Origin of the sequence: Wenyingzhuangia heitensis (assembly GCF_011762155.1) — a bacterium.
Taxonomy (GTDB): domain Bacteria; phylum Bacteroidota; class Bacteroidia; order Flavobacteriales; family Flavobacteriaceae; genus Wenyingzhuangia; species Wenyingzhuangia heitensis.
On the sequence record NZ_JAASQL010000005.1, the window covers coordinates 1 to 115,343 of the forward strand.

General features: G+C 31.8%; 86 protein-coding genes, 3 tRNA genes and 1 riboswitch (1 of these 90 running past the window's edge). Of the genes, 56 read left to right on the top strand and 33 right to left on the bottom strand.

Features of this window, described 5'->3' with window-relative positions:
• Positions 1–145 precede the first annotated feature (145 nt).
• The 4 genes from FHR24_RS13300 to FHR24_RS15760 form a co-directional block, all read right to left on the bottom strand.
• Complete coding sequence (locus tag FHR24_RS13300; RefSeq protein WP_167189809.1) at positions 146–1,585, bottom strand: FAD-dependent monooxygenase; 1,440 nt, start codon at positions 1,583–1,585, stop codon at positions 146–148.
• Between the two features lie 78 nt (positions 1,586–1,663).
• Positions 1,664–2,893 carry a 2-oxoglutarate dehydrogenase complex dihydrolipoyllysine-residue succinyltransferase gene (gene odhB, locus FHR24_RS13305; RefSeq protein WP_208412362.1) on the bottom strand — a complete coding sequence of 410 codons (1,230 nt, stop codon included), beginning with the start codon at positions 2,891–2,893 and terminating at the stop codon, positions 1,664–1,666.
• Between the two features lie 44 nt (positions 2,894–2,937).
• On the bottom strand, positions 2,938–5,661 hold the full coding sequence (locus tag FHR24_RS13310; protein WP_167189812.1) for a 2-oxoglutarate dehydrogenase E1 component: 2,724 nt from the start codon (positions 5,659–5,661) through the stop codon (positions 2,938–2,940).
• 266 nt (positions 5,662–5,927) lie between these two features.
• The gene (locus FHR24_RS15760) at positions 5,928–8,159 is read right to left on the bottom strand and encodes a DUF7133 domain-containing protein (RefSeq protein ID WP_167189815.1); all 2,232 of its coding nucleotides are present in this window, start codon (positions 8,157–8,159) and stop codon (positions 5,928–5,930) included.
• 214 nt (positions 8,160–8,373) lie between these two features.
• Here FHR24_RS15760 and FHR24_RS13320 point away from each other — a divergent pair.
• Together FHR24_RS13320 and FHR24_RS13325 are read left to right on the top strand one after the other, a co-directional pair.
• Positions 8,374–8,447: transfer RNA gene (locus tag FHR24_RS13320), tRNA-Asn, on the top strand.
• Positions 8,448–8,605: 158 nt separating this feature from the next.
• Complete coding sequence (locus tag FHR24_RS13325; protein ID WP_167189818.1) at positions 8,606–9,367, top strand: SDR family NAD(P)-dependent oxidoreductase; 762 nt, start codon at positions 8,606–8,608, stop codon at positions 9,365–9,367.
• A gap of 29 nt (positions 9,368–9,396) precedes the next feature.
• Here FHR24_RS13325 and FHR24_RS13330 read toward each other — a convergent pair whose 3' ends face one another.
• Positions 9,397–10,539: a hypothetical protein gene (locus FHR24_RS13330; protein WP_167189821.1), complete on the bottom strand. Its 1,143-nt coding sequence runs from the start codon at positions 10,537–10,539 to the stop codon at positions 9,397–9,399.
• A gap of 160 nt (positions 10,540–10,699) precedes the next feature.
• Between FHR24_RS13330 and FHR24_RS13335 the strand changes: the two genes are divergently transcribed.
• The 13 genes from FHR24_RS13335 to FHR24_RS13395 all read left to right on the top strand — a co-directional run bounded on the left by FHR24_RS13335 (position 10,700) and on the right by FHR24_RS13395 (position 33,499).
• Positions 10,700–13,549, top strand: a complete 2,850-nt coding sequence (locus FHR24_RS13335; protein ID WP_167189824.1) for a glycoside hydrolase family 2 protein — start codon at positions 10,700–10,702, stop codon at positions 13,547–13,549.
• A 30-nt stretch (positions 13,550–13,579) separates the two neighbouring features.
• On the top strand, positions 13,580–16,405 hold the full coding sequence (locus tag FHR24_RS13340; RefSeq protein ID WP_167189828.1) for a glycoside hydrolase family 2 protein: 2,826 nt from the start codon (positions 13,580–13,582) through the stop codon (positions 16,403–16,405).
• A gap of 13 nt (positions 16,406–16,418) precedes the next feature.
• Positions 16,419–18,626, top strand: a complete 2,208-nt coding sequence (locus tag FHR24_RS13345) for a T9SS type A sorting domain-containing protein (protein ID WP_167189831.1) — start codon at positions 16,419–16,421, stop codon at positions 18,624–18,626.
• Between the two features lie 31 nt (positions 18,627–18,657).
• Positions 18,658–20,652: a right-handed parallel beta-helix repeat-containing protein gene (locus FHR24_RS13350; protein WP_167189834.1), complete on the top strand. Its 1,995-nt coding sequence runs from the start codon at positions 18,658–18,660 to the stop codon at positions 20,650–20,652.
• Between the two features lie 15 nt (positions 20,653–20,667).
• Positions 20,668–21,972: a glycoside hydrolase family 117 protein gene (locus FHR24_RS13355; protein ID WP_167189837.1), complete on the top strand. Its 1,305-nt coding sequence runs from the start codon at positions 20,668–20,670 to the stop codon at positions 21,970–21,972.
• The gene (locus FHR24_RS13360) at positions 21,962–23,485 is read left to right on the top strand and encodes an alpha-L-fucosidase (RefSeq protein WP_167189840.1); all 1,524 of its coding nucleotides are present in this window, start codon (positions 21,962–21,964) and stop codon (positions 23,483–23,485) included. Before FHR24_RS13355 ends, FHR24_RS13360 begins: the two co-directional genes overlap by 11 nt.
• 292 nt (positions 23,486–23,777) lie before the next feature.
• Positions 23,778–24,599 (top strand): LamG domain-containing protein, encoded by an 822-nt coding sequence (locus tag FHR24_RS13365; RefSeq protein ID WP_167189843.1) that lies wholly within the window; start codon positions 23,778–23,780, stop codon positions 24,597–24,599.
• Positions 24,600–24,775: 176 nt separating this feature from the next.
• Positions 24,776–24,849, top strand: a tRNA-Asn gene (locus FHR24_RS13370).
• 148 nt (positions 24,850–24,997) lie between these two features.
• The gene (locus FHR24_RS13375; protein WP_167189847.1) at positions 24,998–26,140 is read left to right on the top strand and encodes a sterol desaturase family protein; all 1,143 of its coding nucleotides are present in this window, start codon (positions 24,998–25,000) and stop codon (positions 26,138–26,140) included.
• Between the two features lie 41 nt (positions 26,141–26,181).
• Entirely contained in the window at positions 26,182–27,204 is a 1,023-nt protein-coding gene (gene ruvB / locus FHR24_RS13380; RefSeq protein WP_167189850.1) for a Holliday junction branch migration DNA helicase RuvB, read from the top strand.
• A gap of 1 nt (position 27,205) precedes the next feature.
• The gene (locus tag FHR24_RS13385) at positions 27,206–28,930 is read left to right on the top strand and encodes a SulP family inorganic anion transporter (RefSeq protein ID WP_167189853.1); all 1,725 of its coding nucleotides are present in this window, start codon (positions 27,206–27,208) and stop codon (positions 28,928–28,930) included.
• A gap of 222 nt (positions 28,931–29,152) precedes the next feature.
• Positions 29,153–31,219 (top strand): DUF5696 domain-containing protein, encoded by a 2,067-nt coding sequence (locus FHR24_RS13390; RefSeq protein WP_167189856.1) that lies wholly within the window; start codon positions 29,153–29,155, stop codon positions 31,217–31,219.
• Positions 31,220–31,222: 3 nt separating this feature from the next.
• Positions 31,223–33,499 (top strand): beta-galactosidase, encoded by a 2,277-nt coding sequence (locus FHR24_RS13395; RefSeq protein ID WP_167189860.1) that lies wholly within the window; start codon positions 31,223–31,225, stop codon positions 33,497–33,499.
• 76 nt (positions 33,500–33,575) lie between these two features.
• On the opposite strand, the gene FHR24_RS13400 is transcribed toward FHR24_RS13395, so the two are convergent.
• The 3 genes from FHR24_RS13400 to FHR24_RS13410 are packed head-to-tail and all read right to left on the bottom strand — an operon-like array spanning position 33,576 to position 36,395.
• Entirely contained in the window at positions 33,576–35,069 is a 1,494-nt protein-coding gene (locus FHR24_RS13400; protein WP_167189863.1) for a DUF4301 family protein, read from the bottom strand.
• An 8-nt stretch (positions 35,070–35,077) separates the two neighbouring features.
• Positions 35,078–35,785, bottom strand: coding sequence for a phosphoglycerol geranylgeranyltransferase (locus FHR24_RS13405; RefSeq protein WP_167189866.1), 708 nt, complete (start codon positions 35,783–35,785; stop codon positions 35,078–35,080).
• Complete coding sequence (locus FHR24_RS13410) at positions 35,772–36,395, bottom strand: 4'-phosphopantetheinyl transferase family protein (RefSeq protein ID WP_167189870.1); 624 nt, start codon at positions 36,393–36,395, stop codon at positions 35,772–35,774. The genes FHR24_RS13405 and FHR24_RS13410 overlap by 14 nt, the downstream gene beginning before the upstream one ends.
• A 55-nt stretch (positions 36,396–36,450) precedes the next feature.
• Between FHR24_RS13410 and ahcY the strand changes: the two genes are divergently transcribed.
• Positions 36,451–37,764, top strand: a complete 1,314-nt coding sequence (gene ahcY / locus FHR24_RS13415; protein ID WP_167189873.1) for an adenosylhomocysteinase — start codon at positions 36,451–36,453, stop codon at positions 37,762–37,764.
• 194 nt (positions 37,765–37,958) lie between these two features.
• Positions 37,959–38,207: a hypothetical protein gene (locus FHR24_RS13420; protein WP_167189877.1), complete on the top strand. Its 249-nt coding sequence runs from the start codon at positions 37,959–37,961 to the stop codon at positions 38,205–38,207.
• 165 nt (positions 38,208–38,372) lie between these two features.
• Here the strand turns inward: FHR24_RS13420 and folK are convergent, their stop codons facing one another.
• On the bottom strand, positions 38,373–38,867 hold the full coding sequence (gene folK, locus FHR24_RS13425; protein ID WP_167189895.1) for a 2-amino-4-hydroxy-6-hydroxymethyldihydropteridine diphosphokinase: 495 nt from the start codon (positions 38,865–38,867) through the stop codon (positions 38,373–38,375).
• Positions 38,868–38,926: 59 nt separating this feature from the next.
• Between folK and sppA the strand changes: the two genes are divergently transcribed.
• The 4 genes from sppA to murA all read left to right on the top strand — a co-directional run bounded on the left by sppA (position 38,927) and on the right by murA (position 45,491).
• Positions 38,927–40,663, top strand: coding sequence for a signal peptide peptidase SppA (sppA, locus tag FHR24_RS13430; RefSeq protein ID WP_167189898.1), 1,737 nt, complete (start codon positions 38,927–38,929; stop codon positions 40,661–40,663).
• 245 nt (positions 40,664–40,908) lie between these two features.
• Positions 40,909–43,248, top strand: coding sequence for an ATP-dependent helicase (locus tag FHR24_RS13435; RefSeq protein ID WP_167189901.1), 2,340 nt, complete (start codon positions 40,909–40,911; stop codon positions 43,246–43,248).
• 248 nt (positions 43,249–43,496) lie between these two features.
• Positions 43,497–44,174 (top strand): DUF4290 domain-containing protein, encoded by a 678-nt coding sequence (locus FHR24_RS13440; protein ID WP_167189904.1) that lies wholly within the window; start codon positions 43,497–43,499, stop codon positions 44,172–44,174.
• 9 nt (positions 44,175–44,183) lie between these two features.
• Positions 44,184–45,491: a UDP-N-acetylglucosamine 1-carboxyvinyltransferase gene (murA, locus tag FHR24_RS13445; RefSeq protein ID WP_167189907.1), complete on the top strand. Its 1,308-nt coding sequence runs from the start codon at positions 44,184–44,186 to the stop codon at positions 45,489–45,491.
• Between the two features lie 103 nt (positions 45,492–45,594).
• On the opposite strand, the gene aroC is transcribed toward murA, so the two are convergent.
• Both aroC and FHR24_RS13455 read right to left on the bottom strand, forming a co-directional pair.
• Complete coding sequence (aroC, locus tag FHR24_RS13450; protein ID WP_167189910.1) at positions 45,595–46,656, bottom strand: chorismate synthase; 1,062 nt, start codon at positions 46,654–46,656, stop codon at positions 45,595–45,597.
• An 81-nt stretch (positions 46,657–46,737) separates the two neighbouring features.
• Complete coding sequence (locus tag FHR24_RS13455; protein ID WP_167189913.1) at positions 46,738–47,493, bottom strand: sulfite exporter TauE/SafE family protein; 756 nt, start codon at positions 47,491–47,493, stop codon at positions 46,738–46,740.
• 184 nt (positions 47,494–47,677) lie between these two features.
• On the opposite strand from FHR24_RS13455, the gene FHR24_RS13460 reads away from it, so the two are divergent.
• Positions 47,678–47,762, top strand: a tRNA-Ser gene (locus FHR24_RS13460).
• A gap of 59 nt (positions 47,763–47,821) precedes the next feature.
• Here FHR24_RS13460 and FHR24_RS13465 read toward each other — a convergent pair.
• A complete protein-coding gene (locus tag FHR24_RS13465) occupies positions 47,822–48,676 on the bottom strand; it encodes an RluA family pseudouridine synthase (protein ID WP_167189916.1) in 855 nt (284 codons plus the stop codon).
• A gap of 175 nt (positions 48,677–48,851) precedes the next feature.
• Here FHR24_RS13465 and FHR24_RS13470 point away from each other — a divergent pair, with 175 nt between their 5' ends.
• Together FHR24_RS13470 and FHR24_RS13475 are read left to right on the top strand one after the other, a co-directional pair.
• Positions 48,852–50,162 carry a DEAD/DEAH box helicase gene (locus tag FHR24_RS13470; protein WP_167189919.1) on the top strand — a complete coding sequence of 437 codons (1,311 nt, stop codon included), beginning with the start codon at positions 48,852–48,854 and terminating at the stop codon, positions 50,160–50,162.
• A 140-nt stretch (positions 50,163–50,302) separates the two neighbouring features.
• Complete coding sequence (locus FHR24_RS13475; RefSeq protein ID WP_167189923.1) at positions 50,303–50,875, top strand: hypothetical protein; 573 nt, start codon at positions 50,303–50,305, stop codon at positions 50,873–50,875.
• 23 nt (positions 50,876–50,898) lie between these two features.
• On the opposite strand, the gene FHR24_RS13480 is transcribed toward FHR24_RS13475, so the two are convergent.
• A complete protein-coding gene (locus FHR24_RS13480) occupies positions 50,899–51,840 on the bottom strand; it encodes a DMT family transporter (protein WP_167189926.1) in 942 nt (313 codons plus the stop codon).
• Between the two features lie 119 nt (positions 51,841–51,959).
• The gene (locus FHR24_RS13485; protein ID WP_167189929.1) at positions 51,960–53,270 is read right to left on the bottom strand and encodes a DEAD/DEAH box helicase; all 1,311 of its coding nucleotides are present in this window, start codon (positions 53,268–53,270) and stop codon (positions 51,960–51,962) included.
• 499 nt (positions 53,271–53,769) lie between these two features.
• Between FHR24_RS13485 and FHR24_RS13490 the strand changes: the two genes are divergently transcribed.
• Both FHR24_RS13490 and FHR24_RS13495 read left to right on the top strand, forming a co-directional pair.
• Positions 53,770–54,963, top strand: a complete 1,194-nt coding sequence (locus FHR24_RS13490; RefSeq protein ID WP_167189933.1) for an ImmA/IrrE family metallo-endopeptidase — start codon at positions 53,770–53,772, stop codon at positions 54,961–54,963.
• Positions 54,964–54,973: 10 nt separating this feature from the next.
• Positions 54,974–55,519: a hypothetical protein gene (locus FHR24_RS13495; protein ID WP_167189937.1), complete on the top strand. Its 546-nt coding sequence runs from the start codon at positions 54,974–54,976 to the stop codon at positions 55,517–55,519.
• A 502-nt stretch (positions 55,520–56,021) separates the two neighbouring features.
• Here FHR24_RS13495 and FHR24_RS13500 read toward each other — a convergent pair.
• Together FHR24_RS13500 and FHR24_RS13505 are read right to left on the bottom strand one after the other, a co-directional pair.
• On the bottom strand, positions 56,022–57,584 hold the full coding sequence (locus tag FHR24_RS13500; RefSeq protein WP_167189940.1) for an NAD(P)/FAD-dependent oxidoreductase: 1,563 nt from the start codon (positions 57,582–57,584) through the stop codon (positions 56,022–56,024).
• A gap of 137 nt (positions 57,585–57,721) precedes the next feature.
• Complete coding sequence (locus tag FHR24_RS13505) at positions 57,722–58,168, bottom strand: KTSC domain-containing protein (RefSeq protein ID WP_167189943.1); 447 nt, start codon at positions 58,166–58,168, stop codon at positions 57,722–57,724.
• A 156-nt stretch (positions 58,169–58,324) separates the two neighbouring features.
• On the opposite strand from FHR24_RS13505, the gene FHR24_RS13510 reads away from it, so the two are divergent.
• Positions 58,325–59,392 (top strand): helix-turn-helix domain-containing protein, encoded by a 1,068-nt coding sequence (locus FHR24_RS13510; protein WP_167189946.1) that lies wholly within the window; start codon positions 58,325–58,327, stop codon positions 59,390–59,392.
• Positions 59,393–59,610: 218 nt separating this feature from the next.
• On the opposite strand, the gene FHR24_RS13515 is transcribed toward FHR24_RS13510, so the two are convergent.
• The 4 genes from FHR24_RS13515 to FHR24_RS13530 form a co-directional block, all read right to left on the bottom strand.
• Positions 59,611–60,558, bottom strand: a complete 948-nt coding sequence (locus FHR24_RS13515; RefSeq protein WP_167189949.1) for a tRNA dihydrouridine synthase — start codon at positions 60,556–60,558, stop codon at positions 59,611–59,613.
• A 71-nt stretch (positions 60,559–60,629) separates the two neighbouring features.
• Complete coding sequence (locus tag FHR24_RS13520; protein WP_167189952.1) at positions 60,630–61,265, bottom strand: hypothetical protein; 636 nt, start codon at positions 61,263–61,265, stop codon at positions 60,630–60,632.
• Between the two features lie 104 nt (positions 61,266–61,369).
• The gene (locus FHR24_RS13525) at positions 61,370–62,536 is read right to left on the bottom strand and encodes a tetrahydrodipicolinate N-succinyltransferase N-terminal domain-containing protein (RefSeq protein ID WP_167189955.1); all 1,167 of its coding nucleotides are present in this window, start codon (positions 62,534–62,536) and stop codon (positions 61,370–61,372) included.
• A 78-nt stretch (positions 62,537–62,614) separates the two neighbouring features.
• Positions 62,615–63,655 carry a substrate-binding domain-containing protein gene (locus FHR24_RS13530; protein ID WP_167189958.1) on the bottom strand — a complete coding sequence of 347 codons (1,041 nt, stop codon included), beginning with the start codon at positions 63,653–63,655 and terminating at the stop codon, positions 62,615–62,617.
• Positions 63,656–63,785: 130 nt separating this feature from the next.
• On the opposite strand from FHR24_RS13530, the gene FHR24_RS13535 reads away from it, so the two are divergent.
• From FHR24_RS13535 to FHR24_RS13565, 7 genes are read left to right on the top strand one after another with little or no spacing between them, the layout of a single operon-like run.
• The gene (locus tag FHR24_RS13535) at positions 63,786–64,601 is read left to right on the top strand and encodes an SDR family oxidoreductase (RefSeq protein ID WP_167189961.1); all 816 of its coding nucleotides are present in this window, start codon (positions 63,786–63,788) and stop codon (positions 64,599–64,601) included.
• A 14-nt stretch (positions 64,602–64,615) separates the two neighbouring features.
• A complete protein-coding gene (locus FHR24_RS13540; RefSeq protein ID WP_167189964.1) occupies positions 64,616–66,031 on the top strand; it encodes a sulfatase in 1,416 nt (471 codons plus the stop codon).
• Between the two features lie 8 nt (positions 66,032–66,039).
• Positions 66,040–67,203 (top strand): mannonate dehydratase, encoded by a 1,164-nt coding sequence (gene uxuA / locus FHR24_RS13545; protein ID WP_167189967.1) that lies wholly within the window; start codon positions 66,040–66,042, stop codon positions 67,201–67,203.
• Complete coding sequence (gene uxaC / locus FHR24_RS13550; protein ID WP_167189970.1) at positions 67,203–68,615, top strand: glucuronate isomerase; 1,413 nt, start codon at positions 67,203–67,205, stop codon at positions 68,613–68,615. The genes uxuA and uxaC overlap by 1 nt, the downstream gene beginning before the upstream one ends.
• A gap of 20 nt (positions 68,616–68,635) precedes the next feature.
• Positions 68,636–69,601 (top strand): TRAP transporter substrate-binding protein, encoded by a 966-nt coding sequence (locus tag FHR24_RS13555; protein WP_167189973.1) that lies wholly within the window; start codon positions 68,636–68,638, stop codon positions 69,599–69,601.
• A gap of 1 nt (position 69,602) precedes the next feature.
• Positions 69,603–70,103, top strand: a complete 501-nt coding sequence (locus FHR24_RS13560) for a TRAP transporter small permease (RefSeq protein WP_167189976.1) — start codon at positions 69,603–69,605, stop codon at positions 70,101–70,103.
• 2 nt (positions 70,104–70,105) lie between these two features.
• Positions 70,106–71,410, top strand: a complete 1,305-nt coding sequence (locus FHR24_RS13565; RefSeq protein WP_167189979.1) for a TRAP transporter large permease — start codon at positions 70,106–70,108, stop codon at positions 71,408–71,410.
• Between the two features lie 200 nt (positions 71,411–71,610).
• Here FHR24_RS13565 and FHR24_RS13570 read toward each other — a convergent pair whose 3' ends face one another.
• A complete protein-coding gene (locus tag FHR24_RS13570; RefSeq protein WP_167189982.1) occupies positions 71,611–72,000 on the bottom strand; it encodes a DUF2721 domain-containing protein in 390 nt (129 codons plus the stop codon).
• A gap of 154 nt (positions 72,001–72,154) precedes the next feature.
• Between FHR24_RS13570 and ychF the strand changes: the two genes are divergently transcribed.
• Complete coding sequence (ychF, locus tag FHR24_RS13575) at positions 72,155–73,246, top strand: redox-regulated ATPase YchF (protein WP_167189985.1); 1,092 nt, start codon at positions 72,155–72,157, stop codon at positions 73,244–73,246.
• A 153-nt stretch (positions 73,247–73,399) separates the two neighbouring features.
• Positions 73,400–73,852, top strand: a complete 453-nt coding sequence (locus FHR24_RS13580) for a DUF1569 domain-containing protein (RefSeq protein ID WP_167189988.1) — start codon at positions 73,400–73,402, stop codon at positions 73,850–73,852.
• A gap of 50 nt (positions 73,853–73,902) precedes the next feature.
• Here the strand turns inward: FHR24_RS13580 and FHR24_RS13585 are convergent, their stop codons facing one another.
• Positions 73,903–75,747: a T9SS type A sorting domain-containing protein gene (locus FHR24_RS13585; RefSeq protein WP_167189991.1), complete on the bottom strand. Its 1,845-nt coding sequence runs from the start codon at positions 75,745–75,747 to the stop codon at positions 73,903–73,905.
• A gap of 153 nt (positions 75,748–75,900) precedes the next feature.
• Positions 75,901–77,058, bottom strand: coding sequence for an MFS transporter (locus FHR24_RS13590; RefSeq protein WP_167189994.1), 1,158 nt, complete (start codon positions 77,056–77,058; stop codon positions 75,901–75,903).
• Positions 77,059–77,187: 129 nt separating this feature from the next.
• On the opposite strand from FHR24_RS13590, the gene FHR24_RS13595 reads away from it, so the two are divergent.
• A complete protein-coding gene (locus FHR24_RS13595; RefSeq protein WP_167189997.1) occupies positions 77,188–78,045 on the top strand; it encodes an AraC family transcriptional regulator in 858 nt (285 codons plus the stop codon).
• 58 nt (positions 78,046–78,103) lie between these two features.
• On the opposite strand, the gene FHR24_RS13600 is transcribed toward FHR24_RS13595, so the two are convergent.
• Complete coding sequence (locus FHR24_RS13600; RefSeq protein WP_167190000.1) at positions 78,104–79,777, bottom strand: sulfatase family protein; 1,674 nt, start codon at positions 79,775–79,777, stop codon at positions 78,104–78,106.
• Positions 79,778–79,914: 137 nt separating this feature from the next.
• Positions 79,915–80,988: a T9SS type A sorting domain-containing protein gene (locus FHR24_RS13605; protein WP_167190004.1), complete on the bottom strand. Its 1,074-nt coding sequence runs from the start codon at positions 80,986–80,988 to the stop codon at positions 79,915–79,917.
• A 228-nt stretch (positions 80,989–81,216) separates the two neighbouring features.
• Between FHR24_RS13605 and FHR24_RS13610 the strand changes: the two genes are divergently transcribed.
• The 7 genes from FHR24_RS13610 (at position 81,217) to FHR24_RS13640 (ending at position 91,136) form a co-directional block, all read left to right on the top strand.
• Positions 81,217–82,116, top strand: coding sequence for a DMT family transporter (locus FHR24_RS13610; protein ID WP_167190007.1), 900 nt, complete (start codon positions 81,217–81,219; stop codon positions 82,114–82,116).
• Positions 82,113–83,537: a hypothetical protein gene (locus FHR24_RS13615; protein ID WP_167190010.1), complete on the top strand. Its 1,425-nt coding sequence runs from the start codon at positions 82,113–82,115 to the stop codon at positions 83,535–83,537. The genes FHR24_RS13610 and FHR24_RS13615 overlap by 4 nt, the downstream gene beginning before the upstream one ends.
• A gap of 108 nt (positions 83,538–83,645) precedes the next feature.
• A complete protein-coding gene (locus FHR24_RS13620) occupies positions 83,646–85,499 on the top strand; it encodes a DNA topoisomerase IV subunit B (RefSeq protein WP_167190013.1) in 1,854 nt (617 codons plus the stop codon).
• A complete protein-coding gene (locus FHR24_RS13625; protein WP_167190016.1) occupies positions 85,500–86,240 on the top strand; it encodes a DUF2971 domain-containing protein in 741 nt (246 codons plus the stop codon). It begins immediately after the preceding gene.
• 2 nt (positions 86,241–86,242) lie between these two features.
• Positions 86,243–88,816, top strand: a complete 2,574-nt coding sequence (locus tag FHR24_RS13630; RefSeq protein ID WP_167190019.1) for a DNA gyrase/topoisomerase IV subunit A — start codon at positions 86,243–86,245, stop codon at positions 88,814–88,816.
• Between the two features lie 324 nt (positions 88,817–89,140).
• On the top strand, positions 89,141–90,244 hold the full coding sequence (locus tag FHR24_RS13635; protein ID WP_317166208.1) for an MBOAT family O-acyltransferase: 1,104 nt from the start codon (positions 89,141–89,143) through the stop codon (positions 90,242–90,244).
• 1 nt (position 90,245) lies between these two features.
• A complete protein-coding gene (locus tag FHR24_RS13640; protein WP_167190025.1) occupies positions 90,246–91,136 on the top strand; it encodes a hypothetical protein in 891 nt (296 codons plus the stop codon).
• A 1-nt stretch (position 91,137) separates the two neighbouring features.
• Here the strand turns inward: FHR24_RS13640 and FHR24_RS13645 are convergent, their stop codons facing one another.
• From FHR24_RS13645 to FHR24_RS13670, 6 genes are all read right to left on the bottom strand, one after another.
• A complete protein-coding gene (locus FHR24_RS13645) occupies positions 91,138–93,018 on the bottom strand; it encodes a DUF5060 domain-containing protein (RefSeq protein ID WP_167190028.1) in 1,881 nt (626 codons plus the stop codon).
• Positions 93,019–93,097: 79 nt separating this feature from the next.
• Positions 93,098–94,219 carry an ABC transporter substrate-binding protein gene (locus FHR24_RS13650; protein ID WP_167190031.1) on the bottom strand — a complete coding sequence of 374 codons (1,122 nt, stop codon included), beginning with the start codon at positions 94,217–94,219 and terminating at the stop codon, positions 93,098–93,100.
• Position 94,220: 1 nt separating this feature from the next.
• Positions 94,221–94,760 carry an alpha-ribazole phosphatase family protein gene (gene cobC, locus FHR24_RS13655; protein WP_167190034.1) on the bottom strand — a complete coding sequence of 180 codons (540 nt, stop codon included), beginning with the start codon at positions 94,758–94,760 and terminating at the stop codon, positions 94,221–94,223.
• Positions 94,757–95,509: an adenosylcobinamide-GDP ribazoletransferase gene (locus FHR24_RS13660; RefSeq protein WP_167190037.1), complete on the bottom strand. Its 753-nt coding sequence runs from the start codon at positions 95,507–95,509 to the stop codon at positions 94,757–94,759. Before FHR24_RS13660 ends, cobC begins: the two co-directional genes overlap by 4 nt.
• Complete coding sequence (gene cobT, locus FHR24_RS13665; RefSeq protein ID WP_167190040.1) at positions 95,509–96,525, bottom strand: nicotinate-nucleotide--dimethylbenzimidazole phosphoribosyltransferase; 1,017 nt, start codon at positions 96,523–96,525, stop codon at positions 95,509–95,511. The genes FHR24_RS13660 and cobT overlap by 1 nt, the downstream gene beginning before the upstream one ends.
• A 5-nt stretch (positions 96,526–96,530) precedes the next feature.
• A complete protein-coding gene (locus tag FHR24_RS13670) occupies positions 96,531–97,034 on the bottom strand; it encodes a bifunctional adenosylcobinamide kinase/adenosylcobinamide-phosphate guanylyltransferase (RefSeq protein ID WP_167190043.1) in 504 nt (167 codons plus the stop codon).
• 90 nt (positions 97,035–97,124) lie between these two features.
• On the opposite strand from FHR24_RS13670, the gene FHR24_RS13675 reads away from it, so the two are divergent.
• The 3 genes from FHR24_RS13675 (at position 97,125) to FHR24_RS13685 (ending at position 101,299) form a co-directional block, all read left to right on the top strand.
• Positions 97,125–98,054, top strand: a complete 930-nt coding sequence (locus tag FHR24_RS13675; protein WP_167190046.1) for an ABC transporter substrate-binding protein — start codon at positions 97,125–97,127, stop codon at positions 98,052–98,054.
• 18 nt (positions 98,055–98,072) lie between these two features.
• A riboswitch (cobalamin riboswitch) is annotated at positions 98,073–98,289 on the top strand.
• Positions 98,290–98,313: 24 nt separating this feature from the next.
• Positions 98,314–100,197 (top strand): TonB-dependent receptor plug domain-containing protein, encoded by a 1,884-nt coding sequence (locus FHR24_RS13680; protein WP_167190049.1) that lies wholly within the window; start codon positions 98,314–98,316, stop codon positions 100,195–100,197.
• A gap of 10 nt (positions 100,198–100,207) precedes the next feature.
• Positions 100,208–101,299, top strand: a complete 1,092-nt coding sequence (locus FHR24_RS13685; protein WP_167190052.1) for a YncE family protein — start codon at positions 100,208–100,210, stop codon at positions 101,297–101,299.
• A 55-nt stretch (positions 101,300–101,354) separates the two neighbouring features.
• Here the strand turns inward: FHR24_RS13685 and FHR24_RS13690 are convergent, their stop codons facing one another.
• Positions 101,355–101,864 (bottom strand): DUF7935 family protein, encoded by a 510-nt coding sequence (locus FHR24_RS13690; protein WP_167190055.1) that lies wholly within the window; start codon positions 101,862–101,864, stop codon positions 101,355–101,357.
• A 102-nt stretch (positions 101,865–101,966) separates the two neighbouring features.
• On the opposite strand from FHR24_RS13690, the gene cdaA reads away from it, so the two are divergent.
• Complete coding sequence (gene cdaA / locus FHR24_RS13695; RefSeq protein ID WP_167190058.1) at positions 101,967–102,740, top strand: diadenylate cyclase CdaA; 774 nt, start codon at positions 101,967–101,969, stop codon at positions 102,738–102,740.
• An 8-nt stretch (positions 102,741–102,748) separates the two neighbouring features.
• Here cdaA and FHR24_RS13700 read toward each other — a convergent pair whose 3' ends face one another.
• Positions 102,749–105,355, bottom strand: a complete 2,607-nt coding sequence (locus FHR24_RS13700) for a putative LPS assembly protein LptD (RefSeq protein WP_167190061.1) — start codon at positions 105,353–105,355, stop codon at positions 102,749–102,751.
• A gap of 128 nt (positions 105,356–105,483) precedes the next feature.
• Here FHR24_RS13700 and FHR24_RS13705 point away from each other — a divergent pair, with 128 nt between their 5' ends.
• From FHR24_RS13705 to FHR24_RS13740, 8 genes are all read left to right on the top strand, one after another.
• A complete protein-coding gene (locus FHR24_RS13705; RefSeq protein WP_167190064.1) occupies positions 105,484–106,947 on the top strand; it encodes an N-acetylmuramoyl-L-alanine amidase in 1,464 nt (487 codons plus the stop codon).
• A 20-nt stretch (positions 106,948–106,967) separates the two neighbouring features.
• Complete coding sequence (locus FHR24_RS13710) at positions 106,968–107,927, top strand: MlaD family protein (protein WP_167190067.1); 960 nt, start codon at positions 106,968–106,970, stop codon at positions 107,925–107,927.
• A 5-nt stretch (positions 107,928–107,932) separates the two neighbouring features.
• Complete coding sequence (locus FHR24_RS13715; RefSeq protein WP_167190070.1) at positions 107,933–109,246, top strand: (Fe-S)-binding protein; 1,314 nt, start codon at positions 107,933–107,935, stop codon at positions 109,244–109,246.
• Positions 109,247–109,319: 73 nt separating this feature from the next.
• Positions 109,320–110,105, top strand: a complete 786-nt coding sequence (locus FHR24_RS13720) for a (Fe-S)-binding protein (RefSeq protein WP_208412363.1) — start codon at positions 109,320–109,322, stop codon at positions 110,103–110,105.
• A gap of 79 nt (positions 110,106–110,184) precedes the next feature.
• Positions 110,185–111,078, top strand: a complete 894-nt coding sequence (locus tag FHR24_RS13725; RefSeq protein ID WP_167190073.1) for a 1,4-dihydroxy-2-naphthoate polyprenyltransferase — start codon at positions 110,185–110,187, stop codon at positions 111,076–111,078.
• 74 nt (positions 111,079–111,152) lie between these two features.
• Positions 111,153–111,536: a hypothetical protein gene (locus FHR24_RS13730; protein ID WP_167190076.1), complete on the top strand. Its 384-nt coding sequence runs from the start codon at positions 111,153–111,155 to the stop codon at positions 111,534–111,536.
• A gap of 162 nt (positions 111,537–111,698) precedes the next feature.
• Positions 111,699–113,963, top strand: a complete 2,265-nt coding sequence (locus tag FHR24_RS13735; protein WP_167190079.1) for a TonB-dependent receptor — start codon at positions 111,699–111,701, stop codon at positions 113,961–113,963.
• Positions 113,964–113,969: 6 nt separating this feature from the next.
• Positions 113,970–115,343, top strand: the 5' portion of a protein-coding gene (locus FHR24_RS13740; protein WP_167190083.1) for a PepSY domain-containing protein. Its footprint extends 36 nt past the window's final position; 1,374 of the gene's 1,410 nt are visible here — the first part of the coding sequence; it begins with the start codon at positions 113,970–113,972; the stop codon falls past the right edge of the window.

The following is a 115,343-nucleotide window of genomic DNA, read 5'->3' on the forward strand; positions in this document are numbered from 1 at the left end:
GATACGTTAGGCATCTATCTCTATAAATAACTCTAATTAAGACTGGTATTTACTCTATTATTTATTAATAGAATATTAATCTAATATTTAAAGTTGGATTTTGATAAAGATTAGATGATAAAAAATAGGTTAATAATTTTAAATATTATCGTTTAAAACGATAACCTCTAGGTTTATCAACTTCGTCTAAGACAATTTTAGAATGTAATAAACTTGCTGCTTGAGCTGAATCTTTTACTTTTGATTTACTACGTTCTATCATTTCAGTTTCAAACTTAGTCAATATAGATTTTCTAATTCCAATTTTTTTCCAATTTGAATTTGATCTACATTCCTTTTTTATTTGATTTGCTAATGAAAGAGCATCTAGTAAAGCCTGATTAGCTCCTTGACCTTTAAATGGGCTCATAGGGTGAGCGGCATCTCCTATTAGAGTTACTTGTCCACATTTATCTAATATATCAGCAGTTAGTAATTCACGATCGTAGACGGGATAACCAGATATTTTAGATTGTGATGTAACAGATATAATTTCAGGAATAGGTTTGTGCCAATTTGTTCTTAAAACAGCTTCTTTTTTTAATTCCTCAGGACCTAAGGAACTTAATTTTTTAGCTTCTTTTTCGGTCATTGGAAAACTAAGCTGCCACATAATTGTATCTGAATCATAAGGCATCATGTATATTCTTTCGTTACCGTTAGCAGTTTGAAATACTGTAGCTAAATCTAATAGATGATGTTCTTTATCCTTGAGGTTTTTTAATGGACAAATACCTAATATAACGATACAGCCTAAATAGCGTAAAGGGGTTGTGTTTTGATTTATTAATAATTTTCTAACTGTACTACGAATTCCATCAGCAGCAACTACAACATTAGCTTTTGTTTTTTTTTGTTCTCCATTTATATTAAAAGTAATTTCAATACTTCTGTCGTTTAGTTGTTTAATATCTGTTAATTGATGTCCCCATTTGATTAAGTTTTTATTCCACACTTGATTAAATAATTCTAATCGTAAGGATTGTCTTGCAATATGAATGTTTGAATTTTTTAGAGATTCTTTTAATTCTGATTTTATCCATTTTCTAGCTCCCCATTCACCTATTAATTTTCCATCAGTATTGTGAACTAAATGCCTTGTTGATATAATTCCATTTTTTAAAGAATTAATACCGAATTTGCTGATTGCTTTACTTGCTTGTTGTAGTGTAAGACCATAACCTTGCGATCTTGAGTTAAAACTACTATCTCTTTCGTAAAGAGTAAAAGGAATTTCTCTGTGTAAACATGCTACAGCCAATGCCATACCACCAATGCCTCCTCCTATGATAGCAACAGTAGGGGAGTAGTCTTCATTTGCTAGTGGTGGAGTTTTAGAGTTGACTAAACCCGTTCCATAGCAAGTCTTACATACATGTTGATGTCCTTTTGGAAGTATTGGAGGAGTGTTAGAATGCTTAATACTTTGATGATTTTCTAAATCTTTTAAATACTGTTGTTTAACTTTTTTACTAAGTCCGTGACTTCTCTTACCTTGTCCTTTACACTTGTTACATATTTTCCAAAAAAAATCTACATTCTCCATTTTACATCTGTTTCTATCAAAAAAAGCACCCTAATATAGTTAGGATGCTTTTTTAAATATAAGAAAAGTTTTAGAGTTTTATAATTCTAAAGCTTTTTTAGGGTTGTTGTTCATTAACAATTCAATAGGATTCTCTATAGCTTCTTTAATAGCCACTAAGAAACCAACAGATTCTTTACCATCGACAATACGGTGATCGTAAGACAGGGCAACATACATGATTGGTTGAATAACCACTTGACCATTTACTGCCATAGGACGTTCTACAATATTGTGCATTCCTAAAATAGCAGATTGTGGTGGGTTGATAATTGGTGTAGATAACATAGAGCCAAATACACCACCGTTGGTAATTGTAAAAGTACCACCGGTCATTTCATCTACTGTAATTTGTCCGTCACGAGCTCTTAAAGCCAAACGTTTTACTTCTGCTTCAACTCCTCTAAAAGTTAAGTTTTCTGCGTTTCTGATAACTGGAACCATTAAACCTTTAGGTCCAGAAACAGCTATAGAGATATCTGCAAACTCATTTTTAATTTGGTAATCTCCTTCAATCATAGAGTTTACATCAGGATACAATTCTAAAGCTCTAGTTACTGCTAACGTAAAGAAAGACATAAATCCTAAACCAACTCCGTGCTTAGCTTTAAACTCTTCTTTATATTGGCTACGTAAGTCAAAAACAGGTTGCATGTTTACTTCGTTAAAAGTAGTTAACATGGCAGTTTCATTTTTTACAGAAACTAAACGCTGTGCTACTTTTCTACGCAACATAGACATTTTTTTCTTTTCAGATGCACGACTACCCACTGAACTTCCCATTGCAGGTACTGCATTAATAGCATCTTCTTTAGTCACTCTACCGTCTTTACCTGTACCTTGAAGAGTACCAGCATTGATACCTTTTTCGTCTAATATTTTTTTAGCTGCTGGAGATGCAGTTCCAGAAGCATACGTTTTTTCATCATTTGATGGGGCATCCGCTTTTGGAGTTTCTGGTTCTGCCTCTTGCTTATTTTGTTGTGGAGCTTCTTCCTTTTTTTCTGGAGCAGCAGCACCATCAGGTCTTGCAGCTTCCATATCTATTAAACAAACTACAGCACCAACGGCTACAGCATCACCTTCTTCTGCTTTTAAAGTAATAATTCCACTTTCTTCTGCAGGTAATTCTAAGGTTGCTTTGTCTGAATCTACTTCAGCAATAGGTTGGTCTTTTTCTACATAATCACCATCTTCAACTAACCAAGTTGCGATTTCTACTTCTGTAATTGACTCCCCTGGAGATGGGACTTTCATTTCTAAAACCATGATAATATTTTATATGTTATTTGTTTATTTAGTGTTCTTTGTTGTTATGCTTGAAATACTTTGTCTAATACAGCTTGATGTCTTTTCTTAAATCTTGCGCTAGATCCTGCAGCTGGTACAGAATAGAATTTTAAAGAGGCTACAGATAAAGGAACCAATTCAAAACGTTGTAACATGTATGACCAAGCTCCCATATTTTCTGGTTCTTCTTGTGCCCATACAAATTCAACATCGGCAGGATAAGAATTTATAACTGCTTGTATTTTTTCTTTATGTAATGGGAATAATTGCTCTATACGAACTAAAGCAACAGATTCATTATTTAAGTTTTCTCTTTCTTCTAATAAATCATAATAGAATTTACCAGAACAGAATACTACTTTTTTAACATTGGTTTTGTTGATAATAGTATCATCTATTACTTCTTGAAAACCTCCTTCAGCTAATTGTTCTATTGTGTTAACTGCTTTAGGATGACGTAATAAACTTTTTGGAGTAAACACAATTAATGGTTTACGATGATTACGTTTCATGTGACGACGTAACAAGTGATACATGTTTGCTGGTTCTGTACAGTTTGCAATAGTCATGTTGTCATAATCACACAATTGTAAGTATCTTTCTATTCTTGCAGATGAATGCTCAGAACCTTGTCCTTCGTATCCATGAGGCAATAACATTACAATACCGTTTTGTAATTTCCACTTGTCTTCTGCAGCACAAATGTATTGGTCAAACATAATTTGTGCTCCGTTACCAAAGTCACCAAATTGAGCTTCCCAAATAGTTAAAGTATTAGGGTGTGCCATAGCATACCCATAATCAAAACCTAAAACACCGTATTCTGACAATAAAGAGTTGTAAATAGTTATTACTCCTTTATTGTTTTGATTTGTGTTTAATAAGTTGATGCGTTCTTCAGAAACTTCATCTCTTAAAATAGCATGACGGTGGCTAAATGTACCACGTTCTACATCTTGTCCAGAAATACGAACGTTATATCCTTCTTCTAACAAAGAACCGTAAGCTAATGTTTCTGCCAGCCCCCAATCTAATTTGTTGTCTTCAAAAACCATTTTAGCACGACCTTCTATAATACGTTGTGCTTTACGTACAAACTTAACTCCTTCTGGGTTTTGAGATACAACTCTTGTTATATCTTCTAATTTACCTTGAGGGTATGTAGTATTTATAGGGGTTAACATTTCTTCTAATCCTTCTCTAACAAAACCTTCCCAAGTATCTTCCATAAACGGAATTACTCTAGAAGTCTCATCACTTTTGGCTTGTAAGAATTTATCCTCTAATAAATTTTTGTATTCATCTTGTAAACCTTTAGCGTATGCTGCATCTATATTTTTTTCAGCAATTAACTGATCAATATAAATATCTCTTGGGTTTTTATGTTTTGAGATGTTTTTATACAATTGAGGTTGTGTAAATCTAGGTTCATCACCTTCGTTATGACCATATTTACGGTATCCTAATAAATCGATAAAAATATCACGTTTGAATTTCATTCTAAACTCTAAAGCCAATTCAATAGCATGACAAACAGCCTCTACATCATCTGCATTTACGTGCAATACAGGTGATAAAGTTACTTTGGCAACATCTGTACAATAGGTACTAGAACGAGCATCTAAATAGTTGGTGGTAAATCCTACCTGGTTGTTAATGACCAAGTGTAAAGTACCTCCTGTTTTGTAACCATTTAATTTACTCATCTGAATTACTTCGTACACAACACCTTGTCCTGCAACAGCAGCATCACCATGAATAATAATTGGTAAAATAGCTTCTTCGTTACCATTGTATTCATTATCAATTTTAGCTCTTGCAACACCTTGTGCAACAGGTCCAACAGTTTCTAAGTGAGATGGATTTGGTAATAAGTTCATTTTCATAACAGAACCATTTTGATAGGTTTTGCTACGAGTTAATCCCATATGGTATTTTACATCACCATCAATATTTTCTTCATCAAAATCTTTTCCTTCAAACTCAGAGAATAAATCACGAACAGGTTTTTTAAAGATATTTGTAAGTGTATTTAAACGACCACGGTGAGCCATTCCTAATACACATTCTTTTACTCCAAATTTTTCTGAAGCACTTTTTAATGCGGTTGCCAATGCAGGAATTACAGTTTCTCCACCTTCTACAGAAAAACGTTTTTGACCTACATATTTAGTTTGTAAAAAGCTTTCAAAACCAACAGCTTGTGTTAATTTTTTAAGGATGTATTTTTTTTGATCTAGATTAAAATCAGCTTGATTGGCATTTTTATTTAATCTGCTTTGCCACCATTTAATTTCTTCTGGCTGACGAATATACATATATTCTATACCTATAGAATCACAGTAAATTTCTTTTAATCTATCTACAATAGTTTCTAGAGTAGCAGCACCAATACCTATTACTTCACCAGCGTTAAAAACGGTTTTTAAATCGTCGTTAGACAACCCAAAGGTTTGAATATCTAAAGTAGGTTCGTAATGTCTACGTTCTCTAACAGGGTTTGTTTTGGTAAACAAATGACCTCTGGTTCTATAACCATTGATAAGCTCAAGTACTAAAAATTCTTTTTTAACTTCTTGAGGCACTTCAATATTGTTTTCACCCTCATATGATTCATTTGCTAAATCATATCCTTGAAAAAAACTTTTCCAACTAGGCTCAACACTATCTGGGCTGATTTGATATTGCTCGTATAAATCAGCAATAAAACCTGTATGAGCAGCATTAAGGAAAGAAAATTTATCCATGTTAATATGTTGTCTTTATATTTTGTTGTTCGTTGTCTAACTAACAAAATTAATTTATTTGTGGTCTTAACGCTATAAGTATTTGTTTTATTCTTTAAAATAATAAAATTTACAACAAATTGATTTTTTTTGTTTTTTTTGAAAAAAATCAATTCATTAATTAACAATAGTTATTCTAGTTTTATGAGTTGTTTTTAGGTTGATAAAAAAACTCACAAAAGCTAAAGACCTTTGTGAGTTGGTTTTAAAAGATAAAAAAGAAAAAATCACTTAATTTTTAATAATTCTTTTTCAGTAAAGACTCCCTCTTTAGGAGTTGTTTTCCTAAGAGATTTAATTTTTTGAATACTGATGTTTTTTTCTTCCTGAGAAAAAGTGTCTTGTAGGTAATAAATAATGTTTTGAATATCTTCATCAGTATATTCAGGATTGTTTCCTAATCCAGGCATGGTTGCCGCTAAATTATAACGCTCTCCATTTACGTGTATAGGTCCAGATAAACCGTGTAGTAAAATTAAAGCTAATCTATCTAACGATTCAGAAATGTATTCTGATTTTACAAAAGGAGGAGCTAAACTTTCTATTCCTTGACCTTGGTTTCCGTGACAAGTAGCACAAATGTTGTTAAATATTTTTTGTCCAGATTTTATAGATTTCTGATGTTTGTTTTTTTGTTTTTTATTTTGTTTAAGTTGTTGTTCTATCTTTTTTTCTAGCGCACTATTTAGGAGTTTTATTAAAATAGGATTTAATTTTTTTTGTTCTGCAAAAAATAAAAATTCAGCTTCTAATCCTCTAACACTACTAATAATTCCTTCTTGATAAATTGCTTGGTCTTTGTATCTATCAGCTATTTTTGTTAAAACGGGAAAGTAATTTTTAGGAGCTAGTTGCATCCAATTTCCTAATGAGTTACTGATGTATAAGTCAATTTCTGAATCTTTTTTATGGATTAGTGAATTGATCAATATTAACATTTTAGTAGAATAGTTACTATTGGCAAATTTTTCTAACAATACCAATGCATGGCTTGTTGTTTTGCTTTGATTGGTATAGGTGATAACTTCTTCTAGATAATTAAAACTGATAGCATCCAAACCGTTTAAAGTATGTAATGCATGTATTTGTGCTATCGAATTTTTAGATGTTTTAATTAGTTTTTTCAACAAAATGACAGAACTATAATCCTTTTTTGTGATTAATAATTGTTGGGCTCTATCTCTATACCATCCGTTTGAGTGTTCTAACAACTGTACAAGTTCTTTGGTTTTTAGATTGTTAAAATTTATAATTTTAAAAGGGGGATTGTTGTTCTTTTCAACTTTTAAAATTCTACCCATTCCCATAATGGTGTCCAGTTTTTTCTTTGAATAAAGGTTTTTTAAATAAGGAGTTAAAAAAGCCTTGTCTTGTAAAATACCTCTGTGCATATCTACAATGTAAATACTCCCGTCAGGACCATTAAATAAATTAACGGGTCTAAAACCTTCGTCTGTAGAGGCTATGAATTCTTGTTCAGGTATAGCTTGTTTACCATGTATATTGTTTGAAGTTTGTGTTAAAACAATTCGTTTTATTAAGTTCCCTTCTGGGATACAAACAAAAGCATTTTCATTGTAGTTTTTCCCAAATTGATTCCCTCTATAAATTAATGGACTACATGCAGCAGTGGCATTAATCACAATACTGTCTTTGTCTAATCTACCTTTTATATATCCTCTGTTGATAGAGGTAGCATGTAAAGGATAAATTTTTTGATTGGGAGTTAATTTTTTTCCTAATGCTGCGGATGGATTAAAAAATGGATTTTTAGTATGTGTGTTTGGTAATACAAGATCTCCCTTTAAAACAACTGAATTGTTGTTGTGGTAAATTCTACCAAAATTATCTTTGCTAATTCCCCATTGCCCTCTAAAAGAAGTCTGTTCTTTGATCCATACACCATTTTTTCTTTGGTAGCGAGCACTAGATTTTGCATTGTAAATCCAGTTGTCAATATTCATCATTAAACCATTAGGTCTATGTTCTACATTTCCTCCTTTGGTGTAATGGGCATCTACTAGTACTTTGTTTTTAGGTTTGTCGTTTTCTATGTCTACAAACCACAAATTAGGCGGTTCTGCGTATAAAAGTCCTCCATATACATGGGCAATGGCTCTGGGTAAAACCAGGCTATCTAAAAAAACTTTTACATGATCTGTAACTCCATCGTTATCTAGATCTTCTAAAATACTAATTCTTCCATTAGGGGTGTCTTCACCAGTTCCCTCCAAATTTTGCATATAAGCTTTCATTTGCACCACCCAAATTCTGCCTTTATCGTCAAAACTCATACTTACAGGAGCTTCAATAAAAGGTTCTGCAGCAATGGCTTTTAAAGAAAAACCATCTTCTACAACATAAGAATCTAAAGATATGGTAGGTTCGTTAAAATTATGGTTATTACAGCTATTTAAAAAAAATAAGAAACTAATAAGTATATAGTAAGTGTTTTTCACAAAAAAATGAATTATTTATAGTAATAAAAGATCAAAATTAAATAAAAATCATTTTAAAAAAATATTTTCTTTTAGTTTCTATTCTATTCATAATTCTTCTTAAGTATTTTTATTTTTTTAAAATCTTTTAAAAAAATAATTATAATTGTTGCATAGATTAAAATTATAATTATATTTGCAACCGCAAAACGAGATTTTGTAGCTATATGCAACTTCCTCCTTAGCTCAGTTGGTTAGAGCATCTGACTGTTAATCAGAGGGTCCTAGGTTCGAGTCCTAGAGGGGGAGCAAAAAACCTTAACTTTAATTAGTTAAGGTTTTTTTTATGGATTATTATCTGGTCTTATTTATAAAGAATCAACCTGTGTTCTTAGAATTTGCACTATAAATATGAAGCGTTTTTATCTTTTTTAAATATCTTTATTTCTCTTTAAATTTATTTTTTTATGAAAACAAATAAAATAGCATTGGTTACTGGTGGTAGTCGTGGTTTGGGAAAAGAAATGTCTTTACAATTGATTGCAAAAGGTATTGATGTAGTAATTACTTACCATCAAAATAGAGAAGCCGCAGATACTGTAGTTGCAGACATAGAAAAAAAAGGATTAAAGGCAAAAGCTTTACAATTAGATACGTGCGATATTTCTTGTTTTAAACAATTTACTAACGACTTATCTAGTTATTTGATTAGTGAATATGGGCAGCCAGAATTTGATTTTTTAATTAATAATGCGGGTACAGGTATTTATCAGCCTTTTTTAGAAACTACAGAAGCTCAGTTTGATGCTATGGTAAATGTCCACTTTAAAGGTGTTTATTTTCTTACACAACAACTGGTTCCTTTGTTAAAAGATGGAGGGCGAATTATTAATATATCATCTGGCTTAACTAGGTTTACGTTTCCTAATTCATCTGCATATGCTGCAGCAAAAGGTGCTGTAGAGGTGTTTACTAAATTTCTAGCAAAAGAATTGGCTCCAAGAAAAATAATAGCAAATGTAGTTGCTCCAGGAGGTGTTGCAACAGACTTTGGAGGAGGAGAAAATAAAAATAACGAACAAAAACGAACTATGCTTGCCAGTGCTACTGCTTTGGGAAGGGTTGGAGAGGCTGATGATATTGGAGGTGTTGTTTCTTTTTTATGTTCCGATGATGCAAAATGGATTAATGGACAGCGTATAGAAGTTTCTGGAGGTGTGTTATTATAGTGTCTGTATTTTAATGTGTCGATTTAAAACTAAAAAGGAATTACCTCTATGAGTTTTAAATCAATGCTAGTCCTATCTTGTCCCTTTACTCTAAAAATGGCTGTAAAATAATTCTTTTCTGTCAAGTATTTTTGGGTGAAGTTTTTAAGACTATCTTTTTGGGTAAAGTATTCTACTGTTGCTGTTACTCCAATGTCGTGTTGTGATAAAAAGACTAAATGTTCTGTGTTGCCCGTTGCAGGATATTTAGAGACAACAGCATACTCGTCTGTTTCTAAAAAAGAATTTAAACTATAAGTAATATCTGGTTTTGTTGGATGATTGGTGATCATCAAATTTTTGTCATCAATATAGCAAAATGGATTTCCTTCGTTAAAAAAAGGAAGAAACAAATTATGGTCTTTTAAAGGCCCTACATAAATAGCATTGGCTTCTTTTATTTGAGATGTAGAACTTTTGGTGGTAAAATGAATTGTAAAATGATGCTCGTATGTTTGATACCAACGTTGTAAAGATTGTGTAGCTAGAGTAGCCATGGTAGTTGTGTAGGTATAGGTAGATGGTTTTAGTTTTGTTTTAAGATTGGGATTCTTGTCAATAAAAGTATAAAACTCTTTAGAGTTGTTTATATTAAAGTCTCTTGTCCATCCTTGTCCGGTTGTTATTGTTTTACCTGTTATTCCATATAAATCTCCAATAAATAAATGTGTGGGATTGGAGCTGTTCCATAAGGAGTTCCAAATTTTAGGTTGTTTGGCAGGTAAACTAAAAAATAGACTTATTATAAGTATACAAGCTAATAGACTATAGGGTAAAACTAGTTTCCAATTTGTTTTTTTAAAAGATTTTTGCTCTTTGTAAAACCTAACACGATATTGTCCTTTATCAATAGCCAATCTCCAGATTTCATCTTGTCCTTCTTTTTCATAATAAGCATTTATTTTTTTTCGCAAATTATAAACGTTTACTCGTACTCTAGGGTTGTTCTTTTCGTTGGTTTCATTGTTGCCAAAAAACTCATAATCAATTACGCTTTCTTTTAGGTTGATTTCTTTTAAAGTTGCTTGATATAAATAGTGTAAAAGACCAGCAGAAGTGGTCGCTTTTTTAAAAGTAGCACTGTTTTTTAGCGTTTTTACAATTTCATCTTTTTGTTCTTTACTTAATTTCATTCCCTTTATAATAAACAGTTTAGCTACAACTTTAACGGTTATAAGTACCGTAAAAGATGCGTTAAAGTTATTAAATATCTTCTTAATAGTTAGATTTGTTTGTAAAGTTTGTTCATAAACTTTATAAATTATATAAAAGATTCATAAAAATATTTTGAAAATGATAAATAAGTTAGCTTGGTTTTTGTTTCTGTGGTGTGTGTCGTTGGTAAACGGTCAGTCTACAGTGTCAGAGAAGGGAACAGAAATTCATTACCTATCAGGTACAGATAAAGACCATCTTGTAGAGTGGGATTTTTATTGCTCAGAAGGAAGAAAAAGCGGAGCTTGGACAAAAATTGGGGTTCCTTCTTGTTGGGAACAGCAAGGTTTTGGAAGTTACAATTATGGTAGCGATAAAATGGAAGGTCGAGCGAAAGAAGTTGGTTTGTACAAACATTCCTTTAACGTATCTAAAGATTGGAAAAACAAAGACATAAAAATTGTTTTTGAAGGTGTGATGACGGATGCCGAAGTTAAAATTAACGGAAAGTTGGCTGGAGAAATACACCAAGGATCTTTTTATGAGTTTACATATTCTATTTCTAAGTTATTAAACTATGGAAAAGAGAACTTGTTAGAGGTAAAAGTAAATAAGGTTTCTGCAAACGAATCGATCAACCATGCAGAACGTGATGCTGATTTTTGGATTTTTGGAGGAATTTATCGTCCGGTATATTTAAGCGTTGCACCTAAAGAAAATATAGATCGTTTTGCAATTGATGCTAAAGCAAACGGTAGTGTTATTGCCGATTTATTTTTAGAAGCTAAAAAAGCAGATCATGTTGCCTTAACTTTATTAGATGTGAAAGGAAATAAGGTAGAAGACTTAAAAGTTACAGATCTTAAAAAAGAAAAAAACAAGTTCCGTGTAGTAACAAAAGCTTCTACTGTTAAAACATGGAACCCAGAGACTCCAAATCTATATCAACTAAAAATAGATTTGTTAGATAAAAGAGGAAATATACTACATAGTGTTACGGAAAGAATAGGTTTTAGAACCGTAGAGATTTTAGAAGGTGATGGAATTTATGTAAACGGTGAGCGTATCAAATTTAAAGGAGTAAATCGTCATGCGTTTCACCCTGCTTCTGGTCGTACAACTTCAAAAGCATTGAGTATAGAGCATGTAAACATGATGAAAGATATGAACATGAATGCGGTTCGTATGTCACATTATCCACCGGATAAACATTTTCTAGAGGTGTGTGATTCTATTGGTCTTTTTGTGATTGATGAAATTTGTACGTGGCACAATCCAATGTTAGATACTAAGATAGCTCGTAAAATTGTAAAAGAAACTGTGGTTCGTGATGTAAACCATCCGTCTATTTTATTGTGGGCAAATGGAAATGAGCAAGGTTGGAATCCAGAAGTGGATCAAGATTATGCAAAATGGGATATTCAAAACCGAGAAGTAATTCACCCGTGGAGCATTTTTAACAAAACAAATACCATTCACTACAGTCACTACCATTCTTTGGTAAATGATTCGTATTCTAAAGACAAAATTTTATTTCCTACAGAATTTTTACATGGTTTGTACGATGGTGGTCATGGTGCAGGTTTACAAGATTATTGGGAGAAAATGTGGAATTTACCTTTAAGTGCAGGTGGTTTTTTATGGGATTTTGCTGATGAGGGAATTGAAAGAACCGATAGAAATAATGAGATTGATTTGCAAGGAAACAAGGCTGCTGACGGAATTGTAGGACCTTACGGAGAAAAAGAAGCAAGTTATTTTACCATCAAAGAAATTTGGTCTCCAGTGTTTATAGAAGATCGTTTTATTCGTGATGATTTTAACGGGATTTTTAGAGTAGAAAACAGATATCATTATATCAATTTAGAGGCTTGTACTATGACTGCTAAGTGGATTCAGTTTAAAGGACCAGAGGATAAAAATAATTACAAGATCATCTCAAAAAGTAAAGTGGATTTACCAAGTCTTTCTCCAGCATCAAAAGGGAAATTTACGGTAGAGAAACCTAAAAACTGGAAAACAGCAGATGCTCTGCATTTAACAGCAACGGATCCTAACGGAAAAGAAATTTTTACATGGTCTTATCCTGTAGCCACTCCTAAAGAAGCAAACAAATCTAATGTTGCCTATACGACTGATGGAACTGTAAAAACAGCTACCAAAAACAAACAAATCACTGTAGAAACTAAAGATATACAATATGTGTTTTCTGAAGAAACAGGTTTGTTAAAAGAAGTTAAAAAAGGAACTACGATTATTCCTTTAAATAACGGACCTATCATTTTAAGTCAGAAAGATAAAATCAAAAACATTACCGTAACTCCATCAAAAGACAAAGTAGAGGTATTGGTCGTTTTTGAAGAATCTAAATGGTCTCCAGGATGGTCAACTGTAAAAGAAGTTCGTTCAGATATTATAAAATGGACAGTACACGCTAACGGATTGTTAGATTTAAAAGTGGAGTTTAAAGGATACAGAAACTTAAAGGGATATAGAGGGATTACTTTCTCTTTTCCAGAAAAAGAAGTAGCAGGAATGAAGTGGTTAGGAGACGGTCCTTACCGAGTTTGGAGAAACAGAACCAAAGGAACACGTTTTCAAGTTTGGGAAAATGATTACAACAATACTGTAACCGGACAAGCAGGAGAGGATGAGTTTGTGTATCCTGAATTTAAAGGGTTTTTCTCTAGTCTTTATTGGTCTAAAGTAAAAGGAAACAACAACAACGGGTTTACCGTGTATTGTAGAACTCCGCATACCTATTTAAGAATGTTAACCCCAGAAGAACCTAAGGTGAATAAATCAGGAGCGCATAAGGAGAAAATACATCCTACATTTCCTAAAGGAGATATTTCTTTTGTGATGAACATTCCGGGAATTGGAACCAAATTTCAGTTTTCGGATAGTACAGGACCTCATGGAAATAGTGAGCATTATTTTGGAAATGATGACAAGCCTATTGTAATGGACTTAACTTTTGAATTTTAAATAGAATACCCTAAACCAAAACCATAAAAAATGAAATTTAAATCAATCATAAGAATTGTTGCTTTGTTTTTGCTGACTATTTACACAGTACAGGGACAAACAACTCACAAACGATATTTATCTGGAACGGGAAAAGACAATACAGTTGCCTGGGATTTTTATTGTTCTGATGGAATGGAAAGTAAAAAATGGACAAAAATAGAAGTGCCTTCTTGTTGGGAATTACAAGGTTTTGGAAATTACAATTACGGACGAGATTACAAAGCAAAAAAAGAATATCACAATGAGTTTGGAATTTACAAGCACGATTTTTTTGTAGATAAAAATTGGAAAAAGAACGAAGTGAAAATTGTTTTTGAAGGTGTAATGACTGATGCCGAAGTAAAAATAAACGGAAAATTGGCTGGAGAAATTCACCAAGGTGCTTTTTACGAATTCAAATACAATATTTCTAAATTATTAAAATACGGAGCAAAAAATCAGTTAGAAGTAAAGGTGCATAAAATGTCTTCTAATGAGTCTATCAACGCTGCAGAGCGTAATACCGACTTTTGGATTTTTGGAGGGATTTATCGTCCTGTATATTTAGAAGTTTTACCTAAGCAATTTATAGAACGTGTGGCAATAGATGCGCAAGCCAATGGAAATATTGTAGCAGATGTTTTTACCACTTCAAAAAAAGCAACTTCTGTAAAAGTAAAATTGTTTGGTGTAAACGGAAAATTAGTACAAGATTTTTCAGATTTAAAAGTTGAAAAGACAGAAGGAAAATTGTCTTTATCTACTAAAGCAAATAATATTAAAACGTGGAATCCTGAAAAGCCAAATTTATATAAGCTTCAAATAAGTCTACTAGATAAAAAAGGAAATGAATTACATACAGTTTCTAAACGCATTGGTTTCCGTACTGTTGAAATTCGAGAGAGCGATGGTATTTATGTTAATGGGCAACAAATAAAATTTAAAGGTGTAAATCATCATTCTTTTTACCCAAATTCAGGAAGAACAACTTCAAAAGCATTGAGTATTGAACATACAAAAATGATAAAGGACATGAATATGAATGCGATACGTATGTCTCATTATCCACCAGATGTTCACTTTTTAGAAGCCTGCGATTCCCTTGGACTGTTTGTCTTGGATGAGTTATGTACATGGCACGTACCCTATTTAGACACAAAAGTGGGTAAAAAACTTATTAAAGAGCTTGTTGTACGAGATGTAAACCACCCGTCAATTTTAATTTGGGACAATGGTAATGAAAGTGGTTGGAATTCTAAATTAGATGAAGAGTTTGCAAAATGGGATATTCAAAAACGAGAAGTTATTCACCCTTGGAACGTCTATAAAAAGACAAATACCATGCACTATCCAGATTACTATAAGTTTGCTTTTGATTCTCCTAGCAAGGATAAAATATACTTTCCAACGGAGTTTTTACATGGATTATATGATGGTGGTCATGGTGCTGGACTTGATGATTATTGGAAACAAATGTGGAATATGCCATTGGCAGCAGGTGGGTTTCTTTGGGATTTTGCAGACGAAGGAGTGGTACGTACAGATAAAGGAGGAATTATTGATACAGATGGAAATCACGGAGCAGACGGAATTGTTGGGCCTTATGGCGAAAAAGAGGCTAGTTATTTTACCATAAAAGAAGTGTGGTCGCCAATTTATATTGCCGATAGATATATTAGAGATGATTTCTCTGGAGTATTTAATGTTGAAAATAGGTACCATTTTACCGATTTGGACGAATGTTCTATGACAGCCAAATGGGTTAATTTTAATGGTCCAGATGATGCAATTGATATTAAAATTCTAGCAGAAAGTAAAGTAGTATTACCTAAACTAGCCCCTTTAGAAAAAGGAAAATTTACGGTAAACAAACCAGAAAAATGGAAATCGGCAGATGCCTTGTACTTAACAGCAACAGATATTCATGGAAACGAAATTTTCACATGGACCTACCCTGTTAAAACACCTAAGCAACTTAATAGCGATAAAATTAGCTATACAAAAAACGGAAATATTAAATCCATTACTTCAGATAATGTAATAACAGTAAATACTAGCGATAGTCAGTTTAAATTTTCGGCTAAAACCGGATTACTTAAAGAGGTTTTAATAAACGGGAAAGTAATTCCTTTAAAAGATGGACCAATATTGTTAGGTGGTAAATCTAAATTAGAAGACGTAAAAGTAACATCAAAAAATAACAAAATAGAAATTACTGCATTTTTCGAGAAAAAGCATAAGTACTACGATTGGAAAGAAAGTAAAGAATTTACGCAAGATTTCTTTACATGGACAGTTAATTCTAACGGTATTCTAGATTTACATGTTGAAATAAAAAATAAAAAAATTGTAGAAGAATATTTTGGTATTTCTTTTTCCTTTCCCGAAGAAGAAGTTAAGGGTATGAAATGGCTAGGAGACGGTCCATATCGTGTGTGGAGTAATCGTATGAAAGGGACACAGTTTAAAGTTTGGGAAAACGATTATAACGATTCTGCTACAGGAGAACCAGGTTTTGTATATCCAGAGTTTAAAGGCTTTTTCTCTAGTCTTAATTGGGTAAAGTTAAAAGGGAATAATGCAAATGGTTTTACAGTATACTGCCATTCAGATCTTACTTTTTTAAGAATGCTTACCCCAAAACAACCTGCCGATTTTGGTAGAGGTGCTGCAGTAAATAAATTCCCAAAAGGTGACATTTCATTCGTGAAAAACATACCAGCAATGGGAACCAAATTTATGGAAGCATCGCAATCTGGACCGCAAGGAAGTTTAAAAAAATATTTCGGAAATGTAGATGAGCCTATTGTTATTGATTTAACTTTTGAATTTTAAACATATAAATAAAATGAAAACATCAATATATACATCAAGATTATTTTGGATGCTCTTGGTCTCTTTTGTAGGCTTAGAGACAAGTGCCCAAGTTCAAGTAGATGTAAATATTGATGTGAATCATCAAGTAGGAAGAGAAACTACTTTTAATCGCTCTAAGTGGATCAATGTACATTCGTCTCAATCGGCTAGCGTTTGGAATGGTGATATGGATAAATTTGAATATTTAGTAAATGATTTAGATGTTTCTTTTGGTAGAGAAACAGGACATATAAAATCAAGCGCAAAAAGAGTGAATCAAGATCCAACCAGACCAGGCTATGCAGATCCTAATCACATGAAAATATTGGGGGATGCTGACAAAGCTTCATATGCGAAAAAAACGGATCGACATGCTTATGAAAAAGGAAATTTTATAGTTGCAAATCAGCAATTGCCTTTATTTCCAAACGGAAACAATCCTACAGATGGAGGTTGGTACTATGCCAGTACAGATACTACATTAGAGCCTTTTGGAACCGCATCTGGAGAGTTTTGTGCCAATTATTTTAACAATTATTTTGGAAGTGGAGGAATCGATGGTTTTCCAATGCCTAAGTATTTTGAAATTATGAATGAGCCTGTTTGGCATTTTGTAGATAGAAATCACGATGGAGGTGGAACCCTAGAAAAAGTTTTTAAGTTTCATAAAACGGTTGCCGATATTATACATGATAAAGTTCCTGGTTTACAAGTAGGAGGATTTGGTACAGCTTTTCCAGATTTTGATGAAGGAGGAAATCTGCAAGAATGGGAAGAGCGTTGGAAGTTTTTTATTAGAGATTATGGTTCTGCATTTGATTTTTATACAATTCACTTGTATGACAGACCTATTCAGAATGGAAATGAAATTGAACAGTATCGAAAAGGAGGAAGAAACGAGGCTACTTTTGATATGATGGAGCATTATAGCATGCTTCAGTACAATAAAGTAAAGCCGTTTTTTATTACAGAATATGGTGGTCAATTATGGGGGATGTCTGACCGAGACAGATTATGGAGACCACATAATGATTGGAGAAGAATAGAGGCTTTTAATGCCATGTTAATGCAGTTTTTAGAACGTCCTAATGTATTTGTGAGTGCCATTCCTTTTGTGATGCCAAAAGCAGAGTGGGGGTATGATGCTGCGAAAGACATACCTTACAGATGTAGGTTGTTGCGAAAAGCCAATGAACCTGAATCGTATAGTGGAGAATGGGTTTGGACAGAATATATTAAGTTTTATGAATTGTGGTCTGATGTAAAAGGGGTGCGTTTAGATACGCATGCAAATCATTTAGATTTTCAAGTAGATGCCTATGCGAATGGAAAAGAAGTGTATGTGATTTTAAATAATATTGAAAGTGCTACAATTGATTTTAATCTAAACATAAAAGGGGTAAATACTAATAAAATAGAATCAATAGAAGTAAAAAGATTATATTTTACAGAGGATGAACAGGTAATGTTAACCAAAAACACTTACAATAGTTTAGAGGAAGTACAGCAAATTAGAGATGATGAGACCCTTATCGCAAAGTATATTTTTAAAGATGAGGTAGTTGTAAACAAAACATCTCTAGAAGAAAAACACTATGCAACTACTTATAAGCAGTCTATTGTAGCTAATACTTCAGTGAATTTTACTTTTGAGAACATTAACAAAGGAACAAATGGAGAAGCTGTATTGCGTTTAGGATTGGCTAGAGCATTGTCTTTACATCGTTTTCCAACTAGTATTAAAGTAAATGGAGCAAGCATAGATATTCCAGATAATTACAGAGGAGATTTGCAGAGAGGAAGAGATCAGTTTTTTGGAATGTTAGAAATTAAGGTGCCTTTTGATCTTATTAGTAGTGGGAACAATCAAGTAGAGGTTGTCTTTGGAGAAACCGGAGGTCATATAAGTAGTAGTGCATTGCAAGTTTTTAATTTTTCTAGAGAAATTAAAAGAACCGAGGATAATGAAGGTATGTCTACAGAGGAGGTAGAGCTTAATCAAAATTTAGGGGTTTATCCTATTCCTGCTGAAAAAAACATCACTATTACGGGTGATCTTAAAAATTGGGAAATTAAATCTGTAGAAGGAAAATTGCTGAAAGAAGGAACAACGAAAGAAATTAGTATTGAGAGTTTAGAGGCTGGAGTTTATTTTATCACGTTGAATAAAACAGTAACTAAAAAAATAATTAAAATATAATTGATAGACTGGCTATTAGAAAATTAAAAGGATGAAAAAAATATTTCAATTACTGTTTTTTATAATACTAGCAACATGTCAAGTTTTTGCTAAAGAGTATCATGTTGATGCTGCCAATGTTTCGCAAGGAGATGGTTCTATCCACAACCCTTTTAAAACCATTCAGCAAGCTGCTGATGTGATGAAGAAAGGAGATATTTGTTATATACATAAAGGAACGTATCGAGAAAATATTGTTCCTAAAAATTCAGGAAGTAAAAGAAAACCTATTATTTATACCAAATACAAAAATGATGTGGTAATTGTTACGGCAACAGAAAAAGTTACCAATTGGGAATTGCATTCAGGAAATATATACAAAGCTAAGAATGTAAATATGCCTTTGGGAGCAGGAAATAATGTGTATTTCAATCATCAGAAAATGCAAATTGCACGTTGGCCAAACAACGTAGATTACAATGAATATACCTTAGATGCCAAATTTATTGATAAAAGAAAAGGAACCTATTCTATGTCGTACATCAGTAATAATGAAATTCCAGATTTTGATTGGAGAGGAGGAGTTATACACTATTTGGGAGCGCATAGCGGTTGTAGTTGGGAACGTACCATTACAGGTTACAGTAAAGATTTACATCGTGTTCATTTTAACACTTTGCCAGATAAATGGCCTTTTGGAAAAACACACAGCCCTACTCGTTTAGAAAACGGACATCGTGGAATTTTTTATTTGATGAACAAATTAGAAGCTTTAGATGCTCCCAACGAATGGTATTACGATACTACTGCTAAAGAACTTTATTTTTATGCTCCTGATGGAAAAAATCCAGCAAAGGATCATGTCGAAATTTCAACTAGAGAAAACACAGCCAATATCAACAAAAATTACATTCATTTTGAAGGGCTTAACTTTTTTGGTGGAATGATAACCATTAAAGGGAGTTATAATAAAGTGACCAACTGCATGGTAAAGAATGGTACAGATAGATTGATAACCGATTTAAACGGAGCTGCTTTAAGCAATGCAGCTATTCAAGTTATGGAAGGATATTTTAACACCCTAGAAAAATGTGTGTTAGAAAACGGTACATTAAACGGAGTGTATTTAAGTAGAAAATCAGAATCTAACAAAGTAGAAAATTGTATCATTCAAAATTTCAACACCATTGGTTTGCATGCTGCTTTATTAATTAGTGATGGAAAACGCAATCAGATTTTAAATAATTCATTGTACGGATCTGCAAGAGACGGTGTAAAAGTTTCTGGTGATGATAGTGAATTTGCTTACAATCACGTTCAAAAATGTTTGATTTCTGGTGCCGATGGAGGTTTGTTTTATGTGACAGGAAGAAGCATTCCTAAAAATATAGAAGTACACCACAACTGGTTCCATGATGCTTATGCAGATGACCATCATGCAGGAAAAAAAGCTACGGGAATTTATTTAGACAACAACTCAGCAGGATATATTGTACATCACAATGTGGTTTGGGATGTAGAATGGGGAGGTTTGCATTTTAATTGGAATGCTGTTCAAAATAAAATTTACAACAATACTTTCTGGAATGTAGGTAAACCAGATCAAGCTTTAATAGACTGTTGGGTGCCCAAAAGAAATGGAAAACAGACCAATGTGCAAGACAATGTTTTGTATAATAATATTTCTGATGTTAGGCCTTGGTGGCATTCTGGAGATGGAGAAAAATATAGAGTAGATGAAAAAGAATACATAGGTAAAGATGCTGATAACGATTTTGAGAACAATCATCAGTTTTCAGAACTTCCTTTTTTGGTCGCTATCAACAGTCTATTTGTTCCGTTTAAAGGATCTCCTTTAATTGACAAAGGTCAGAAAATTAAAAAAATAACCACCAACTTTAAAAACAAAGCTCCAGATTTAGGTGCTTATGAGTTTGGTGCAAAAGCTTGGGTTCCTGGTGTAAATTGGACTCCCAAAGGTTTTGCTTGGACACCAAGTAGTAACTATAAAAAATTAGAAATCAAATCCATTAAAAAACAAAACTAAAATAAATTAAGAAATATGAAAAAATACGTATTGAGCTTGGCAGCCTGTGCAACTTTGTTGTTTTCTTGCCAAGAAAAACAAGCCGATAAAACTTCAAAAAATGAAGAACAGGCTTCCGAAGAGTTTCCTTTTTTTATTCCGAGTGAAAAACCAGACAGACCATTAAGTGCTGCGGTAGCAAGAAATTATGATGCTTATGATAAAATTCGTCCAGAACAAAACGAATTATACACACAGTTTAAATACACCAAATTAAAAGGTTTTGATTATAACGGAGGAGATGGAACTATTACACGTAGAGACCCTTCTAAAGTTATTTTTGAAAACGGAAAATACTATGTTTATTATACAGGTAGAAAAACTCCTGTAAAACCTGTAGGAATGTCTCGTGCTAAAGAAGCAACAGATGTAATTCCATCCGCAGACTGGGATTTGGCAGATATTTGGTATGCAACTTCAGAAGATGGGTTTACCTGGAAAGAAGAAGGAATTGCAGTTCCTCGTCCTCCAAAACCTCAAGCAGGTTGGAGATCTGTAACAACTACAGATATTTTAAAGTTTAAAGGCAAGTATTATTTGTATTTTCAAGCATTTGAAGAAGCTAGTGGTTTAAGAGGAGATTTTTGTCCTGTTTCTGTAGCTTGGGCAGATTCACCAGATGGACCTTGGCATCATACAGGAAAAATTGTAATTCCTAATGGACCAGAAGGTTCTTGGGATCAATACTCTATTCACGATCCTTATCCTTTAGTACACGATGGAAAAATCTATTTGTACTACAAAGGGGATTTTGATAAGAGACCAGAATTTAAACCGTCTAAAATTAGAATGCAAGGTTTAGCTATTGCAGAAGATCCATTAGGGCCTTTTACAAAACATCCTTTAAACCCAGTAATTAATTCGGGTCACGAAACCACCTTGTTTCCTTTTAAAGAAGGAGTTGCTGCTATTGTACAGCGTGACGGAATGGAGCACAACACGATTCAATACGCAAAAGATTGGGTGAATTTTGAGATAGCTTCTATTACCGAATTGTTACCTGTTGCTGCAGGACCTTATGTGCCAGATGCATTTACAGATACCAAAGATGGAAAAGGAATTACTTGGGGAATTTCACACTTTATAAATGCAGGAGGGAACTGGAGACACTCTGTGTTAACTCGTTTTGATTGTGATTTAAGTCAAGATGTAGATGATCAAGATATGAAAGATCACTATTACAACTATTCTCCAGAATTCCATTACAACAGACATGGATTAAACGGAAAACAAAAAAAACGTATCAAAGAACAAAATCAAAAAGTAAGAAATGCACAATAAATTAAAATACGCGTTAGGTATTGGAGTTGCAGTTTTAGTAAGCTGTACAAGTATATCTAAAAAACAAGAGCAGGAGGTTAAGATGTATAAGCCAACTTTTGAATCTTTAAAACAACACGGTGCTGCACCAGAATGGTTTGCAGATGCAAAGCTAGGAATGTATTTCCATTGGGGGCCTTACAGTGTACCTGCATATGGAAGCGCTTGGTATCCGCACAATATGTATAAGGAAAATAATGCAGTTCGTAAACATCATGAAAAAACCTACGGAAGTATTTTTGAATTTGGATACGAAGATTTTATTCCCATGTTTAAAGCAGAAAAATTTGATCCAGATGATTGGGCTCAATTGTTTAAAAACACAGGAGCTAAATTTGCAGGGCCTGTAGCACAACATCATGATGGTTTTGCTATGTGGGATAGTAAAGTGAATCCTTGGAATGCAGCAGATATGGGACCTAAAAGAGATGTTTTGAGTGATATTTTTAAATCTTTAGAAAAAGAAGGATTAAAAACCATTGCTACTTTTCATCATGCACGTAACGGACAACGTAATGCAGACAAACCAGAATTGTGGGGGACTGCTTATAACAGTCACTATGTGTATCATCCAGATTTACCAACTGCTACTACAGATCCTAAATTGCGTAAGTTGTTTGGGAATTTTGAGAAAATTGAAGATTTTAATCAATATTGGTTAGATCAAGTAAATGAAGTTGTAGATAAATACAGCCCAGATATTTTATGGTACGACTCATGGTTAAACTTAATTCCAGAAGAGAAACGTAACGAAATGGCAGCTCATCACTTTAACAACGGAATTAAAAAACATAAAGAGGTTATGTTGGCTCACAAACAAGAAGATTTACCATTAGATTACAGTGTGTTAGATTACGAACAAGGAGGAAGAAAAGATTCTTGGCCTACACCTTGGATGACAGACATGACTTTAGGAAAAAACCGTTGGATGTATGTTGAAGGTCACCCTTATAAAACTGCCGATATGGTGGTGCGTAACATGATTGATATTTGGAGTAAAAATGGAGTGGTATTATTAAATGTATCGCCAAGAGCTGATGGAGTTATCAATCAAGAACAAAGAGATGTGTTAAAAGAAATTGGAGATTGGATGAAGGTTCACGGAGAAGCTGTTTACGGAACTAGACCTCATAATATTTTTGGTTTTGGTAACGCATCTACTGGAGAGGGACACAATGCAGGTCAATCTTCTTCTGTAAAATACACAGCCAATGATGTTCGTTTTACAGTAGCTAAAGATAAAAAAGCAATGTATATTTTCTTTTTAGGAACTCCTAAAGCAGGTAAGAAAATAGAGATGCGTTCTATAGGAGGTTACCACAGAAACATTCCTCCAGGGAAAATTAAAAAGATTACGCATATGGGAACAGGTACAGAAACTAAGTTTGAACACAGTACATCAACTTTCTTTTTAACCATTCCGAATGCAGAAATGAACAGTATTGCCAATGTGTTTAAGTTAGAGTTGGAATAACAGTCTTAGCTTAAAATAGGAACATTAAAAAACCCTTTCTCGTAAAACGAGAAAGGGTTTTTTGTGGATAAAATAGTTTTAAAAACAATCGCATCGCAATGAAATATGCCTAGCAAATAAACAAAAAGGAAAGACAAAGCACAAGAAGTGCGATATAAATCTAGATAGTTTAGCATCTAAACCTGTCTAGTTGTTCTCTAAATGTTCAGTTTTTGATGTGTTTTTTAAAACAGCAACATCTAAAAGAATTAATTACTTGTATCTAAATTTGAGGTTCATTAAAAAACAAATTATGAATATCAACAAAAGTTTAACGGTATTGTTTCTTTTTATTTTAACAACTAGCTATGCACAACCCAAAGCACCCAAAGGGAAAAAATGGCAAACTGTAGCAGGGTTAACAGATGAATTTGACGAGTGGGATCAAACAAAATGGAGAAAAACACTATGGAATTACGAAGAACCTGTACAGATGGTTGCAGAGAATTCTGGAGTCTCTAACGGAAAATTGTGGATCAAGGCTACTTTAGATGCATCATCTAGTAGATGGTTTAAAACTTCACGAGTGATGTCTAAACAAGCAATAAAATTCCCGATGTATACAGAAAGTTGCATGAAAACTTCAGGCATATCAGCCTTTAGTACTTTTTGGATGAACAAGGGATCTGATGGAGGAAGTACTAGAGATGAAATTGATATTTGTGAACACAACACCAATCCTTCATTTAACAATCAGTCTAACAGACCTTATACCATGTATTCGCAGTATTTTGTGGTAGAAAATAACGATGTAGAAAGAGCACATGGTAATTTTGATAACAGAAAATTATCTGATGAAAACCCTGCTAAAGGAAAAAAATGGAATGAGGCTTATCAAACATTAGGTTGTTATTGGCCAGATGCCAACCATGTTTACTTTTATATTAACGGAGAACCAGCGGGTAGTGTAACTTCTACTAGAAAGTTTACAAGAGATTTAAATATTATATGGGATTTATGGACAAGTGTACATAGTTGGACAGGAGGAATAGCAGATAAAAAAGACCTTAGTAATGATAAAATAAATATGATGTATGTAGATTGGATTCATACGTATCAATTGGTCAATGATTAAATAATAGAAGTGAATTGTATAAATATCTGTATATGAGATTTATAGTTTTAGTTAGGTTTTTAAAGCCATTTCTAGATGAAAAAGATTTCATTTTTTTTAGAAAATTATAGTTGTAGAAATTAAAATTATATATATATTTGCACTCGCAAAACAGGTTTTTGTAGCTATATGCAACTTCCTCCTTAGCTCAGTTGGTTAGAGCATCTGACTGTTAATCAGAGGGTCCTAGGTTCGAGTCCTAGAGGGGGAGCTTTAAAAGCGTTAACACACAGTGTTAACGCTTTTTTTTATATCCTTTTTTGAAAGGTTTTAACGTTTGTTTAGACAAAGATTATCTAGAGTAGAATCCATAGATTTATTGTGGATAGTTTTATATTTTTGTCTTAAAAATTAGAATCATGAAGGAAGAAATTTCTTTAATGCCTAAAGGAGATAACGCGGGATTATTTATTGTAGTTTCTATTGTTATGTTTGTTTTGGCAACAGAATATATAGTTGCAAGAAGAAAAGGAAAAAAAATATTTAGGTTTGAAAACACCATAGCCAATATATCTATGGGTATTTTTGATAGAATAGCTGGAGTGTTTATGGTGCCTATTATCTTTTTCTTCTATCATTATTTACACGAATATTTTGCGATTTTTAAAATTCCACAAACAACAGAATGGTTTTTGGTAGCTGTTTTGGTGTCTGACTTTGTGTGGTATTTTTACCACAAATCCGGGCATAGAATTAATCTTTTTTGGGGATCTCATATTATTCATCATCAAAGTGAAGATTATAATTACAGTGTCGCTTTTAATTTAACACCATTTCAGGTTTTTATAAGAATACTTTTTTGGACCTCAATGCCTATTATAGGGTTTTCTGCTGAGGTTGTTTTAGGGACACATGCTGTTTTAGGATTGTATCAATTTTTATTACATACACCTTTAATTCCTAAATTAGGGATTTTAGAAGAGTTTATGGTAACCCCCTCACACCATAGGGTACATCATGGAAGTAATACAGCGTATTTAGACAAAAATTACGGAGGTATTTTTATTATTTGGGATCGTTTGTTTGGTACTTTTCAGAGAGAAGAAGAAGAGGTGAAGTATGGAATTACCATGGATATTAATTCTAGAGATTTTGTGACAGGAGTATTTCATTATTATGCCAACTTATTTTATTTAATGAGACAAATGCCTACCCTACAAGGAAAGCTGAATGTTTTGTTTCAAGGACCCGATTGGGTTCCCGCAACAGGAGAGTTAGAGCATTTACCTTTGTATGTAGAAAAAGGCTCTTATCAATACAAAAATTATTCGTTAATAGAAAAAATTTCTATTATAGGTAATATTGCTTTAGTAGTGGTAGTGTTGTGTACAATGTCTTATAAAATAGCAGATATTCCAACATATGGCTTAGAGGTAATGACCTTTTTTATGCTGGTAACCTTAGTCTCTATTGGTAGAATGGTAGAAAAACAATCTGTAATATTTATAGAAATTTTTAAATACGGAGTTGTAGCTGCATACATTTTATATTCATTCCTATAATTGTGATTGAAAGCTTATATTTGTTATATAAGTAAACTTGAATGAACGAAAATCTAAATCCAGAAAATTCCAATTTTTCAAATGATGAATTAGATGTAGAAAAAAAACTACGTCCGCTTTCTTTTGATGATTTTACAGGGCAAGAACAAGCTATAGAAAATCTTAAAATTTTTGTAGAAGCAGCCAATATTAGGGGAGAAGCTTTAGATCACACTTTATTTCATGGTCCTCCAGGTTTGGGAAAAACAACTTTGGCACATATTTTAGCTAATGAATTACAGGCAGGAATCAAAGTTACTTCGGGACCTGTATTAGATAAGCCAGGAGATTTAGCAGGTTTGTTAACAGGTTTAGATGAGCGTGATGTATTGTTTATTGATGAAATCCATCGATTGAGTCCTATTGTAGAAGAGTATTTATATTCTGCTATGGAGGATTTTAAGATTGATATTATGATTGAATCGGGGCCCAATGCAAGAACGGTTCAAATTAACTTAGAACCTTTTACCTTAATTGGAGCTACTACTCGTTCAGGATTGTTAACCGCTCCAATGAGAGCTCGTTTTGGAATTTCTAGTAGATTACAATATTACGATACAGAGTTGTTAAGCACCATTGTACAGCGTAGTGCATATATTTTAAAAGTACCTATTAGTATGGAAGCAGCTATAGAAATAGCAGGACGAAGTAGAGGTACACCTAGAATTGCAAATGCGTTATTACGTAGAGTTAGAGATTTTGCTCAAATAAAAGGAGATGGAACCATTACAATTGAAATTGCAAAATATGCATTAAAAGCATTGCATGTAGATGCTTTTGGTTTGGATGAAATGGACAATAAAATACTAACAACCATTATTCAGAAATTTAAAGGAGGTCCTGTAGGGATTAGTACTTTGGCTACCGCAGTAAGTGAAAATTCTGAAACAATAGAAGAGGTTTATGAACCGTTTTTAATTCAGCAAGGGTTTATTTTAAGAACTCCTAGAGGTAGAGAAGTAACCGATTTAGCATATAAGCATTTAGAAATTTCAAGACCAACAAATCAAGGAGAATTGTTTTAGTATGAAAAAATGGATCCCTATTTTAGAATGGTTGCCAAAATACAATATTAAAGAAAGTTTAAAAGCTGATGTATTAGGCGGTTTTACTGTAGGAGTTGTTTTAATTCCACAAGGAATAGCCTATGCATTAATTGCTGGTTTACCTCCTATTTATGGATTGTATACAGCATTGCTACCTCAATTAATGTATTTAATTTTTGGAACTTCTCAACGGGTAGCTGTAGGGCCTGTAGCCATGGATTCTCTAATTGTTGCAGCAGGTATTTCTACTTTAGCAATTGCCGGAACTGATGCTTATGTAACACTGGCTATTTTGTTAGCGTTTAGTGTCGGATTAATTCAGTTATTGCTAGGGATTGGTAAATTGGGATTTATTGTAAACTTTTTATCGAAACCTGTAATTAGTGGTTTTAGTTCTGCAGCAGCTATAGTAATTGGAATCAATCAACTTAAAAACTTGTCGGGAATTCCAATTCCTAGAAGCAACCGTTTACAAGAAATTTTAATATCGTTAACTCAGCAAATTCATCAAGTAGAATTACAAACTCTATCTGTAGGAATTGCTACAATTGCTGTATTGCTAGTCATAAAAATTACAAAATCCAAATTACCAGGACCATTGTTAGTAGTGGTTTTAGGAATTTTAGGATTGTATTTTACACATTCGTTAATTCCAAATGTGGCTATTTTAAAAGAAATTCCATCAGGATTACCATCTTTTAGTTTTCCAATAATCACTTTTAACATGATTGCTGATTTGTTTCCAATTGCGTTAACATTAGCAATTATTGGTTTTTTAGAAACTATTTCTATAGGGAAAGCAATTGAAAAAAGTACGGATGATGTGATGATCTCTCCTAATAAAGAATTAATCGCTTTGGGAATGATGAATATAGTAGGATCTATGTTTAAATCTTACCCATCAACAGCCAGTTTTTCTAGGTCTGCAGTAAATGAAGATGCGGGTTCTAAAACAGGTATGGCTGCTTTATTTTCCATCATAGTTTTAGTTTTGGTATTGTTGTTTTTAACTCCATTTTTTTATTTTTTACCAAAGGCTGTTTTGGCAGGAATCATAATTGTTTCTGTAATAAAATTAATCAATTATAAAGAAGCTATTCGTTTATGGAATTTAAATAAAAGTGACTTTTGGATGTTGATTGCTACTTTTTCTGGGACTTTATTTTTAGGGATTAAAGAAGGGATAACCATTGGAGTTGTTTTGTCTTTAGGAATGTTAATTGCAAGAACCTCTAGACCACACGTAGCTGTGTTGGGTAGAATTCCGAATACAAATATTTTTAGAAATATAGATAGATTTGAAGAAGTAGAAATAGATACGCATATTTTAATTTTACGTTTTGATGCAAGAGTTTATTTTGCAAATGCAAACTATTTTAATGAAATATTACAGCTAAGAGCAAAGGAAAAAGGAACGAATTTACAACTTATTCTACTAGATTGTGAATGTATTAACGGGGTAGATAGTACTGCTATACAAATGATGGAAACAGCTATAGACTTTTACAATGATAAAAAGGTAGATGTCTATTTTTCTAACGTAAAAGGCCCTGTAAGAGATATGTTGACCAAAAGCGGAATTGTAGATAAAGTTGGAGCACAAAAATTCTTTATCAATAATAATGATGCACTTACCTATTACAAAACAGGTAAATTGGATAGAAATCAAGATTTAACAGACTATATAGAACAGGCTAATATATAAGCTCCGTTTTTTTATAAATAAATTTCACCAAATAAATTACCTTAATATCAATAAAGGAAAATTCCGAAAATCATATTTAAATTTACCAATAGCAGTCTTTTTATGACTTAATGTTTTTACAATACTCTTTCTTTTAGAACTTAATGATATTTTTATACAAAAAAGGATGTTTAAAAGAGCATCCTTTTTTTCTTGTTGAATAAAATTTAATAAAATAGAAATATGAGAAATATAGTTGTATTGTTTTTGTGTATTGTGTTTTTAACCAATTGCAATGCGGGGCAAAAAGGAAAAAACACTACAAATTTAGTTTTTATAGAAACAAATAATATTAAAGTTTCTGTAAATGCAAAAAGTGGATGTTTTACTGTTTTAGAAAAAAAAACAGAACAGTTATGGAATTCAGATCCGTGGGAAAATGCAGCAGGTTTATTAACGCTAACGGATGAAAAAGGAAGACATCAAACAGTTAATTTATCAGAAAGTAAAAAAGTAGAAGTTTCTAAATTGAGTTCTAATACTATTGGTATTCAGTTTTTGAAACCTGTTTTTAAAAATGGTACAGTAGCTAACGGAGTTGTTGTTAAAACTTTATTAACATTAAATATAAAAACGTCTCAATTAAGTGTAGAAGTTTTAGACGTAGTTGCAGGAGATTCAAAACTAATTTCACTTCGTTATCCGTCTAGACAATTTAGTTTAGAAACAGATGTTGATAAAGGAGCTGCTGTAATACCACAGGAGCAAGGAGTTATTTGTCCATCGTATATATTTCCTATGAACGGAGGTCGTTTTTGTGCTTGGGATGATCAAACATATAGTAAAAAATCAATAGGAAAAATACCTTTATATACCAACGGTTTTGGATTGTCTATGCCTTGGTGGGGAACTTACAATGAGAAATCTGCTGTTGTTGGAATTTTAAATTCCGATTCTAGAGCAGAAATGTTTTATAATATCAATAATAACGGTCAATATTTGTTTGATGCCTTAGGTGAAATGACACCTTATAAAAGAGTTGTGTATTTGGATCCTGTATGGAAATTAAATAAAAAGAAAGAAAAAAGAGAAATCGTATATCATTTTATTCCCAATGGAGATTATAAGGATATGACCAAAATTTATAGAAAAGAAGCCAAAGAAAGAGGCTACTTTGTGTCGCTAAAAGAAAAAGAAAAAAAAGATCCAAATGTAAATAAACTACCCGGAGCAATTTATATGGGAATTTATGGAGGATATCCTCATTATGTAAATATGCCTGGAATGGCTTTTACTTTTGATGAGTTAAAAGAAATGATTAAAACGACACATGATGAGTTAGGAGTTGAAAATGCATTTATTCATGCTTGGGGAGTGTTTTCAAATTTCCCTCCTAATTGTTGGCCTATTAGTGAGGCTTTAGGAGGTGAGAAAAAATTAAAAGAAGCGGTAGATTTGGCTAAAAAATATGGGTACCTATATTCGTCTTACCATGCTTATTCTCCTTTGTTAGAAAACGATCCGGATTTTTCTACAGATATGATGGAAAAAAGGGCTGATGGGAAAATAAAAAAAGTAGGAAACCGATGGGCTAGGGTACAGCCTAAATATCAGTTAGGTTTGGCACAAAAACATTTAGAGCAAGAAATAGAAACATTAGGATTAGAGGCTGATATTACAGATATTACCTTTGCAACCTATCCAGAAAATGGAAACGAGGGACGTTTGGCTTTGGCAAAATACTTGGCAAGTTTAAATGTAGTAAATGGTACAGAGCACGGTGCTGAAAAATGGATTCCATATTTTGATATGTTTGAAGGAATGGCTTATATAGAATCGGGTTCACTTTCTTCAATCTCTAAAAAAGTACCATTGTTTAATATGGTGTACCACGATGCGATTGCTCTTTTTGGTAAAATTCAAAATCCAGACAATGAAGTTTCTGGAACAGGAGACTTTAGAATTAAAGCATTAAGAAGTATTTTGTTTGGAAGAGGAACTACAATATTCTTTTCTCCTTATGAATTTGATGGGATGAAAGACATGATAAAAATGGCAAATTCATTAGTAAGTCCAATTCATAAAGAAACTTTTTATGCAGAATTAACAAGTCATGAGTTTTTAAGTATTGATTTTAAGATACAGAAAACTAAGTTTTCTAACGGAACAGAAGTAACTGTAAATGTTGGTCCTGTTGCTCAAACTACAAAAGGCGGAATTACAATTCCTGGTTTTGGTTATTACGTAAAAATGGAAAATGGAAAAATTAAAAAAGGACATTTTAACATAGGAATTACCCTAGACAAATAAAAAATGAAGATAAAATTCAAAAATATAAAAAGAATAGTTTCACTGTTTTTAATAATAACTAATGTTGTTAGTTCTCAGACTACTGAAAAACAGGTAGGGTTAAAAATAAAGGAGTTAGAAAACCTTGTAAAAGAATTAGATAAAGAAAATATAGATTCTTATAAAGAAAGAATGACGATTTTTTTGGCAAAAACTTTTTTAGGTTATGCAAATTGGGATGAAAAACACATAGCCTTAAATACTGATAACTTTAAGAAGGTAAGAGTCTATAAAAATAAAGCAGAACAAATGGCGAAAGACTTGCCAGATTTTGAAAGAAAGGATGTTGCTTTGATGTTAGATAATGCGATAAAAACAGCAACTGCTTTAAGTGAAAAAGAAATTTTTCGAAAACCTTATCAAGAAATAAATTGGTCAAAAATTAAGCATGATAAAAATGAATTAACCTATAAAGGAAAACCTGTTTTTTTATCAGATTATACTTGGAAGCCTGAAGTTAAAGAATTAAATAAATTTTTTGGAGAACTAGATGGTGTTTATATTGCTCCAACGCAATTAAAAGCATCAGGAGTTGTAAATCCAGCTACAATAAATCAAATAAAAAACAAAGATAAAGGAACTGCTGGGTTTGTTTTTATAGCGCATACTCCACCTAGTAAATGGACATTAAAAGAATATGGAGACGATTTTTTAACTTATGGTGGACAACCTTTTACTCACTATGATATTGATAATCCCGGAGCTAGAAAAATGATGTCAGAATTATTAGAAAAAACGGTGCCTTATATGGTTGACAAAAATTATACCCAATTAGGATATATGTTAGCTAATGAACCACGTTGGATTACTTATAAAAATCAAAATAAAAAAGTTTGGTATACAGGAGGTGTTTCCCATTATACAAAAGCTAAATTTAAAACGTGGTTAAAAAACAAACATAAAAATATAACAGCTTTAAATAAATTATGGAAAACTAATTTTTCGGATTTTGAAGATGTAAGTATTGAAATACCCATTGATATCTCCTTAATGGGGACTTCAAAATGGTACGATTGGACTACGTTTAACGAAGATAGAGTAACAGATTGGTTTACGTATTTAAAACAAGAGTTACGTAAAAACGACCCAACAGCAAAAGCTCATTTAAAAATTATGCCTTCTTTCTTTACGGATAATGATCCTTGTACTGGTATAGATTTAGAAGCTTTAACAGAGTTGAGTGATATTAACGGGAATGATGTAGCTGCTCATTATAATAATATAAGAGAAACAGCAGACTGGGAAGGGGATTATATGTTTGGATGGAGAGAGTTATACATGGGGTATGATTTTTTAAAATCGGTAAAGCCAGATCAGATTAATTTTAATTCTGAAAGTCATTTGTTAAGTACAAGTAGTACAAGAGACTTGTATATGAATCCTAAATATGCTAGAGCTGTTTACTGGGCAGCATATACTTTAGGACTTAATGCTGTACAAACTTGGTATTGGCCAAGAAGAGAAGATGGTTCTTTACGTGGAAAAATGACAAATGCGTATGGTGGTTCTAACAATCAACAACCAAGAGTTACACAAGAATTGCAAAATACAATCATAGATTTAAATACGTTTAGTGAGGAGATTACTGCAATGCAACATCAAAGAAAACCAATTAGAATTTTTTATTCTAAGACTTCGGCAAATCAAGAATCAACCTACATGGACGGTATTTTTGATTTGTATGAAAGTTTAAATTTTGAAGGATTACCTCTGGGTTTTGCTACTAAAAATATTATCAACAAACAGGCTAATAAAAATTGGGATGTTATTTTGGTATATAAAACAGCTCAGGTAACTCAAGATGAATTGGATGCATTACAAATGTATTTAGACAATGGAGGAAAAGTAATTGTAGATTCAGTAAGTTTAAAAAAGAATGAGTACGGTTTGCCTTTACAAATCTTAAAAGAAAGCAAAGGAACTTTAGTAACATTAACAAGCTTAGATCAGGTAAAAAGTAAAGCATTATTTACAGTACAAAAAGAATTGCCTAATCTTACTATAACAGAAGTAGGAAATGTAGGAAAGAAAAAATGTACATGGAGAGTTGTTAAAAATAAAAAAGGAAATGATGTGTTGTCTGTAATTAATTTAGGAAGAGAAGATGTTGAATTAAAAATAAGATACAAGAAAAATCCAAAAAATATTTTATGTAAAGATTTAATTAAGGGAGTTAAAGTTTCTTCTAGTCCTGTACTAGCACCTTATGAAGTGTTTTTTGTAGAAGTACAAAGCAATTAAATAATTGAAAACACAAATAACAAAAAAGCCTTTATTAGTGTAATAAAGGCTTTTTTGTTATTTGTAAATAAGCTAATTATGCTTGGTGCATTGGCGATAATAAATCGGTAACCGTTTTAACAGGGTTAAAAGTTTCTATAGGAACTTCTACAAAAATAGTTAACCATTCTGCCATACCACCATTCCATAAACCAGGTAATTCTAATCCTTTTACAGGTTTTCCGTTAACGCTTTTATCGGTTACAAAAACAGCATCATGATCTATAAACTTAGTTAAATCAAATTTATTTCCTTCAAAATCTTTAATACCACAAACAATATCTACAGGGTTAAAGTGTGTAGATTGATGAAAAATTTCTAATTGCTCTTTATTTTCTTTATCAATTTGTGCTCCTTCTATAATTTGTAAGGTAGCTTCACCCTCATTATTCTTTACCCAAAAAGGACCACCACCTGCATCACCTTGGTTTTTAATCATTCCGCAAACTCTAATAGGTCTGTTTAAAAGAATGTATAGGTTTTCTTTGGTGCACTCTTGCTCTGGTATATTGATAAAGAAATTCTCTATTAAGAAAAACTGAATTTGTTGAAGATTTAGATTTTCAGAATCTTCTTTTAAATGTTTTAAGTAATTGTGAATTTGATCTTGTAGAGAGAGTAGTTTACCCGCAAGAATTTGTTTGTATTTAATAGTTTCTTCCATGTGGTTTTGGTGAGAAACGTTGTCTATGTTTTTAATAAACACAAGGTCTGCATCTAAATCATTTAAGTTTTCAATTAAAGCACCGTGTCCACCTGCTCTAAATACATAATTCCCATTTTCATCCTTAAAAGGTGTGTTGTCGTAGTTTACAGCAATGGTGTCTGTATTTGCTTTTTGAATAGAGAATGTAATGTTAAAAGTAATGTTAGAGTTATCGTAATTAGTTTCAATGTAGTCCTTTGTAGCTTGTTTAAAAGCATCAATAAAATTAGGGCTAACGGTAAAATGAATGTTTACTGTTTGATCTTTACTAATACAGTAATGTAAGCTTTCATCAATTTGTTCTTCTAAAGCTGTTTTGTTGTCTATATCGTATTGATGAAATTTAATCAGCCCTTTTGGAGTATTTTGATAATTTAAATTATCTGTACTTAATAAAAAGTTTAGAAAGGCCATTTTATTGGCCAAACTATCTAGTTTTTTAATTTTGGGATAGACTTTATGAAATCCTATAATAATGTCTTTGTAAAAAGGAAATTTATGTAGGTTGTTAAAAAAGTATTGAGACATTGCATTGTTAATTTTGGAGTGATAAAACTCGCAAAGTCCTTTAAACATTCTAGAGGCTAATCCTGATGCTGGAGTAAATTTATAAATCACTAAATCTTGCTGTTTAATGTTATAAATATTCATAAACTGACTTCGTTCAATACTATTAATGGTCATAATACCATCACTAATCCCAGCAATTCTATCTAACTCAATAATTGGAGTTCCTTTTACAAAAGCGATTAACTGTCTTGTTAATTTTTCGTTAGAGATACCTCTTTTGTCAATTTCTTGTTTTAGTTTTCTTTCTAGCCTCATAACAATTGTTATTTAAAAATATTGTTTTTTTCAAAGGCAGTCCCAATAACTACTAGTGTTGCTCCTGCCATATGTATTTCTGTAATTTTTTTTAAGGATCTAATTCCTCCTCCTACAATAATAGGGATATTTACCGAATTAAATACTGCGTTAACAACATCTTTTCCTACTGGTTGGGTGGCTCCACTACCAGCTTCTAAATACAAAACATGTTGTCCCATGTATTGTCCGGCTACACAAGTATGTGTTATTTTTTCTTTGTCTTGCTGAGGTATAGCTGTTGTTTGAGTAACTTTAATAGTACTTGTTGTTGTTTCTCCATCAACTAAAACATAGCCTGTAGAGATAATTTCTAAATTACTTTTTTGTAAAAAAGGAATAGCTTTTACTTGCTGATTGATTAAGTATTCTGGATTGTTTCCAGATATTAAATTTAACAACAAAACAGCATTTGCATAGTTGGTTAAATGCGTGTAATCTCCTGGAAAAAGAACAATAGAAACACTAGTGTGCTTTTGTATTTCTTTGGCTATAATTTCAGTTTTATCTTTATTAACAGTACTTCCTCCTAAAAAAATAAAATCGATAGGAGCGTTATTTATTCGGGAACAGATACTCGGAACTTCCTCTACCAAAGTTTTATCAGGATCTATCAAGACCGAAATTAATTTTTGACCTTTCTTTTTTGCTGTTTCTAAAATGTTAAGAATGTTCATTTGATAAAGCTATAGCTAATGAATAGTTTTCTAGTTGATGAAAGTAGATGTTACAATCTTGTTTCATTTCAGGTGTGTTTATAAAACCTTTGGCATTTGTAGAAGTAAATTTATCAATAATTAAATCATTTTTAAAACTCATACCTCCACAAGGATGAATTTTAAACATAGATTCTTTAGCTCCCCAAATAAAAGTTAATTTTTTAATATATTCTTCATCGTTAAGTTGATGTTGTTCCAAATCTGTAAAACGATGTTTGATAATGGTAATTTTATCTCTATTCTTCTCAATATCAATCCCAATAGAAATGTCTGAAATTACTATAGCAGAAAAATCATAAGAGTGAGTAATAGAAATATGTTTGCCGTTTTTTAAAATTGGTTTTCCAAATTCGTTGTAATATAAATCATCATCATTTTGTTGAATTTGCTTTAATAAATGACGTATACTCAAAAATCCCTTTTGATGAGAAGTTGATTTCATCAAATTTAATCTATTTAAACTGTTTTTAGATAAGTGAACATCTCTTAAAACATCGATGGTCTCCGTTATTTTCCAAACAAAAACACAGGTGTTTGGGGCAATCTCGATTGTTTTAAATAAAGGCATTTATTATAGTAAGGATTTTGTAAATTTGTGGTCTAAAAGCAACAAATATAGTAATATGAGTTTAGAAACAACATACGTTCCTTATAAAGTAAAGGATATCTCATTAGCAGATTGGGGTAGAAAAGAAATTCACTTAGCAGAAGCTGAAATGCCAGGTTTAATGAGTATTCGTGAAGAGTACAAAGGTAAAAAACCTTTAGCAGGTGCTAGAATTGCAGGATGTTTACACATGACAATTCAAACAGCTGTTTTAATTGAAACATTGGTAGATTTAGGTGCTGAGGTTACTTGGTCATCTTGTAATATTTTTTCTACACAAGATCAAGCTGCTGCTGCAATTGCTGCTGCTGGAGTTCCTGTTTATGCTTGGAAAGGTTTAAATGAAGAAGAGTTTGAATGGTGTATAGAACAAACTATTTTCTTTGGTGAAGATAAAAAGCCTTTAAATTTAATTTTAGATGATGGTGGTGATTTAACCAATATGGTTTTAGATAAATATCCGGAATTAGTAGCCGGAATTAAAGGTTTGTCAGAAGAAACAACTACTGGAGTTCACCGTTTAGTAGAGCGTGTGAAAGCAGGTACATTACCAATGCCAGCTATTAATGTAAACGATTCTGTAACAAAATCTAAATTTGATAACAAATACGGATGTAAAGAATCTGCAGTAGATGCAATTCGTAGAGCTACCGATGTAATGATGGCTGGTAAAGTTGCTGTAGTTGCTGGTTACGGAGATGTAGGTAAAGGTTCTGCTGCCTCTTTACAAGGAGCTGGAGCAAGAGTTATTGTAACAGAAATTGATCCTATTTGTGCGTTACAAGCAGCAATGGATGGGTTTGAAGTAAAGAAAATGGACGATGCAATTAAGCGTGCAGATATTGTAATTACAACAACAGGAAATAAAGATATTATTGTAGGTCGTCACTTTAAAGCTTTAAAAGACAAAGCTATTGTTTGTAACATTGGTCATTTTGACAATGAAATTGACATGGCTTGGTTAAATAAAAACTACGGAGAATCTAAAGTAGAGATCAAACCTCAGGTGGATCAATATACAATTGATGGGAAAGAATTTTTAGTATTGGCAGAAGGACGTTTGGTAAACTTAGGATGTGCTACAGGTCACCCAAGTTTTGTAATGTCTAACTCTTTTACAAACCAAGTATTGGCTCAGTTAGAACTGTGGAACAATGCAGGTGCTTATGGAAATGATGTGTATACATTACCAAAGCATTTAGACGAAAAAGTAGCTCGTTTACACTTAGCAAAAATTGGTGTAGAACTAGATACTTTATCTGAAGATCAAGCAAAATATATTGGAGTTACGGTTGAAGGACCTTTTAAACCAGAATATTACAGATACTAGGAATATGATTTCTTAGAAAAAAAGCCTCACAAATTGTGAGGCTTTTTTTGTGGTAAATTTTTGCATCTCGACTCCGCTTGACGACCTAAGGAACACTTTTAAAATAGTCTATTTTATTTATGCGTTAAATGAGTTTGAAAAAGTGTGTTTCTTTTTGATTTATTATTGAACTAAATATTTTAAATAACACAAGAATGAAAGCATATAAAGTAAAATCAGATTGGAATTTCTTTAGAACGTATATTATTTCATTAGGGGATACTATAGAAAAAGATGATTTAGGAATTAAGCATAATAATCAAAGTGAAATTTTTATAAAATGTAGTGTTTCTATTTATGAAAAATTTCAGAAAAACTATGAATTAGTAGAGGTGAATTCATTTCCAGAAATGTTCTTTGTCGTAAATCGGTATTCTGGATTTGGAAACCAATTTTTGTTCTAGATAGTCTATTACACTAGAACTTACAGAGTGAAATGTTATTTCGAGTTTTTTAGAGGAACGAGAAAAGTATCGAAAAGTAGTTTTTTAACAAAAGTAGTATTTAATATTCTTGTTGTTTTAGAAAATAGTATATGTTAAAAAAAGTTTGAGCAGAGTTGAAAGCTTTTATAACTGATGTTTTGTTTTGGTAATCATGCTATTGTCATTGCATTCATCAAGCAAAATCTCTAATTTTTTTTGCAAAACAGGATGTTCAAAATTAGATATTATTTCAATAATAGGAATCAATACAAAATTGCGGTCTTGCATTCTTGGGTGGGGTACTGTTAATGTTTTAGTATTGATAATATCTGTATTGTAAAAAATAATATCAATATCTAAAGGTCTGGCTTGGTAACCTTTGGTAGCATTGTTTCGGGTTCTTCCCAATTTTGTTTCTATATAAAGAAGCTTATTGATAAGAGATTCTGCATCTAGTTCTGTTTGTAAATTAATTGCAATATTATAAAAATCATCACTTTTAAAACCCCAAGGAGGAGTTTGGTAAACAGAAGAAATTTGATTCACCTTTCCTAGTTCAGAAATTTGTTGAATGGCAAGGTTTAAATTTTCTAATTTGTTTCCTAAATTAGTACCTAAAGATAAAAGAGCAGTGTTCATTAGCAAGTGTCTATTGCGCAAAGAAATCACTTATATTTGTTTAAATAAAAAATTGAAGAATGAATTTTATAAAAAGTGTGCTATCTTCTATGGTAGCCATATGGTTAGTTATTGTTGTTTTTGTATTAGTAGGAATAGGGTTTGTTGTAGCTATTTCTGATGATATTGTAGAAGAGGTTAAGCCAAACACCGTTTTAGAAATAGATTTATCTGGAGAAATGAATGATTTTGCTCCAAATGGTATAGATCCTGTTTCTGAGGTTTTGGGTTTTGAAGAAAAAACAGTAGGTTTTAATAATGTTTGCAAAGCAATAGAAGGTGCCACTTATGATAAAAATATTAACGGAATTAGCATTACAAATTTACCAGCTACTATGGGGTGGGCACAAGCTACCGCATTAAGAAAAATGTTAAAAACATTTAAAAGTAAAGGAAAGTTTGTATATGCTTATAACGATGTCTATTCTCAAAAAGATTACTATGTAAACTCTATTGCCGATTCTGTTTTTATGTCTCCCTTAGGGTATGTTGAATTAAAAGGGTTACATTCAGAGGTTCTTTTTTACAAATCGTTTCAAGAAAAATATGGAGTAAAAATGGAAGTTATTAGGCATGGTAAATACAAAAGTGCTGTAGAACCTTTTATAGCTGATGAAATGAGTGATTCTAACGAAAAACAGATCAGTGAGTTGATACAAGGATTATGGACCGAGATTCACAAATCAATTTTTACTTCTAGAAAGATCAATGTAGAACAAGCCGTGATGAATTATTATGGAGAATCTTCAAAAGCAGCTCTAGAAAACAACTTAATTGATGGGGTTGTATATAAAGACACTTATCAAGATAAATTAAAGAAAAGATTAGGAAATGATAAGCTAAAAAAGATTTCTATTACAAATTATATAACCAATCAATCTCTATTAAGTTTAGCTGCCAAAGGAGATCAAATTGCAGTTGTATATGCGCAAGGAGAAATAATTTATGGAGAAGGAGAGCTTACTGTTATTGGTCAGAAAAAAATGATAAAAGCATTAAATAAAGCTGCAGATAATAAAAATGTAAAAGCAATAGTTTTTAGAATTAATTCTCCAGGAGGAAGTGCTTTGGCATCAGATTTAATATGGAGAGCTGTAGAAAAAGCAAAAGAAAAGAAACCTGTAATTGTGTCTATGGGGAATTTGGCAGCATCTGGTGGCTATTATATTGCTGCGGGTGCAGACAGAATTTTTGCAGAACCTACTACTATTACAGGATCTATAGGAGTTTTTGGTATGTTGCCTAATGCAGCTCAATTGGCTAAAAAAATTGGAATCAATGCACAGGTTGTAAGCACGCACAACAACGGAGCACATTACAGTGTTGTACAGCCATTAGATATGCGTTTTAAAAAGGTAGTAAAAAACAGTATTGAGCATATTTACGATGAGTTTTTAGATAGAGTTTCCAAAGGTAGAAATATGACTAAAAATCAGGTTGATGAAATTGCACAAGGTAGAGTTTGGACAGGGTTAAAAGCTTTAGAAATAGGTTTGATAGATGAGTTAGGTGGTCTGGATAGTGCAATTGCTTATGCCGCAAATAAAGTAAATGTAAAAGAGTATTCTTTAAAAGAATATCCAGAGTATGAATTAGATTTTAAAGAGTTGTTTAGTTTAGGAACATTTTTAAAATCTACAACAAATATAGATGCTGTTTTAACAAATACAGGATTGGATAAAGTAATCGCTGTTAAAAAAGTACTAGAAATAAAGGGAGCGCAAGCAAGAATTCCTTTTGAAATAAATGTAGAATAACTATTAGTTAAATAATAGGCTGATTTTTAGAGAGTTTAGCGTTTAAAAAATCATTTTAATTATCTTAGTGACTCTGCTAAACAGTATAAAGAGTGTGTATGTGGAGTTGATATGTTTTTAGAGAACAGAAGCTAACATGCAGCAGAACCACACACTAAAAAAAGAGAATTAGAAAACAGATTGTATAGCGGTAACCATTCCCTAAATAATTCTTATTTTTAGCCTACTTAAAAAAGAATAGCCAAGTGTCAGATTATTTAGAAGGATTAAACCCACCACAACGTGCAGCCGTTGAGCAAATGGAAGGGCCAATGATTATTATTGCCGGTGCAGGATCTGGAAAAACAAGAGTATTAACGTATAGAATTGCCCATTTGTTAAAAAATGGAGTCGATTCTTTTCAAATACTATCATTAACCTTTACCAACAAAGCCGCTCGAGAAATGAAAGAGCGTATTGGTGCCGTAGTAGGAAAAAGTGAAGCTAAAAATTTATGGATGGGAACTTTCCACTCTGTTTTTGCTAGAATTTTACGTTCCGAAGCTGATAAATTAGGGTATCCATCAAGTTTTACCATTTATGATTCTCAAGATACCGTTCGTTTAATGAATTCTATCATTAAAGAATTGGGATTAAATAAAGAGCAATACAAAACAAAAGCTATTTTAGGGAGAATCTCTCAGTTTAAAAATAATTTAATTACCGTAAAAGCTTACAGAAATAATCCAGAATTAATAGAGGCTGATACCATGGCGATGCGACCACAAATGGGAGCTATTTACAAAGCCTATGTAGACAGATGTTTTAAAGCGGGAGCTATGGATTTTGATGATTTGTTGTTAAGAACCAATGAGTTGTTAGTCCGTTTTCCAGATGTGTTGTCTAAATATCAAGACCGATTTAGGTATGTAATGGTAGATGAGTATCAAGATACCAACCATTCTCAATACCTAATTGTACGAGCTTTGGCAGATCGTTTTCAGAATATTTGTGTGGTAGGAGATGATTCTCAATCTATTTATGCCTTTCGTGGAGCAAATATCAATAACATCTTAAATTTTCAAAAAGATTATCCAGATGTTAAAACGTTTAAGTTAGAGCAAAACTATCGTTCTACAAGCAACATTGTAGAAGCTGCCAATAGTTTGATAGAAAAAAATAAGACACGTTTAGACAAAACTATTTTTACAGCCAATGATGAAGGTGGTAAAATAAAAATAATGCGTACCCTTTCTGATGGTGAAGAAGGACGTTGGGTAGCCAATTCCATTTTTGAAAATGCGATGAATTTGCAAAAAACGTATGACGATTTTGCCATTCTATACAGAACCAATGCACAATCTCGTGCTATGGAAGATGCCTTGCGTAAAAAAGGAATTAAATACAAAATTTACGGAGGATTGTCTTTTTATCAACGTAAAGAAATTAAAGATTTATTGGCTTATTTGCGTGTCATCATCAATCCAAATGATGAAGAAGCGTTAAAAAGAGTCATCAATTATCCGGCAAGAGGAATTGGAGCAACGACTATAGATAAGTTAACAATTGCAGCCAATCACTACGGGAAATCAATGTTTAATGTACTTCAAGATTTAGACAATACGGATATTAAAATACAGGGAGCTACCAAAAATAAATTGGTCAACTTTTCCAATTTAATAGAAGGTTTTCAAATATCTGCACAAGCCAATAATGCTTTTGAAGTAGCTGATGAAGTCGTAAAAAGAATTGGTTTGATTAAAGATTTACAGGGAGATGGTACACCAGAAGCCGTAAGTAAAGTTGAAAATGTTCAAGAATTATTAAATGGAGTAAAAGACTTTATAGAAGAACGCAAAGAACAAGATTTAGACAATAGTTTAACGGCATTTTTAGAAGATGTTGCCTTGGCTACTTCTCAAGATTCTAAAGAAGATGATGAGCCTATGGTTTCTTTAATGACCATTCATTTATCCAAAGGATTAGAATATCCGTATGTGTATATTCCAGGAATGGAAGAAACATTATTTCCATCTGCGATGAGTATTAATACTCGCAGTGAGTTAGAAGAAGAAAGACGTTTGTTTTATGTAGCAATTACTAGGGCAGAAACTCAATGTTATCTAAGTTTTGCACACACACGCTACCGATGGGGAAAATTAATAGATTGTGAACCTAGTCGTTTTTTAGAAGAAATAGACGAAAAGTACATAGAACACTTAGCTCCGCAAAGAGATAAAGTAGTTGCCAATCGTTTTGTAGATAGCAATTTATTTGAAGATGACATTCCTAGAGATAAAATTCGTTTTCGTAAACCCGTTTCTAGATCTATTCGTAATCAAGATAAACCTGCCGAAAAGAAAACACCGTTTAAACAACCTCAAAATTTAAAAAGAGTAACTCCAAGTTTGGCTCAAAAATTGGGAACTTCTAAACCGGCTCAAAAACTAGCTGTAGGAAACAAAGTAAATCATGCTAAATTTGGAAATGGAGAAGTTTTACAGGTAGAAGGAACAGGAGTTAATATAAAAGCAGAAGTGAAATTTGAAGGCATAGGAACCAAAAAAATTCTATTGCAATTTGCCAAGTTAAATATATTAGAATAACCCAAATTCCTGTTAAATATTTTGATGATAACACTATATAATTCATACAATAATTGAAATTGGTTTTGAATATCATTGTTTTTGCGTAAAACAAGTATTAAAAATAGTTGACCGAAATTTTTAAATAAAACAAACAGTAAATATATTTTCCTTTTAGGATAAATAATTGTTTATTGTAATACCAAATGTTGTTGAAATCTATTCGTCTGAATACATTAACAAGCAGCATATAACACTTAAATAAAACTATGGGTTTTGATTTAGAATACAATTCTGAAAGAAGCACTTTGATTATTCCAGAATATGGAAGGCATGTACAAAAATTAGTAAATCATTGTGTAGCATTAGAAGACGATCAAGAAAGAGAAAAAATGGCTCATGCCATTATAGATGTTATGGGGAATTTACAGCCTCATTTAAGAGATGTGCCAGATTTTAAACACAAGTTGTGGGATCAGCTATTCATTATGTCTAAGTTTCTTTTAAAGGTGGAATCTCCTTATGAAAAAATAACAATTGAAGAAGCAAATGCAAAACCAGAAAGGTTAAATTATCCTAAATCTGCCAGTAAGTATAAGTTTTACGGAAACAACATTCAGACCATGATTGATGTTGCTTTAAGTTGGGAAGAAGGAGATTTAAGAGATGCTTTAGTACTGAACATTGCCAACCATATGAAAAAGTGTTACCTAAATTGGAACAAAGACACAGTAGAAGATGGTGTGATTTTTAATCATTTGGCAGAATTGTCTAAAAAAGAAATCGATTTAAGAGGTTCGGATATAGAACTATCGCAAAGCGGTACTTTGTTGCGTAAAAGTAATTCAGGTAGAATGAACAATCAACATCAGAAGAATAATAGCAACAACAACCGTAATAACAACAACGGTAGAAAACATAATAACAATCCCAAACATCGTAAATAATTTTACTACATGGCAACGTTTAAAGTAGAAGGAGGACATCAATTAAAAGGTGAAATCACTCCTCAAGGAGCAAAAAACGAAGTATTACAAATTTTGTGTGCTGTTTTATTAACTCCAGAAAAAATTAAGATTGAAAACATTCCAAACATTATAGATGTAAATAAATTGATCTCTATTTTAGGCGATTTAGGGGTGAAAGTAAATCAGTTAAGTGAACATACTTACGAATTTCAAGCAGATGAAGTAAATATAGATTACTTGAGTTCTGATGCTTTTAAAGAAGATGGTAAAAAACTACGTGGTTCTATTATGTTGGTAGGACCTATGTTAGCTCGTTTTGGAAAAGGATACATTCCTAAACCAGGGGGAGATAAGATTGGACGTAGAAGATTAGATACACATTTTGAAGGCTTTATAAATCTTGGAGCAAAGTTTAGATATAATAAAGAAGAACATTTTTATGGTGTAGAATCTCCGCGTTTGCAAGGAGCAGATATGTTGTTAGATGAAGCCTCTGTTACAGGAACTGCAAACATTGTAATGGCCGCAGTTTTAGCAAAAGGAACTACTACTATTTACAACGCTGCTTGCGAGCCTTACTTGCAACAATTGTGTAATATGCTAAACCGAATGGGAGCAAAAATTACAGGAGTAGGTTCTAACTTATTAACCATAGAAGGTGTTGAGAAATTAGGTGGAACAGACCATCGAATTTTACCTGATATGATTGAGATTGGTTCTTGGATTGGAATGGCAGCCATGACACAATCTGAATTGACCATTAAAAATGTATCATGGGAAAACCTGGGGCAAATTCCTCGTGTTTTTAGAAAGTTAGGAGTTAAGTTAGAAAAAAGAGGTGATGATATTTATGTTCCTCAGCAAGATTCTTACGAAATAGAAAGCTATATAGATGGCTCTATGTTAACTGTTTCTGATGCTCCATGGCCAGGATTTACCCCCGATTTACTAAGTATTATTTTAGTGATGGCAACCCAAGCAAAAGGAACGGTATTAATTCATCAAAAAATGTTTGAAAGCCGCTTGTTTTTTGTCGATAAATTGATTGATATGGGAGCTAAAGTTATTTTGTGTGATCCACACAGAGCAACTGTAGTTGGAATGAATCATAAACATACCTTAAAAGCTACCACAATGACATCACCAGATATTAGAGCTGGAATTTCTTTGTTAATTGCTGCGTTATCTGCTAAAGGAACAAGTACTATACACAACGTAGAACAAATAGATAGAGGTTATCAAAATATTGTAGAAAGACTACAAGCAGTTGGTGCTAAAATTGAAAGAATTGAGTAGTTAATAGACATCTACCAAATAAAATAAAAAAAGCGTAAGATCTAAATTAGATCTTACGCTTTTTTATGTGAATTATTAAAGATAGCTAATTTATAGTCAAAAATTAGATTCTTCTAGCTTTGTCTAACATAATATTATCAACCAATACCATAGCAGCTAAAGCTTCTACAATAGGAATAGCACGAGGTACTACACAAGGATCATGACGACCCTTTCCCATCATTTTTACAATATTACCATCTTTGTCTATAGTGTCTTGTTCTTGTATAACAGTTGCTACAGGTTTAAAAGCTACTTTAAAGTATATATCCATTCCGTTGCTAATTCCACCTTGTATTCCTCCAGAGTAATTTGTTTTGGTAGATCCATTAGGATTAAAAATATCGTTGTGTTGGCTACCTGTCATAGCTGCACCTTCAAAACCACTACCATATTCAAAACCTTTAACAGCGTTTATAGATAACATGGCTTTTCCTAATTGTGCGTGTAATTTATCAAAAATAGGTTCTCCCAATCCAACAGGTACATTTTGTATAACGCAAGTAACTACACCACCAACGGTATCTCCTTGTTTTTTAATTTCTCCAATATAATCAATCATTTCGTCAGCCTTTTTTTGATCAGGACAACGAGCGATGTTGCTTTCTATTAAAGAAAAGTCTAATTCTTGATAAGGAGTTTCTAAGTGAATATTCCCCACCGACGAAGTAAATGCATTTATTTTAATTTCTGGAATAGCTTGTTTTGCTACTGCACCTCCTACAACCCAATTGGCTGTTTCTCTAGCAGAAGTTCTACCTCCTCCTTTATAATCTCTATGACCATATTTTTGACTATATGTATAATCGGCATGAGAAGGTCTATATTGATCTTTTATATGAGAGTAATCTTTTGATTTTTGATTGGTGTTTACAATTCTAAAACCAATAGAAGCACCGGTAGTGATTCCTTCAAAAATTCCCGCCATAAATTCAACTGTATCAGGCTCTTTACGTTGGGTTACAATTTTAGATTGTCCAGGTTTTCTTCTGTCTAATTCTTTTTGAATAGCATCAAAGTCTAATTCAATCCCAGCAGGGCATCCGTCTATAACTCCTCCAATTGCAGGTCCGTGAGATTCACCAAAAGTGGTGATAGTAAATAGATTTCCAAATTTATTTGCCATAAAAAATAAGTTTGTGCAAATTTACGGAATTTTAAAAGATTGTAGTTTAAAATAACTGAAACATTTTAAGTGTAAAATAGTTTATGAAAACCACAATTTAATAGACATGGCAATTACAATTACAAATAGTACTGCTCTAATAAAACCATCTCCTTTTTTTACAGAATACCTACTCGCAACCCACGCACCACTAGCATTACCTACAGCAAGTGTTAAACCATACAACCAGTTCACTTTATCATTTATCACAAAAACAATTAACGCCACAAAAATGTAGATGCATATAACCGTAACTTTTGTTGCGTTTGCTTTTACTAAACTTAACTTATTAAGGTAGGGTAATAGCATTAAAATAATTAAACCATTTCCTGAATTTAAAAAACCACCATAAAGGCCTATAAAAAAGAAAGCAATAATAGCAATATAAAGGTGCTTTCCTGTAGTTCTTTCTATAGCTTGTTTTAACGATTTTTGTTTGCTTTTAAAAGCACTTAGGAATACCACAGCAATCATTACAATGGAAAGAATTTTTTTAAAAACATCACCATCAATATTCACGGCATAGTTAGCACCAATAAAAGCTCCTATAGAGGCCGAAACACCCAAATAAATACTAAAAGGAAAGGTGTTAATTCCTTTGCTTTTAAATCCGCTAGTGGCAGAGGCGGTCTGAAAGAAAACAGCAATTTTATTGGTTCCATTAGCAATTGTTTCGGGCAGTCCCATAAAAATTAATAAAGGAAGTGTAAGTATAGAACCTCCACCTGCAATTGTGTTAATGGCTCCAGCTAAAAACCCTGCAGGGATTAATAAAAGCAGGTGTAAATCAAAATCCATTTGTATGTTTTATAAGGTATAAAATTACGATTTTTAAAAGCTTATTTTTTGTTTTTATGAGGCCTAGTTTATTTTGCAACAGATATTTGTTTTTTGAATGAAAAAATAAAACAAGAAAAATTTGGGATATTAGAAGTAAGTATACTATATTTGCACTCGCAAACGAGAAATCGTGAGACGCTCAGGAGAAATGGCAGAGTGGTCGAATGCGGCAGTCTTGAAAACTGTTGACTGTAACAGGTCCGGGGGTTCGAATCCCTCTTTCTCCGCAAAACCTTCAAGTTTTACTTGAAGGTTTTTCTTTTGTAAAAAACATACATTTTTTTGTTTAAGAAAATAAACGATTGAATTTGGTAGGAATTTCTTTTTGTATTGTTAGTTTCTCACGGGTATACGGATGTATAAATGATAAAGAACTTGCATGTAAATACAATCCTTTCCCTTTTAAAATTTTTCCTTCAAGGCCATATTCAACATCTCCTAAAATAGGGTTGCCTATAGATGCACAATGTTTTCTTAGCTGATGTCTTCTGCCTGTGTGAGGTGTTAGCAGAACCATGTTTAAGTATTCGTATTTTTCTGAAGCGATTGTTTTTAACACTTGAAAACTAGATATGCTTTCTTTTTCGTCAACAGCAACATTAACTGTTCCTTGTAATTGCATAGCTCCAATAGTAACTGCCGTATAGTTTTTTTGAATAATTTTGTTTTCAAATAGTTTTCCTAGTTCTCTAATACTAGTAGCTGTTTTTCCAATTAATAACAATCCGCTAGTAGCAAAATCTAGTCTATGTACAGGTTGAGGTTTTACACTATCAGTTAATGAGCTTGTTTGTAAATTGTGAGGTAGTGCATTGGTAACTGTTTTGGCTTTGTTACCGCTAACTAATAATCCTGCGGGTTTATAAATAACAGCTAGGTAATCATCCTCCCAAAGCACTTCCAAATCTAGGTCAATGTTTTTTTTAATAAGTGTTTCGTCTTCTAATAGTTCAATTTGATCACTTTCATTAATAAACTGTCCAGAAACTCCACGTTTGTTGTTTACTAAAATGAGCCCTTTTTTTAATGCCTTTTTAATTCCTGCTTTACTAGGAATAGTAAGAAAAATACCAACGGCATAATCAGACAATCTAATTCCGTTTATAGTTGCGGGAACAATATGGTTTTCTACAATTTTCATGAACAACGAAGCTAAAGTATTCTAATTAAAACTAAGATATTTTTTAAAATACTATTTTATAAGCTATCTATCTCATAATCAAACAATATAAAAAAGGATAGCAATATCATTTATTTAAGTCGTATCTTCGCATCCGCTACAGAATTAACCAAGAGTTGATTCTTAAAATATATATATGACATTTGAATCTTTAGGATTATCAGAGGCTATTTTAAAAGCCATTAACAAAAAAGGGTATACAGAACCCTCAGCTATTCAACAAAAAGCCATTCCGCATGTTTTACAAGGTAAAGATGTGTTGGCATCTGCACAAACAGGAACAGGAAAAACAGCAGGTTTTACGTTGCCTATTTTACATAGTTTATCTACGCAAAATAAGTGGAAACGCAGACCTGTACGTGCATTGATATTAACACCAACAAGAGAATTGGCTGCTCAGGTTTATGAAAACGTAAGAGAGTACAGCGAGTTTTTAGATATAAAATCGGCTGTGATTTTTGGAGGTGTAAAACCAAAACCACAAATTACCACTTTAAGAAGAGGAGTAGATGTATTGGTGGCAACACCAGGTAGATTATTAGATTTAATCAGTCAAGATGCATTATCGTTGTCTAAAATAGAAGTACTCGTTTTAGACGAAGCAGATAGAATGTTAGACATGGGATTTTTAAGAGATATTAAAAAAATATTAGCCTTAATGCCATCAGAACGTCAAAACTTATTGTTTTCTGCAACCTTTTCTGCAGACATTAAAGCTTTGGCAAACACTTTTATGAAGAGCCCTATAGAGGTTGAATCTGCTCCACAAAACACAACGGCAGAAAGAGTAAAACAAACTTTTTATAACATAAACAAAGGAGACAAGCCTCTTGCGGTTATAGGCATGATTAAAAAAGGAAACTGGAACCAAGTTTTAGTTTTTACACGTACTAAGCACGGAGCTAATAAATTGGCAGAAAGATTGGCTAAATCTGGAGTAACTGCAGCAGCTATTCACGGAAACAAAAGTCAAGCGGCTAGAACCAAAGCTTTGGACGGATTTAAGAAGAACTCTGTTAGAGTATTGGTTGCTACCGATATTGCTGCTAGAGGATTAGACATTCCGTTATTGCCACACGTAATTAATTACGAATTGCCTAATGTACCCGAAGATTACGTACATAGAATTGGACGTACAGGTAGAGCAGGAGCTAGTGGAGAAGCTATTTCATTAGTTTGTGGTGAAGAATTAAAATTTGCTATTGATATAGAAAAGTTATTAGGTCTAAAATTACCTTTGCAAAATTTAGAGGGTTTTGATTTTAAAGCTCCTACTGCTGAAGAATTAAAAGCACTAAAAAAAGGACCTTCTAGAACCAATTCTCCTAAAGCTGCACAAAAACCAAGAACTCCAAAAAAGAAAATAAAACCAGGAGAAGCTCCAAAATGGGTGCAAAGTAAAAGAAATGCAGCTTCTAAATTAGGGAGAAGTAAAAATAGAAGATAAAGAAATTGTAAAGTATGATAAGGTATGTTTTCATTCCCTTTATTATAATCAGTTTTTGTAGTTGTAAAACTAAAGATACCCATAAGGTATACACTGCTGTTGATACGACTAAAAATCATAAAAAAAATCTAGACTCAACATTGGTTGGATCTAGATTTTCTTTTGATGTTATAAAATATAAAACATCAGAATTAGAGTCTGAGTTTTATTTAGACAATCAACCTCCTAAAAAAGAGCTTTGGATGTCTAATGAATTTTTAGAAAAATATATATTTCCTCAGCCTATTGCTATAGGATATTTTAATTATTCTCCTTCTAAGTATACCAATGCATATGCTTTTAAAGCCTACAAAGAGTTTTTAAATTTTGATTTGTTTACGTTTATATACAACAATGATGATGGATGCAGGATAGTATACGGAGCAACAACACTTAAAGATACATTGCAAATTTTAAGTACGGGTGTAATTGGTTTTGTGGGAGATGATGGAGCTGGTTGGATAGGAGAAAAAAAAGGAAAGTGGGTAACTCCTTTTATTTTTAATGCAATAGAAATTTCTAATTATGACGATGATTTTGTGGCAACCACCAACAACTCTCAAATAGATACCATTTGGTCTACCATTCATATAAATTCTAAAGGAATTTTTAAAGAGACTGTAACAAAAGAAGTACATTACCGAGATGGTAGAAAAATACAATCTTTGAACTAAGTTTTATAACAGGTGTTTCTGTTTTATCTAGCAATATTTCTAATGGGAGATTGTGGTTTTGTTTTTTTACCCTTAAACTTTCCATTAATAATAAATACCGCAACAATTCCTAAGATTCCACCAATAACGGTGTTCCAAAGAATATGTTCTCCAATAAAAAGAAACGAGGTTAACACGGCGGTGCTAGGGACAATAAAAATATAGGTGCTTGCTTTTTCGGCTCCAATTTTAGCAGTTACATATAAAAAACAGGTAGTTGCCAAGGCCGAATTTATAATTCCAAAATAGAGAATATTAAACCAAAAGGTAGTATCTGCTGTTGTAAATAATTGTTGAATCTCTTTAAAATCTATAAAATAAATCAACCCTAAGGCAGCAACAATATGGGTCCAAAAACTAAAGCCAATTGCATTTCCAAATTTATTGGCATGAGAGCTAATTTTACTCATAACAGCCCAAACAAAAGCGGCTAATAAGAAATATACATTTCCGGTATTTAAAATGGCAGCGGAGTTGTTCCAAACTTTTAGGAGCACCATTCCTGCAATAAAGCCTAAAGCCAAACCTATGTACTCTTGTTTTTTAGGAAGAATTTTACTGATGAATAGTCCAATAATATAAGCAAAAATAGGATTGATGGTGGTGACTAAAACTCCTCCTGCTCCTGCAAATCCTTGATGTACTCCTTTAAAAAAGAATAGGGTGTATAATAAAATAAAGACAGAGGCTCCTATTACATGAAACCAACCTTTTTTGTGAACAGTTCTCTTTGTTTTTGTAAAGTAAGTTAAAGGCAATAGGGTTAGGGGTACCAATATAAATCTTAAAAAACTTAAGTTTAAAGCACTGGTATAGGTTCCTAAAACTTTGGCACATGTCCAGCTTGTTCCCCAAGTACACATACTTAAAATCATGGCTGCTAATAGCCATTTTTCTTTTTTTGCTGTATTTTGTGTTTCTTTCATTGGGTGGTTTTAGTGTTTGCATCTCGACTCCGCTCGATGACCTTGTGTTGTTGAATCTCGATCCGCTTGATGTTTTAAAAAGGGTGTTCTAGCGGGGTAGAGAACAAAAAGCCAAACGGTTATATTTCTGTAACTCTAATTTTCTTTTTCTTTAAACGTTCGTTATTAATTAAATCAATTACAGATCTTGTGTTTTTTACTTTTACAGATACAAAGGCACAATCGTGTTTTAGTTCTATAACTCCTACTTGATTTCCTGATAAGTTTCCTTTTTTAATTAACAAGCCGGCAACATCTCCTTTAGATATTTTGTCTTGTCTACCTCCAGAAATAAATAAGGTTTTCCAAGGAGAGGGTTCTGGTAATGTTGCTTGGTTTAAATGTACTACTTCGTCTGTGGTAATAAAGTCTGGCACAGGTTCTTTTTTCCACTGAATTACATAAGCAGTTCCTTCACTATTCATTCTAGCAGTTCTACCGTTTCTGTGGGTAAACTCTTCTACTTTTAAAGGTAGTTGATAGTGTATTAAAAAATCAATTTCAGGAATGTCTAATCCACGAGCAGCTAAGTCTGTTGCTATTAATATTTGATGGGTTCCGTTTCTAAATTTTATCAAGGCACGTTCTCTGTCTTTTTGTTCTAGTCCACCATAAAAACAACCGTGACTAATTTCGTGATCGTTTAAATAATCACTCACTCGGGCAATACTATCTTTAAAATTGCAAAAGATAATTCCTGATTTATTTCCAATATGGCAAAGTGTATCTACCAAAGTTTTTAGTTTGTCTTTGTCTGGAGACAATACGGTTTTGATGATTAATTGAGATTTTTTTTCACTTAAAAAATTAATCTCTATAGGGTTTTTAATTCCAACAAATTCTGGAATTTCAATTTCTTGTGTTGCTGAGGTTAGTATTTTTTGTTGTACAGAGGGCAATAATCTAACAATTTCGCTCATTTCTTCTTCAAAACCAACTTCTAAAGATTTGTCAAACTCATCTAAAATAAGCGTGGTAATGTCAAAAGTTTCAAAACTACCTTTGCGTAAATGGTCTGCAATTCTTCCTGGTGTTCCAATTAATACGCTTGGGGTGTGTGCCAATTCTATTTTGTCTTTAGACATGGGTCTACCACCATATACACAGTTTACTTTGTAACCCGTTCCCATTTCTCTAAACACCTGTTCTATTTGTATGGCCAATTCTCTAGAAGGTGTAATAATTACCGCTTGTACTTCTGGACTTTGGGTAGATAGTTTTTCTATTAAGGGTAATAAAAAAGCGAGTGTTTTACCGGTTCCTGTAGGTGATAATAATACCACGTTTTTAAGTGAGTTAATTGCTTCTTGAGCAGCTTTTTGCATAGGGTTTAACTGTGTAATTCCTAATTTAGAAAGAATGCTTGCTTGGTTTTTATAGTGTGTAGACATTGTTTTTTAGACGGGTTGTTTTGTAATACAAATTTAGTGTAAACAAAACACAAATTAAGGATTGTTTTAAACGATGTTTGGAGTGCTACGTTATTCTTTACAGATGTTTTTATGTATTACACTACCTGTTTAGGCTTCCCTAGCACTTGTAAAGGGATCCCACTACCTATTATGGTTTCCTCACTACTTGTTTAGGCTTCCCCAGCACTTGCAAAGGTGTTCCCACTACCTACTATGGTTTCCCCACTACTTGTTTAGACTCTCCCGGCATAGTATTCGCTATTTAGTGGAAGTTTGTATAATCTGTTTGGTGATGAAATAGTATGGAAATAAAGTCAACAAGATTTGTTGAGTTAGTAAGTACAGACTGAGCTTTGAGAAAGAATTAAACCCGAATTAAGTTTTACGGGGTTTGTGTTTGTTTTTTTTGAGGGTAATTTCCCTTTTTTTAAGTGTAGTGTAAATAAAACACTATATTTGTGAGGGTAAATTCTCTTTTATGGAAAATTCAAATATTGATGATATTTTAAAATCTATTTTTTTAGAAAGCAATTCTCTTAATGTAAGGGAAATGTTTGATGAAAAATTGAAAACAATAAATGTAAGTAAAACTAAAGTTTTAAACTTACTAAAAATAGATAAAGATGTCTTTGAACAAATTATTAATGGAACTGCTAAGCAGCCTAATTTAATTCACGTTATAAAGATAGCCGATTTTTTAAATCTATCTATTGACCGATTTATAGAAGCTGTATTAAAAAATCAAAGTGTTGAGAATATACGCTCAATAGAAAATGCTCAAAATGCTACTTTTTTATTAAATAATTTTGATGTTAAGACGTTAACAAAGTTTGGCTTTTTCGAGAGTAAAGCAGATACAAATGAATTAGTAAATAAAGTATTAGCTTTTTTTGGATTTGAATCAATACGTGATTATGAATTAGAATTAAATAGTCCTTTATACAGTAGCTCAAAAAGAAACTTTTCAGATAAGATGAAAGATTTTTGGATTAAATCCGCATATCAAACTTTCAGAATAATTAATAATCCGAATGATTATAATAGAGCTAGATTAAAGGATTTGACAGTTAAAATTAAGCCCTATTCTCAAGATTTGAAAAATGGTCTTTTTACAGTATGTAAAGCTTTGTATAATGTTGGTGTTACTGTTGTTTTTCAAGATTATTTGGCTACAACTCAAGTAAGAGGAGGAACATTTATAATTGATAATAAACCCTGTATTGTTCTAACAGACTTTAATAAAAGTTATCCAACTTTGTGGTTTACTTTATTACATGAATTACATCATGTTTTATTTGATTTTGATTTAATAAAAAGTAATAATTTTCATTTAACGGGGGATGCTGATTTGTTTTTGATTGAAGAGAATGCAGATTCTTTTGCTAGAGATTTTTTTATGTCAGAAGAGAAGTTTAACTATATAAAAATGTACATTAAGAATCCTTTTCTAGTTTCAAAGTTTGCTATTGAAAATGAAATACACGTTTCAATGGTTTATTCTTTTTTTACTTGGTATCAAGATAAATTATATGGTAAAAAATATTATGGAGCTTTTAAAGAGTTTTACCCTGATTATAAAATTTCAGTAAGTAAATTGAGTCCGTTATCATGGAATGACGATAGTATTAAAATAGCAGGATTAAGAATTAAGAAAATTTTAGAGATAAATTAAAAAATAAAACATGTCTGAGAATAAGAAAATTAAGAAAAGTATCGAGCTTTCTGAAGCAGATATTGAGAGATTAGAACTTTTGCAAAAGGCTAATGAAAAAGTAGGTAAACAATTATCTATTAATTCTGAATTAGGAAGTTTAGAAGAGATAGATGAATTAAGAGAAATTGTAGGGAAAGAATTTGAAAATCCTGAAGAAAAATATAATATTTATTATAAAGGAATTAGAAAACTTTTAATGGATTTCTTGCCTAAAGGAAAAGAATTTAAAGAAGTAAGAGACATAATATATGATGAAAAAAATATTTTTCTAAATCTAGGTAAACGTAAGTCTGATAACAATGGGATTAGGGGAGGAGATAGTAGAATGACTTTTCAGCCTGTGATGAATGAAATATTAGATATAATAATTAAATGGGTTGCTGAGTCTCAAAATCCTTTTGATATTTATAGAGCTTTCTTTGACTTAAATGAAAAATATGGTTACGGACATGAGGAATATGATAAATCTGCTTTAAGTATTTCTAAAGCGATGATGGAACTTAGTAAAAAATAATTTCAGACAATTTTACCAGCCAAGTTCTATACCTACCAAAAGTACTCATATTTGGTTTTCTGTTTTAGAGCAGGGTGTTTATTTTAAGTTTTATAAATATATCTGTTTTCCTTTAAAAAAAGAGTTGTTCTTTATTATTTATAATAGCGGCTGTTTTTTTTGCTGTTATTACCTTGCGTTGCTTATTTTGTGAAGCGTTTTTTAGAACCATTTTACAATAAATTTAAAAAGAGGATGATAGGAGTCTGCTTTGGGGCTTCTTCCTAAAACGATATTTTTTAAAAATAGGCACTGCTAGCTTCCCCGAACGAGACCCGAATAAAACCCTATTAAAAATAGTGTGTTTTTGTTATTAAAATTGAGGGCTAATTAGGGTGTTTTAAGGCGTGTTAAAGTATTGAGGTTTAACGTTTTATTGGTTTCTCTTTTTGTCCGTAAAAACTATTCCAATTCTATATTCTGAATTCCTTTTTTTTTTTTTTTAATGAATAAACCTAAAATACTAAGCCTTTAAATTTTGAATAGCAGCTTCGGCACAACGTTCTCCATCCATGGCAGCAGAAATAATTCCACCTGCATAACCACCACCTTCACCACAAGGAAATAAACCTTCTATTTCTGGATGTTCTAGGTTTTCTTTACGTGGAATGTTAACGGGAGATGAGGTTCTAGACTCTACACCAATAACGTTTGCCTCGTTAGTGTTGTAACCGTGCATTTTGGCTCCAATTTGTGCAAAACCTTTTCGCAATCTACCTCCAATAGCTTTGGGTAATAAAGAGTGTAGAGGAGCGGAATTTAAGCCAGGTTGGTAAGAGGTTGGGTTTAGTTCTGGAGAGAGTTTTCCGTCTATAAAATCGGTTAAACGTTGGGCAGGAGCTGTTTGTGTTCTTCCGCCAGCAGTAAATGCCAATCTTTCTAAATCTTTTTGATATTGCAAACCTTTTAAAGCTCCGTATTGCTCGTATTTCTGCAAATCTTTTTGTGCATTAATTTCTACCACAATTCCAGAATTGGCAAATACGTTGTTTCTTTTAGAGGGAGACATTCCGTTTACCACCACTTCGCCATTGGCAGTTGCAGCAGGAACAATAAATCCGCCAGGGCACATGCAAAAAGAGTACACACCACGTTCTCTTACTTGTTCTACCCAACCGTATGCAGCAGCAGGCAATAATTCATGTCTGCTACCTTCGCAATGGTATTGAATGCTGTCTATAATTTGTTGAGGGTGCTCTACACGCACTCCCATAGCAAAAGATTTTGCTTGTAAAGCAATTTCTTTTTTGTGTAACAATTCGTAAATGTCTCGGGCAGAGTGGCCGGTTGCTAAAATTAATGCTTTGGCGGTTAATTCCCTACCATCTTTTAATTGTATGGCTTGTAGTTTGTTGTTTTTGGTAACAATGTCTACCACACGACTTTCAAAGTGAATTTCGCCACCATACTGAATAATGTTTTCGCGAATCTTTTCAATAATCTTAGGTAGTTTGTTGGTTCCAATATGTGGATGAGCATCTACTAAAATTTGATCTGTAGCTCCGTGATATACTAGGTTTTCAAAAATTCTACGAACATCACCACGTTTCAAACTTCGGGTGTATAATTTTCCATCAGAATATGTACCTGCACCCCCTTCTCCAAAACAGTAATTAGAGTCGCTGTTTACATTATGAAATTGGTTAATTTGACGTAAGTCTCTACGTCTATCCTGTACATTTTTTCCGCGTTCTAACACTACAGGTTTGTAGCCTAATTCTATACAACGCAAAGCTGCATACATTCCTGCAGGTCCAAAACCTACAATGTGTATTTCTGGTTTGTTAGAAACATCTTGGTAATTAAATTGATAGTCCGATTGCTCAGGAGCAAGTTCTTTAACGTAAACGGCTACTTTGTAGTTAAAGTAAATTTGAGGTTTACGAGCATCGATAGATTTTCGTAAGACTTTTACACTTGTAATGTCTTTTCTAGGAATGCTTAACCATTGTGCTGCTTTTATTTCTAGAATATTAGCCTTGGTTTCTTCTTGCAGTTTTATACGAAGTTGAATTTCTTTTACCATAGTGCAAAAATAGTTTATTTATTGCTAGTATTTTGTAGGATGTAATAGGTTTACAAAGAAAATGCAGATACGTATAAATAGTGAACTATTTGTAGGTATCTGCATTTAAATATTTTAGAAAGGTGTTCTGTTTTAGCTTATGCTTCTACAGTTCCTTTTTTAGATTTACGGTAAGTAAAAGAGTTAAAAATATTACGTTTTCCAAAGTTGTTTATAGATTTACTATTTACAAACTTTAAAAACAATTTATGATTCACTCCAAAGTATTCATACGTATTTCCATCGGTAAAAGTAACCTCTAATAACATACTTTTATGATGATAATCCGCTACTTGAGATTGTGTAATAGTTGCGGTATAAGCTTCTAAATTTGCCTCTTTAGTTTCTGGAGCAATACTTACTAAAAAGTGGTATCCGTCAATAATTTTTAAGCTTTCTTTTTCGGCTTCAACTTTTTCTTCTTCACCCTGAAATTTATCGGGATGCCATTGTTTAACCAATCCTCTATAAGTAGTTTTTAATTCCTTTAAATTGATGGCTCCTTCTACTTTAAAAAGCTTTTTATATTCGTTAATACGTTTCATGTTTTGTTTTTTTCAGGTTGCGGCTGCAAAGCTATTCATAATTAAACAGATAACCACCATTAATGTAAATGTTTTAAAGAAAATATAATAATAGATAACCAACAGGTGAAAATGTATTTTTTAAGGATTAAATTAGCAAATAAAAGCAAGATGAAAATGATTTTAGCAAGGATTAATAACTGGATTAATGTACAGAAACGGCATTTCTTTACGTATTCTGATGGTTTTTTTAATATGTCTTTTTTAGCCAATTCACCTGAAGTAATGGTTAAGAGTTGTATAAAACTACCCCTTGTAAAACACAATGCAGAAAAACAAATTTTATACTTAGACAATCCTTTTATAAAAGGAACGCTAAATTACATAGAGTTAGAAAAAGGTTTGTGGATTGTATCTACTGAAATAAAATACAAAAACAACGTATCTTACACTCCTGTTTACGACAAACTATTGCCTGCTAATTATTATAATATAACGTTAAACTTAATGGAAAATGACAACATGGATGATCATTTTGTATTAGGCAATTATAAAGTTAAAAACGAATCTATTTCTTTTTTGAAACCTACAAAAGATTTTTTTACGTGTCATTTTAAAGGATCAAAAGAATCTTTATTTATGCTTTATTTTAGTGAACAATGGAGTGAGAAGAATTTAATTAATTCATCTGGGGTTACACCAAGCGTAAAAAATATTATAGACGATGCTAATTTGTATTTTTTTAATAAAAATACAACTCACGGTGAGGTAAAAAAAATAATTTCTAAATTAACGACTACACTTCATCGGTTTCCAAAACCAAATATTTTAGAATTAAAAAAAATATCATACGAGGTCTTTGATGTTTTTTTTAATTACGTAAATAATTATGAAATTACGGAAAGTGTTGTTTTACCCAAAAAAGAAAAATTAAAATTAGAACGAATTGCTTATTTTTTACAACAAAATTTAATGGGTAAGTTTATGGGGATTGAATATTTATCAAAAGAGTTTAAAATATCTCCTACAAAATTAAAAAAGAATTTTAAAGTTTATTATGGAACTACTATTCTAAGATATTTTCAAGAAAAGCAAATGGATTTGGCAATGGAGTTTATTAAAAACAATAAACTGTTAGTTAGAGATATAGCGGTGATTTTTGGTTATGAAAACATAAGTAAGTTTTCTAGTACGTTTAAAAAACACCATCATCAATTACCATCGCAAGTTCATAAAAAAACTTAAAAAGTCTTATTGGGATATTTTAGTCTTTTTGGGTTATTAAAAAAATAGTACAAGTGTTATTTTTGTATAATAATTAGGGATTGATTAAACTATCAAAAAGTTGTATAAACTTATCATTTTGTATAAATACCTACCCATAATTTTACGAATGTAATAACTATAACTTTTTGTAAGGTTTAAAGACTATCTTTTTAGTAGTTAACAAAAGTATATCAGGATTATTTCTGTTTTGCAAAAATCTCATTAACGGTAGCTCTATAATTTCTAGGGCTACCATTCTTTTTAATGGCTTTGTATACTTTTCTAGGGTCATCAAAAGATTGAGAAAAATATTCCCAAAAACCTAACATTTTCATTTTAATAGGAGTGGGGCCAGATAGGGCTTCATCGTATTGTTGATAGATAGTGTCGTGAAATTCTTTAAAAATTTGCCATCTATTTTCAGGGTATTCAATGGTGTCGTTTTTAATCATGCTTGGCAAAAAAGGATCTGCAATTAACCCACGTCCAATCATAAAGTGATCTATGGTAGTAAAACGATCTTGTAAATTTTTAAAAGCTTGTACACTTGTAATATCTCCGTTGTAATAAAGTTTGTGTGGTGTTTGTTCTACACATTTTTGAAAAGAGTCTAAATCGGTTCCTCCTTTGTATAGTTGTTTTCCTATACGAGCGTGAATGGCAATGTTTTTTAATGGATATTTTTCTAAAATAGGAAAAACATCTAGAATTTCGGTAGGTTCTTCGTAGCCCATTCTCATTTTCATAGAAATAGTTACATCGCTTTCGTTGTGTGCTTTGTGTAAAACTTCATCTATTTTTTGTGGCTGACAAATCATTCCAGATCCCATTCCTTGTTTGGTTACCATTGGGTAAGGGCATCCTAAGTTCCAGTTTAATTCTTTATAACCTAAAGACTGAATGTATTTAACAACAAATAAAAATTCATCGGGGTTGTTGGTCATTACTTGCGGAATTAAATTTGCAACTTGATTGTTGTCTGGATTTAAATCGCGTTGGTAATTATTTTTAATTACCATTTTTCCATTCATTTTAATGTAGGGAGCATAAAAAGTATCAATCCCACCAAAAAAATGGTCAAAAGAATTACGAAACCTAAAGTCTGTAAAACCTTGTAAAGGAGAGGATAAAAGAGTAATAGACATTTTTTAAATTTTGGCAAAAATAAGGAAAAACAAGGCTATCCAATCAAAAAAAGATTGCTTTTAGAATTGTTTTAATACAAGTGCTGTTCATTAAGCTGTTGTATTAATTTTTGTGCTACGTGTTTGGGGATATTGTTAAATAAATCATCGGCATTTTGTACTTGGTATTTACTTTTAAAAACAATAGAATCTTGGCTAACATCAATACCTGTAAAGGTGTACGTGTATTCTAAATTGTTAGAGTTTGTGGTTGCACTATAGCTGTTTTGATTAAACACATCGCCTTTAAAATTTAATTTGTTGTAATATCGGGTAATGTTGTTTTGGTGCATAATAATTAACAAATCTATATTTTTATCTAAAAGTTCTCCATCAATGTTTTGTTGAATTTCTTCTTCACTTAAAATCAATGTTTTGTCTAAGTTATTTTTAACCAAGTAAAAATCGGCATATTTATTTTGATCTAATAATTGTTTTTTTGCGGTCTCAGCAATTTTTGTATTGATTTTAGAAATGGTCAAATTGTTTTTAAGTTCTGTATCAAACAATTTTTTAGCAATGTTTTTATGGGTGTAGTAACTGTCGGTAACAAATAGAATTCTTTTATAAGCAGGAGGTGTACTGTTTTCTGTTTTATTTACGATAGTTTTAGAACTATTACAGCTAATAATAACAAGTGCAAAAAGGAAAAGTAAAGCTTTTTTCATGGAATAAATTTTAAGGGAGATTAATCAATAATCAGACCGATTTAAAAATAAAGCCACCTAATCTTAAAAAGAAAAGGTGGCTTTAAATTTATGTAGTAATAAACTTAGTTTTTTACGTGTAAAGCTTCGTTTAATTCAATTGTTTTTGGGTTAGGACGACATGTTAAGTGTCCGTTTGTTGAATCTAACAAGAATAACAATTTGTCTTTTCCGTTTAATTCAGCACCTTTTACAATGTTAGCTCCTTCTGCAACAACGTTTCCATTAATATCCACAGGTTGCTTGTTAGCATTGTACAACCAAACTTTAGCTGCAGCAGTAACATAAACACCAGCAGCAATAGTACATCCAAATCCTAAAGAAATACCTGTACCAGCGTTGGCTCCTAATAAACATTTATCTCCAATAGAAATAACGTTTTTGTTACCTCCGGATAAAGTTCCCATAATAGAAACTCCTCCACCTAAATCAGAATCGTGACCTACCACTACTCCAGCAGAAACTCTACCTTCAATCATTGCATTTCCTTTTGTACCTGCATTAAAGTTAATATAACCTGCCGGCATTACTGTGGTTCCTACAGCACAGTGTGCTCCTAAACGAACTTGAGATCCGCTAGCAATACGTACTCCGTTTGGTACGTGATAATTTACCATGTAAGGGAATTTATCTACATGAGAAACAATAATATTTTCTCCTTTAAATGTTGCTTTAATTCTTTCTGCAGAAATATCTTCGGGTAAAATTGGTCCATGGTTGGTCCAAGCAATATTGTTTAATTTACCAAAAACACCGTCTAAAGATAAACCGTGAGGTAACACGTGTAATTGAGATAAACATTGTAATTTAAAGTAACCTTCTACAGCATCTGCTACAGGTTGATCTTTGTCAAACAAGAAATAAGCAACTACGTCAATTTCTTGATATGTGTTTTTTGGAGCGGAAATGCTCTCTAGTAATTGTTGAATAACAATAATGTTTGGATGTTTTTCAATTTCTCCATGAAAAGCAGCAAAGTTATCAAACGCTTTTTGTAATTGTTCTTTAGAAACCGTTACAAATCCATTTTCTCCCCCTTTGTAACCAACTACATCTTGTAATAAGGCAGCAGTTCCAAAAGCAGTATTCCAGTTAATTGCAGGAAAGTTTACATCTAGAACTTTATCTCCTTTAGATCTACGGATTCCTAATCCAAATGCTAAAGGTTTTGTGTATCCTTCTGTAGCTTCTACTTTTGCTACATATGCTTTAAAATTTTCTATTGTATTCATGTTGTTTGTTTTCAAAAAATGATGGGGCAAATATAAGGGATTGTGTTTAGCTATAAAAACGGATGCAAGGGTTGTTTGTTATAAAAAATCTACATTTTCTTTTAACACGATCTCAATTGGCAAATAGTAATTTTTGGCAGGTTCTTTTTTATGAATCAAATAGTTGAATAATAATTTAATTCCATCATAACCTTGCTGTTGTGCCTTTTGGCTGATTAAAAAATCAACAATACCGTTTTTTAAATATTTAATATTTTCAGAAATACTATCAAACCCACCTAATTCTATATCTTCTCTATCAATCTCAATCATACTTTTGGCAATCATACTTACTTTACTAGAAGGAACAAATATTCCTTTAACACTAGGGTTTTTGTTTAAGTATTTTTTTAATTGTAGATTTAGTTGTTCTTGATTGTCAATCGCTTTAATGCTTAGTCTATTAACTGTAATAGCTTTTTTAGATTGATTAAAAAAGGTTTTAAAACCTTCTATTCTGTTGTTAATAGCTGTATAGTTAGCTATGTTTTTACGAATTTCAACAATCAATACTTCAGATTTTTTAGGCAATACCCAGTTGAATAATTTACCGGCTAAAAAACCTCCTTTAAAAGAATTTTGACCAATAAAAGAAAGATTGTTAATCCCTTCTGTTTCTGAATTTATAGTTACGTATGGAATTTGTTTAGCGTCTAAATGTTTAACCAATTCTAGAGTTTCTTTATATAATAGCGGAGCTAATAAAACGGCATTAGGCTCACTGTTAATCATCTTATGAAATGCAGTAATATAAGAAGTAGCATCAAACTGATCAAATTCAAAATTGTTCACCTCAAAACCTAGACTTTTAATTTCTTTGCTAGCATTAATGACTCCTTGTTTTGGAGAATCCCAAAAATCCGTATTGGTTTTGGGGTGAGGTAGTAAAGTGGCTATAGAGAACTTTTTTTTAGAAGCTAATATACTCGCAACCGGGTTTACAGAGTAGTTACTGTCTTCTATAATTTTTAAAATTTTTGCTCTGGTTTTTTCAGACACACCACCTCTGTTGTGTAATACTCTATCTACTGTCCCTGCTGATACGTTTGCTTTTTTAGCAATATCTTTAATTCTATTCAATACAATAATTATTAAAAGGTTGGTTTTTTAGTAATTTTAACAAAAGTAAAGTAAATAAATATATGAAATATTCATTATTATTTAAATAAATGATTAATTTCGTGTTCGTACACGTAATATAGAAAGTAGAATGTCACAATTATTTAATATAAAAAATCAAGTAATTATAGTTACTGGTGGAGCAGGAGTTTTAGGAGGAAGCATTGCAGCTTGTTTACTAAAAGAAGGAGCCAAAATTGTTATTATTAGTCGAAGTGAACACACAGTTGCAGCAAAATTAACAGAACTACAAAAAATAAGTAGCAATGTATTAGGTTTTGCTTGTGATGTTTTAAACGAAACCTCGTTGATAGATGTTAAAGACAAGGTTATTGCAAAATGGAAAAAAATTGATGCATTAATTAATGCAGCAGGAGGAAATATGCCAGGAGCTACTATTGGTCCAGATAAGAATTTCTTCGATTTAAAAATGGAAGACTTTAGAAAAGTATCTGAACTAAATTTAGACGGATCCGTATTACCTTCTTTAGTTTTTGGAAAAGAAATTGTTGCTAACGGAAAAGGAAGTATCATTAATGTTTCTTCTATGGCAGCAGCACAGGCTATTACAAGAGTAATAGGTTATTCCGCATCCAAAGCAGCTATTGACAGTTTTACAAAATGGTTGGCTACAGAGTTTGCTCTAAAGTTTGGAGGGAAAATAAGAGTTAATGCTATTGCTCCAGGATTTTTTATTGGAAAGCAAAATTTACGTTTGTTAACTAATGAAGACGGTTCTTACACAGATAGAGGAAATACCATTATTAGTAATACTCCAATGAAACGTTTTGGAGAGTCAGAAGAATTAAACGGAACAGTACAATGGTTGCTAAGTGATGCATCAAGTTTTGTTACAGGTATTGTAGTACCAATTGATGGAGGTTTTAGTGCTTTTAGTGGTGTTTAATTAATCAATTTTATATGAAATATTTTAGAATAGGAATTGCATTAGTATCTGCATTTTTCTTGTGTAATTCTTTTGCACAACAAAAGAAGAATGTGTTGCTAATTTGTGTGGACGATTTACGTCCAGAGTTAAAGTCTTTTGGAGTAGATTATATTGTTTCTCCAAATATTGATGCATTGGCAAAAAAAGGAAGAGCTTTTTACAGTCATTATGTAAATGCCCCTAGTTGTGGTCCATCAAGATACACTATGCTAACAGGAACCTACGGAACACCTAGTAATGATGCCATTTTTAAGAGAGCTAATAAATTAAAAAAAGGAGAAAAGGTAAATTTAAGTATGCCAGAGTGGTTTAAAAAAAATGGATACACTACAATTTCTTTAGGTAAAGTTTCTCATCACCCAGGAGGATTAGGAGGATCAGATTGGAATGATCCTAATGTTATAGAAATGCCAAATGCTTGGGACAAGAGTTTAATTCCTGTTAAAGAATGGCAACACCCAAGAGGAGTAATGCATGGATTAGCAAATGGAGAAATTAGAGAAAAAGCTAATGAAATGGACGTTTTTCAAACTGTAGAAGGAGAGGATACTCTTTATCCTGATGGACATATTACCAACGTTGCTTTGTCTCAATTAGAGGATTTAAAAAAAGAGAATAAACCCTTTTTTTTCGCTGTGGGATTTATCAAACCACATTTACCTTTTGGTGCTCCCAAAAAATATTACGATATTTACCACGGAGTTGAGATTCCCGAAGCTCCATTTCCGACAAAACCAAATTGGAATTCAACATGGCACGGATCGAATGAGTTTTTAAAATACAATCGATTGCATAAGGATCCAAGAAAGGATGAAAATTTTGCTAAGGAAGTAAAAAAGCATTATGCAGCTTGTGTTAGTTATGCAGATACACAAGTGGGAAAGGTTGTTGCTAAATTAAAAGAAACAGGTCTGGATAAAAACACAATTATAGTGTTGTGGGGAGATCATGGATGGAGTTTGGGAGATCATGGTATATGGGGAAAACATAGCTTGTTTGAAGAAGCTTTACAATCTCCTTTAATTATTGTAGATAAATCCATTAAGAAAAAAGGAAAAGGAACAAATGCAATTGTAGAAACGGTAGATATATTTCCAACTCTATGTGATTTAACAGATTTACCAATTCCAAATTTTGCAGATGGTGTTTCTTTAAAACCATTGTTAAAAAATAGAAAAGAAAAAGGACATATAGCCTATAGTTATAAAGGAGGATCAAAAACGATTAGAACAGATAGGTACAGATATACTGTTTCTAAAAAAGGAGAAGAATTATACGATCATCATAAAGATCCTTATGAAACTAAAAATATAGCTACAAAACATCCTGAGTTAATTAAACAGTTAAGCGTATTAATAAAGGAAAAAGAATTAAAGCATAAATCATAATACAAAAAATGATACAGACATTTAGATGGTTTGGAGTAACAGATTCAGTTCAGTTATCTCATATAGCACAAGCCGGAGCAACAGGAGTAGTTACAGCATTGCATCATGTACAAAATGGTGAAGTTTGGAAGGTAGAAGAAATCATGAAAGTGAAAACAATGATAGAAAAGGCTGGTTTAACTTGGTCTTTTATAGAGAGTATTCCTGTTCACGAAAATATTAAATTACAAAAAGGAGATTATTTACAACGTATAGAAAACTATAAACAAAGCATTAAAAATGTAGCAGCTTGTGGTGTTAAAAACGTGTGTTACAATTTTATGCCTGTGTTAGATTGGACTCGTACTCAATTGTTTTGGCCCTTAAAAAATGGAGCCACAGCTTTGCGTTTTGATAAAGTTGAAATGGCTGTTTTTGAAATCTATTTGATGGAAAGAAAAGGAGCTGAAAAGGATTATACTGAAGCGGTTTTAAAAAAAGCAAAACTTGCTTTTGAACAAATGTCGTCAACAGAAAAAATACGTTTGTCTGATTGTATTTTAAAAGGATTGCCAGGTACTGTTGATGATTTGTCTATGGAAGACTTTAAAGAAATGATTGCTCAATACGATGGAATGTCTCATCAAGATTTAAAGAATAATTTATCATTCTTTTTAAATGAAGTTATTCCTGTAGCCGAAGAGAACGGTGTTGTAATGGCCATTCATCCAGATGATCCTCCAATGGATATTTTAGGATTGCCACGTATTATAAAATCAGAAAAAGATTTAGAAGATTTGGTTGGTTTTGTAGATAGCCCTTCTAACGGAATCACATTTTGTACAGGTTCTTTGGGAGCCAATCCAAATAATGATTTGCCTAAGTTGATTGAAAAATTTGCAGATAGAATTCACTTTTTACATTTAAGAAATGTACGTAGAGAAGCTGATGGAAGTTTTTTTGAAGATGAACATTTAGGAGGTTCTAGTGATATGTATGAGGTGGTAAAAGCAGTTGCAAAAATAGAAAAACAAAGAGGAATAGAAATACCGATGCGACCAGATCATGGACATCAAATAATAGATGATTTAACCAATAGTAACGCTTATTGTGGTTATACAGCGTTAGGTAGGTTAAAAGGATTGGCAGAGTTAAGAGGTTTAGAATTAGGAATTAAAAGAAGTTTATTATAATGGGAGGAATTAAAAAAGACAACAATTTTATGACAGAAGATTTTTTGTTGCAAACAGAAACAGCAAAAAAACTATATCATAACCATGCAGAAAAAATGCCTATTATAGATTATCACAATCATTTATTGCCAGAAAAGATTGCAAAAAATGAGTGTTTTAAAGATATTACAGAAGTTTGGCTATCTGGGGACCATTACAAATGGAGAGCAATGAGAGCCAATGGTATTGATGAAAAATACATTACAGGAAACACAACAACCTCTTATGAAAAGTTTGAGAAATGGGCAGAAACAGTTCCTTATACGGTAAGAAACCCATTGTTTCACTGGACACATATGGAGTTGAAAAAATATTTTGGAATTACAGATATTTTGCAACCAAGTACATGTAAAGAAATTTACGATAAAGCCTCTAAAAAATTACAGAATACCACTCCAGAACAATTGTTGTTAGAGGCAAATGTAGAAGTGGTTTGTACTACAGATGATCCGATTGATGATTTAAAATGGCATCAACAAATAGCAGAAGGAGACTTTAAAATTAAGGTATTACCTACCTTTAGACCTGATGCAGTTTTTAGTATTAAAGCAACGGGGTTTGTAGAATACATCCAGAAATTGGCAGACAGATCTGAAATAGCAATTACAGATTTAAAAAGCTTGATGGCTGCGTTGCAACAACGTGTAGACTTTTTTGCAAGTTTAGGATGTCGTTTGTCTGATTTTGGAGTTGCAGGGCCTTTAATTTTTGATACTTTTTCTGATGAAATAGCAAACGATGCGTTTGTAAAGGTGTTACATGGAAAATCTATTTCAGAAGAAGAAATAGTGCATTACAGCTCTTATGTATTGTATCAATTAGCAACTATGTATCATGCAAAAGATTGGGCTCAACAATATCATTTAGGATCTGTTAGAAATAACAACGATCGTTTAATGCGCAACTTAGGAGCAGATGTAGGTTGTGATTCTGTTTCTGATGATGTGTATGCTCATCAAATGTCTAAACTATTTAACAAATTAGATAGTGATGAAAAATTAGCAAAAACCATTACCTATAATTTAAACCCTGCTGAGAACGAAGTTTTTGCAACTATGATGGGGAATTATAGTGGGAATACTCCAGGAAAAATGCAATGGGGTTCTGCTTGGTGGTTTTTAGATCAAAAAGATGGAATGGAAAAACAACTACAAACCTTATCTAATATTGGTCTGTTAAGTCGTTTTGTGGGAATGTTAACAGACAGTCGTAGTTTTATGTCTTTTCCAAGGCACGAATATTTTAGAAGAATTTTGTGTAACGAAATAGGAAGAGACGTAGAAAATGGAGAAATTCCTAACGATCTTAGTTTTTTAGGAAAAATGGTAGAGGATATTTGTTACTATAATGCCTTAAACTATTTTAAATTTTAATCATTTTACAAAAAATCAATATGAAAATATTTTCTTATGCTTTTATTGCTTTGTTGTGTCTTTCTTGTAGTAAAACTACCCAAGAAAAAACATTAACACTAGCACATAGTTTGCCTATATCACACCCTGTTCATAAAGGAATTGTTGTGTTTCAGCAAGAGTTAAAAAAGTTATCAAAAGGAAAGCTAGACGTCAAAATTTATCCTGATGGACAATTAGGAGATGAGCGTGAGGCATTAGAATTATTACAAATAGGAAGTATTTCTATGACCAAAGTTAGTGCTGCCACCATGGCAAATTTTGTGCCCGAATATGGAGCGGTAAGTATTCCTTATATTTTTAGAGACAAAGAACATTGCTTTAAAGTTTTGGAAGGAGAAATAGGAAAAACATTACTGCAAAAAGGAGATGATAGATGGTTAAGAGGTTTGTGTTTTTACGATGCAGGAAGCAGAAGTTTTTATACAACCAGCAAACCTATAGAATCTGCCGAAGATGTAAAAGGATTAAAAATTCGTGTAATGAATGATCCAACTGCGGTTAAAATGGTAAGTGCTTTGGGAGGATCTCCAACACCAATGGCTTACGGAGAGTTGTATACTGCTTTGCAACAAGGAGTAGTTGATGGTGCAGAAAACAACATTCCGTCTTTTGTTACATCACGTCATTTTGAAGTTTGTAAATACTATAGTTATGATGAACATACTTATATACCAGATGTATTAATTATGGGAACCAAAACTTTAAATAGGCTTACGAATCAGGAAAAAGAATGGGTTTACAGTGCTGCAAAAACATCTGCTCAAGCACAAAAGAAGTTTTGGGAAAATTCTGTAAACGAAGGATTAAAGGTTTTAAAAGAAGCAGGAGTCCAAATTTATAGACCGGACAAAACACCTTTTAGAGATCAAACAAAATCTATTATAGAAGAATTTAAAAATAAATCTTTTGGGAATTTGGTAGAGGCAATTCAAAATACAAAATAAGATGGAGCAGTTATTTAAAGGAATTAAAAAGGTACTAGAGTTACTATTAATTGTAATATTTATAGTGCTGGTTGTAGATGTGGTTTGGCAAGTTATTGCTCGTTATGCAAAAATAAGTTCTGGTTTTACAGAAGAGCTATCTAGGTTTTTATTGATATGGTTAGCTGTTATAGCAACAGCATATTCTAGAAGTTACAAAGGGCAAATGGCTATTGATTATTTTTATGAAAAATTTAGCATTAAAGGAAAGTATATTTTAAGTCTGTTTATTGAATTAAGTATTATGTCTTTTGCTTTGGCAGTTATGGTTTTTGGCGGAATTAATTTGGTAAATATCACATTAAAACTAGGGCAATTGTCTCCTTCTTTGGGAGTTCCTATAGGGTATGTGTACAGTATTGTACCTGTATGTGGAATCATCATTTTGTTTTTTAGTTTGTATCACATTATTAATTATAGAAGAGATCATAAAGAAGGAATCTCTACAAATAAAATAGTTTAATTATGAGTATAGCAGTTATTGGAGTCATCACTCTTTTTGTGATTTTATTTGCCTTGTTATTGTTAAAAGTTCCAGTTTCTTATAGTGTGGGAATTGCGACTACAGTTACTTTGTTAATTAGTTTACCATGGTTACCAGCGGTAACTACTATTATGCAACAAATGACTACAGGAATAGATAGTTTTGCTTTGTTAGCCATTCCGTTTTTTATTTTGGCGGGAGATATAATGAATAGTGGAGGAATAGCTAATAGATTGGTTAACTTCTCAAAATCTTTGGTAGGAAGCTTTCCTGGAGGATTGTTGTATGTAAATATTATATCAGCTATGTTTTTTGGAGCTGTTTCTGGTTCAGCAGCAGCATCAGCCTCTGCCATTGGAGGAATTTTAGCCAAAAGAATGGAAAAAGAAAATTATCCCAAACCTTTTAGCGCATCATTAAATATTACATCATCTACCGTTGGATTAATTATTCCACCAAGTAATGTTTTAATTGTTTTTGCGTTGGCAAGTGCAGGAGCAGCATCTGTAGAGGCTTTGTTTTTAGCAGGTTATTTACCAGGGATTTTATTAGGATTGGCTTTTATTACATGGGCAGCAATAGTTGCTGTAAAAAGAAAATTTCCTAAAGAAGAACGTGTTCCTTTTAAACAATTATGGAACGATTTTAGAAGAGCAGTTTTAAGTATTTTGATGATTATTGTAGTTGTTGGAGGAATTGTATTTGGAGTTTTTACAGCAACAGAAGGAGCAGTAATTGCAGTAGTATATGCATTGGTTTTAAGTTTTGTTTATCAGGAAATAAAGGTAAAAGATTTAGGTGCTGTAATTGTAAAAAGTTCTAAAACAGTAGCAGTGGTTATGTTTTTAATTAGTACTTCTATGGCTTTGTCTTGGTTGTTTGCTTATAATGAAATACCACAAATGATTTCTGGTTTTATGCTGTCTAATTTTGACAGTCCTATATTTATGTTATTAGCCATAAATATTACCTTATTAATTGTAGGAACGTTTATGGACATGACTCCAGCTGTATTAATTTTTACTCCTATTTTTTTACCAATTGTTACACAAATAGGAATGGATCCTGTGCATTTTGGTATTGTAATGGTGTTAAACCTTTGTATTGGTTTGTGTACTCCGCCAGTAGGAACTTTATTGTTTATTGGTAGTGGAGTTGCAGGAGTAGAAGTAAGTAAAGTGATTAAACCGTTATTGCCGTTCTTGGCGGTAATGGTATTTGTACTGCTTTTGGTAACTTTTATTCCGGGAATTAGTATGTTCTTACCAAATTTGTTTGGGAAATAGAATTTGAGTTTTTTGTGTAATTAGTTATAGATTAACCACAGAAAAAATAATAATAAAAAGAAAGCGAACTGACAGAATTGTTAGTTCGCTTTAGTTTTTATTTAAATTCATCTTAAGGTACATTCAAACTCAGTAAATGTACACTAGGTCATTCATAAGTTTACATCTCAATTTTTCTCGATGAATGAGTGTATAAATAATTAAATTTTAATATCCTTTAACTGTACTTGCAACGCTTTGGTAGATACTTGAATTTCTATCAATAATAAAATCAAAGAAATCATCATAGAACTCAGACTGATGATAAAAATAACGTCAGCCGTAAAAATCATTTCTAAAAATAATAATAGCATAGTTAAAACAGCTCCCATAAAGCTTAAAATAGCAAAACCTTGGGTAGCTCTAATTAAAGTTAACCGTCTGCTTAATATTTTAATTTGCACACCAATGTTTTTTTCATGAGAGGTTTTGTATTCTTTGTGCAATTGCCTTACTAAAGCTGCAATAGCCAAATATCTGGCATTGTAGGCTAGCATGGTTAAAGAAATAGCAGGAAATAAAAGGGCAGGAATGCTCATGGTTAAGTTCATGGAAGGTCTCTTAAAATTGATCCTTAAAAGTACAAAGAATCTAATAGATTACAGAGTGTTTAAAAAAATCTATGTTTCGGGTTTTAGCAGGTCTAATAGTTTCAAAATTTGGATTATAGATTGTATCTTTGCCACTTCTTAAAATAAATAACTCATGAAAGCAGGTATTGTAGGATTACCAAACGTAGGGAAATCAACTTTATTTAATTGTTTGTCTAATGCAAAGGCTCAAAGTGCAAACTTTCCGTTCTGTACTATAGAACCTAACATTGGAGTGGTAAATGTTCCAGATCCAAGATTAGAAAAATTAGAAGAATTGGTAGTTCCAGAAAGAGTAGTCCCTGCAACTGTAGAGATTGTTGATATTGCTGGTTTGGTAAAAGGAGCTAGTAAAGGAGAAGGTTTAGGAAATCAGTTTTTAGCAAATATTAGAGAAACAGATGCAATTTTACATGTATTGCGTTGTTTTAATGATGATAATATTATTCACGTTGATGGTTCTATCAATCCAATTAGAGATAAAGAAACTATTGATATTGAATTGCAATTAAAAGATTTAGAAACGGTTGAAAAACGTTTAGAAAGAGTTAAAAAATTAGCTAAAACAGGAAACAAAGAAGCACAAGCTGAATTTGATGTTTTAGACAGAATTAAAAATTCTTTAGAAACAGGAGTTTCTGTACGTGCTTTAGAGTTTACAGAAAAAGAATTAGAGTTTGTAAAACCTTTACAGTTTATTACTATTAAACCTGTAATGTATGTTTGTAATGTGGATGAAGAAGCTGCTGTAAGTGGTAATGAATATGTTGAGTTGGTAAAAGAAGCTGTAAAAGATGAAAATGCTGAGGTTTTGGTATTGGCAGTAGGAACAGAAGCAGATATTAATGAATTAGAAAGTTACGAAGAGCGTAAGGAGTTTTTATCAGATGTTGGTTTAGATGAGCCAGGAGCTGCTAAATTAATTCGTTCTGCATACAAATTATTAAACTTACAAACTTACTTTACTGCAGGAGTAAAAGAAGTAAGAGCTTGGACCATAAATATTGGAGATACAGCACCACAGGCTGCAGGAGTAATCCATACAGATTTTGAAAAAGGATTTATTCGTGCAGAGGTAATTAAGTACGATACCTATGTTGAGTTAGGGAGTGAAGCGAAAGTAAAAGAAGCAGGGAAATTATCTGTAGAAGGTAAAGAATACATTGTACAAGATGGAGACATGATGAACTTTAGATTTAACGTCTAATCTTGTAATAGAACAGCACAAAAAAGAGAGCCAATTGGCTCTCTTTTTTGTTTATAAGAAGTAAATTATTTAATTAAAAAATAACAATTATAAATTATTGAATATCAGTAGTAAGGAATATATTTAGCAAAAAGAACCAAGAAACAACAACTTATGAAAAATGTATTTAATGCTAATGATACAGCTGAATTTATAAAGCGTATTGAAAAATTAACAACAGAGAGTCAACCAAACTGGGGGAAGATGAGTGTAGCTCAGATGCTTGCACACTGTAATGTTACGTATGAGTTTGTTTATGATAACATTCATCCAAAACCAAAAGGAGTTAAAAAAATGTTGTTAAAATTATTTGTAAAAGGAATTGTTGTAGGTAACAAGCCTTACAAAAAGAACAGTCAAACAGCACCAGAGTTTATAATTGTAGATGCCAAGAAATTTGATACAGAAAAGCAAAGACTGATTGCTTATATTCACAAAACAGAGCAATTAGGAGAAAATCATTTTGATGGAAAAGAATCTGTTTCTTTTGGTGTTTTAACAAAAACAGAATGGAACAATATGTTTTCAAAACATTTAAACCATCATTTAACTCAGTTTGGTGCGTGAAAAATAATAATAAACGAGAGCCAATTGGCTCTCGTTTTTGTTTAGAAGTTTTAGTTTTTAATTAGTTTTTTAATCACTTTACTTCCATCTGTTCCAGTAATAATAACTAAATACATTCCAGGGTGAAGGTTGTGAATAGAAATTGAAATATTTTTTTCTCCACCATAAGAATTATCTTTTAAAATAGTTCCAGATACGTTGGTAATGGTAATATTTTGAATAGCAGAATTGTTAGTAATTGTAATAACATCATTTGCTGGGTTAGGAGATATAACTGTGTTTTGAAAAGTGTTTAAACTGCTGTTGTATTTTAAAATTTCTTCGGTCATTTTTACATTTGCAATAGAAAGACGAGAAAAAGCATCACCAGAAATTGAACTTGCAGCTTTACGGTTTTTGTTAACATTTGAACCATCTACTAGTACCTCTCTACATAAAGATGTATATACATCATGCGTAGGTTCATATATTTCAGACGAAGTTATACCTTGTCCATTTTTAATCCATGCATTACAAGTTCCTTCATCATAACCTTCTAAGAAAATTTTAGCATTGTCTTTATTATTAACAGTACTTCCTAAAAAAGTATTGTCAACATTACTTTCGTCTCTTCTAGCACCTATAAAAATTTGTTCTCCTTCATCAATACTAATAAAAGAACTTAGGCTTGTAGAAGAGTTAAAAGTATTACCAGCAATGTAAATTTGTCTAGGTCCATAGTCGTGTACATCTCTTTTACAGTCTTTTCCTGGTGCAAAGTTAACATCATCGTATTTGTAAGAGGTTGTAGTTTGATCTGCTTCAGAAATACAATCTGTATAGGCTCGTCTTTCGCTACCACCATCAATCCAATAGGTCCAGCTTGGATAAGTGTTACTTGCTTCTTGTTGAGAAACACGCTTATGACCTTCAGTTCCTGCTAGAGATATATATTGATAGGTGCTAGTTCCTGTGGGATTCATAGAAAAAGAATTATTATATATTTCTACATTTCTAACAAATTGTTCAAAATGTATAGCTTGACCATATCCTTCAGTTCCGGACATTCCATCAAATTGATTGTGTCTAATATTATAGTCACTAATTTGTACGCCACCAATATGAAAAGATGCTGCTTTTTCAAATGTACAGTTCTTTACTGTAGATCCATTTAAACTAGTGCTTGTTGTAATTCGAGTACCTACATCTTTACCGTCTACAACTCCTGTTGTTTCTCTATCGTTACCACAATCTGCAATAACTCCTCTTTCATAACCTGTTTTAAAAATACAGTTGTCTACTACAAACTTATCTACAGTGGTAATTACCTTCCCTCTTTTGGCTGTATTTCTATTTAATATTAAAATACAAATATCAGCAATTCCTTCAAACTGAGAGTTTAGAACTTCTAGGCCATGAGTTGCAAAACCTGCAGGACCAGCAATCCCTTTTTGGTTTGATTTTTTAAACAATACATTATCAAACTTATGGTTCTTACTAACTTTGGTAACATTATCATTAGAATCTTTGGTAGGAGAAAATACAAAGATACTATTGTCATATGCTTTTAAATAATTGTTAGCGTTTAAGGTTAAATTTACCATTTTGATGTTTTCTCCGTATGCTCTAATTAATCCCTTAGATTCTGCAGATAATTTTAAAACGGTATTAGTTCTTGCATCTCCTAGACCAATAACAACTAAGTTAGATCTTGTAATATCAATGGGAGCTGTAAATAAATAAGTTCCTGCTTTAATTTTTAAGGTATCAATACTTGTGTCGTTAATCATGCTGATAATTTCACTAGCAGTATCTGCTGTTAATGATGTTTGAGCATGGGTATTTTGAAAAGAGAGCAAAAGCCCTGTTAAAAACATAAAAAAAGTAATTCTTACATTAAGTAAATAAGTTTTCATGATAATATTTATTTGATTAGTATCGGTAAACTTATTTTTGAATTGAATTAATTGATAGAACAAATGAGTTTTTTGTGAGAATAAAACATTTTTGTAGTGGTTTTATTAGTGTATTAATAGTTTTTGAGTAGTCTTAGTGAGCGTTTGTATGCGTTAAGCTTGTTTTTTTTTATAAACTACAACACATAACGCTAGAAAAATAACCAGCGCAAGAAATATAAAACTTGTTTTTAAACTAGAGTGATTAGAAATAAAACCAATAGCAACAGGACCAATTAAAAAACCCATAAAGCCAATTCCTGCAACAAAAGAGATACTTTTAGAGGGGATAATTCCTTTTGTTTTTCCCGCAAGTCTTAATAGTTCGGGAATCATTACAGACAATCCTATTCCTAGCAATGCAAAACCAAAAATAGAGATAGATAGAGTGGCTTTTAAAATAAATAAATAAGCAATTATTGCAAGTACGCATCCTGCTATAATTATTTTATAAGAACCAAATTTATCACTAATACCATCTCCAAAAAATCGACCTAAGGTCATTGCTATAGAGAATGCAATAAAACCATAAGCAGCAGTGTTTTTAGAGGTGATTTTTACAATTTCTAAAAAATACAAATTACTCCAATGTTCTATAGCACCCTCACTAGACATCATGGCAAAGGCTATAAAACCTAAACCTAATAAAGGGACTAGTTTTTTTATACTTGGTTTAGTTTTTTTAGTATTTAGTTTTACTTCTATTGTGTTTTTGTAATGTTTAGATAGAATTAAATTACTAATAATAATAAATATTGCTATAGCTAACATGTGAATTTTAGGTGTAATATTAAATACAATAATAACACTACCTAAAGCCCCTCCTATAACTCCACCCAAACTAAAAAAACCATGAGCAACAGACATAATAGATTTTTTTTCGTCTTGTTCAATTTTAGAAACTAAAGCATTTACCGCAACATCTGTCGTTCCAGAAAATAGCCCAACCACAAACAGGCTTATACATAAATCTAAAAAATGAGATGCTAAAAGAGGTAGTAAAAAAGAAATAGCTAATAGTGAAATTCCATATTTTGTAATTTTTCCTAAGCCTAATTTGGCACTAAGAATCGGAACAATTGGTAAGGCAGACAAGATTCCTAAAGCATAGCAAAAAAGTGCAATTCCAATTTCTGAATCGTTTAAATTTAATTTTTCTTTTACAGAGGGGATATACAAAACCCATGTACCAATTAAAATATTTAAAGATGTAAACACCCAAATAGGAGAAAAAAAGTTAAAATGTGAAAAAATAATTTTTAAAGATTTCATTTTTGATTGAATTAAATACAATGCAAATGAAGAAAATATTTATAAAAGTTAATTAAGTAATATATGCAGGTATTAACATGTTTTATTCTTTAAATATCTTTGTAATAATTATTAGGTTAGTTTTGTGTTATGAAAAATGTTTTAGAAGTACATCACCAAAAAAATAAATACAGCTCATTTACCGTAAAACGTTTTGATGAATCTTCTTTATGTCCTCATGTGGAATTACATCTTCATACTGATTATGAGATTGTTTATTTAAAAAAAGGAAAAGGAACAATAAAAATAGCTCATCAAGAAATAGATTATAGAGATGGGGTTTTAATGTTTTTAGGACCTTACATTCCTCATTACGGATTGCTAAGAAAAGCATTAAATGATAATTTTGAGATTGTAATTCATTTTAATGAATTTTTAGTAAATAATCAATTGCAAGTGTTTCCTGAGTTTAGTTCTGTTCTAAAAAGAATAAAAGAAGCCAATCGTGTATTAATTTTTAATCATGAGATAAAAGAAGAATTAGGTGTTGTTTTTGAAAAAATGATCAAACAGGATGCTTCTGAACAATTAATTTCTTTATTTTCCATTTTATCAACGATGTCTAAAAGGAATACTTGTATATCGCTTTTGTCTAACGGAGGTAAAATTACTGAAGGGTATTCTAAAAAAATGATAGAGATTTTAGAGTACATAAATGCCAATTTTCAAAATAATATAAGTACTAAAGACATTGCTGTTTATTTTAACCTAACGCCCAATTCTTTTTGTAGATATTTTAAAAAAATTAGTTCTCAATCATTTCTCCAGTTTTTAAATGAATTTAGGGTGAATAATGCTATTTATCTATTAGAAACAACCACTAAAAATATATCGGAGATTATGTATTTATGTGGTTTTACTAATTTTTCATATTTTTCAAAGCAGTTTAAAAAAATAACGAATCAATCACCAAGCAATTACAGAAAATTATCTCAATTAGACGAATAATAAAAAAGAGCATTATTAAAAATAATGCTCTTTTTTGTGGTAAAAATTTTAAAAGAAATTAATCGTTCCAATGTTGATCTATTACTTTTTGAATGTGAGGGAATTTATCACCATCATCTTCATTTAATTCTTTTCTTTTTGTTTTTAATTGCTCTTTTAAATCAGCAATAATTTCTTTGTACTTAGGATCGTTGTAAGCGTTATTCATTTCTTTAGGATCTACACCTAAATCATAAAATTCCCAAGCAACAGGAGTATCCATTGTAAAACGATTACCCCAACTTTTTTTGTTCCATTCGGCTCCAGGTTTATTTACATCTACCCAGTATTTTCCGTAAAAGAAAATTAACTTATATTGTTTGGTTCTAATTCCAAAATGCGCTGGATTTGCATGTGCATGTGCCATGTGCATCCAATATCTGTAATAAGTAGACTGTTGCCATCCTTTAGGTTCTTTTCCTTCTTTTTTAAGAATGTATTCAAAACTATGACCTTGCATTTTTTTAGGAGCTTTTCCTCCAGCCAAATCAATTAATGTAGGAGCAAAATCTGTATTGTTAATAATCGCATCGGTTCTTGTTCCTGCTTTTATTTTTTTAGGGTATCTAACAAAGAAAGGCATTCTCATAGATTCTTCATACATCCAACGTTTATCAATGTAATCATGTTCACCTAACATAAATCCTTGATCACCCGTATAAACAATAATAGTGTTGTCGTACAATCCTTCTTTTTTAAGATATTCTACAATTCTAGCTACGTTATCATCTACACCTTTTACACAACGTAAATATCTTTTTAAGTATTCTTGATAAGTTTCATGAATGTATTTATTTCCCTCTAACCATTTGGCAGATTCTATATCTAACTTAGGGTTGTTGTTTTTTGTGTATGTTTTACTCCACATACGCATACCCATGTGACGAATTGTGTTTCTTTTAGAAACAGAAGAACCAATTTCGTGAATTAATTTATCGTCCTCACCACGAGTTGCAATAGAACCATTGTTTCCGTTGTTGTATAAACTTGCAGGTTCTGGAATAAACGTATCTTCTAAATAATCTTTATAACGCGGTGCATATTCAAAATCATCATGTGGAGCTTTAAATTGGTGCATTAACAAGAAAGGTTTGTTTTTATCTCTTTTGTTTTTTAACCAATCTAAAGTAATATCAGTAATAATATCAGAACTATGTCCTTTGTATTTTTTTCCTTCGTAATCTTTAGAACCATATTTAGCATAGTTCATACCAGTTTCGGTTAAACTAGGATCAAAATAAGAACCTTGTTGTCCGTGTTCCATAAATACATTGTAGTAATCAAAATCTGGTTTATTACCTAAATGCCATTTACCAACCAAGGCTGTTTGGTATCCTAATTTTTTAATTTCTTGTGGCAAATAATGATGCGCAGTTTCTACATCACCTTCTAAATCTAATACCCCGTTTTTTTGACTGTATTGACCTGTAATAATACTAGCTCTACTTGGAGTACAAATAGAGTTGGTTACAAAACAATTGTCAAAAATCATTCCTTCATTGGCAATTTTATCCAAGGTTGGAGTTGGGTTTAAAGTAGCCAATCTACTTCCGTAAATTCCAAATGCCTGAGAGGTATGATCATCAGACATAATGTAAAGAATGTTTGGCTTTTTTTGTGCATTTACTTTTTCCGTTAGGCTAAAAATGGCAACAAGAGCTGCCAAACCTAGTAACAAAGATTTACTATTCATTTTAAAAATATTTTAACATAAAAGTATTAAGATAGATTTGTTTTGACTGAAACATATGTCTTTTTTACAAAAACGTTTCGTTAAAAAACAAAAAAAGCGACCTAGTAAGGTCGCTTTTTGTCTAGTTGTGTATAGAATTATTCTTTGATGATTTTTTGATACATTCCGTTGTCTGTAATTAAAATATATACTCCAGAAGATAAGCTAGAAATGTCTATGCTGCTTTGAACTTCAAAAGTTTTTACTACCTGACCTGTAATCGTTAAAATAGAAATAGATTTTATTCCTGTTGTATCAGCAATATTAATAATTCCTGTAGTCGGATTTGGAGACAAACCTGCATCTAATTTTTTAAAGTCAGCAGAACTTAAAGATTCTGTAACTGTAAAATCTGCACTAGCTGGTTTTACCTGAAAACTAGCATCTGTTCCTAAGGCTGTTCTAAATTGAAATGTATAAGTAGGTGCAGGTGTTGTAGCGTGGTCTACATAATTATTACCAGCATCTCCCGCGTTAGGATCCCAAGTTGTTAAGTCAGATGATAAATAAGTTTTACTAGTAGATGGATTGATCATTCCGTTTGGAGCTGTAATTGTAATTGTAGTTTCTACATTAGTTCCTGCAGGCAATATGCTAGGGTTTGTAAATGCACCATACCAAATATCAGAGAAAAGGTTTACCTCACTTACAGTCCCTCTTGTTTCTGTCCAAATAATAAATTTAATTCCTCCGGCTGCAATATCCTCATCAGAACTATATTTAATAGGTACATCTAAAGTAGTTCCTGCATTAAATGTTAAATCTTCTCCAAAAGACCAAGATTCTGCTACGGGAGCAGGTGTAATGTCAATTGCTTGAGAAGTACCCATACCAAAAGCACCACCTATTTTGTAATTCGCAATCAATAAAAAATCGTGTGTAGGATCTACCGTTGCAGGAATTGTAAACGTTGTTGTGGTGTGAGTACCAACTGCAACAGGAGTGTCTAATGCAAGATTTTGACCCGCTTTCCATTGAACAGGATCTTCGGTAACATCTCTCAGTTCGTAATAGGCGTTTGTTGCTAGGTCAGCACTTCCTGTGTCAAAACTAATACTTATAGTGATTGTTTCTCCAGCTTCTGCGGTTGCAGGAGCAGCGCTAATAGTGGTAGATTGAGCCATTGCTATGGTTGTAAATAATGCTGTAAAAGCATAAAGTAATTTTTTCATCATAATATTGGTTTAAATAATTAGTACTGTACAAAATTAAAGAAACAAGAGGTTGCAAAGGGAGAGCTATGTTTTAATGACTAACTCAAATATCTAAAACGGATATTTTTTTTTCATTTCAATATCCTAACTATTAAGTTGATTTTTCTTTTTGTTTTTTTAAGAATAGCCGTTTTTAAAAATCTACTTTTGAATATCTTTTCTAAGAGAACAAATCCATAAATTATAATGAAAAAAATATCTCAAAACACACAAGGGATTTTAATTGCCTTGTTGGCAGTTTTTTTGTTTTCATCAAAAGCAATTATAGTAAAATTAGTGTATCAATTTGATGTACCTACTATTCATGTTTTGTTATTAAGAATGTTGTTTGCTATTCCTTTTTATATTGCGGTTTTGTTGGCGAAAAAAAAGGAGAAAAAAGAAGATTTAGAAAAGAAGCATTATGTGTGGTTGTTGTTATTAGGAATTATTGGTTATTACGTAGCTAGCTTTTTTGATTTTTATGGGTTAAAATATTTAACAGCAAGTTTAGAACGAATCATTTTGTTTGTCTACCCTACTTTAGTAGTGCTGATAGGTGCTGTTTTTTTAAAAACAAAAATCACCAAACAGCAAATTGTAGCAATTGTAATTACGTATTTTGGAGTTTTTATAACGTTTGCTTCAGAGCTGCAAATTGATCATAATGAAAACTTATTTTTAGGTGCTGCGTTTATATTTATAAGTGCGTTAACATATGCCTCTTATTTAGTAGGAAGTGGTTGGCTAATTCCAAAATTTGGAACGTTAAGATTTACTTCTTTAGCTATGATTATTGCTTGCTCTTCGGTATTTATACATTATTTAATTACAGACAGAACTTCTGTTTTAAATTATCCTAAAGAAGTTTATTTTTACGGAATAACCATGGCTTTTTTCTGCACGGTATTACCTTCTTATTTGGTTTCATTTGCGATTCAAAAATTAGGGTCGTCAAAATTCGCAATTATAGGAAGTATAGGACCTGTATTTACAATAGCTTTAGCTACTTTAGTATTGGGAGAAAATATTACTTTTGTACAAGCAATAGGTGTAGTAGTGGTAATTGTTGGAGTTAGAATAGTTTCTAAAAAAGAAGTGAAATGAGTTTATTAGTAAGTTTGCTAAATCAATATAAAATTTTTTTAATAGGAGTCTTTTTAGTATTGATTAGTTTTTTAGTTACATATGATGTTCCCTTTTTTTGGGATGCATTATCTAAATCAGAAAGAGCAACATGGTTTTATGAACATAATTTTTCTAATTGGGTGGTCCCTACAGAAATAAATTCAGGACATCCTCCATTTTGGACTTTGTTATTAGCTTTTACTTGGAAAATTTTCGGAAGGACATTATTGGTAAGCCGGCTGTTATTATTGTTATTAAATATAGGAGTTGTGTATCAAATACACCTTTTAATAACGACCAATAAAATAAAAAATATACCATGGTATTGGTATTTAATACTTTTTATAGAGCCTACCTATTTAGCACAAACAACTATTCTTAATAATGATGTTTTAATGCTGTTGATGTGTTTAGCAGCTTATAATTTGATAAAAAAAAATAGACTATTATATAGTTTAGCTATTACAGGAGTATTGTTTTGTAATTTAAGAGGAATGTTTTTTTATATGGGCTTTTTTGCCTTTGATATTATTTCATATTTAAGAACACATAAGGGGGTAAAAAATATTCATAAACATATTTATCCTTATATATTTCCCATTAGTTGTTTTGCTTTGTTTCTTTTTTATCAATACTCTGTTTTAGGATGGATAATTAAATCACCAAGTGCTATAGAACATAGAAGTTTAGTAGATGTAAAACACTTTTTTATTAATATTATTGCCACAATAAGAGTTTTTGCAGATTATGGAAGATTTTTGTTTTGGATTGTTGTTTTTTACTCTTTTGTGCTTTGTATAAGACAAAAGAAACATTTAGATAAAAAAACAAAAGAGTTAGTACTACTTTGGTTGTGTTTTTTTGTTATAAATGTATCAATAATGTTACTATCGACAAATCCTATAGGTCATAGATATTTTATGATTCTTTATATAATAGGGTTGCTTATTTTTGTTAATGTAATTTTTAATGTTTTACATAAAAAAAGACTTACATATCTTTGTTTTTGGATGTCTGTAGGGTCTTTATTAAGTGGTCATTTTTGGATTTATCCTGAAACTATTTCTCAGGGATGGGATAGTTCTTTGGCCTATTTAAATTATTTTGATTTGAAGAAAAAAATGCATTTATATGTTAAAAATCATCAAATATCATTAGATAGTATTGGAACTAAAACATGGAATCCAAAAGCAAACATTGAATATTTACAAGAGAAGAACAGTGAGGTTTATATAGGGGATGCCGATAGTTCTAAATTTAAATATTATGTTCATTCTAATGTAGAGAATAGAACTAAAGATGAAGAAATATTTGTTTTACAAAATCAATGGACTTTAATAAAAGAGTATAAAAAAAATGGAGTTTTTGTACGTTTATATAAGTCACCAGGCATAGAATAAACACGTAGTTTTTCGTTAAAAACCTGTTAATAATTACTTATTGCCTACTGTTGATAAAGTCTAATAAAGTCATAAATTTAACAATAACCTAAAATCAGAACTTTGTTCATGAGTGAAGAAACTAAATACACGGAAGATAATATACGATCGTTAGACTGGAAAGAGCATATTAGAATGCGACCAGGGATGTATATTGGAAAGCTAGGAGATGGATCATCTCAAGATGATGGTATTTATATTCTGATTAAAGAAGTGATAGACAACTCTATAGATGAGTTTGTAATGGGTACAGGAAAAACCATTGAGATTTCTGTAAAAGAAGAAGTGGTTAAAATTAGAGATTACGGACGTGGAGTTCCTTTAGGGAAAGTAGTAGATGTAGTTTCTAAAATGAACACAGGTGGTAAGTACGATTCTCGTGCATTTAAAAAATCTGTAGGATTAAACGGAGTAGGTACCAAAGCTGTAAATGCACTGTCTAGTAATTTTTCTATTCAATCTATTCGTGATGGACAAACTACGACTGCCGAATTTGAAAAAGGAGAATTAATTCATCAAACTCCTTTAGAAGCAACTACTATTAGAAGAGGAACAAGAGTTATTTTTCATCCCGATGCTTCTATTTTTGTAAACTACAAATACCGTAGTGAGTATGTTGTAAAAATGATTAAAAACTACGTGTACCTAAACCCTGGTTTGACGATTGTTTTTAATGGAGAAAAATTTATTTCGGAAAATGGATTGAAAGATTTGTTAGAAGAAAACATACATGAAGATACTTTGGCATATCCTATTATTCACTTAAGAGGAGATGATATTGAAGTTGCCATGACACATAGTAAAACGCAATACAGCGAAGAATACCATTCTTTTGTAAACGGACAACATACCACACAAGGAGGTACACATCAAAATGCGTTTAGAGAGGCCGTGGTAAAAACCATTAGAGAGTTTTTTGGAAAGAATTTTGAAGCCTCAGATGTTCGTAAATCCATTGTAAGTGCAATTGCCATTAAGGTGATGGAGCCTGTTTTTGAAAGTCAGACCAAAACAAAGCTGGGGTCTACAGAAATGGGAGGAGATTTACCAACGGTTAGAACCTACATCAACGATTTTGTGAAAACCAATTTAGACAACTATTTACATAAAAACCCTACCACTGCCGAAGCCATTCAGAGAAAAGTAATGCAAGCGGAAAAGGAACGTAAAGAATTGTCTGGAATTCGTAAAATAGCTAGAGATCGTGCTAAAAAAGCAAGTGTACACAATAAAAAATTACGTGATTGTAGAATCCATTTGGCAGACACTAAAAAAGAAGGGCATTTAGATACTTCTTTGTTTATTACCGAGGGAGATTCTGCAAGTGGATCTATTACCAAGTCTAGAAACGTAAACACACAAGCCGTATTTAGTTTAAAAGGGAAACCTTTAAATTGCTACGGATTGACCAAAAAGATTGTGTACGAGAATGAGGAATTCAACTTATTACAAGCCGCTTTAAATATAGAAGATGGAATAGACAATTTACGATACAACAATGTAATTATTGCGACCGATGCCGATGTGGATGGGATGCACATTCGCTTGTTGTTAATTACGTTCTTTTTGCAATTTTTTCCTGAAGTGATAAAAGAAGGGCATTTGTATATTTTAGACACTCCGTTGTTTAGAGTACGTAATAAAAAAGAAACTATTTATTGTTATTCCGAAGAGGAAAGACAAGCTGCCATGGCAAAATTATCAGGAAAACCAGAGATTACCCGATTTAAAGGATTGGGAGAAATTTCTCCAGATGAATTCCAACATTTTATAGGAGACAACATTCGTTTAGATCCTGTAATGTTAGACAAAGAACAATCTATAGAGTCTATGTTAGAATTTTACATGGGAAAAAATACACCAACCAGACAAGAGTTTATTATAGACAATTTAAAGTACGAGTTGGATATTATTGAGGAGTAGATGACAGATAATCAAAACATACCTGATGTAGTTTATAAATATCTAGATTTTGAAACAGGAATAGAAAAGGTTTTAAAAAATAAAACCATTAAGTTTTCTACTCCTTCAAGTTTTAATGATCCTTTTGATTGTTATGAAGTTTTGATTGAACAAAAAGCAAAGGTTTCTCGAGAAAAACAAGGTTTTTCAGGTTTTTTTAAAACTGATTATGAAGAAGCCGATAAGTTTTTAAGGAAGGAAAATGCAGAGGTTTTTAGGAGGTTAAAAGAACAAATTCGAATAACTTCATTTAGTAAATGTTATAGAAATATTTTAATGTGGTCTCATTACGGGCAAAAGCATACGGGAGTTTGTATAGGTGTATCAACGATATTAAATAAATCGGAATTTAGTAAAGTTAGTTATGAAACAATAATAACACCTAAGCCTTTTGATGATCTTGGGGAAAAGAAAAATAATATTGATGCAATTAACTATTGGTTAAATACCAAAAGTAATGACTGGGAATATGAAGGTGAAATAAGAATTGTATCTAGAGATATGCCAGAATATTCAAAATTTAATAGCGAAGTAGTTAAAGAAATCATTTTCGGATTAAAAGTGCCCTCAGAAAAAGTAAAGAATAAAATAAAAGAACTACAACTTTACGGTTATGAACACGTAAAATTCTATCAAATGAAAGAGATAGAAAACGAGTTTAGAATAGAAAAGAAGTTAATCAACATAGAAGACATATCATAAATATGCAAGACGACATCAACAACCAAGAAGAATCTGAATTTGAAAACCATAAAGAGGTAGAAAGTCAAGAGACCATTACCAAAGTTACAGGAATGTACAAAGAGTGGTTTTTAGACTATGCTTCTTACGTAATCTTAGAACGTGCAGTACCTGCTATTGCAGACGGTTTTAAACCCGTGCAAAGACGTATTATGCAATCTATGAAAGATTTAGATGATGGTCGTTACAACAAAGTAGCCAATTTGGTAGGGCACTGTATGCAGTATCACCCACATGGAGATGCTTCTATTTCTGATGCCATGGTACAAATTGGTCAAAAGGAGTTGTTGATAGACATGCAAGGAAACTGGGGGAATATTCTTACCGGAGACCGTGCAGCAGCTGCTCGTTATATAGAAGCTCGTTTGTCTAAGTTTGCTTTAGAGGTAGTGTTTAATCCAAAAACAACAGATTGGCAAGCATCGTATGATGGTCGTAGAAAAGAACCGATCAATTTACCTGTAAAATTCCCAATGTTATTGGCACAAGGAGGAGAGGGAATTGCGGTTGGATTGTCTACCAAAATATTACCTCACAACTTTAATGAGCTGATAGATGCTTCTATAAAAATATTAAAAGGAAGAAGTTTTACTCTGTTTCCAGATTTTTTAACGGGAGGAATTGTAGATGTTACCAATTATAATGATGGTGCTAGAGGAGGAAAAGTAAGAGTAAGAGCCAAAATTGCTCAACTAGATAAAAAGACATTGGTGATTAACGAAATTCCTTTTGGAACGACCACATCATCATTGATAGAATCTATTTTAAAAGCGAATGACAAAGGAAAAATTAAAATCAAACAAATAGAGGATAACACCGCTAGAAATGTAGAGATTTTAATTCATTTAGCTCCAGGAATATCTCCAGACAAAACCATTGATGCTTTGTATGCGTTTACCAATTGTGGAATTTCAATTTCGCCATTGTGTTGTGTTATTCAAGACCACAAACCGGTATTTATTGGAGTGTCTGATATTTTAAAAATATCGACTAACAACACCTTACATTTATTAAAACGTGAATTAGAAATTCAGTTAGGAGAATTGCAAGAAAAATGGCATTTCGCTTCTTTAGAACGTATTTTTATAGAGAATAGAATCTATCGTGACATAGAAGAAGAAAGTACTTGGGATGGAGTAATTACAGCCATAGATAGGGGATTAAAGCCACATACTACACATTTAAAACGAGCGGTAACGGAAGAGGATATTGTTCGTTTGACAGAAATAAGAATTAAGCGTATTTCTAAGTTTGATATTGACAAGGCAAAGCAGCTAATAGAAAGTCTAGAGGATGAAATAGCAGTAGTTAAAAACTATTTAGACAATTTAATTGAGTTTGCTATTAACTATTTTAAAAGTTTAAAAGAGAAGTACGGAAAAGACAAACCTCGTTTAACAGAAATTAGAACTTTTGATGATATTGAAGCGACCAAAGTGGTGATGCGTAATGAGAAATTATACGTAAATAGAGTTGAAGGTTTTGTAGGAACTTCGTTAAAAAGAGATGAGTTTGTAGCAGATTGTGCAGATATTGATGATGTGATTGTTTTTCGTAAAGACGGAGTGATGATGGTGACCAAAGCCGCACAAAAAACATTTGTAGGTAAAGACATTATTCACATTGCTATTTTTAAGAAAAGCGACAAACGTACCATTTACAACATGATGTATCGTGATGGAAGATCGGGACCAAGTTATATGAAACGTTTTAATGTAACAGCGGTTACTAGAGATAGAGAGTACGATTTAACAGCAGGAAACAAAGGTTCAGTAGTGTTACATTTTACCGCCAATCCTAATGGTGAAGCTGAAACGGTGGGAGTGGAATTAAAACCACTGGCAGGATTAAAGAAATTAAAGTGGGACATAGATTTTTCTGACTTAATTATTAAAGGTCGTTCTTCAAAAGGGAATTTAATCACTAAATATCCTGTTAAAAAAATTGAATTTAAATCCGCAGGGACATCTACTTTAAAACCTCGTAAAATTTGGTTTGATGATACTGTACAGCGTTTAAATGTTGATGGTAGAGGAGAATTATTAGGAGAGTTTACCTCTAAAGATAAATTGTTAATAGCAACACAATCTGGAAAAATAAAGACAATTACACCAGCTTTAACCACACATTTTGAAGATGATATGGTGGTGTTAGAAAAATGGAACCCCAACAAACCAATTTCAGCTGTTTATTACGAAGGAGAAAAAGAGAAATACTATATAAAACGTTTTGTAATAGACACTCCAGACAAAGAAGAATTGTTTATTAGTGAACACCCTAAAACACAATTACAAATTGTTGTTACAGATTACAGACCTAATGTAGAGGTGGTGTTTAGCAAGCGAAATTTAGATAATTTGGTTATTGATTTAGAAGATTTTATTGCAATAAAAGGAATTAAAGCTTTAGGAAATCAATTAACAGAAGATAAAATAAAGTTGGTAAATAGATTAGAGGCATTGCCTTATACTCCAGAAGAAAATGAAATAGAAACCGAAGAGGAAATAAGTAAAGACGATCAACCTAGGTTGTTTTAAAACGAGTATATGCTGTTTAATTCAATAACTTTTTTTGTTTTTATAACAATTGTTTTTTTTGTATTCTGGTTTTTATTAAAAAGTGTTAAAAAGCAAAATGTATTTGTACTTGTTGCTAGTTACATTTTTTATGGTTGGTGGGATTATCGATTTTTATTTTTAATTATATTTAGCACATTGTTAGATTTTTATCTTTCAAAAAACATATATAAATCAAATAAAAACAAACAAAAGAAACTTTATTTATGGATTAGTCTTATTGCTAATTTAGGACTCCTTTTTGTTTTTAAATATTATAATTTTTTCACAAACAGTTTTCAAGAATTGTTTGCTGTTATAGGGGTGCATTTAAAATTATCAACGTTAAATATTATTTTACCAGTAGGTATTTCTTTTTATACTTTTCAGACATTAAGTTATACAATAGATGTTTACCGAGACAAATTAAAACCAACCAACGATCTTATTGCTTTTGCATCGTTTGTAACTTTTTTTCCACAATTAGTGGCGGGACCTATTGAAAGAGCAACTAATTTATTGCCTCAATTTTATCAGAAAAGAACTTTTAGTTTTGAGTTTGCAAAAAGTGGTGTACAGTTAATTGTTTGGGGATTATTTAAAAAAATAGTAATTGCAGATAGTTGTGCGGTATATGTTGATTATATTTTTAGTGAATATGAAACGCAAAACTCACTAACCCTTGTTCTGGGTGCAATTTATTTTGCTTTTCAGATTTATGGAGATTTTAGTGGATATACAGATATTGCTATAGGAACAGGAAGGTTGTTAGGATTTAAGCTATTGCCGAATTTTAAAACACCTTATTTTTCTAGAAATATTGCCGAGTTTTGGAGAAGATGGCACATATCTCTAACCACATGGTTTAAAGATTATATTTATATTCCCTTAGGAGGTTCAAGAGGAAATAAAGGATTGCAGTTAAGAAATGTATTCGTTATTTTTTTAATAAGTGGATTTTGGCATGGTGCTAATTGGACATATCTATTTTGGGGTGGTTTAAACGCTATTTACTTTATACCTTCTATGTTATTAAATAAGAACAGAAAATACACAGACAAAATTGAGTTTTCAGGTCTGTCGGTTCTAAAAATGATTATCACCTTTATAATAACCTGTTTTGCGTGGATTTTCTTTAGGGCCAATTCTTTGTCTATTGCTTTTGGGTATATTAAAAGAATTATAGACTTTAACATAGCGAATCCAATAAAGTATTTAAGTATTGATAGGTACAACGTTGAAATGATTCCCCTAATCATTTTGTTTTTAGTTTTTGAATATACAGGAGTAAATAAAGAGACACCTTTATTAGGGAAATATTCTTATTTAAAGACAGTGAGTATTGTTTTGTTAATTATGATCTTAGGTGTTTTTTCTGATCAAAAAGACTTTATTTATTTCCAATTTTAAAATGAAAAAATTCTTAAAATACCTTTTAAAAATTATAATATCATTCTTGCTTATTGCAATTTTGTTAGATGTTGTTTATACATCTGCAATAGAAAAAACCATCCCTAGAAATAAAGTTAGGTATGCGTTGTCTTTAAAGAATAAGCATTACAATGTTTTGTTCTTGGGGTCTTCAAGAGTAGAAAATTCAATTGTGACCTCAATGTTTAAGGAGCAGAATATCTCTATTTTAAATATGGGGTTAGAGGGAGCTACTTTAGGTGATAATTATTTGGTGTTACAGTTGTTAAATAATAACAATGTTACTTTTGATCAAGTTTTTATTCAGTTAGATTATCTGTATAATAATAATGAAGATTCTTTTTCGGAGACAAGTATGAGTAACCTTATGCCTTTGATTAGAAGCAAACAAGTAACTCCAATTTTAAGAGAATTTGATAAGGATTTTAATCAGAACTATTATATACCTTTTTATAGATATTTAACCAATAGTTATAGGATAGGTTTTAGAGAGTTTGTAAGTTCTTTGCTACATAAAAAGCCAAGAATCTCTTTTGAGGATGGTTTTACACCAAAATTTGGAACTACTAAATTAGCAAAAGAAGAACTACCCAAAAATATTGTTAGTTATTCTAAAGTTTACAATAAAATTAACAATACTTGTTTAAGCATGGGGATTGAACCTGTTTATTTTATAGCTCCTTATTGTAGTAAAATGGTTGATAACGGTTTTGTTAGAAAGCTAGATTCTGTGGTTGATAATTTCTATGACTATTCAGGAGTTGTAAAAAATGATAATAACTTCTATAATTGTGGGCATTTAAATAATAATGGTGCACAAGAATTTACAGAAGTTATTATCACTGATTTTTTTAAAAATAAAAAGCGTTAGTTTATTTGGTAATCAAAGCAACCCAATCATTTTGATTGTCTGGAGCTTTAATAACAAGGTTTTTACTCAATTTAGATTTTTTTAGCATCTCTCCATTTCTAGGATTGTACCATTGAATTTTCCATTTCTTAGTTGTTAACTCAATTTTTGTACTACCTCCCTTGGGTAAATAAACAGCATATGCTTTTCCATTGTTAGCCAAAACATAATCGTTTTTTGCTTCCGTTAATTCATCATTACTAACGGCATCAATCATGTATTTTTGAAAATAGTTATCAAAAAAGTGAATAGCATAACTTCCTTCTTTGTACAAGTCTCCTCTTAACCTATGATCTTGATTATGAATATCTCCATCATTATCTGTATAACCGTAATAATATTCTACTCCAGCTCCACCTGCCATTAGGGTAGCCCATAAAACTTCGTGTCTAGTTGTTTCTAATGGAATTCTAATTCCTTGCCCTGCAGTTCCTTGTTCGTCATTTGCAACTACCCATTTTTTACCTGCTTCTTCAGATTCTTTTATCCAAGTTTTTACACTTTTATGAATTAAATGTCTGTCTTTTTGAATGGAAGCTCCAGTTAATTCTGATTTGTTTCCAAGCAATTGAGGGTACTTTTGTTGTTGTTGACCAGGAAAAGTATGTAGTACTAAATTATGATGATAAGGATCTATACTGTTAATGTATTTAGATATGCTAACAACCACATTATCCGGAATTACGGTTTCTTCGGTAATGTTCCAGTTTAAGGCTAAGTGATGAGAAAATCTTGCAATTAATTCACGGTAATACAGTTTACGTTCTCTACCATTTTGATTATTGTCCATAAACTTACAGTTTTCGTTTTCCATGGTTTTAAAATGTAAGTACAAACCTTTACTGTCTGCATATTCAAGAATTTTTTCCCATTGACCTAACTTAGAAACATCAAATCTGTCTTTTTGTAAATGATCCCACATTGTTTTACGTTCCTGGTAGTTCATCTTTTTATCTTTACCATTGGGTAGGTTTTCGTAATCTTCTATAGAAATATTCATTAAGTGAGGAAATACATTCTGATCATCTCCACCAGCATTAAATGTTAAGAAAGACATTGCATTTGCACCTTGAGAACTTAAATAATTAACCACTCCTAAAAGCTCTGTTCCTTTTCCGTTTTGCCAAGTATATTTAGCGGATTCCTTAGCGTTGTAGTCTTGCTGATGAGCATTCCATGATTTACGCGTTCTTTTATAACTAGCTAGAATTCCTTTTTTGTTGTTCCATCTAGAAAATCTTCTGTTTGGAGTAGCATCAAAATCATCATAAGCAAACGTGTTTTCTGGAGAATCTGCACCTGCTTTTACAAACCATTTTCCGTTAGGTTTTTTAGGGTTGGTTCCAGAAAAACGTAAATATCTTTCTCCAACGTATTGCAATCTCCCGTGGTTAGGAGCTCTAAAGTCTCTACCAGATTTATCAGAAGATTTAACTTTAAAACTACCTGTTGTATTGTCCATAAAACCTGCACTTTGTTGATTGGTTTCATTAGATACAGCAACATCTTTTCCTGTTTTAAAAGCAACTTTATAACTCCAAGTTCCCTTGCTGTCTGGGGCAAAATGAACTTTCCATTTGTTACCAGACGTGCAACCTTCTGCAGGATTGTCACAAGCTGCGTAATAACCAGGAACGGTATAGCTTGTTTTACCTTTGGTAAAGGTTACGTCTAATTTATAATCAGAAAAAGGGTTGGGAATTGCGGTTTCTGAAGTGTTAGGGCCGTTAAAAGTTAGAGTTACTTTGTGCCATGTTTTTAATTCTCCTGTAATTTTTTGAGCTTTTGCAATCATAGCAAAAGAAAAAAAACTCAGACAAATTAGTTTTGTTTTAAAAGACATTATTGTAAATGATTTTGATTGTTAGTGATTGGTTTTGTTGTTAAAAACGCAATAAAAATAATCAAAAAACACTTAGTTTTTAATTTAAACTATTAAAAAATGTGGTATTGTAGCTTGGAAGTGTTTCTGGGTGACAAATCTTAATAACATCTTTAAGGATAAGATCGGGTCTTAGTGCTCCTAATTCAAAAAACAACAATCCACCTGTGGGGCCTGTTGTATTTGTGTAGGTATATATTTTGTTGTGTTGGTATGGAGCAAACTGAGTATAATGTTTGTTGTTGTTTGCTAAGGCTTTTTTGTTGGTTGCATAACCAGGAGCAAACCAATAATCAGCATTTTTTGCTTTTATAAAAACATCTTCAAATTGTAAAGATAGACTACCTGTTCCTGTAGTTTCTTTCCAAATATAATTTGTTTTGGCATCGTTTAAAATTTTGGCAACAAAGCTATCACCAGCAGGGGTATACCAAATTCCGTTATAAATAGATCCGTATAAAATAGTAGGGTGTGTGATTGTATTGTTTACTAGTTTAGTTGTTTCTTTATAACTAGTTTCTATTTTGTTAAAAACAAGATCAGCTTCTTTTTCTTTATTTAAAAACAAAGCAAAAAACTTAATCCATTCTGCTCTACCTAGTGGGGATTCTTCTAACCAACTAGCATCAACTACAATAGGGATTCCTGCTTTTTTTAAGGTGGTAAAATTTTTGTTTAAATTGTTTACAGCAAAGGCAAATAATACATCGGGTTTAATGTCTAAAATTAGTTCGGTGTTCATGTGTTCTTCATGACCTACATCTATAATAGTTCCATTATCTATTAACTTTCTGGTCTTTAGAGAAGAAATAAAATGTGTATTTGGGTATCCTTTTAATAATTTTTCTGATTCTAAAGCTTCTAAAACTGGAATTTGAGTAGTAGAGGTTGCAACTATTTTTTGAATAGGAGTTTTTAGTATAATTTGATTGGGATTACTTGGTTTTATAATAGTGTCTCCTGTTATCAAAATATATTCATACGGTGTAGTAGCTCCTTTATAAGGTGTGGGAACGATTATTTTTGTGTATTTCCTAAATTTTTGGTAACTAAACCCTTTAGCGTATTTAATAGTATTGTTTATTAAAACTGTATTGCTGTTGTGGGCTGATGGTTTACAAGCTAATAGTGCAAAAAACACAAAATAAATGTAAGGTTTCATATTATAAAATAGTGTATTCATTGCTTTCTGTATCAATTTTAACAATGGTTCCGTAGGGAATTTTAAAGTCAAAGGAATCGTTTAAATTAGTGTTGGTTATATAGGTTAAAATACTTCTAATAACTCCAGCATGTGTAACTACAATGGTGTTGTTGTTTTGGATGTTTTTATAACATTTAATGGCTCTGGCAAATAAATCTAAATAGTTTTCTCCATTAGGAACAGGAACGTTTACAAAATCATTCATCCACGGATTGGTTTCTTCATCAGGAATAGCATTCCATTTTTTTAATTCCCAATTTCCAAAATCTAATTCCATCAAACTAGCATTGGTTGTGTATGCTGTACTTATTTTAGTTGCTAATTTGGTACATCTTTGTAGTGGACTACTAATTACATCAGTAATAGTAACGGACTTTATTTTTCCTAATAAAAAATTAGCTTCTTCTTCAAAAATATCTGAAACATCAATATCAGATTGTCCGTAACAAATTCCTCTCTCAATATTAGGAGTGGTGTGTCTTATCAAATATACAATCATACTATAATTATTAAGCTTAAGTAAAAAACAACTTCGGTTAGTTGTTGTGTAGCCCCCGCACAATCTCCTGTGTGTCCACCAATCCATTTGTGAAAATATTTAGCCAATAAATATTTGGTGATTAGTACAGGGACAAGTGTTAAAAAAACAAAAGGATTAAAGAAAAACAACAATGGAATTAAGGCAAAAACCCCACAAATAAGTACGTCTTTTATAGTGATTCCTACTGCTGATGGTTTTATTTTGCTTTTGTCTATATCTTGTACATAAGGCTCTGTATAAATTAGAGTTGTAGCAGCAAAACGACTAATAGCATGACCAGAAATAAGGGCAATTATACATGTGTGTAAATCTAATTCTATAAGAGATTGATGTTTGATGGCTAATAAAATTCCCAAACCTACAATACCGTAAGTACCTACTCTAGAATCTTTCATAATGGTTAGTATTTTTTCTTTGGTCCAGCCACCACCAAAACCATCACAAACATCGGCAAAACCATCTTCGTGAAAAGCTCCTGTAATCCAAATAGTAGTGGCAATGCTTACTAAAATAGAAATAGAATCGTTGAATAAAAATTCGGATAGATAGAAAACGAAGGCACCAAAACCTCCTACAATAATTCCGACCAAAGAAAAATATCGACTGCTTTTTGTTAAAATTTCTGGGGAATGATCTATGTTTTTAGGACAAGGGATTCTTGTAAAAAACATAATAGCAGTTAGAAAAATAGCGATTTCTTTTTTCATTAGTATTTGGTGTTTGTTACTTCGGCAGATTCAAAATTAGCCATTTGATTAAGGAAGTTAACAGCAGCCTGAACAATTGGGTATACCAATGCAACTCCGGTACCTTCTCCAAGTCTTAATCCTAAATTTAAAACAGTATCAGCTTTCAAAAATTCTAACATTTTAAAATGACCTTGTTCGTTAGAGCAATGAGAAAAAATACAATTGTTTAATATTGTTTTGTCTATCGCTTGTGCTACTAATAAAGCTGATGTTACAATAAATCCATCAACCAAAATAACCATATTTAGTTTTGCAGCTTGTAAAAAGGCACCTACCATCATGGCAATTTCATAACCACCAAAAATGGCTAAAATCTCCATAGGATCTTCAGTTTGTTGATGATTGTTTTTTGCTTTTTTTAAAATAGCTTTTTTAGCTCTCACTCCTTCGGGAGAAAACCCAGTTCCTTTACCTACGCAATTTTTTATGGGCAGTTTGGTAATTAAACTCATTAACAAGGCAGCAGATGATGTGTTTCCAATTCCCATTTCTCCAAAACCAATCACATTGGTTCCTTCAGAAAATTGCTTGGTCACTATTTCTTTTCCTTTAAGAATGGCTTTGTTGCAATCGTCAATGCTCATTGCAGGTTCAATACTATAGTTTTTAGTCCCTTTGTTTATTTTGGCATTTATTAAATTAGGAACGTTGTTAAAATCAAAATTAACACCTGCATCTATAATTTTTAAATCAATATTATTTTGTTTACAAAACACATTAATAGCCGCACCTCCTTGTAAAAAATTAAAAACCATTTGCGTGGTCACTTCTTGTGGAAAAGGGCTTACAGGTTCTGCATTCACAATTCCGTGATCCCCTGCAAAAATTAAAATAGCAGGTTTGGATAAAACAGGGGCAGTTGTTTGTTGAATGTTTCCTATTTTAAAAGCAATGGTTTCTAAAACACCCAAAGAACCAATAGGTTTTGTTTTGGTATCTATTTTATGCTGTAAATCAGTTGCAAAATTTTTCATTAATTTTATTTTAAAGTCATTGGAATACCAGAAACCATAAAAGTGGCTTTGTTACTTAGTTTGGCAATTTCTTGATTTACCCATCCTTGTAGTTCTGTAAATTTTCTTCCTATTTGTGTTTCTGCATGTACACCCATTCCAATTTCGTTAGAAATGATAATTAAAGTAGTTTCTAGTTTTGTTAATTTTTCAAGTTCAACCTTAACTAGCTCTAAACACTTGGCTACATTATAGTTGTTGTCAACATAAAAATTGGTAAGCCACAACGTAACACAATCTATAACAACTACCTTGTTTTTTGGAATAACAGCACTTAAGTTTTTTTCCTCTTCAAGGGTTGTCCAACGTTCATCTCTGTCGGATACATGCCTGTTTACACGCGTTTTAAAATCATCATCCCAAATTCTAGAAGTCGCTAAGTAATAAGGGTTAGAAGATAATTCTTCGGCTAGTTTTTGAGCATAGCTACTTTTACCCGATCGCTCTCCTCCAGTGACGTAATAAATCATGATTTAATTTTTTAACAAAGATTGATAAGTTTTAACTACAAAAAAAATGGATTTGAAAAAAAGACTAGTTTTGTCGTAAAATAAAAATATATGATTGTTTCTTCTATGATGCCAGCCGTAACCCAAATGATTTATGATATGGGTTTAGAACATATGCTAAACGGAATTACTTTTGAATGCCCTAAACAAGCATTGCAAGAAAAAGAAGTATTGGTAAGATGTATTTTAGAAGATAAAAAATATACAAGTGATGAAATAAACACCTTGTTTTCGGAAAGTAAAGCTACAGGTAAAAGTTTGTATTATGTTAATGAAGAGGTAATGCACAACATTGCTCCTTCTTTGGTTTTTACGCAAGATGTTTGTGATGTTTGCCAAATAGATACAGAAAGTGCAGAAAGATCTTTGTCTAAATTAGCCGTAATTCCCAAAACCATTTCTATAACTCCACAATCTTTAAATGATGTTTTTAACGATGCAATAACCATTGCTACCGCTATGGGGTTTCCAGCAAAGGGGGAAGCATATGTTTTGGAACTACAAAATCAAATTAAAGAGATTGTAGATAGATTAAGAGCTGATTTAATTTTACCTAAAAGTGTAATGTTGTTAGAGTGGATAGATCCGTTGTTTAATTGCGGACACTGGATTCCTCATCAAATTGGGTTTGCAGGTGGAGTAGACTTGTTGTCACATCCATCTGGTGATAGTATTGTAATAGATTGGGATAAAATTGTAAAATACAATCCAGAAGTGTTGGTGATTGCTCCGTGTGGTTATACCCAAGAAAGAACGTTAGAAGATATGAAGTTTTTAGAAGCAAAAGCAGAATGGTCTCAGTTAAAAGCAGTGCGAAACAAGCAAGTTTATATTGCAGATTTTGATTTGTTTACACAATCATCAGCAAGTACTTTGGTAGATGGTATAAAAGTATTGGCTAAATTGTTTCATCCTGAGGTGTTTACAGAGAGTATAGGATTGGAACATAAGTATTCTAATTATTTTAATACAAAAAACTAGAGATCTAAAAAAAGAACGTACTTTTGCCCCGATTTTGGTTTTTATGCTATTCAATATTAATTGAACCGTAAAATTAAAAGGGAATCTTGTTAAAAATCAAGAACTGTACCCGCAACTGTAAGCTTAGCCGTAAAGGTGCTTGTTACACACTTAAACCACTGTTTTAAACAATAGTAAAATGGGAAGGTAGTAATAAGACGTAAGTCAGGAGACCTGCCAGATTCATAAATATAAATTCTTTCGGGAGTAAAGGAAATTTATGATGAAACTATGTAAAGCTATTCTTATTATCTGTATGCTTTGGTGTGCTGTGTCTGTTGCTCAAAATGATTCTATCAATCGTTTAGAGAAAGTTACCTTGTTGGCTAATACGACTAAAAAACAAGAAGAGTTAGGCTTGAAGAAAGTAGAGTTGTCTGTAGAACAAGTGGTTAAAAACCCTACAAACTTTACAGAGTTATTAAGATATAACAGTCCCATTGCTTTTAAAGATTACGGAAATGGAGGAGCTAGTTCAGCTAGATTTAGAGGAACTTCTGCAACCAACACATTGGTGCTTTGGAACGGTGTAAGCATCAATGCTATAGGAAACGGACAAGTAGATTTTAATGCAATTTCGGCAAGTACCTCAGATAATATTACCGTGAACAGTGGAGGAGGAAGCGTGCAGTTTGGTTCTGGAGCTATTGGAGGAGTGGTGCAGTTAAACGATATTTTAGAATTTAGGGAGCATCAAGATTTTGATTTGTTTACTAGCTACGGAAGTTTTAATACAACATCTAATTTTTTTAAAGCGAATATTGGAACAGGAAAATGGGCTGTAAAAGTAGCTTCTACCTATAATAAATCGGATAATGACTACGAATATCTAGATACTAGATATAAAGATGAAAACGGAAAGGCTCTTAAAAATATAAATGGAAATTATAAAAATTATGGAGTAGATTTTAGTCTAGGATATCAGTTCTCTAGCCTAAATAAAATTTATTTTTATACCACTAAATATTACGGAAACAGATTGTTTTCTGATGGATTGCCTAATCCATCAGCAGGAACTGAAAGAAATGAAGATTTTAATCAACGTAATTTATTAAAATGGGATCTCTCTTTTAATAGCTTTAAACAATCTTTAAAAATAGCTTATTTAACTCAAGAGTTTCGATATTATGGAGATAAAGAAGCAACAGAATATAATTTTGGAAAATCAAATCAAAAGTTAGTAAACTATGATTTGTCTTATCGATTTTCTAATTACTTAAGGTTAAAATATACAATAGCTTATAAAGTTATTGATGGGGCTACAAATGATTTAGAATCTAGAAAAAGAAATGGCTTTACATTAGGAGGTGCTGTGTTTTATGTACCAACAGAAACATTAACTACTTCATTTCAGATAAGAAGAGAGTCTAATTCAGATTTTTCGGTGCCTATGTCTGTTTCTGTAGCTGCCGAGAAAAAATTAAATAAAAGCATTGTTTTAAAAACAAACCTATCTACCAATTATCGAATTCCAACCTATAACGAATTGTATTGGCCAGTTGTAGGGAATTTAGATTTGGTTCCAGAAAAATCTAAACAATTAGAGTTAGGAGTTGATGTAGATGTAAATAAATTACACCTTTCAGCTACTTACTTTTATATCCATATTGATGATAAAATTATTTGGTTACCAACTGGAGGTACTAATTTATGGAGACCCAAAAATATTCAAAAAGTGGTCAATCAAGGTTTTGAAACTTCGTTGTCCTATACATTAAGAATTACTAAAAATCAAGAATTATTAGCAACCAGTAATTATACATTTACCAATGCTGTAAATAAAAAAACAGAAGATAATTTACCTTTTGTACCCAATCATTTGTTGAATTACAATTTGGAATATACCTATAAAAAAATAAGTTTATATGCGCAAGGATTGTATCAAAGCAAAGTATACACAACCGAAGATAGTATTGATTTTTACTCTATAGATGCTGTTAGAGTACTTAATACGGGAATTAATTTTACACTATTTATAAAAGAAAACACCAAACTTGTTTTAGGAGGTAAAATAAATAACATAGGTAATAACACCTATTACTTTACCAATTTAAGACCTATGCCAGGTAGAAACTATAATCTAAATATTCACTATAAATTTTAAACTAAAAAAAATGAAAACAAACTCAATTTTTAAACTTTTACTACTTTCTAGTATTGTTTTTACTTCTTGTACCAAAGAAGAAACAATAACAGAAACAATTACTCAAAATATTTTTGAAACTATAAACTCAGACATTATTGTTAGTTCTGAAGGAAATTTTGGAGCCAAAGACGGTTCTGTGTCTTATTTTGGAAAAAATAATACGGATGTTTTTTATTATGAAAATGAAAATGGAGCAAAAGCAGCAGGGTTAATTCAATCCATTTGTTTTGGAGAAGAAGATGCTTATATTATTTTAAATGATGTTAGCCAAATTATAGTGGTTGATAAAAACACGTTTAAGAAAAAAGCAATTGTACAAACAGGATTGGGAAATCCTAGATATATGACTATTGTTGGAGATAAAGGATATATTACCAACTGGGGTAGTGGTTCTGATGAAACAGATGATTATATTGCTGTTCTAGATTTAACGACGAATACAATAGAAGAAACTACAATTCCATTAGCGAATGGAGTAGAAAGAGTTGTTACAAAAAACAACAAGTTGTATGTATCACACCAAGGAGGTTTTTCTTCTAACAATATAGTTTCTGTGGTAGATTTAGGAGCTGGTAATAGCATAACTACCGTTACAGTAAAAGATAATCCAGATGAATTGTTTTTTAACAATGCAGGTGAATTAGTAGTTCTTTCTCAAGGAAAACCATTAACATACGGAGGAGCACCAGATTATCCAGCCTTAACCAATACAACATCTTCTATTTCGTTTATCAATATAGCGGATAATACGATTAACAAGGAATTAGTTTTTACAGAGAACACAAGAGCTACTCTAATGTCTTATGATAATGGAAATATTTATTATTATGTGGGTGATAAAGTTTTTATGATTAATGACAATTCAACCGAAATTTCAACTTCAAAAGGTATTTCTGTAGGGTCTATATATGGGATGAGTACTAAACAAAATTATTTATTTACGGTTTCATATTCATTTACATCTTTGTGTAAATTTAACATCGTTAACGTTTCTACATTAGAGACAGAATACAGTAGCGCTGTAGGTTTAGGTGCTTCTAAAGTATACTTTATAGAGTAGTGAAAATTTGCTATGAAGAAGAAAAAAGCCCATACAATTTGTATGGGCTTTTTGTTTATAAAATATTTTGTACTTCTTTCTGAATAAACTGTTGCGCAATAATAATAGGAGATTCATTTTTAAGGTGTAACAAAGCTGTTTGTAATTCTTTTCCCGAATTAATGTTCTCTTTCATACTTTGAGCCGTAATGGTGTTTAACGTTGTTTGTTTGGCGTTTTTAACCAGTTTCCAAGCATCTTCGCTAATGTATATTTGCTGTACCAAGTTGTGTTCAAACTCAGCATTAATTTGAGTGATTAATAGTTTAGCATATTCAATTTTATTCATTTCAAAAGGTTCTATTCGTGCTAAAATATTTGTGGGCTCAATACGTTCTAAAAATAAAGTCATTCTTTCATAAGCTTGTAATCGTATAGGTAAGCTATGTTTTTTCTTTTCAGCAAAAGCCTCAAACTTTCTTTTGTTGGTTTCGTTATTTAGTATTTGTTTAAAAAAGTAAGCAGCAACTCCCGCCGTAACTATAGATGGGATGGTATATTTTAACAATTCAATAAATTCATTCATGTCTAAAAATTTTTGCGAATATATATTTTAGTTTTTTGCTGTCAAAATAAGAGTTTCTGTAAAAATGATTACTTTTAGCCTACTATACATAAATACCAATCTGTGTTTCAATTTTTAGAATTTAGTTTTGTTGATGTTTTAGATATTCTTTTGGTTGCTTTTTTACTGTTTAACGTATACAAATTGTTAAAAGGTACAGTAGCTATTAATATTTTTATTGGAATTGCCATTGTTTTTTTAATTTACAAAGTAACCGCAGCTTTACATATGGAAATGTTTAGCTCTTTACTAGGGAATTTAATTAGCGGTGGGGCTATTGCATTGATTATTATTTTTCATCCAGAAATGAGAAAATTTTTGTTAATGTTAGGGTCGACAAGCTTTAAATCTAAAAGGAACTTTATCAAACAACTAAAATTTTTAAAAGCAGAAATATCTATAGATTTAGATGTTGAGGTTTTGGTGCATACTTGCGAAAAATTTGAAACGACCAAAACAGGAGCTTTAATTGTGATAGAAAGAAATAGCAATCTTGATTTTTTAACAGAAAGAGGAGATGCTATGAATATTCAAATGAATGGACCTATTTTAGAAAGTATCTTCTATAAAAATAGTCCGTTGCACGATGGAGCTGTGGTGGTAAAAGAAAATCACATTATAGCCACAAGAGTTGTATTGCCTTTGTCGGATAGTAAATTACCAAGTAGATTTGGATTAAGACATAGAGCAGCAATTGGTATTACAGAAAAAACAGATGCTATGTGTTTGGTGGTGTCTGAAGAAACAGGAGAAATATCTTTTATTATTGATGGAGAGTTTGAGTTGTATAATTCTTACAACGAACTACAAGAAAAAATAAGAATGTACTTGTCTTAATAATCAGATTAAAAATCTCTGTTAGTAGCCTGTTTATCCCATTTTAAATCGCTTAAAACAGAAGATTTAACACCAATAAAAAAGTAATAAGAGCTGTTGGTTCCTAAAGGGATCCAGTTAAAATTCATACTCCAACTACTAAGGTCTCTTGTAAAACGAAGATTGGTATATGTAAAACCATTACTAACAAAATCGTACCCAGAAGAAGCTCCAACTTTCCAACCAGGACTAAGTTCTACGTCTCCAGAAAAAGTTAGAGAATTAGAACTCACTCTTCCTACACCTGTAGATTGTGTTACGGAGTAATTACTAGAGTAAGAAAAACGAATGTTCCAAGGCATTGATGAAATGTATTGAGGAAGTGATTTATTTTCATCTTTCTTTTTAGGTTCTTTTTCTTCGGGTTGATTCTGAAAGTCGTTTGTGTTTTGTAAGCCTTGTCCAAACATATCTTGGTCATATGCAGTGGTTTCTTCTTCTTCTTCTTTCTTTCCCTTTTCTCCGTTTTTCTTTTTGTCAAAATCTTTACTAGAAAAAGAATAACCTGTGCTAAAGCGAGCACTTGTTAATCTAACCAAAGGCCCTCCGTTGGTATAGCTTAATGTGTTTATTCTTTCAAATTTTCCAGTACCATCATCTACCAATGCATAAGGATCTAGTGTGGCACCAAAATTTAAATTCATTTTTTTAAACAGAGTGGTTCCTGCACTTAAACTTATATTAGAAAGTTTAAATTCATCTTTGGTAAAGTCATAACCAGAACTTAAGTTTAAAGAATTTAAAATGGTGATTTTTTTATCTTCTCCATCAGGATCGTCTTTGTCTGCTACTTTTCCTTCTAAAGTGTTGGCTAAGCTAAAGCTTAACGAATTAGAAGTTCCGCTAGAGGGACTACCATAAATTCCTGTTTCAAATGGAGAATAGGTTCTTGTGTTTCCGTCTGCATCGTCTTGTACTTCTTTGTAATAAAAACCAAAATCAGGTCTGTAACTGTAACTAATAGACGGTCTCATGGTGTGTCTAATTGCTTTTAATTTACTTCCTTTAAATTTAAACATACCATAAACGGTAGTTCCTAAAGAAGTAGATAGGCTATAGTCTCTAAATGTAGAAAAACCAGAAAGAGTGTCTGTTAAAACTTCGTCTTCAGTACTGTCGTATTGTTTATTTACTTTTTCAGTATACCAAACTTCTCTATAATTAGCACTGGGAGATAAAGAAAAGTATTTTAATAGTTTCATGTTGGTGCTTAAACCTATATTGTGTTTTGCTCCATTTCTAGCATTTTCAAAAATTTCTCCAGCAAAAAACTTATCTTCTGTTGTTTCTACCTGATTTTTAGCTTCAAAAGAGTAGGTTAAACCAATGTTTTGAAATGCATTCTTTTTAGTTCCATTTTTAGGCGCAAAAGGATACAATCTGTCCATATTTAATCTTACAGAAGGTAGTGTGGCAGTTACCACTTCTGTATTTGTGTTTTGTTGGTGGTTGGCAGATACGGTCATGTTAAAAGGGGTATCTACAAATTTTTTGTAATAGTTAATAGAAGAACTTAACGTGTTTTGTAAACCTAAACCTGTATTAGACTCGTTAATAGATTGCTTAAAGTATTGACTGCTACCAATGTTTACAGAAGATGAAAACCTACTGTTTGGTGAGCCTTTGCTATCTTGATTGTGAGACCATCTAAGGTTTGAGTTTTTGGTAACACTATAACTAGAAAACCCCTCTATACCATTAATTAGATTATCGTAATTAAACGTAAAGCTACCACTGTATTTATATCTAACTTTATAGTTAGAAGCTATGTTTATACCCCAACTACTATTAGAGTAAATATCTCCAGTAAGTTTTAAATCAAAATAATCACTAACAGCAAAATAATATCCACCGTTTTGTAAAAAGAATCCTTGACTAAAAGATTCTCCATAAGTAGGGAAAATAATTCCTGAAGTTCTATTTTTAGTTAATGGAAAATAAGCAAAAGGAAAAATAGCTGGTGTAGGAACATCTGCAATGACTAAATTGGTAGGTCCTGTAATAATTTTTTTTCCTGGAACAATTTTAGCTTTTGTTGTTTTTAAGTAGTAATCAGGATGTCTAGGGTCTGATGTTGTAAAAATAATGTTTCTAACAAATATGGTAGAGTCATTTACTCTTTTGGTTTTTTCTCCTAAAGTATTAATTCCGTCTTGTTCAGTTTCTAAACCATAAATAATGGCTTTTTTAGTTTTGTAATTAAAAATTAAGGAATCTTGTGTTGTTTCATTTTCCTTTGTTTTAAAAACAGGTAATTGAGAGTATTTACCATCTTCATCTGGTATTCCTCTAGCTTCAACAGTATTGGTGTTGTAATCAATCAACATTTGTCCAGCAGTAATATCATATTGATCGTATATTACATGAGCCTCATTGTATAATTTTACCTTCTTGTTAATTACATCTTCTAAAATATAATCTTCGGCACTGTGTTCTATAATGTACTGTACAGCTGCTTTGTTTTTTTTGACGGGTGGTATACTATCGTTTTGAACAATAGAATCATTTGCTACCGTTATATTGCTAGCATTGTCTTTTATGTCTTGTGCAGTTACAGTGAAACTGTTTATGCACATGAATAAAACTGAGAAAAGAAATTGAAGTCTATTTGTTTGCAATGCTTTTAGTCCTATTTTTGTATAGTCAATTACAGGCAACAAAATAGATGCCAGTTTAAGACCCCAAAAATAATTAAATTTTATAGATGAAATTGATTACAGTATTTAAATATCATAAGTTTTCCTTACTATTTTTAGGAGTTCTTTTTTTATCGTTTATAAATCTAGGTTTTACGAGGGTTTATGCACAAAAAAACAAACCATTTATTGTGGTTTTAGATGCAGGTCATGGAGGTAAAGATCCTGGTAAAATAGGATATAAAGGAGCAAAAGAAAAAGATGTTGCCTTAAATATAGTCTTAAATACAGGTAAGGAACTGTCTAAAATACCTGGAATAAAAGTGATGTATACACGAAAAACGGATGTTTTTGTGGATTTATGGAAGCGTGGGGATATTGCCAATGATGCAGATGCTGATTTATTTGTGTCTGTACACTGTAACGCACATACCAGTCAGGCTATTGGAGCCGAAACCTGGGTGTTAGGATTGCATGCAAATGAACGAAATTTTAGAGTAGCTAAGGCAGAGAATGAAGTAATTTTACAAGAAGAAAATCATCAAGAACGTTACCAGGGTTTTGATCCAAAATCTCCAACATCTGTAATAGGTTTGTCTTTGGAACAGGAAGAGTATTTAGATCAGAGTTTGTTGTTGGCTAGTTTAATTCAGCAAGAGTTTGAAAAAACCTTAAAAAGGGTAAATAGAGGAGTAAAACAAGCTGGGTTTGTAGTGTTGTATCAAACTTACATGCCAAGTGTACTGATAGAAACAGGATTTTTAACCAATAGAATAGAAGGGAAATATTTATATTCTCCTGCCGGACAAAGTCAAATGTCTAGATCTATTGCAAAATCTATTTTAGACTATTACAAAAGACAGCAAATGAATGTTGCTGATAAAGGCTATACCGTTGCACCTGTTTTAACTGAAACAAAAGAGATAACAAAAGAAAATTTAGTAGTTACAAGTCATTCTACACCAGGAACTACAACCGATAATATAGCTTATTACAAAATACAAATAGCATCTGGTAAAAGTAGAATTAGCACATCTTCTTATAATTTTAAAGGGTTTAAAAATGTAGAAAGGGTTCAGGTAGATAAGTTTTATAAATATTATTTAGGGAATTACTCTTCAAGAAACGAAGCGCTTCAGGTTTTAGCAAAAGCAAAATCTAAAGGATATAGAACTGCATTTTTAGTTCCATTCGCAAATAATGGAAATGTTGCAACAGCAACAGATTCTTCAGTAAGCGTAATTGCCCAAAAAGTAAAACCTGTTTCTGATGTGTATTATAAAGTTCAAATAGCATCTTCTACTCAAAAAATAAGTACAAGTCCATCTAACTTTAAAGGATTAACAGAAGTAGAAGCCGTAAAAGTGGGGGCTTATTACAAATATTACTTAGGAAAGACAGGTTCTTATGCAAAAGCAAAAACGTATTTAAAATCGGCAAAAAATAAAAAATACAGATCGTCGTTTATTGTAGCTTTTCTAAATAACAAAAGAATCACCTTAAAAGAAGCGTTGAAAAGAGAAAGAAATTAAATATTTTGTATTTTCGTTGCATGATAAAAATTTCAAAAGAATTTAAAGCAGGAATTGCTACTATAGTCATATTGGGTCTCTTTTATTGGGGGTTTAGCTATTTAAAAGGTAGGAATTTGTTAAGAGGTGGTTTGAATAGTTACTATACAACCTATCAAAATATTAATGGATTAAGAAAATCTAGTGCTGTTACAGTAAATGGATTTACCGTAGGTAGTGTTATTGATATTTATTTTAGTCAAGATCCTGCCCAAAAAGGAGAGTTGATTGTTGAATTTACCATTGAAGAGGATTTTAAATTTTCTAAAAATAGTATTGCCAAAATATACAGTGCTGGTTTAATGGGCGGAAAATCTTTAGCAATAGTTCCTGCTGATGATGATAGTGAATTGGCAAAACCAGGAGATTACCTTAAAGGAGATGTAGAATCTGATATGCTGTCTTCTTTTACCAATAAATTAAATCCTTTACAATCCAAAATAGAAAATGCAATTACAAATATAGACTCTGTTGCACATGATGTAAATGTGTTGTTAAGTGATGATATGATTGGGAATCTTCAATCAAGTATAGAAAACATCAATCAAATATTAGCTACTTTAAACAATACGTCTAAAACAATTGACAACGTAATTGCTAAAAACGAAACAAATTTAGATGCTACGTTAAAAAGTATGAGTGCTACTACTAAAAATCTAAAAGTATTTTCGGACTCATTGGCTCAAGTTAAAATTTTATCTATCTCAAAAAAGATAAACAATACAGCAGCTAGTTTAGATAGTATTACTGCAGGTATTCAGGCAGGAAACGGAACTCTAGGAAAACTAACCAAAGACGAAAAATTGTATAACAATTTGGAGCAAGCAAGTAAGGAGTTAGAAGAGTTGTTAAGAGATATGAAAGAACATCCTAAAAGATTTGTTCATTTTTCTTTATTTGGTAAAAAAGCAAAACCATATAAAGAAACCACCGATAAATAAAAACTATGCAGTTTATTCCAAATGTTATTTTTGCAATCCTACTGGGAGTTGGAGTGTTTTATTTTGCAAACAATGTTAAAAAGTTGGTTCGTAATATAAAACTAGGGAAAGATGTTAATCGGTCAGATCAAAAATCTGAAAGATGGGCAAACATGATCCGTATTGCTTTAGGGCAATCTAAAATGGTAAGAAGACCCGTTTCAGGAGCACTTCATATTATTGTATATGCAGGTTTTATCATTATCAATATAGAAGTTTTAGAAATTATTTTAGATGGTTTATTAGGAACTCATCGTTTGTTTTTACCTGTGTTAGGAAACGGAATTTATGGTTTTTTAATAGGAACTTTTGAGATTTTAGCGTTCTTAGTTTTAGTGTCAGTCATCATTTTTTGGATTCGTAGAAACATTATTAAAATAAAACGTTTTTTAAGTAAAGAAATGACGGGTTGGCCTAAAAGTGATGGGAATATTATCCTTTATTTTGAAATGGTTTTAATGTCTTTATTCTTGATCATGAATGCTACAGATATTCATTTGCAAGAGGCTGGGGTAGGGAATGTAATTAGTCAATTTATAGCTCCTTTGTTTTCGGGAATATCATCAGAAGGAATTCATGTAATAGAACGCACTACTTGGTGGATTCACATTATAGGAATTTTAGCTTTCTTAAATTATTTATACTACTCTAAACATTTACATATTTTATTAGCATTTCCTAATACGTTTTATGCGAATTTAAAACCCAAGGGGCAGTTTGTAAACAATAAAAATGTAACCAAAGAAGTACAATTAATGATGGATCCTAACGCAGATCCATATGCAGCTCCTACCGAAGATGAAGGGGAGCCTGAAAAGTTTGGTGCAAGTGATGTAACCGATTTAAATTGGGTGCAGTTAATGAATGCTTATACGTGTACAGAATGTGGACGTTGTACTTCTGTTTGTCCTGCAAACTTAACAGGTAAAGAATTATCACCTAGAGCCATTATGATGAAAACTCGTGATCGTTTAGAAGAGGTAGGTAAAAACATAGATGCTAATAAAGGAACTTTTCAAGAGGATGGAAAGCAATTGTTGGGAGAGGGTTATATAACTCAAGAAGAAATTTGGGCATGTACAAGTTGTAATGCTTGTGTAGAAGAATGCCCTGTAAATATAGATCCTTTGTCTATTATTATGGATATGAGACAATATTTAGTTATGGAACAATCTGCAGCACCACAAGAGTTAAATACAATGATGCAGAATGTAGAAAACAACGGAGCACCTTGGCAATACAGTCAAATGGATCGTTTAAATTGGGTAAACGAAGAGTAGAGCCAATTAATAATAACAATTAACAATTATGAGTTCTTAGAATTCGTAATTCGTAATTATACAATTCGTAATTATGATAACAGTACCAATTATAGCAGATTTATTTGCCCAAGGAAAAGAACCAGATGTTTTATTTTGGGTAGGTTCTGCAGGAAGTTTTGATGATAGAGCAAAAAAAATAACAAGAGCTTTTGTAAAAGTTTTAAACAAAGCAAATGTAAATTTTGCTGTGTTAGGAACGGAAGAAAGTTCTAGTGGTGATGCTGCTAAAAGAGCAGGAAACGAATTTTTATTTCAGATGCAAGCCATTACAAATATAGAGGTAATGAATATGTACAATGTTAAAAAAATTGTAACTGCTTGTCCACACTCTTTTAACACACTTAAAAATGAATATCCAGAGCTAGGAGGTAAGTACGAAGTTTTTCATCATACACAATTTATAGAGCAATTGGTAGAAGAAGGAAAATTAGATTTGTCAAAGGCGAATTTAGAAGTAGGAAATATTACATTTCACGATCCTTGTTATTTAGGTAGAGCCAATGATGAGTACAATGCTCCAAGAAATTTATTAGCAGCAATTGAAGGAACCACTTTGGTAGAGATGAAAAGATCCAAGCGAGATTCTTTATGTTGTGGTGCAGGTGGTGCTCAAATGTTTAAGGAACCAGAAAAAGGAACGATGGATGTAAATGATTTACGTACACAAGATGCTTTAGAAACCAAGCCTAATGTAATTGCTACAGGTTGTCCGTTTTGTAATACCATGCTAACAGACGGAATTAAAAACAAGAAAAAAGAAGCCGAAGTTCAAGTAAAAGATGTTGCCGAATTGGTGGCAGAGGCTTTAGGTTTGTAAGAAATAAAGATTTTAAAATTAAATGTGACTATACGGTACTTATCAAAGTGAAATAGTCACATTTTTTATGTTTAAAAATATGAAACATTGGATAGAAGCAGCAAGATTAAGAACCTTGCCTTTATCATTATCAGGAATTATTGTAGGTAGTTTTTTAGCGGTATCAAAAGGAATGTTCCGTTGGGATATTTGTGTGTTAGCTTTGTTAACCACAGTTGGTTTTCAGGTCTTGTCTAATTTTGCCAATGATTATGGAGACGGTGTAAAGGGAACCGATAACGAGAATAGAGTTGGGCCACAACGTGCTTTGCAAAGTGGAGCTATTAGTCCCCAAAAAATGTTAAAAGGAATTTATTTAACCATTTTTATCACGCTATTTATTGCAATAGGATTAATTTACACTTCTTTTGGAAGTGAAAACTTTGTGCTTTCTATTATATTTTTCTTTTTAGGATTGGCATCCATAGGAGCAGCAATAAAGTATACCATGGGAAAAAGAGCTTATGGATATTCTGGATTTGGTGATGTTTTTGTTTTTCTATTTTTTGGATTGTTAGGTGTAATTGGTTGTGAGTTTTTGTACACAAAACAAATAGATGTATTGTCTTTTTTACCCGCAATTAGTGTGGGTTTGTTTAGCGTAGCTGTATTAAACTTAAATAATATGCGAGACAGAGCCTCAGATATTTTATCGAAAAAAAACACTTTAGTCGTTAAATTGGGAGCTAAAAAAGCCAAACTATACCATTATTTTTTAATTGTTGGAGGTATAGTGTCTGTAACAATCTATACATTAATAGATTTTAGTTCTTACAAAGAATTCTTGTTCTTATTGGCATTTGTTCCTATGGTAAAACATATCAAAACAGTGGTATGTAATAAAGAAGCTGTATTACTAGATCCTGAATTAAAAAAAGTAGCCTTGTCTACTTTTTTGTTTGCCATTCTTTTTGGGTTGGGATTTATTATTTAATCCTATTTCTTAGGATAATGATTGTTGAAACTTAAATGTTTTGTTGTAGTTTTACGCCGCTTTAAAATTGTTTTGTGAAAATTAAAATCACTTATTTAATTTTGTTTTTATATATGTTAGCTGTATTTAAGCCGTTCTTTCCGGTATTTAATTACATTGCTAACTATACATATTACAAAACAGTTTTGTGTGAAAATAAAGACATTCCAGAAATGGCTTGTAACGGTAAATGTCAGTTAATGAAAGAAATGGCTGAAACTCAACAAAAAGAAGAATCTGAACCTATAATTCCTAGGTTAGATTTGTCTGAAATACCTATTACAATTTTACAAAAAACGTATTGTTTTGAAACTTACTTATTCAAAACAGAGATTGCTAATAATTATACAAATGTTAAAATTGCTATAAACTCTATTTGTAGTGATGTTTTGTGTCCTCCACCCGATAGTGTACTATAATACATGTTTTAACTTCTGTTAAAATATACGTATTCATTAAAATAACTATTACAATTTATCAATCATCGCAGAACTTAAAAGTCATCATGCGATAAAACACTTACGTTAATGTTTATCAAAAAAACATATATAATAGTATGTGTTTCATTACTATGCACAGTAATGTCACATGCCCAAAAAACAATTACCTCTAAAGTTTTAGGAAAAGATTTTAAAGAAATTATCAAAGGAGCTATTGTTACTACAAAACAATCTAAACAAACTACTTTAACAAACAATAAAGGAGATTTTACGATAGAATCAGCATCTGTAAATGATGAAATTTCTATTTCATTTTACGGATATCAATCTATAAGTTATAAAGCTAATAATGTACCCAAAACTATTTTGTTAGAAACATCATTAGAGTCTTTAAATCAGGTGATTATTTCTGCATCAAGACAAAAAGAGAACAAACACGATGTACCTGTTGCTATTTCTGTCGTCACCAAAAAAACAATGCAAGAAATGCAACCGAATGATATTTCTGAAGTTCTAAACCAGAAACCAGGGGTGTTAATGGTAGATTTAGGAAACGAACAACATATGATGGCCATTCGTCAACCAATGACCACAAAAAGTTTCTTTTTGTATTTAGAAGATGGGTTGCCAATTAGACCAACAGGAATTTTTAATCACAATGCGTTGTTAGAGACCAATGCTGCTGCTATAGAAAACTTAGAAATTATTAGAGGTGCTTATTCCTCTTTATACGGAAGTGAGGCCATTGGAGGAGCTGTAAACTTTATTACAGAAAAACCAACAGAAGAACTAAATATAGAGGTTGGAACTAGAGTAAATAATTTAGGATATCAAAGATTTGATGGAAAAGTTTCTGGAACAGTTGGTAAAACAGGAATTTATGTAAGTAGCTATAGATCTTCTATTGTTGATGGATTTAGAGATTATGGAGATTATGAAAAATCTGCTTTAACCGCTAAAATAACACATCAGTTTACAGATAAGTTTGATATAGAAAATTCGGTAACTTATATTGATTATAGAAGTGATATGAGTGGTAGTATTGGAGAAGATGCTTTTCATAAAAAAGATTTTTCGTCTATTCATACATTTACATTTAGAGATGCAAAATCACTAAGAGCAACAAGTACCTTAAATTACAAGTGGAACGAAAATCAGAATTCTTTTGCCAAAGTGTATTATAGAAATAATGATTTAAAACAAAACCCATCGTATAGAATATCTAATAGAGCGGCATTAAACGCTACCACAAAAACAGGTAATATCAATAAAAATAGTTTTGATTCTTATGGCCTTTTATTTCAACACAATGCCAAGCTATCTGATGTTTTTAAATACAGTGCTGGTGCGGTTGTAGATATTACAATCAATGATTATTATGCAGAGGAGTTAGAGGTGTTTAGAAATGCAGATGGAGTTTTTGAAAGTTTTAAACAATTAGGAACATTTGCATCTGATTACAATACAGATCTTGTAAACGTAGGAACTTTTTTTACAGGTGAATACAAGTTAACTTCTAACTTTAGATTAAATGGAGGGTTAAGAGTAGATGCGTTTGATTATCATTTTAAAAATAAATTAGGGGCTTCTGCAAGTTCATACAATGCACCCAATACCAATAATACTTTTTGGTCTGTAACTCCTAGAATTGGAATGGTGTATAAAAATAAAAACTATGGTGGGTATGCTAATTATTCTAAAGGATTTGTGCCTCCTTCTGTAGGTGAATTATATGGGGAATCTGATGTTCCATTATTAGATCCGTCTAAGTTTAATAATTATGAAATAGGAACGTTTACAAGCTTGTTTAAACATAGTTTGTATATAGACTTTGCACTTTATTATTTAGACGGAGAAGATGAAATTGTATCTGTTAGAACTATTGACACCACTACGAATTTAGATAGTTATGAAAATAAAAATTCAGGTAGTTCTGAACATTATGGTTTAGAGTATAAAGTAGATTATAAGTTAAATAAAGAGATTTCTTTTAGAAATTCAGGTAGTATCTCTAAGCATAAATATAAAAGATTTGTAAGAACGGTCTCTGATGGTGCTTCTAGTACTAGTTTTAGCGGAAATGATATGCCAGGAGCTCCTAGTTATATAAATAATTTTGGAATTATTTACAAACCCAATTACTTAAAAGGATTGCGTTTAGGTTTTGAGTGGCAGTCTTTAGGGAAATATTATACAGATAATGAAAATACCATAGAATATAACGGTTATGATGTGTTTAATTTTAGAACATCTTATAAGTTTTCTAAAATTTATCTGTGGATGAATTTATTGAATTTATCAGATAAAAATTACGCAACAAGAGCAAGTACAGGTTATGGATCTACTACGTTTACTCCAGGAAATCCTAGAAATATTACTGTAGGAATTAAATATTCTATTCAATAACAACAGATGAAAAAATCAACAATATTTAAAATACACAGGTATTTAAGCATTGTGTGCTTATTACCTGTGGTTTTATGGTGTGTAAGCGGTCTAACACATCCAATTATGGCCAATTGGTTTAGAATAACACCGGCACATAGATCGGCTCCAGCATTAAAAATAGATACGACTAAAATTCAACTTTCTTTAAAACAAGTAGCTAGTTTAAACAATATAAAAGAGTTTAGTAATGTTGGTGTAAAAACGATAGACACTAAAGTTTGTTATGTTTTTTTAAAAGAAAACAAACAGGTTTTTTACAGTGCTTCAACAGGTGATTTTATAAAAGATGGGGCTGAAAAATATGCAACTTATTTGGCAAAATATTATTTAGGAAATACAGAGGCAAACGCTGTAAGTGTAAAAGTGGTCAGTTCTTTTACAGATGAGTACAAAGTAATTAATAGACACTTACCTGTGTATAAAGTTCGATTTAATGATGCTGAAAAATCTGATGTATTTGTACACATCGCTTCGGGTGGATTGGGAACCATTAACAACCGACTAAAACGATCTTATTTATGGATTTTTAGCAATTTTCACAATTGGAGTTTTTTAGGAGATAACAATACCATAAAGCCCTTTTTTATTTTTACAATATCACTAAGCACTTTTGTGGTGGGGGTTTTAGGATTGTATATTTATTTTGGAAATAGAAAAAAATATAAAAAAAGAACGAAAAAAGCAGATAAATTAAAGAGAAGAAATGTACATAGATATATTTCTATTCCAGTTTCAATTTTCTTTTTAATGTTTTCTTTTAGTGGTGCGTATCATGCGTTTCAAAAATTTGAGAAGTACGATTTAAATCAATACGAACCTAAAGAGCAATTTGGTTTAAAAGATATAGAGACCTCTATTTTTAAAATTCAAAATAGTTCTAAAATTCAAAGATTATCTTTGGTCAAAATAAAAGAACAAACGTATTATAGAGTCCAGTTCTTAAAACAAAAAACAGCTACTTATTTTAATTCTAACTCTCTAGAAATCTTAAAAAAAGGAGATGAGATTTATGCAAAAGAAAGAGCTTTGGCGATTACAGGTGAAAAAGAAGTAGACATAAAAGAAACTAATTTTATTACTTTTTTTGAAAACAAATATGGATTTATCAACAAGCGATTGCCTGTGTATGAAATTGCTTTCAACGATTCAGAAAACACAAGTTGTTTTGTTCAAACTTCATCGGGTATACCTGGTTCTATAGTAGATAAGTATAAAAAAAGAGAAGCTTTAAGTTTTATAATGTTACATAAATTTCATTTTCTAGATTTTTTAGGAAAAGGAACAAGAGATATAATTATAGCATTTGCTATTTTAAGCGTGCTGTTAATTTTGTTTAGC

Excerpts from the sequence above, each read along its gene's own strand:
- FHR24_RS13355 (WP_167189837.1), top strand. The coding sequence starts at position 20,668 with ATGAAAAAATACGTATTGAGCTTGGCAGCCTGTGCAACTTTGTTGTTT.
- FHR24_RS13365 (WP_167189843.1), top strand. The coding sequence starts at position 23,778 with ATGAATATCAACAAAAGTTTAACGGTATTGTTTCTTTTTATTTTAACA.
- cobT (WP_167190040.1), bottom strand. The coding sequence starts at position 96,525 with ATGAAAAATTTTGCAACTGATTTACAGCATAAAATAGATACCAAAACA.
- FHR24_RS13465 (WP_167189916.1), bottom strand. The coding sequence starts at position 48,676 with ATGAAAATTGTAGAAAACCATATTGTTCCCGCAACTATAAACGGAATT.
- FHR24_RS13585 (WP_167189991.1), bottom strand. The coding sequence starts at position 75,747 with ATGAAAACTTATTTACTTAATGTAAGAATTACTTTTTTTATGTTTTTA.
- ahcY (WP_167189873.1), top strand. The coding sequence starts at position 36,451 with ATGAGTTTAGAAACAACATACGTTCCTTATAAAGTAAAGGATATCTCA.
- FHR24_RS13590 (WP_167189994.1), bottom strand. The coding sequence starts at position 77,058 with ATGAAATCTTTAAAAATTATTTTTTCACATTTTAACTTTTTTTCTCCT.
- FHR24_RS13720 (WP_208412363.1), top strand. The coding sequence starts at position 109,320 with ATGATAACAGTACCAATTATAGCAGATTTATTTGCCCAAGGAAAAGAA.
- FHR24_RS13705 (WP_167190064.1), top strand. The coding sequence starts at position 105,484 with ATGAAATTGATTACAGTATTTAAATATCATAAGTTTTCCTTACTATTT.
- FHR24_RS13570 (WP_167189982.1), bottom strand. The coding sequence starts at position 72,000 with ATGAACTTAACCATGAGCATTCCTGCCCTTTTATTTCCTGCTATTTCT.
- FHR24_RS13600 (WP_167190000.1), bottom strand. The coding sequence starts at position 79,777 with ATGAATAGTAAATCTTTGTTACTAGGTTTGGCAGCTCTTGTTGCCATT.
- FHR24_RS13385 (WP_167189853.1), top strand. The coding sequence starts at position 27,206 with ATGAAAAAATGGATCCCTATTTTAGAATGGTTGCCAAAATACAATATT.
- FHR24_RS13520 (WP_167189952.1), bottom strand. The coding sequence starts at position 61,265 with ATGAAAAAAGCTTTACTTTTCCTTTTTGCACTTGTTATTATTAGCTGT.
- FHR24_RS13330 (WP_167189821.1), bottom strand. The coding sequence starts at position 10,539 with ATGAAATTAAGTAAAGAACAAAAAGATGAAATTGTAAAAACGCTAAAA.
- FHR24_RS13555 (WP_167189973.1), top strand. The coding sequence starts at position 68,636 with ATGAAAATATTTTCTTATGCTTTTATTGCTTTGTTGTGTCTTTCTTGT.
- FHR24_RS13675 (WP_167190046.1), top strand. The coding sequence starts at position 97,125 with ATGATTGTTTCTTCTATGATGCCAGCCGTAACCCAAATGATTTATGAT.
- FHR24_RS13470 (WP_167189919.1), top strand. The coding sequence starts at position 48,852 with ATGACATTTGAATCTTTAGGATTATCAGAGGCTATTTTAAAAGCCATT.
- FHR24_RS13390 (WP_167189856.1), top strand. The coding sequence starts at position 29,153 with ATGAGAAATATAGTTGTATTGTTTTTGTGTATTGTGTTTTTAACCAAT.
- cobC (WP_167190034.1), bottom strand. The coding sequence starts at position 94,760 with ATGATTGTATATTTGATAAGACACACCACTCCTAATATTGAGAGAGGA.
- FHR24_RS13405 (WP_167189866.1), bottom strand. The coding sequence starts at position 35,785 with ATGAACATTCTTAACATTTTAGAAACAGCAAAAAAGAAAGGTCAAAAA.
- FHR24_RS13510 (WP_167189946.1), top strand. The coding sequence starts at position 58,325 with ATGATTTTAGCAAGGATTAATAACTGGATTAATGTACAGAAACGGCAT.
- FHR24_RS13490 (WP_167189933.1), top strand. The coding sequence starts at position 53,770 with ATGGAAAATTCAAATATTGATGATATTTTAAAATCTATTTTTTTAGAA.
- FHR24_RS13620 (WP_167190013.1), top strand. The coding sequence starts at position 83,646 with ATGAGTGAAGAAACTAAATACACGGAAGATAATATACGATCGTTAGAC.
- FHR24_RS13680 (WP_167190049.1), top strand. The coding sequence starts at position 98,314 with ATGATGAAACTATGTAAAGCTATTCTTATTATCTGTATGCTTTGGTGT.
- FHR24_RS13360 (WP_167189840.1), top strand. The coding sequence starts at position 21,962 with ATGCACAATAAATTAAAATACGCGTTAGGTATTGGAGTTGCAGTTTTA.
- FHR24_RS13400 (WP_167189863.1), bottom strand. The coding sequence starts at position 35,069 with ATGAGGCTAGAAAGAAAACTAAAACAAGAAATTGACAAAAGAGGTATC.
- FHR24_RS13710 (WP_167190067.1), top strand. The coding sequence starts at position 106,968 with ATGATAAAAATTTCAAAAGAATTTAAAGCAGGAATTGCTACTATAGTC.
- uxaC (WP_167189970.1), top strand. The coding sequence starts at position 67,203 with ATGGGAGGAATTAAAAAAGACAACAATTTTATGACAGAAGATTTTTTG.
- sppA (WP_167189898.1), top strand. The coding sequence starts at position 38,927 with ATGAATTTTATAAAAAGTGTGCTATCTTCTATGGTAGCCATATGGTTA.
- FHR24_RS13375 (WP_167189847.1), top strand. The coding sequence starts at position 24,998 with ATGAAGGAAGAAATTTCTTTAATGCCTAAAGGAGATAACGCGGGATTA.
- FHR24_RS13505 (WP_167189943.1), bottom strand. The coding sequence starts at position 58,168 with ATGAAACGTATTAACGAATATAAAAAGCTTTTTAAAGTAGAAGGAGCC.
- FHR24_RS13595 (WP_167189997.1), top strand. The coding sequence starts at position 77,188 with ATGAAAAATGTTTTAGAAGTACATCACCAAAAAAATAAATACAGCTCA.
- FHR24_RS13690 (WP_167190055.1), bottom strand. The coding sequence starts at position 101,864 with ATGAATGAATTTATTGAATTGTTAAAATATACCATCCCATCTATAGTT.
- FHR24_RS13480 (WP_167189926.1), bottom strand. The coding sequence starts at position 51,840 with ATGAAAGAAACACAAAATACAGCAAAAAAAGAAAAATGGCTATTAGCA.
- FHR24_RS13410 (WP_167189870.1), bottom strand. The coding sequence starts at position 36,395 with ATGCCTTTATTTAAAACAATCGAGATTGCCCCAAACACCTGTGTTTTT.
- ruvB (WP_167189850.1), top strand. The coding sequence starts at position 26,182 with ATGAACGAAAATCTAAATCCAGAAAATTCCAATTTTTCAAATGATGAA.
- murA (WP_167189907.1), top strand. The coding sequence starts at position 44,184 with ATGGCAACGTTTAAAGTAGAAGGAGGACATCAATTAAAAGGTGAAATC.
- FHR24_RS13325 (WP_167189818.1), top strand. The coding sequence starts at position 8,606 with ATGAAAACAAATAAAATAGCATTGGTTACTGGTGGTAGTCGTGGTTTG.
- FHR24_RS13300 (WP_167189809.1), bottom strand. The coding sequence starts at position 1,585 with ATGGAGAATGTAGATTTTTTTTGGAAAATATGTAACAAGTGTAAAGGA.
- FHR24_RS13725 (WP_167190073.1), top strand. The coding sequence starts at position 110,185 with ATGAAACATTGGATAGAAGCAGCAAGATTAAGAACCTTGCCTTTATCA.
- FHR24_RS13500 (WP_167189940.1), bottom strand. The coding sequence starts at position 57,584 with ATGGTAAAAGAAATTCAACTTCGTATAAAACTGCAAGAAGAAACCAAG.
- FHR24_RS13625 (WP_167190016.1), top strand. The coding sequence starts at position 85,500 with ATGACAGATAATCAAAACATACCTGATGTAGTTTATAAATATCTAGAT.
- FHR24_RS13420 (WP_167189877.1), top strand. The coding sequence starts at position 37,959 with ATGAAAGCATATAAAGTAAAATCAGATTGGAATTTCTTTAGAACGTAT.
- FHR24_RS13580 (WP_167189988.1), top strand. The coding sequence starts at position 73,400 with ATGAAAAATGTATTTAATGCTAATGATACAGCTGAATTTATAAAGCGT.
- FHR24_RS13525 (WP_167189955.1), bottom strand. The coding sequence starts at position 62,536 with ATGAATACAATAGAAAATTTTAAAGCATATGTAGCAAAAGTAGAAGCT.
- FHR24_RS13700 (WP_167190061.1), bottom strand. The coding sequence starts at position 105,355 with ATGTGCATAAACAGTTTCACTGTAACTGCACAAGACATAAAAGACAAT.
- FHR24_RS13335 (WP_167189824.1), top strand. The coding sequence starts at position 10,700 with ATGATAAATAAGTTAGCTTGGTTTTTGTTTCTGTGGTGTGTGTCGTTG.
- FHR24_RS13495 (WP_167189937.1), top strand. The coding sequence starts at position 54,974 with ATGTCTGAGAATAAGAAAATTAAGAAAAGTATCGAGCTTTCTGAAGCA.
- FHR24_RS13345 (WP_167189831.1), top strand. The coding sequence starts at position 16,419 with ATGAAAACATCAATATATACATCAAGATTATTTTGGATGCTCTTGGTC.
- FHR24_RS13735 (WP_167190079.1), top strand. The coding sequence starts at position 111,699 with ATGTCACATGCCCAAAAAACAATTACCTCTAAAGTTTTAGGAAAAGAT.
- FHR24_RS13640 (WP_167190025.1), top strand. The coding sequence starts at position 90,246 with ATGAAAAAATTCTTAAAATACCTTTTAAAAATTATAATATCATTCTTG.
- FHR24_RS13310 (WP_167189812.1), bottom strand. The coding sequence starts at position 5,661 with ATGGATAAATTTTCTTTCCTTAATGCTGCTCATACAGGTTTTATTGCT.
- FHR24_RS13455 (WP_167189913.1), bottom strand. The coding sequence starts at position 47,493 with ATGGATTTTGATTTACACCTGCTTTTATTAATCCCTGCAGGGTTTTTA.
- FHR24_RS13485 (WP_167189929.1), bottom strand. The coding sequence starts at position 53,270 with ATGTCTACACACTATAAAAACCAAGCAAGCATTCTTTCTAAATTAGGA.
- FHR24_RS13605 (WP_167190004.1), bottom strand. The coding sequence starts at position 80,988 with ATGAAAAAATTACTTTATGCTTTTACAGCATTATTTACAACCATAGCA.
- FHR24_RS13685 (WP_167190052.1), top strand. The coding sequence starts at position 100,208 with ATGAAAACAAACTCAATTTTTAAACTTTTACTACTTTCTAGTATTGTT.
- ychF (WP_167189985.1), top strand. The coding sequence starts at position 72,155 with ATGAAAGCAGGTATTGTAGGATTACCAAACGTAGGGAAATCAACTTTA.
- FHR24_RS13560 (WP_167189976.1), top strand. The coding sequence starts at position 69,603 with ATGGAGCAGTTATTTAAAGGAATTAAAAAGGTACTAGAGTTACTATTA.
- FHR24_RS13650 (WP_167190031.1), bottom strand. The coding sequence starts at position 94,219 with ATGAAACCTTACATTTATTTTGTGTTTTTTGCACTATTAGCTTGTAAA.
- FHR24_RS13440 (WP_167189904.1), top strand. The coding sequence starts at position 43,497 with ATGGGTTTTGATTTAGAATACAATTCTGAAAGAAGCACTTTGATTATT.
- FHR24_RS13670 (WP_167190043.1), bottom strand. The coding sequence starts at position 97,034 with ATGATTTATTACGTCACTGGAGGAGAGCGATCGGGTAAAAGTAGCTAT.
- FHR24_RS13565 (WP_167189979.1), top strand. The coding sequence starts at position 70,106 with ATGAGTATAGCAGTTATTGGAGTCATCACTCTTTTTGTGATTTTATTT.
- FHR24_RS13340 (WP_167189828.1), top strand. The coding sequence starts at position 13,580 with ATGAAATTTAAATCAATCATAAGAATTGTTGCTTTGTTTTTGCTGACT.
- FHR24_RS13540 (WP_167189964.1), top strand. The coding sequence starts at position 64,616 with ATGAAATATTTTAGAATAGGAATTGCATTAGTATCTGCATTTTTCTTG.
- FHR24_RS13615 (WP_167190010.1), top strand. The coding sequence starts at position 82,113 with ATGAGTTTATTAGTAAGTTTGCTAAATCAATATAAAATTTTTTTAATA.
- FHR24_RS13610 (WP_167190007.1), top strand. The coding sequence starts at position 81,217 with ATGAAAAAAATATCTCAAAACACACAAGGGATTTTAATTGCCTTGTTG.
- FHR24_RS13660 (WP_167190037.1), bottom strand. The coding sequence starts at position 95,509 with ATGAAAAAAGAAATCGCTATTTTTCTAACTGCTATTATGTTTTTTACA.
- FHR24_RS13515 (WP_167189949.1), bottom strand. The coding sequence starts at position 60,558 with ATGTCTATTACTCTTTTATCCTCTCCTTTACAAGGTTTTACAGACTTT.
- FHR24_RS13350 (WP_167189834.1), top strand. The coding sequence starts at position 18,658 with ATGAAAAAAATATTTCAATTACTGTTTTTTATAATACTAGCAACATGT.
- uxuA (WP_167189967.1), top strand. The coding sequence starts at position 66,040 with ATGATACAGACATTTAGATGGTTTGGAGTAACAGATTCAGTTCAGTTA.
- folK (WP_167189895.1), bottom strand. The coding sequence starts at position 38,867 with ATGAACACTGCTCTTTTATCTTTAGGTACTAATTTAGGAAACAAATTA.
- aroC (WP_167189910.1), bottom strand. The coding sequence starts at position 46,656 with ATGGCAAATAAATTTGGAAATCTATTTACTATCACCACTTTTGGTGAA.
- FHR24_RS13535 (WP_167189961.1), top strand. The coding sequence starts at position 63,786 with ATGTCACAATTATTTAATATAAAAAATCAAGTAATTATAGTTACTGGT.
- odhB (WP_208412362.1), bottom strand. The coding sequence starts at position 2,893 with ATGGTTTTAGAAATGAAAGTCCCATCTCCAGGGGAGTCAATTACAGAA.
- FHR24_RS13395 (WP_167189860.1), top strand. The coding sequence starts at position 31,223 with ATGAAGATAAAATTCAAAAATATAAAAAGAATAGTTTCACTGTTTTTA.
- FHR24_RS13645 (WP_167190028.1), bottom strand. The coding sequence starts at position 93,018 with ATGTCTTTTAAAACAAAACTAATTTGTCTGAGTTTTTTTTCTTTTGCT.
- FHR24_RS13630 (WP_167190019.1), top strand. The coding sequence starts at position 86,243 with ATGCAAGACGACATCAACAACCAAGAAGAATCTGAATTTGAAAACCAT.
- FHR24_RS13715 (WP_167190070.1), top strand. The coding sequence starts at position 107,933 with ATGCAGTTTATTCCAAATGTTATTTTTGCAATCCTACTGGGAGTTGGA.